This is a genomic window from Streptomyces sp. NPDC001135 (assembly GCF_053598395.1).
On record NZ_JBSFKD010000042.1, the window covers coordinates 1 to 80,796 of the forward strand.

Below are 80,796 nucleotides of genomic sequence, written 5' to 3' on the forward strand. Positions count from 1 at the left end.
CTCAGACGGAGTCCCCACCCCCGCCCCCGCCCCCGCCGACCTGACCAAGCCCGAGGACGCCCGATGAGCACCCACCAGCCCCCGATGCCGCAGGCCCCCGCCGCGCCCGACTGGCAGGCGGCGCCCGGCGGTTCGTACCCCGGTTACACCTCGCCGATCCCGGTCGTGCGCACCCACCTCGGGCACGCGCTGGCCTCGGAGTGGACGAAGATCAAGTCGGTGCGCTCGACGATGTGGACGCTCGGCGTGTTCGTGGTCCTGGTCGTCGGCATCGGCCTGATGACCGGCGCGCTGGTCAAGGCCCACGCCGACACGACGAACATGGAGGGCACGAACCCGCTCTCCCTCGGGTTCTTCGGACTGCTCCTCGGCCTCATGTGCATCATCACGCTCGGCGTGCTGACCACGGCCTCGGAGTACGGCACCGGCATGGTCCGCACGACGATGACCGCGTGCCCGAGCCGGGGCCGGGTGCTCGCCGCGAAGTCGATCGTGTTCTTCCTCGTCGCGTTCGTCGTCACGCTGGCCGCGTCCGCGTTCGTGGGCATGGTCCAGGCGTCCATGCTGAGCGGCACCAGCGCCGACACGCCCTCCGGCTCGGACTGGTTCAGGGACACCGTCGGCGTCAGCCTCTACATCGCGCTGCTCGGGCTGCTCTCGCTGCTCATCGGCTCGATCGTCCGGCACTCCGCGGGCGGTATCACGATCATGATCGGTGCGGTGCTCGCGCCGCTGGTCATCGCGCTGTTCATGGCCACGTCCTCGCTGTCCGACGTACGGGAGTGGCTGTTCAAGTACTCCATCCCGAGCCAGTTGGGCGTCTTCTACGACAACACCCTGAGCGGATCCGGCCCGACCGGCTGGGACCCGCTGTGGATCATGCTGGGCCTGACGGCCGCCGCGTACGTCGGCGCCTACGCGCTCCTGCGGAGCCGGGACGTGTGAGTCTGACCGACCGACGCACGAGGGCCTCCCGGCACCGCGGATCACTCATCCGCGGGCTGCCGACGGGAGGCCCTCGTGTTTTCAAGTCCGCCGATACGGGCTGATGTCGCGCCCGACTGGCCGGCCCCGGCTAGAACCTCGGCGCGTTACGGGACCGCTGCACCCGGGTGGTGCGGCGGTCCTTCGCGTTCCAGCAGGACTTGTGCCAGTGGCGGCGGTCGTCGACGCCCGCGTGCTCCGGCCAGGCCACCACGTGCGGGACGCCGGAGGGGATCAGCTGGTCGCAACCCGGGCAGCGGTAGGTCTTGCCCTCCGCGCTCGCCCCGGCGACATGGCGCACGCTCCACTCCTCGCCCTGCCAGTGCTCGGTGGACTGCCAGCCGCCGTACCGGCCGGCGCGGTCGTCCTCGGCGCTCCGGTCCGATGATCCGGCTGCCTTCGGTCGGTTGCGACGCGGGGACACGGGACACCTCTCGGGGCTATACAGGAAGCACGGGCTGCTTCCAGCCTACGCGCCGCCACGAGGGGTACGCGTACGGAACCAAACCACACAAGTCCCCCTCTGCGAGGACCCATTCTGCAGACAATCCGCAAATCTCTCCGCCAGGCCGTGTCCTGGGCACGTGTCAGACGGTTATGCCGGGTGGGGGAGCTCCGGGTCGGAGCCAAGGAAGCAGGAAACGCGATGTACGTAGGAAGTTTTGTACTGGGCGCCCAGTTCCCGGGCCAGGGCCCCGGGGAGGCCCTGCACCGGGCCGTCCGCTCGGCGGAGGTCACCGAGGAGGCCGGGCTGGACGCCGTATGGCTGGCCGAGCACCACTTCGTGCCGTACGGCACATGCCCGTCCGCCGTCACCCTGGCCGCCCTGCTGCTCGGCCGCACCCGCCGCATCCGCGTCGGCACGGCGGTCAGTGTGCTGCCCACGGCCCACCCGGTCGCCCTCGGCGAGCAGGCCGCGCTGCTGCACCTGACGAGCGGCGGCCGGTTCAGCCTGGGTGTCGGGCGCGGCGGGCCCTGGGTGGATCTGGAGGTGTTCGGCGCGGGCCTGGAGGCGTACGAACACGGGTTCCCCGAGTCACTCGATCTGCTGCTGCGCTGGCTGCGCGAGCCGCGCGTGGCGGCCTCCGGCGAGCGGTTCCGTTTCCGCGAGGTGCCCGTCGTACCCCGCCCGTCGGAGGCGTTGGCGGAGACCCCCGGGCCGGAGGTCGTCGTCGCCTGCACCTCCCCGGCGAGCGTACGGCTGGCCGCCGAGCGCGGGCTGCCGATGCTGCTCGGCATGCACGTCGGGGACGAGGAGAAGGCCGAGATGGTCGCCCTGTGGCGGCGCTGCGCCCGGGCGGCGGGCCGGACGGGCGAGGAGATCGCGGGCGCCGCGCACGTCTCGGCCGGGGTGTGCCAGCTCGCCGACCGGCGCACGGACGCGGCCGAGATCCTGCTGAAGGCGATGCCGGGCTGGCTGAAGCAGGGCCTGGACGCGCATGTGACGGTCGACGGCCGGGAGCGTGCGATGCGCGACCCGTACGCCTACACCGAACTGCTCTGCGGCCTGCACCCGGTCGGCGCCCCACGGCTCGCCGCCGACCGGCTCGCGGCCACCTCGGAGCGCACCGGCATCACTCGTTTCGCCCTCCTCACGGAGGGCTCGGGCGATCTCGCCGCGACCGAGGAGAACCTGCGGCGGCTGGGCGCGGAGGTACTGCCCCAGTTGCGCTGAGCCGTCCCCCCGCCTCACCGGCCGCCTTGGGGGCTTGCCGCCCCAGGACCGACCACACGTCCCGCGGATGGAGCGGCAAGCGAGCGGCTCACCGGCCGGCCGTGGCGGCCCGCGCGTCAGCAGTCCCGGAGCTCCGGCGACTGGTTCAGCAACTGGTTGCGCACCGAGGTGAAGCGGGCCAGCGTCTCGTCGACCGAGGCGTCCAGCGGGAACACCGCCACCCGGTGGCAGTTCTGGAAGGCCAGCCGCACACCGAAGTGCCGCTGCAGGGCGCCGCGTATGGCGTCACTCGCGAGCGCGCGCAGCAGCTGACCGCGTGCCTGCTCGTCCGGCGGGGGCGTCTGGTTGTCGGCGAACGGGCCGCCGTCGACCTTCAGCCGGGCCACCAGGGAGCTGATCATCTCCCATGCGTAGGGCAGGGAGGTCCGGACGCAGTCGACGAATGCTGCTTCGTCGACCTCGCCTCGCTCGGCCTGTTCGAGTAGGGCCGGTGAGACGTCGAGCGACATGGGTACTCCTCTCGCACCCCCGCGGAGCAGGGGTTGCCGGACAGGTAGGGGAGTTCGCTATTTCGAACACGCTCAGTACACATATCGCGACCTCCCGTTCTCCTACGTTAGGCAACGGTCGGTGACCACACCAGCAGAATGGGTATATGGAACGGTCCCGTTACGGGCACAATCGGCCAGGGATGAACAAGAGTTTCCAGGGACAATTGGGGCGATCCACAGGGAGCGCGACGGGCGAATCGCGTGCACCGGCGCGCGTCGAGTAGCGTTGCCGACCATGCGTCTCGTCATTGCCCGGTGCTCGGTCGACTACGCCGGCCGGCTCACCGCCCACCTGCCCTCGGCGCCCCGCCTGATCCTGGTCAAGGCGGACGGCAGCGTCTCCATCCACGCCGACGACCGGGCCTACAAGCCCCTCAACTGGATGTCGCCGCCCTGCACACTGAAGGAGGGCGCGGGTGAGGACGAGGGCGTGTGGACCGTCGTCAACAAGGCGGGCGAAAAACTGATCATCACGATGGAGGAGATCCTCCACGATTCCTCGCACGAACTGGGCGTGGACCCCGGCCTGATCAAGGACGGCGTGGAAGCGCACCTCCAGGAACTGCTGGCCGACCGCATCGAGACGCTCGGCGAGGGATACACGCTGATCCGCCGCGAGTACATGACGGCCATCGGCCCGGTGGACATCCTGTGCCGGGACGCGGACGGCCAGACGGTCGCGGTCGAGATCAAGCGGCGCGGCGAGATCGACGGCGTGGAGCAACTCACGCGCTACCTGGAGCTGTTGAACCGCGATCCGCACCTGGCGCCGGTACGCGGCGTCTTCGCGGCGCAGGAGATCAAACCCCAGGCCCGCGTCCTCGCCACCGACCGCGGCATCAACTGCCAGATCCTCGACTACGACGCCATGCGGGGCATCGAGGACGACAAGCTCCGCCTGTTCTGAGCCTGCCGCCGGGCCGGCGGCAGGCTACGAAGAGCTAGATCACCGCGTCCGGGGACTCCGACGCGCTCTCCGGACTCGACGCGCTCTGCGAACTCGCCGTGGTCCCCGAACTCCGCGGCGCCGTCGGGCCGCTCGCCGTGTCCGTCGTGGACGGGGTCGTACCGCCCGTCTGGGTCGGCGTGGGGGTCGGTGTCGGCGTCGGTGTGGGTGTGCTGGAGGGCGGCGGGGTCGACGGGCTGCCGGAGGGGGTCGTCTTCGTCGGCGAGGGAGAACCCGGCCTGGTCGGCTTCGACTTGGACGGGGTCGGGGACGTCGTGCCGCCGCCGGTGCCCCGGGTGTGGCTCGGGCCGGCCGAGGGGGACGTGGCCGGCCGGGACGGGGCCGGGTCGTCGCCCGTGCCGTACGAGCCGTCGGGGCCCGGGTCCGTCGGGCGGGCGACGGTCGGACCCGAGCCGGTGCGCGCCGTCGGGTCCCTCTTCGGGTCCGCGCCGAGGTCGCCGTCGTCCAGACCCGGGCTCGCCGACGGGTTGACGTCGACCTTCCCGGCCGGGTTCTTGCCGGCGTTGTCGTCGGAGGTCATGCCGAGCGTGACGACCGTACCGAGCACGGCGGCGAGCAGCGCCCCCGAGCCGATCGCCACGAGGTTGCGGCGGGCCAGCCGCGCAAGGCCCCTGCCCCGCGCCGTGGCGGCCGCCGGGAACCGGTGGGTGACCAGGGGGTCGCCGAGGGGCACGTACGGCGGTGGCGCCGACTCCTCGTGCCGTACCTCCGGCAGTTCCTCCCCCGCCGCCACGAGCCCCGCCGCCACGAGCCCGGGCACCTCGCCGGAGCGGTCGGCGACCAGGGCCAGGGCCCGGCGGCCGGCGACGGTGCCCCGCCTGTCGGCGAGCGCCCCGCGCAGCCCGATGGACGCCTCCAGTTCGGCGCGGGCCCGGTCGAGCTGTCCGCCGCACAGCGCCAGGACGCCCAACTCATGGTGGAAATAGGCCTGTTCATGCACCTCGCCGGCCAGTCGGGAGGCTTCCGCGCCGGAGCGCAGGGCCCGTTCCCAGGCACTCCAGTGCAGCCCGGCGGCGAAGGCGGGCGCGGCCGTACGGGCGAGCCGTACCGCGCAGTTCTCCTGCCCTTCGGCGGACGGAGCCGTCTGCGGGACGACCGCGGCGAGCGCGGCCAGGACCGCGTCGGCCTCCGCGCACACCCGCTCGGCGGTGACCGACGGATGACCGGCCCACCAGGTGTAGTGCTCGGCGGCGGCCAGGGCCTGGGCGTCGGTGTCGTCGGCGTATCCGGCGGCCTCCAGCTGGGCCTGGACGCCGGCCGCGAGACGGTAGCGGGCGCCGACCGGGGAGACCAGTGCGCACGCGACGAGTTCACCGAGGGCGGCGTCGGCGTGGGTGTCGCCGATCAGTGCCGGCAGATGCGCCTGGTGCGGCACCTCGCCGCCGAGGGCGACGGCGAAGCGCAGGGTGGCGCGGGCGGAGGCGCTGAGCCGGGAGGCGAGCAGCGGGCCGGGCGCGGCGGCCTCACCGAGCGAGGGCAGGGGGATCTCGTCCGTCGGCTCCAGGGACGGTTCGACCGGCTCGCGTACGTCCTCGAAGACGCCGTACTCGTCCACCGCCCCGGCGTCGGCCCGCAGCTCGTCCCGCTGCCGGAGCAGGGCCCCGGCCTGGACGAACCTCAGCGGCAGCCCCTCGGACTCGAACCACAGGTCGCCCGCCCAGTTGGCCTCCTCCTCGGTGAGGACCCGGCCGACGGCCCGCTCCAGGATCTCCACACCGCCGGCCCGGTCGAGCCCGCCGAGGAAGACCTCCTCGACCGCGGACCCGTCGGAGGGCGCCGGCACGTCGGGGGTGGCGCCGATCAGGAACGCGCACTCGGGGGTGGCGTCGAGCAGCTCGTCGAGGGCGGTGCCGCCGAACTCGATGTCGTCCAGGACGACGACGGCGCCGATCTCACCGACGAGCGCGCGCAGTTCGTCCGGTTCCGGGCGGTGCCCGGGGGCGTCGTAGACGGCGTGGAAGAGGTCGTGGAGGAGGTCGGTGGCGGTGCGGTGGAATCCGGTGAGCCGGACCACGCCGTCGGGCGCGAGGTCCAGGCAGTCCTCGGCGACGAGGTCGAGCAGCGCGGTGCGGCCGGAGCCGCCGGGACCGGTGAGCCGGACCGAGCGGCCACGGGCCAGCAGCCGGACCAGGCGCTCGCGTTCGTCCTGCCGCTCCAGCAGGGAGAGCGCCGGCTGGGCGGGACCGGGCGGCACGGGCGGCCGGGCGGCACGCTCGGTCTCGGTGCGCTCGGCGGCGGTGCGCTTGCGGGGCCCGGCCGGCTGCCGGACCGGCGGACAGGGCTCGATCTCGCTGCCGTCGACGGGGTTGACGGTCAGCAGCAGGTCGCCGGAGACGAGCTGCGCCGTACGGGCGGGCGCGGGCGCGCTCTGGCCGAAGTCGGAGGTGAGGGATTCCCGGGGCGGGCGGCGGCCGGCCGCCTGACCGTGCTCCTCGGGTCCCCGGTCGATCGGGTCCATGGGTTCCATGCGTTCCATGGGTTCTGCCCCCCAAAAGCGTTGTGTGCCCGTGATTCCGGCCCCTCCCGGCCTTGTCGCACACCGCGCTGTCGCTTCTGGTCCGGGCCCGCTCGGTCGAGGGTTGCGAGGCGGCGGGCGACCGAACCCTAAACCTTCGCTCAGTATCTCCGACAGGGCGGGGTGCCGGGTGGTCCGAGACGTCACAGTCCGGTGAGGATTGCCCCCGGCGTGCGCTTCGCTGCCTGCGCCCGGGTCTGCCCGGGCTCTCTGGTCGCCCGGTTCACACCCGTACCCGCCTCACACCCGGGGCAGCGACTCGACCCCGATGCCGCCCTCGATGGCGAGGATGCGGTGCAGCCGGGTGGCCACCAGCAGGCGCTGCATCTGCGGCGGGACACCGCGCAGCACCAGACGGCGACCGCAGCGGCCGGCCCGCCGATGGGCACCCATGATCACCCCGAGCCCGGTGGCGTCCCAGGAGTCCAGTTCGGACAGGTCGAGCACCAGGTCGCCGACTCCGTCGTCGACGGCCGAGTGCAGGGCCGTACGGGCGTCCGCCGCGCTGCGGACGTCGAGGCGGCCCCCGACGACCAGCTCGGCATGGTCGCCCCTGATGTGCATAAGCGCTCCCCGTTGAGTGCGGTTGGCGTACTCGGTGACGGTGCTTGCACCGTCTGACTGCGTGAGTGGTGGTGCGGTTGCTGGTTGTAAGCGAACCGATACCGAATTCACCCCTGGGGGTGATGTTCCCGGGGTGAATGTCGGGCGTTGTCCGGGTACGGGTGGGTCTCAGTGCGCGTGACGGGCGGGTCTCAGTACGTGTAGAAGCCCTGCCCGCTCTTGCGGCCGATGTCACCGGCATCCACCATCCGGCGCATCAGCTCCGGCGGGGCGAACTTCTCGTCCTGGGACTCGGTGTAGATGTTGCCGGTGGCGTGCAGCAGGATGTCCACGCCGGTGAGGTCGGCGGTGGCGAGCGGGCCCATGGCGTGACCGAAGCCCAGCTTGCAGGCGAGGTCGATGTCCTCGGCGGTGGCGACACCGGACTCGTAGAGCTTGGTCGCCTCGACGACGAGGGCGGAGATGAGGCGGGTCGTCACGAACCCGGCGACGTCCCGGTTGACGACGATGCAGGTCTTGCCGACGGACTCGGCGAACTCCCGCGCGGTGGTGAGGGCTTCGTCGCTGGTCTTGTAGCCCCGGACCAGCTCGACGAGCTGCATCATCGGCACCGGCGAGAAGAAGTGGACGCCGACGACCCGCTCGGGGCGCTCGGTGACCGCCGCGATCTTGGTGATCGGGATGGCGGAGGTGTTGGAGGCGAGCACGGCGTCCTCGCGCACGAGCTTGTCGAGCGCGCGGAAGATCTCGTGCTTGACCTCCAGCTTCTCGAACACGGCCTCGACCACGACGTCCGCGTCGGCGGCGGCGTCCAGGTCGGTGGTCGCGGTGATGCGGGCCAGGGAGGCCTCGGCGTCCTGCGCCTCCAACTTCCCCTTGCTCACGAACTTGTCGTACGACGCCTTGATACCGTCGGTGCCACGCCTGAGCGCCTCGTCGGTGACGTCACGCAGGACGACGTCCCAGCCCGCCTGCGCGGCGACCTGAGCGATACCGGACCCCATCAGCCCGGCCCCGATGACGGCAAGCTTCCGTGCCACTCCGACTCCCCTTTGAACGCACTCCAAGTCTGCTTCTCCGGCGGACCATAGCGCTCCGGAGCGGCTGTGTGAGCAGTAAGTAACGCGCGTCACGTCCCACTTGACGGACATCACACCGGTAGCGGTACGTGCCGCCCGGCCGGAGCGCCTGCGCGGTACTGCGCACCCGGAAGTGGCTTTTCACCCCAATGGATTGAATCGTCGCCGTTCGTCCACCGGCTCGCGGGCCGGGCCGGCGCGCTCCGAGGGGTGCGCCAGGCCGGCGCGAAGGGCGAGCACCGGACACAGCCGGGAGCCCCGCAACCGCTGCGCGGAGGAACCCCGCCGCCTGCGCACCTCCAGAGGCCCGGGTCACCGGCGTCATGCCCCCGCGGCTGACGGACGGTACCGCTGCGGCTCACACCGAGAACGCGCACCGTGGTGAACTGATCGCAGAACACGCTGCAGTTGGGCGGCTGCGACGCCCCTCTTCGCGGCCGGCTCCCGGTCCTCGTTCGTCGCGGGCGTCAGGACGGGGCGTCGCGCCGGTCCCGCCCGCGGACCGCATAGCCGAGGACACGCTCACTCAGCAGGTCCTCGATGTCGTCCAGCAGCACCAGCACCTCCCGGGACACGGCGCGAGGGTCGCGCCCCTTGACCATCTCGCGGCCGATGACCGCGACGACCGTGCTGTGGATCCAGCCGATCTGGCCGGCCATCAGGTGGGGCAGTTCGTCGTCGTCGGGTGCGCCGGTGTCCTCGCGGAGCACCTGTTCCAGGTGGGCCTGGACCTCCTGGGCGAGGGCCCACAGGCGGGAGCGCAGGGCGGGGGCCTCCTCGATGACCTTCATGAAGGCGGCGTAGCCGGGGAGCAGGCCGACCCGGGGGGAGACCGCCTCGACCTCCTCGCGCAGCTCGCGGAGGACCGCCGCGGCGGCCGACTCGCCTTCGGGCCTGCCCCGGACCCAGCGGGCGAGGCGGTCGATCACGCCCGCCGAGCGGTCGAAGAAGAGGTCCTCCTTGGCCGGGAAGTAGTTGTAGACGGTGTTGACGGAGACGTTCGCCGCCTCGGCGATCTCCGCGACCGTCACCGCGTCGAAACCGCGCTCGACGAACAGTCCCGTGGCGACATCCGAGATGTACTGCCTGGTCTGCCGCTTCTTCCGCTCCCTGAGCCCCTCTGCCATGCCCGCATCCTAACTTCGCTGGAGCCGATGAAAACTTGGGGTCATTGCAAATTTTCAGAGACTCTGTTTTTCTGGGGCCATGGCAGCAGTCATCAGCGCGGCGGGTCTCGCCCGCACCTTCCAGACCAGGTCCGGCCCAGTGGAGGCGGTGCGCGGCATCGACCTCGCCGTCCGGGAAGGCGAGATCCTCGGCTTCCTCGGGCCCAACGGCGCCGGCAAGACGACCACCCTGCGGATGCTCACCACCCTGCTGAAGCCGACCGGCGGCGCGGCCACCGTCGCCGGCCACGATCTATCGACGGATCCGGCCGGGGTGCGCACGGCGATCGGGTACGTCGCCCAGTCCGGCGGGGTCGATCCGCAGATCACCGTGCGGGAGGAGCTGGTCACCCAGGGACGGATGTACCGGCTGTCCAGGGCCGAGGCGAGCGCCCGGGCCGAGGAACTCGCCCGCGACCTGGACCTCACCGGGTTCCTGGACCGCAAGGCCGGTGCCCTCTCCGGTGGTCAGCGGCGGCGGCTGGACATCGCGATGGCGCTCACCCACCGGCCCGGGGTGCTGTTCCTGGACGAGCCGACCACCGGCCTCGACCCGGGCAGCCGGGCCGACCTGTGGGACCTGGTCCGGCGGCTGCGCGACGACCACGGCACGACCGTCTTCCTGACCACGCACTACCTGGACGAGGCGGACGCCCTCGCCGACCGTCTGGTGATCGTCGACAAGGGCACGGTCGCCGCCGAGGGCACACCGAGCGCGCTGAAGCTCCAGTACGGCGGCTCGATCGACGCCTCCCTGCAGGACACCTTCCTCGCCGTGACCGGCCGCGGCCCCGCCCCGGCCGACGCCGCCCCCGTCGCCGTATAGCCGCAGAGGGATCCCACACATGCTTCTTCACGACACGGCCCTCATCTACGGCCGTTACCTCCGCCAGTCCCTGCGCTCCCGCTTCGCCCTGCTCTTCGGGGTGCTCACGCCCCTGCTGTATCTGCTCTTCTTCGGGCCGCTGCTCACCGGTCTGCCGCTGGGCGGCACGGGCAGCTCCTGGCAGGTGCTGGTCCCCGGGCTGCTGCTCCAACTCGGCCTGTTCGGGGCCCTGTTCGCCGGATTCACGGTCATCGTCGAGAAGGGGCAGGGGGTGGTGGAGCGGATGCGGGTGACCCCGGTCAGCCGACTCGCCCTGCTGCTCGGCCGGGTGCTGCGCGACGCCACGGTCTTCGTCTTCCAGGCGGTGCTGCTGGTGCTGGCCGCGCTTGCCATGGGCCTGCGCGCGCCGCTCGCGGGTGTCCTGATCGGCTTCGGGTTCGTCGCCCTGCTCACCCTGTCGCTGGCCTCGCTGTCGTACGCGCTCGGGATGAAGGCGCGCACCCCGCAGGAGTTCGGCCCGCTCATCAACATGGTGTCGATGCCCTCGATGCTGCTGTCCGGCCTGATGCTCCCGATGACCCTGGCACCGGCCTGGCTGGACGTGCTGTCGCACTTCGTGCCGTTCCGCTATCTGGTGGACGCGGTGCGCGACGCCTACGTCGGCCACTACGCGACCGCGCACATGCTCTACGGCGTCCTCGTAGCCGTCGGCTTCGCGGCGCTGACCGTGACGGTGGGCACACGGGTGTTCCGGACGGCCGGGGCGTAACTACGCTGGTCACATGGTCAATCTGACGCGTATCTACACCAGGACCGGCGACAAGGGCACCACCCACCTCGGCGACATGAGCCGGGTGCCCAAGACGGACCTCAGGATCTCCGCGTACGCCGACGCCAACGAGGCCAACGCGGTGATCGGCACCGCGATCGCGCTGGGCGGTCTGGAGGAGGAGGTCACGGCGGTCCTCACACGCGTCCAGAACGACCTGTTCGACGTGGGTGCGGACCTGTCGACGCCGGTGGCGGAGAACCCGGAGTTCCCGCCGCTGCGGGTCGAGCAGTTCTACGTCGACAAGCTGGAGGCGGACTGCGACCGCTTCAACGAGCGGCTGGACAAGCTCCGCTCCTTCATCCTGCCCGGCGGCACCCCGGGCGCGGCCCTCCTGCACCAGGCCTGCACGGTCGTACGGCGGGCCGAGCGCTCGACCTGGGCGGCCCTGGAGGTGCACGGCGAGACGATGAACCCCCTCACCGCGACCTACCTCAACCGCCTGTCGGACCTGCTGTTCATCCTGGCGCGCACCGCGAACAAGGACGTCGGCGATGTGCTGTGGGTGCCGGGTGGTGAGCGTTAGCGCTCGCGCTTCGGGAACAGCGTGTAGCTGCCGGCGATGATCACGTTGATGCCGATCACCCACAGCATCCGCAGCTGCCACTGGCGCAGTGAACCGGTCTCGCCGGCGGAACCGACGTACCAGACAGCGGCCTGGAGCAGGGCCAGGGCGACCAGTGCGGCCAGGATCCAGCGGCCCGCGACCCTCCACTCGTGGACGGTGCGGGCCGTGCCGTACTTCGGCGGCTTCACCGGGGGCGGGCCGCCGGCGAAGCGGTGGGCGACCTGGGCGTCGGCCCACTTGATCGTCGAGTGGCCGAGCCCGACCGTGAAGCCGATGTAGACGGCGGCCAGGCCGTGCCGCCAGTCCGGCTGCGCGCCGTGCTTGAGGTCGATCGCCGTCACCACGAACAGCACGACCTCCAGCAGCGGCTCGCACAGCAGCAGCGCGAGGCCGGTGCGGGGCATCCGCAGCCCGTAACGGAAGGTCAGTCCGGCCGCCAGCAGCACCCAGAACGCCACCTCACAGGCGATGATCAGCCATACGATCACGGTTCGCTCCCCTCGTTCACCCGTCAAGGCTCCCGGCGGCCGGGGCGCGGATCGTCGTCGGCGCGGGCGAACTGGGCGTAAGCGAAAGTTGCAGTCCAGTACCCTGCCCGGGGAGCACGCGGGCCGTCCGTGGGCCGTGTTGGATGGGGGCATGCCCCTCGCACTCCCCCGCCCCCACCGTGACGACCTGCGGATCGCCGTGAGCGGGCTGCTCGGCGGACTGCTGCTGTGGTCGCTCGGTCTCCACTCGCGTGAGTCCACGGACCCGCTCGTGCTGTGGTCGGCGCCCTGGGCCCCGCTGGTCCCGCTGGCGGTGACGGCCGCCTGCGAGCCGCTGCGCCGCACCCGGCCCCGCATCGGTCTGCTGGTCGGCACGCTCGCACTGACCCTGGACACGGTGACCCTCGGCAACCTCGTCACCGTCGTGCTGTACACCGACCTGATGTACGCGGCCGTCGTGTACGGCACCCCGGCCGCCGCCCGCCGCATCCCCTTGATCACCGGGATGCTGACGGTGCTCGGCGGGGTCGTACCGGCCACCCTGTGGCGCGATCCGAAGGGGCTGCTGATCGGTGTCGGGGTCGGCGTGGTCGCGCTCGCGCCCGCCGCGACCGGCTGGGTGGTGCGCGACCACCGGGACGCGGCCGAGGCGGCCCGGCTGCGGGCGGAACAGACCGCGCTGCTCGCGGAGATGGACCGCACCCAGGCGGTCACCGCCGAGCGGGCGCGCATGGCACGGGAGTTGCACGACATGGTGGCCAACCATCTGTCCGCGATCGCCATCCACTCCACGGCCGCGCTGTCCCTCGACGATCCGGCGACCTCGCGGGACGCCCTGGGCGTGATCCGGGAGAACAGCGTGGAGGGGCTGGCCGAGATGCGGCGGCTGATCGGCATCCTGCGGGACAGCGGCGGTGACCTGGAGCCGGCCGCCACACCGACGCTCGACGGCCTCGCCACCCTGGTCAAGGGCGCCCGCGCCAACGGCCTGGACGTGCGCCTCGACGCCGGCCACGGCCGGGTGCCGGCGCCGGTGGAGCTGGCGGCCTACCGGATCGTGCAGGAGTCACTGACCAACGCGCTCAAGCACGCGGCGCCGGGGACGGTCCGGGTGGCCGTGCGGCAGACCGAGGACACCCTGACCGTCGAGGTCACGAGCCCCTACCGGCCCGGTGACACTCCGCGCGCCCCCGGCTCGGGCTCCGGGCTCACCGGGATGCGGGAGCGGGCGAACCTGCTCGGCGGCGGCTTCACGGCCGGAGCCGAGGCCGGCCTGTGGACCGTACGCGCCACGCTTCCGCTCACCGAAGGAGCCCCCGCATGAACCAGCCCATCCATGTGCTCGTCGCCGAGGACCAGGCCGCCGTACGCGCCGGGCTCGTACTGATCCTGCGCAGCGCACCCGACATCGAGGTGGTCGGCGAGGCCGCGGACGGGGAGCGGGCGGTGGAGCTGGCCCGGGAACTGCGGCCGGACCTGGTGCTGATGGATGTGCAGATGCCGCGCCTGGACGGGGTGTCGGCGACCCGGCAGATCGTGGCGGAGCAGGTCGCGGACGTGCTCGTGCTGACCACCTTCGACCTGGACGAGTACGTGTTCGGGGCGTTGCGGGCCGGGGCGGCCGGGTTCCTGCTGAAGAACACCGAGGCGCGGGACCTGCTGGAGGCGGTGCGGACGGTGGCGCGCGGGGAGGGTGTCGTCGCGCCCGCGGTGACCCGGCGGCTGATCGCCGAGTTCGCGGCGGGTCCGGTGCGGGGGGCGAAGGCCGATCCGGCCGTGCTGGACGGTCTGACCCGGCGCGAGCGGGAGGTGCTGTCCTGTGTCGGCCAGGGGTTGTCGAACGCCGAGATCGCCGCGCGGCTGCGGATGGCGGAGGGCACGGTGAAGACCCACGTCAGCCGACTGCTGGCCAAGCTGGAGCTGCGCAGCCGGGTCCAAGCGGCCGTACTGGCGCAGGAGTTGGGGATCTGACGCAGCGAACGGGAGAAGTGGTCCAGACCTATTGACGGGTGGTCCAGACCTTTCTACTCTCGCAGCACCGTGGGCGTGAAGGCTCAGTCACGCCCCTGACATCCCCACATTTCGAGGAGGCGCAGCATGCGCTTCAGACACAGAGCCGCGGCAGGCTTCGCGACCCTGCTGCTCCCCCTGGCCGGCCTCGTCGGTCTCGCGGGCCCCGCCCAAGCCGCGGCCGACACCACGGCGAGCTTCACCAAGACCAGCGACTGGGGCACCGGCTTCGGCGGCCAGTGGACCATCAAGAACACCGGCACCAGCAGCATCAGCTCCTGGACCGTCGAGTGGGACTTCCCCTCGGGTACGCCCGTCACCTCCGCCTGGGACGCGGACGTCACGAGCTCCGGGAACCACTGGACCGCGAAGAACAAGTCCTACAACGGCAGCATCGCCCCCGGCGCCTCCGTCTCCTTCGGCTTCAACGGCTCGGGCCCCGGCTTGCCGGCCAACTGCAAGCTGAACGGCGGTAGTTGCGACGGTACGACGGTCCCCGGTGACGCGGCACCCTCCGCGCCCGGCACCCCGACCGCCTCGAACACCACCGACACCTCGGTCAAGCTCTCCTGGGGCGCGGCCACCGACGACAAGGGCGTGAAGAACTACGACGTCCTGCGCGACGGCAAGGTCGTCGGTACCGTGACGGCCACCTCGTACACGGACAGCGGCCTGACCGCCGGAACCGACTACTCGTACACCGTGCGGGCCCGGGACACCGCCGACCAGACCGGCCCGGTCAGCGGGGCGGTCAAGGTGCACACCACCGGAGGCACCACCACTCCCCCGACCACCGGCGACAAGGTCAAGCTCGGCTACTTCACCGAGTGGGGGATCTACGGCCGCAACTACAACGTCAAGAACCTGGTGACGTCCGGCTCGGCCGCGAAGATCACGCACATCAACTACGCCTTCGGCAACGTGACCAACGGCCAGTGCGCGATCGGCGACTCCTACGCCGACTACGACAAGGCGTTCACCGCCGACCAGTCGGTCAGCGGCGTCGCCGACACGTGGGACCAGCCGCTGCGCGGCAACTTCAACCAGCTGCGCGAGCTGAAGGCCAGGTACCCGAACCTCAAGGTGCTGTGGTCCTTCGGCGGCTGGACCTGGTCCGGCGGCTTCGCCCAGGCCGCCGCCAACCCGGCCGCGTTCGCCCAGTCCTGCTACAACCTGGTGGAGGACCCGCGCTGGGCCGACGTGTTCGACGGCATCGACATCGACTGGGAGTACCCGAACGCCTGCGGCCTGTCCTGCGACACCAGCGGGGCGGCGGCCTTCAAGAACGTGCTGGCCGCACTGCGCGCCAAGTTCGGCTCCAAGGCCCTGGTCACGGCCGCGGTCACCGCCGACGGCTCCTCCGGCGGCAAGATCGAGGCCGCCGACTACGCCGGTGCCGCCCAGTACGCCGACTGGTACAACGTGATGTCGTACGACTTCTTCGGCGCGTGGGACGCCAAGGGCCCGACCGCCCCGCACTCCCCGCTCACCTCGTACTCCGGCATCCCGAAGGCCGGCTTCGACACGGCCGACGCGATCGCCAAGTACAGGTCCGCCGGCGTCCCCGCGTCCAAGCTGCTCATCGGCATCGGCCTCTACGGCCGCGGCTGGACCGGTGTCACCCAGGACGCCCCGGGTGGCACGGCCACGGGACCGGCGGCCGGCACCTATGAGCAGGGCATCGAGGACTACAAGGTGCTCAAGACGTCCTGCCCCGTCACCGGCACCGTGGCGGGCACGGCGTACGCGCACTGCGGCGGCAACTGGTGGTCGTACGACACCCCGTCGACCATCGCCGGGAAGATGGGCTGGGCCAGGTCCCAGGGGCTCGGCGGGGCCTTCTTCTGGGAGTTCAGCGGCGACACCAGCAACGGTGAGCTGGTGAACGCCATCAGCAGCAACCTGTAGGCGAGCAGTCTCCGCTCAGTGGCCACATTCGCTCCCCCTCGGCTTCGTCTGGGGAGAGTGAATGGGGCTACGCCACATTCACTCGCTGACCGGGCGGGGCTGCCTCCAGCCACGCGAGGAATCCGGTCAGCGCGTCTTCGCTCATCGCGAGTTCGAGGCGCGTGCCCCGATGGGTACAGGCGAGGACCACCGCGTCGGAGAGCAGTGCCAGCTCCTCCTCACCCTCGGGCAGCCGGCGGCCGGCCACCTCGATCTGCGCGCGCTCCAGGGTGCGGCGCGGGCGGAAGGCGTAGGAGAAGACGCGGTACCACTCGATGCGGTCGCCGTTGTAGCGGGCGACGCCGTAGCTCCAGCCCTTGCCGTTGGCGTCCGGTTTCTCGGCCACGTCCCAGCGCAGGGAACAGTCGAAGGTGCCGCCGGAGCGCTGGATGAGTCTGCGGCGCAGCCCGAACAGGAACAGTCCCACCACCACGAGCGCGACCACGATCCCGCACACAGTCAGAGCGAGGAACATCGGCACCGACCTCCTCGTCTCCTAGGAACTGCTTCTGTCACTTCGTAATGAAACGGAAAAAACACCCACATCTACCTCAGCCGCGACCGGCACCGGATTGCTCCGGGCCGGCCGCGGCTGAGTGACGTCAACGTACCGCGCGACTGGTTCAGCGCGCCGTCGCAGCGCGCAGGCGGACGTCCGCGCGACGCTCGGCGGCGGCGTCGCCCTCCGCCTTCGCGCGCTCCAGCTCCCGCTCCGTGCGCTGGACATCGATCTCGTCCGACAGCTCGGCGATCTCGGCCAGCAGCGACAGCTTGTTGTCCGCGAACGAGATGAAACCGCCGTGCACCGCGGCGACGACCGTTCCACCATCACTCGTCCGGATGGTCACCGGGCCCGACTCCAGCACACCGAGCAGCGGCTGGTGACCGGGCATGACGCCGATGTCGCCGGACGTGGTGCGCGCGACGACCAGGGTGGCCTCGCCGGACCAGACCTGGCGGTCGGCGGCGACCAGCTCGACGTGCAGATCAGCAGCCAAGGGTGGCTCCTCGGGTCACCACCCGGCGGTTGTGCCGGGTGTTGGGGTCAATTCTAGGGGGCGTGTGTGAGGGGGCGGGACGCACCCCGCCCCCTCACACGAACTCAGCGAGTTCAGGAGACGCCGAGCTCCTTGGCGTTGGCCTTGAGGTCCTCCAGGCCACCGCACATGAAGAACGCCTGCTCCGGGAAGTGGTCGTACTCACCGTCGATGATCGCGTTGAACGCGGCGATCGACTCGTCCAGCGGCACGTCCGACCCGTCGACGCCGGTGAACTGCTTGGCGACGTGGGTGTTCTGGGACAGGAAGCGCTCCACGCGACGGGCACGGTGGACGACGAGCTTGTCCTCCTCGCCGAGCTCGTCGATACCGAGGATCGCGATGATGTCCTGGAGGTCCTTGTACTTCTGCAGGACCGTCTTCACGCGCATGGCGGCGTTGTAGTGGTCCGCGGCGATGTAGCGCGGGTCCAGGATCCGGGACGTGGAGTCCAGCGGGTCCACGGCCGGGTAGATGCCCTTCTCGGAGATCGGACGGGACAGAACCGTCGTCGCGTCGAGGTGGGCGAAGGTGGTGGCCGGGGCCGGGTCGGTCAGGTCGTCCGCGGGGACGTAGATCGCCTGCATCGAGGTGATCGAGTGACCGCGGGTCGAGGTGATGCGCTCCTGGAGGAGACCCATCTCGTCGGCCAGGTTCGGCTGGTAACCCACCGCGGACGGCATACGGCCGAGCAGCGTGGAGACCTCGGAACCGGCCTGCGTGAAGCGGAAGATGTTGTCGATGAAGAACAGCACGTCCTGCTTCTGGACGTCACGGAAGTACTCGGCCATGGTCAGGCCGGCCAGCGCGACGCGCAGACGGGTGCCCGGGGGCTCGTCCATCTGACCGAAGACCAGCGCGGTCTTGTCGATGACGCCCGAGTCCGACATCTCCTCGATCAGGTCGTTGCCCTCACGGGTGCGCTCACCGACACCGGCGAACACGGAGACACCGTCGTGGTTGTTGGCGACGCGGTAGATCATCTCCTGGATGAGCACCGTCTTGCCGACGCCGGCGCCACCGAACAGACCGATCTTTCCACCCTTGACGTACGGGGTGAGGAGGTCGATGACCTTGACGCCGGTCTCGAACATCTCGGTCTTCGACTCGAGCTCGTCGAAGTTCGGAGCCTTGCGGTGGATGCCCCAGCGCTCGCCCTCGTAGCGCTCGTCGACGTTCAGCACCTCACCGAGGGTGTTGAACACCTTGCCCTTGGTGAAGTCGCCGACGGGCACCGTGATGGAGTCGCCGGTGTCGACGACCGGGGCCTGGCGGACCAGACCGTCGGTGGGCTGCATGGAGATGGTGCGGACCAGGCCGTCACCCAGGTGCTGGGCGACCTCCAGGGTCAGCGTCTTCTTCTCGCCCGCGTTCGCCGGGTCGGAGACCTCGACGTGCAGGGCGTTGTAGATCTCCGGCATCGCGTCGACGGGGAACTCCACGTCGACGACCGGGCCGATGACCCGGGCGACGCGGCCCGTAGCCGTCGCGGTCTCAACAGTGGTGGTCATTTATCGGTCACTCCCCGCGGTCGCGTCGGCCAGTGCGCTCGCGCCACCGACGATCTCGCTGATTTCCTGGGTGATGTCGGCCTGACGGGCCGCGTTGGCAAGCCGGGTGAGGTTCTCGATGAGCTCACCGGCGTTGTCGGTGGCCGACTTCATCGCGCGCCGCGTGGCGGCGTGCTTCGAAGCGGCCGACTGGAGCAGCGCGTTGTAGATACGGCTCTCCACGTAGCGCGGCAGCAGGGCGTCGAGGACGTCCTCCGCCGAGGGCTCGAAGTCGTACAGCGGGAGGATCTCCCCCTTGGGGTGAGCCTCCTCGGCGACCTCTTCGAGGCGCAGCGGCAGCAGCCGGGCGTCCAGCGCCGTCTGCGTCATCATCGAGACGAACTCGGTGAAGACGATGTGGAGTTCGTCCACACCACCCTCGGCCGTGTCCTTCTCGATCGCCTCGATCAGGGGCGCCGCGACCTTCTTGGCGTCCGCGTACGTCGGCTCGTCCGTGAAGCCCGTCCACGACTCCGCGACCTTGCGCTCACGGAAGTTGTAGTGGGCGACACCGCGCCGGCCGACGATGTACGTGTCGACCTGCTTGCCGTCGCGCTCCAGGCGCTCGGTCAGCTGCTCCGCCGTCTTGATGGCGTTGGAGTTGAAGGCGCCGGCCAGACCGCGGTCGCTCGTGAGGAGCAGGACCGCGGCACGGGTCGGGTTCTCCGCCTCCGTGGTGAGCGGGTGCTTGGTGTTCGAGCCGGTGCCGACCGCCGTGACCGCGCGTGTCAGCTCGGTCGCGTACGGCGTGGAGGCCGCCACCTTGCGCTGCGCCTTGACGACGCGCGAGGCGGCGATCATCTCCATCGCCTTCGTGATCTTCTTGGTCGCGCTGACGGATCGGATGCGACGCTTGTAGACCCGGAGCTGGGCTCCCATGAGTCAGGTCCCTTCCTTACGTCACTTGGCGGCAGCGGCAGGAACGTCCTCGCCGAGCAGCTTGCCGTCCGAGGTCTCGAACTGCTTCTTGAACTCGGCCACCGCGTCGTCGATCGCCTGGATCGTGTCGTCCGACATCTTCGCGCCCTCCTTGATGGAGGTCATCAGGCCCTGGTGCTTCCGGTGCAGGAAGTCGATCAGTTCCTTCTCGAAGCGGCGGATGTCGGCGACCGGGACGTCGTCCATACGGCCGTTGGTGCCGGCCCAGACGGAGACGACCTGGTCCTCGGTGGCCATCGGCTGGTACTGGTCCTGCTTCAGCAGCTCGACCATGCGCGAACCGCGCTCCAGCTGAGCCTTGGAGGCCGCGTCCAGGTCGGAACCGAAGGCGGCGAACGCCTCCAGCTCACGGAACTGGGCGAGGTCCACACGGAGGCGGCCGGAGACCTGGCGCATCGCCTTGTGCTGCGCGGAACCACCGACTCGGGAGACGGAGATACCGACGTTCAGCGCGGGACGCTGACCGGCGTTGAACAGGTCCGACTCCAGGAAGCACTGGCCGTCGGTGATGGAGATGACGTTGGTCGGGATGAACGCCGAGACGTCGTTGGCCTTGGTCTCGACGATCGGCAGACCGGTCATCGAACCGGCACCCATGTCGTCGGAGAGCTTGGCGCAGCGCTCCAGCAGCCGGGAGTGCAGGTAGAAGACGTCACCCGGGTAGGCCTCACGGCCCGGCGGGCGGCGCAGCAGCAGGGACACGGCGCGGTAGGCGTCGGCCTGCTTCGACAGGTCGTCGAAGATGATCAGGACGTGCTTGCCCTCGTACATCCACTGCTGACCGATGGCCGAACCGGTGTACGGCGCCAGGTACTTGAAGCCGGCCGGGTCGGACGCCGGGGCGGCGACGATGGTCGTGTACTCCAGCGCGCCGTTCTCCTCCAGCGCGCGGCGCACGCCGGCGATGGTGGAGCCCTTCTGGCCGATGGCGACGTAGATGCAGCGGACCTGCTTCTTCGGGTCGCCGGTGCGCCAGTTGTCACGCTGGTTGATGATCGTGTCGACGGCCAGGGCGGTCTTGCCGGTCTGGCGGTCACCGATGATCAGCTGACGCTGACCACGGCCGATCGGGGTCATCGCGTCGACGGCCTTGTAGCCGGTCTCCATCGGCTCGTGCACCGACTTGCGCTGCATGACCGTGGGGGCCTGCAGCTCCAGCGCACGGCGGCCGGACGTCTCGATCTCGCCGAGGCCGTCGATCGGGTTGCCGAGCGGGTCGACGACCCGGCCGAGGTAGCCCTCGCCGACCGCGACGGAGAGGACCTCACCGGTACGCGTGACCGGCTGACCCTCCTCGATGCCGCTGAACTCACCGAGGACGATGGCACCGATCTCGCGCTCCTCGAGGTTGAGGGCGAGGCCGAGGGTGCCGTCCTCGAACTTCAGCAGTTCGTTGGCCATGGCCGAGGGAAGACCCTCGATCTTCGCGATGCCGTCGCCGGCAAGGGTGACCGTACCGACCTCCTCGCGCGAGGCCGCGTCCGGCTTGTACGACTGGACGAAGTTCTCCAGCGCGTCCCGGATCTCCTCCGGCCGGATCGTGAGCTCCGCCATCTGGGTTCCCTGCTCTCCTTGTTGGGCCCGAAGTTTCACTTTGGGGGTCTGGGGGCGACCCCCAGGATTCTTCTGCACGGCCCAACCAGGGCCGTCGTGAGTACTACTGCTGTTCTCGAATACCGAGCGTCGCTCAGCTCGCCATGCGGCGGGCGGCGTCGTCCAGCCGGTCCGCGAGGGAGCCGTTGATGACCTCGTCACCGACCTGTACCCGGATCCCGCCGACGACGCCGGGGTCCACGTCCAGGTTGAGGTGCATCCGGCGGCCGTAGAGCTTCGCGAGGGCGTCGCCCAGGCGCTGCTTCTGCGGGTCGCTCAGCGGCACCGCCGACGTGACGGTCGCCACCAGGCGGTCCCGGCGGTCGGCGGCGAGCTTGGACAAGGACTCCAGTCCCGCTTCCAGGCTACGTCCCCGCGGCGCGGTCACGAGGCGCGCGACCAGACGCTCGGTGGCGGGCTTGGCCCGTCCGCCCAGCAGCCGGTGCAGCAGCTCCGTCTTGGCCTGTCCGCCGGCGGCGCGGTCGGTGAGCGCGGCGCGCAGCTCGGTGTTCGAGGAGACGATCCGGCCGAACCGGAACAGCTCGTCCTCGACGTCGTCGAGGGTGCCCGACTTCTCCGCGGCCGTGAGGTCGGCGGTGCTCGCCAGCTCCTCCAGCGCGTCCACCAGGTCGCGGGGCTGCGACCAGCGGGAGCGCGCCATCCCGGCCACCAGGTCCGCGGTGGCACCGCTGACCTGGCCACCGATCAGACGCTCCACCAGCTGCGCCTTGGCCTCCGCGGGCTGCGCCGGGTCGGTGAGGACCCTGCGCAGGCCGGCCTCGCGGTCGAGCAGCGCGGTGACGGCCGCCAGCTCGTCGGCGAGCGAAGCGGCGTCGGCGGACGTGGAGTCCGTCAGCGCGTCGAGACGCTCCCGTGCGGCTGCCAGGGCCTCGCGGCTCGCTCCGTTCATCGCGTGGCCTCGGCCTTCTCCTCGAGCTCGTCGAGGAAGCGGTCGATCACACGGCTCTGGCGGGCGTGGTCCTCGAGGGACTCGCCGACGAGCTTGCCGGCCAGGTCGGTGGCGAGCTTGCCGACGTCCTGACGCAGCGCGGAAGCGGCGGCCTTGCGGTCGGCCTCGATCTGGGCGTGACCGGCGGCGACGATCTCCTCGCGCTGCCGCTGGCCCTCGGCCCGCATCTCGGCGATGAGCGCGGCACCCTGCTCCTGCGCCTCCTGACGCAGGCGCGCGGCCTCGTGCCGGGCCTCGGCGAGCTGGGCCTTGTACTGCTCAAGGACGCTCTGGGCCTCGACCTTCATGGCGTCGGCCTCTTCGATACCGCCTTCGATCGCCGCGCGGCGCTCCTCCAGAACCTTGTTGATGTTCGGAAGCAGCTTCTTCCAGAAGAAGAAGAACACGATGGCGAAGGCGATGGTGCCGACGAGCAGCTCGGGACCAGCCGGGACGAGCGGGTTCTGCTCCGTCTCCTCGGCCGCCAGCTGTGCCAGGTGGGCGATCACATCAGTGCCTTTCGTCGAAACGTGTCGGTGGGTGGTTGATTACCGACCGAACACGAACGGCATAACGATGCCGATGAGGGCGAGCGCCTCACAGAACGCGAAGCCGAGAATCTGGTTGGCGCGGATCAGACCGGCCGCCTCGGGCTGGCGGGCCAGGGCCTCGGTGCCCTTGCCGAAGATGAAGCCGACGCCGATGCCGGGGCCGATCGCGGCGAGGCCGTAGCCGATCGAGCCGACGGAACCGTGGACACCAGCGGTGGCGGCGAGGGTCTCAAGAGCGGACATGCCGGTTCTTCCTTCTCTTTACTGGACCGGTGGGGGTTGGCCACCGGACGTCTGGGGGTTGGCGGGGTGGTACGGCTCAGTGGTGCTCGGCGAGAGCGCCCTGAATGTAGGAGCAGGCCAGCAGCACGAAGACGTACGCCTGGACGGCCTGGACGAAGAGCTCGAAGAGGATCATGGCCACCGTCATCACGAAGGAGACGCCGGCGCCGACGACCAGCCAGCTGTTCAGCAGGTACCAGGAGGCCACGGTGAACATGACCAGCATCAGGTGACCGGCGAACATGTTGGCGAAGAGTCGCACCGCGTGCGTGAACGGGCGGACCAGCAGGTTCGAGAAGAACTCGATGACCATGACGAGCGGAAGCACGCCGCCGAGCGACTTGTCGTAGCCCGTCACGTTCTTGAAGAAGCCGACGAAGCCGTGCTTCTTGAAGGTCAGCGCGACCCAGGTGATGTAGACGATCGCGGCGAGCACCGCCGGGAAGGCGATGACCGAGGAGACCGGGAACTGCGCCAGCGGGATCACGGACCAGACGTTCATGATCCAGACGAAGAAGAACAGCGAGACCATGAGCGGGACGTACTTCTCGCCCTCCCGCTTGCCCAGGGTCTCGTACACGATGCCGCGGCGCACGAAGTCGTAGCCGGCCTCGCCGACCATCTGCAGCTTGCCCGGGACGACCTTGGCCTTGCCGAAGGCGGCCCAGAAGAAGGCGATGATCAGCACGGTGGTGACGAGCGCGAGCAGCATCACCTTGTTGAACTCGAAGCCCCCGACCGTGACCAATGGCTTGAAGAGGAAGGACTGCAGGCCCGGGGCCGGGAAGCCGCACCCGTTGTCGGACATGATCCGACAACTCCAGTCAAAGGCGAGCTGGGTCTGGTCAGCACTCACCGCGGGCTCCTTCGGCGTGACGCATGGGTACGGCAACCTCGTTGTGTCGGCGCGGCACACGGCCGCGGATCGGCACCGGACTGGTGTTACGGATGTGGGGGCGGCCGGAGGGCATCGAGCCTCGCGATCGAGCAGGCGTCAGCTCGGATGCCCGCGCCCGCGATGCCGCAGTTGGCACCGGACGATAGCAGGAGATCTCACAGCCCTTTATCCCGCCCCTACCCCTCACGACGACGGCCCTGTCTTCTCGGGCTTCTCGCTCTTCCCGGAGTCCGGATCGATGTAGAAGATCTTGGCCTTCAGGTGCGCGCGCGCCTGCGCGGCCATCCACACGACGGTCGCGACGACGAGCGCCGCGGCGAACGTCTTCGCGTTGAAGAGAGAGGTGTCCTTGAAAACAGCGACGAAGATCAGGAGAAGCAACAGCTGAGCGACGTACAGCAGCAGCCCCATCATCTGGAACAGCTGCGGGAGCGTTTTTGCCGTCCACTGCAGCACGTACAGGCCGATCCCCATGAACAGGATGGCCAGCACCGTGCCGACGGCCGCACCGAGCGCACCCTTGCCCCCCGCGACCGCGGCGCTCACGGCGACGGCGATCGCGCCTGCAGCCGCTGTGGGCACAGCGATCCGCAGAAGGTTCCGGGCGTCATTGGACGGCATGGCGGCAACTCCGCTTTCACAAGGGGGCAGGGTGTCGTCATGGACGAGCGTAGTCCCGGGCTGAGCGATCGAGATCTCACACCAATGGACCGTCGCACTCAGGTCCTTCGGCTCTATCCGGGGTTCTCGTGAACCGTATCACAAACTATTTGATGAGGTCTTTACCTGCTAGGTGTGCTTGCTGTCACACATGAGAGTGACAGTGCGCGTCTGTGCAGAAACCGCGCCCACTTGTCTGGTATTGGGGGCTTTGCACCCCCACGAGTTGGCAATGCTCTAGTCAGATTCTTACCCTGAGCGTCTTAACGGCGGTCAAGGAAACGCGAACGGGGGCCGATCGCGGTCGCCCCGTTGACGCCCGAAACCCCGGCGGGCACACGGGTCCGCTCCGGGGTCTCCTGAGCCCCCTCCGGCTCCCCCGCCTCCGTGGCCACGGCAGCCGCCGCCACGGCGCCACGCCGGCGGCGGTAGCGCGGGGGCACGAACCGCTGTGCCCAGACCGGGACCCGCGGCGTGAAGCGCGGGAGCAGCAGCAGGACCAGGCCGACCGCGCTGAGGAAGACGATGCCGAGCACGATCCACATGGATGCCGAGTTCACCGAGTACGCCAGGGCGCCGAAGGCGATCAGGGCCGACCAGAAGTACATGATCAGCACCGCCCGGCTGTGCGAGTGCCCGATCTCCAGCAGCCGGTGGTGCAGGTGGCCGCGGTCCGCGGCGAACGGCGACTGGCCGCGCCAGGTACGGCGGACGATGGCGAGGACCAGGTCGGCGGTGGGCACCGCGATGATCGTCAGCGGCAGGAGCAACGGGATGTAGACCGGCACGGTCTGGTGCACCGCCGCCTTCTCCGAACCCGCGTACAGGTTCAGCGCGTCCGGGTCGAGCTGGCCGGTGATCGAGATCGCGCCGGCCGCCAGCACCAGGCCGATCAGCATCGAGCCGGAGTCGCCCATGAAGATCCGCGCGGGATGCATGTTGTGCGGCAGGAAGCCGAGGCACATGCCCATCAGGATCGCCGCGAAGAGGGTCGCCGGGGCGGCGGCCTCGATGCCGTACGACACCCAGACGCGGTAGGCGTACAGGAAGAACGCGGCCGCCGCGATGCAGACCATGCCGGCCGCGAGGCCGTCCAGGCCGTCCACGAAGTTCACCGCGTTGATCGTGATGACGACGAGGGCGACGGTCAGCAGCGTGCCCTGCCACTGCGTCAGCGCCACGTTCCCGACGCCGGGGATGGGCAGCCACAGGATCGTCAGACCCTGCACGACCATCACGCCCGCGGCGATCATCTGGCCGCCCAGCTTGATCAGCGCGTCGATCTCGAACTTGTCGTCCAGGACGCCGATCAGCCAGATCAGGGCCGCGCCGGAGAGCAGGGCCCGCGGCTCGTTCGACTTCGAGAAGACCTCGTTGAGGTTGGTCAGGTGGTCCGCGACCAGCAGGCCCGCGCACAGCCCGAAGAACATGGCGATACCGCCGAGGCGCGGAGTGGGCTCCCGGTGCACGTCACGTGCCCGGATCTCCGGCATCGCCCCGGCCACGATCGCGAACTTCCGTACCGGCCCTGTCAGCAGATACGTCACCGCGGCCGTGATACAGAGCGTCAGCAGGTATTCACGCACGGGCTTCCCCACAGGTCTCGCTGGCCATCACAGCCCCACACCCTAGCGACGGACGTATACGGATGAGGACTTCCGGGTAGCCACGATGGTTGCACGGGTGGCTGTGGACCACGGCGCACCTCCGGATGTACGGGGTCCGCCTACCCCCCTTCAGCCGGGATACGGCGGAAAACCGGCCGTGAGACCGCGCACCTCGTCCCGGGCCGTGGCCGGATCGGTCCCGGCGCGCAGCACGGCCGCCATGAGCGCCGCGATCCGCACCATCTCGGCCTCCCCCATGCCCTGGGTGGTCACCGCGGCCGTGCCCAGGCGCAGACCACGGCCGTCGCCGTGCGGCAGCGCGCAGCAGTCCAGGACGATCCCTGCGGCGGCGAGCCGGCCGCGCGCGGTGCGGCCCTCCACCCCGAGCGGGGCCGGATCGGCGGTGATCAGGTGGGTGTCCGTGCCCCCGGTGGTGACGGCGAGGCCCTCGGCGGCCAGGTGACCGGCCAGCACCCGGGCATTGGCGACCACCTGACGGGCGTACGCGGCGAACGCCGGGGTTGCCGCCTCGCCGAACGCGACGGCCTTCGCGGCGATCGTGTGCATCTGCGCACCGCCCTGGGTGAACGGGAACACCGCCCGGTCGACGCGCTCGGCCAGCTCGCTCCCGCACAGGATCATCCCGCCGCGCGGCCCGCGCAGCACCTTGTGGGTGGTCGCGCACACGATGTCGGCGTACGGCACCGGGTTCGGGGCCGCTCCCCCGGCGACCAGCCCGATGGGATGCGCGGCGTCCGCGATCAGGTAGGCCCCGACCTCGTCGGCGACCTCGCGGAAGAAGGCGTAGTCGAAGTGCCGGGGGTACGCGATGGACCCGCAGACGATCGCCTTGGGCCGGTGGTTGCGGGCCAGGTGCCGCACCTGGTCGTGGTCGACGAGCCCGGTCTCGGCGTCCACCCCGTACCCCACGAAGTCGAACCAGCGCCCGGAGAAGTTCGCGGGCGAGCCGTGGGTGAGGTGGCCGCCGTACGGCAGGCCGAGGGCCAGGACGGTGTCTCCGGGGCGCAGCAGGGCGGCGTAGGCGGCCAGGACGGCCGAGGAGCCCGAGTGGGGCTGGACGTTGGCGTGGTCGGCGCCGAAGAGTTCCCTGGCCCGGTCGATGGCGGCGCGTTCGGCGAGGTCGACGAGCTCGCAGCCACCGTGGTGCCGGGCGCCGGGGTAGCCCTCGGCGTACTTGTTGGCGAGGGGCGAGCCGAGGGCGGCGAGCACGGCCGGCGAACAGAAGTTCTCGGCGGCGATCAGCTGCAGCGTGGTCGACTGCCTCTCCAGCTCGGCCAGGAGGATCTCGGCCATCGCGGGGTCCTGCCGCCGCAGGGCGTCGGTCTCGAGGGTATGGGTGACCGACATGGCGGGCTCCCGGGCGGTCGACGGTGACGTGTTCCCAATGTAGGCCGGGGATGTCCGCTGTGCCCGGTCACAGGGCCGCACGAGAACCCGGGGCTTCGGCGTCGGCGCTACATGCGCGCCGGAACCCCCGTCAGCGCCGTCACCACAGGGTCCAGCGCCTGGTGTATCTCGTCGCCGACGGAGCGGAAGAACGGCAGCGGGGCGCCGTAGGGGTCGTACACCTCGTCCGCCTCCGCGTTGGGGGCGAGCAGCCACCCGCGCAGCGCCGCAGCCGCCCGCACCAGCGCGCGGGCGCGCATGACCACGCCGTCCTCCAGGGGCGGCAGCGTGGTCGGGTCGATCGCGCGGACCAGACGGGTGAACTCCTTGAGGGTGAAGGTGCGCAGACCCGCCGAATGGCCCATGGAGATGACCTGGGCGCGGTGGTCGCGGGTGGCCGTCAGGACGAGGTCCGCCACGATGACGTGCTCGTCCAGCAGCTCCCTGCCGACGAACCCGGAGGCGTCCGCGCCGAACTCCCCCAGCACCGCCTCCGCGTTGGCCTCCATCGGCGCGCCCTCGTGGCCCCAGGTGCCCGCGCTCTCCACGATCAGCCCGCCGCCGAGCACACCGAGCCGCTCCGCGACGAAATGCCGGGTCAGCCGCTCGGTGATGGGCGAGCGGCACACGTTGCCGGTGCTGACATGGAGGATGCGGAAGGTGTCGCGCGGGAGCCCGACGAACGTCGTCGTGATCTCCGCGGCGCGCTCCCCGACGCCTATGCCACGCCCCGCGTCAGGGGCCGTCAATTCGCCACCTCGAGGTCGGGTACGACCTTCCGCAGCTCCTCCGGCGACAGCGCGCCCTGGCGCAGCAGCACCGGCACCCGGCCGGTGACGTCGACGATGGAGGACGGGACGTTGCCCGGGGTCGGCCCGCCGTCCAGGTAGACGGAGACGGAGTCGCCGAGCATCTCCTGCGCGGCGTCGCAGTCCTCCGGCGCCGGGTGGCCGGTGAGGTTGGCGGAGGACACCGCCATCGGACCGACCTCGGTCAGCAGCTCGATCGCGACGGGGTGCAGGGGCATGCGGACGGCCACCGTGCCGCGGGTGTCGCCGAGGTCCCACTGCAGGGACGGCTGGTGCTTGGCGACCAGCGTCAGGGCGCCCGGCCAGAACGCGTCGACCAGTTCCCAGGCCAGCTCGGAGAAGTCCGTGACGAGGCCGTGCAGGGTGTTCGGGGAGCCGATGAGGACGGGGGTGGGCATGTTGCGGCCCCGGCCCTTGGCGTCGAGCAGGTCGGCGACCGCCTCCGAGGAGAACGCGTCGGCGCCGATGCCGTACACCGTGTCGGTCGGCAGCACCACCAGCTCACCCCGGCGGACAGCGGACGCGGCCTCGCGCAGACCCGTCGCGCGGTCGGTCGCGTCGTTGGTGTCGTATCGCCGTGCCATGTCTAGCGGGCCTCCTCGTACACGTAATGCGGGACTTCTGAGAACACTGCCATCGGGGTGCTCACGGCAGCGCCTTGCGGGCGGTCGCGAACCGGGGTCGGTTGTTGAGGTCGGGGTGGTCGGCCGCGTCGGCCCAGCCCCGCTCCTCGGTGAAGATCCACGGCACCTGACCGCCCTGGGTGTCGGCGTGCTCGATCACGACGACCCCGCCGGGGCGGAGCAGACGGTGTGCGGTGCGTTCGATGCCCCGGATCAGGTCGAGGCCGTCCTCGCCGGAGAACAACGCCAGCTCCGGGTCGTAGTCACGGGCCTCCGGGGCGACGTACTCCCACTCGGTGAGCGGGATGTAGGGCGGGTTGGAGATGACCAGGTCGACCTGCCCGTCCAGGTCGGGGAACGCCGTCAGGGCGTCGCCCTGGCGCAGGTCCACCCTGGATCCGGCCACGTTCTTCCGCGTCCACACCAGGGCGTCCTCGGACAGCTCCACGGCGTGCACGCGCGAGCGCGGGACCTCCTGGGCGAGGGCCAGCGCGATGGCGCCGGAGCCGGTGCACAGGTCGACGATGCACGGCTCGACGACGTCCATGGCGCGAACGGCGTCTATGGCCCAGCCGACCACGGACTCGGTCTCCGGCCGGGGCACGAAGACGCCCGGCCCGACCTGCAGCTCCAGGTAGCGGAAGTAGGCCCGGCCGGTGATGTGCTGCAGCGGCTCGCGCTGTTCACGCCGGGCGATGACCTCCCAGTACCGGGCGTCGAAGTCCACGTCCTTCACGGAGTGCAGTTCGCCCCGCTTCACGCCGTGCACGAACGCGGCGAGCTCCTCCGCGTCGGTGCGCGGCGAGGGCACGCCGGCGTCGGCCAGCCGCTGGGTGGCCTGGGCCACCTCCGCGAGCAGCAGGTTCACGCGAGTCCTCCGTGTCGTACTCGTACTTGCGCGCGTACGTGTGTACGTGTGTTACGCGGCGGCGAGCTTCGCCGCCGAGTCGGCGTCGACGCAGGCCTGGATGACCGCGTCGAGGTCGCCGTCCAGGACCTGGTCCAGGTTGTACGCCTTGAAGCCGACACGGTGGTCCGAGATGCGGTTCTCCGGGAAGTTGTAGGTGCGGATCTTCTCGGAGCGGTCGACCGTGCGGACCTGGCTGCGGCGGGCGTCGGCGGCCTCCCGCTCGGCCTCCTCCTGCGCCATGGCGAGCAGCCTGGAGCGCAGGATACGCAGAGCCTGCTCCTTGTTCTGCAGCTGGCTCTTCTCGTTCTGGCAGGAGGCGACGACCCCGGTCGGCAGGTGCGTGATGCGCACCGCGGAGTCGGTGGTGTTGACGGACTGGCCGCCCGGGCCGGAGGACCGGTAGACGTCGATCCGGAGGTCGTTGGGGTTGATCTCCACGTCCACCTCCTCGGCCTCGGGAGTCACGAGGACACCGGCGGCGGAGGTGTGGATACGACCCTGGGACTCGGTGGCCGGCACACGCTGCACGCGGTGCACACCGCCCTCGTACTTCAGTCGCGCCCACACGCCCTGGCCGGGCTCCAGCTGACCGCGGGCCTTCACCGCGACCTGCACGTCCTTGTAGCCGCCCAGCTCGGACTCGGTGGCGTCGATGACCTCGGTCTTCCAGCCGACGCGCTCGGCGTAGCGCAGGTACATGCGCAGCAGGTCGCCGGCGAACAGGGCCGACTCGTCACCGCCCGCGCCCGCCTTGATCTCCAGGATGACGTCCTTGTCGTCACTCGGGTCGCGCGGGATCAGCAGGAAGCGCAGCTTCTCGGTCAGTTCCTCGCGCTGCTTCTCCAGGTCCTTGACCTCGGCCGCGAAGTCGGGGTCGTCGGCCGCGAACTCGCGCGCGGTCTCGACGTCGTCGCCGGTCTGCCTCCAGGAGCGGTACGTGGCGACGATCGGGGTGAGCTCGGCGTAGCGCTTGTTCAGCTTGCGCGCGTTCGCCTGGTCGGCGTGGACCGACGGGTCGGCGAGCTTCTTCTCCAGATCGGCGTGCTCGGCGACGAGTTCGTCGACGGCCTCGAACATCTTGGGCTCCTGTACTGCGGGGGAAGGGCTGGCGGGCGACCAAAAACGCCGGTCCCGGCGCACACCCCGGTAGGGCGTACGGCCGTGGACCGGCGATTGGGGGCTCGCTACTTCTTGGAGCCGGCGGCCTTGCCGAAGCGGGCCTCGAAGCGGGCCACACGGCCACCGGTGTCGAGGATCTTCTGCTTGCCCGTGTAGAACGGGTGGCACTCGGAGCAGACCTCGGCCCGGATGGTGCCGGACTCGATGGTGCTGCGGGTGGTGAACGACGCGCCGCAGGTGCAGCTGACCTGCGTCTCGACGTACTCGGGGTGGATGTCGCGCTTCAAGGTGTCTCCTAGTTTCGGGAGGGCGCCGGGTCGCAGCCGCGGGATGCGGAAGCGTGAACCGGAGCCGACGTACCAGTCTGCCAGGACTGGGGCCATCCCCCAAAACCGGGGGCCACTGTTCTTTATTCCCCGGGGATTCCCCGAGAGGGTCGCGCGGTGCCCCGCACCCCTCAACCGCTCACCACACCCTTGGCCTCCCCCGTGGCCGTGCCCTTCGTGGCCGACTTCGGGACGGACCGGTCGTTCTTCAGGGCGTCCCAGACCAGCTGGGCCTTCCGCTTCTCCATGAGCACCCGGTTGGGGTTGGCCGGGTCGTACTGGACCGGCATGGTGATCATGGTCATGTGCTTCGGGCCGATGCCCTTGAGGCCGTCCGCGAAGTCGATCAGGGAGTTGACCGAGCCGAGGTCGGAGTCGGTGGTGACGGTCTTCGTGGCGGTGTCGGCGAGGTCGTACAGCTTCTTCGGGCTGGTGAGGACGCCGACGTGCTTGACCTGGCCGAGCAGTGCCTTGACGAAGGCCTGCTGGAGCTGGATGCGGCCCAGGTCGGAGCCGTCGCCGACGCCGTGCCGGGTGCGGACGAGGCCGAGGGCCTGCCGCCCGCCCAGGGTGTGGGTGCCGGCCGGCAGTTTCAGGTGGCTCTGCGGGTCGTTGATGCTCTTCGTCGTGGTGACCGGGACGCCGCCGAGGTCGTCGATCAGCTTCTGGAAGCCGGCGAAGTCGACCTCGAGGTAGTGGTCCATGCGGATGCCGGTGATCGACTCGACGGTCTTCACCGCGCAGGCCGCGCCGCCGGTGCCGTAGGCCTCGTTGAACATCACGCCGGTCGCGGCCGGGTGCAGGGTGCCCTTGGTGTCGGTGCACCGGGGCCGGTCGATCAGGGTGTCCCGCGGGATGGAGACCACGCTGGCCTTCTTGTGACCCTCGTAGACGTGGACGATCATCGCCGTGTCGGAGCGGGCGCTGCCGTCGTCGGTGCCGCCGCCGAGCTTCTTGTTGGCGCCGGAGCGGGTGTCCGAACCGAGGACCAGGATGTTCTCGGAGCCGTTGTCGAGCTTCGAGGGGCGGTCGTTGCCGAGGGCCTGGTCGATGTCGACGCTCTTGATGTTGCCGTTGAGCTTGAAGTACAGGTACCCGGCGCCCACACCGCCCAGCACCACCACACCGGCTGCCGTCCAGGCCGTGGCGAGCAGGGCCTTGCGCCGTGTGCTGCGGGCCTTGCGCCGGCGGCCTCTGCCGCGCGGACGGGAACCGGTCTCCCCCGGCTCGGGTATGACGGGCTCCGGCGTGCTCTGGGCGGACAACATCGCTCCTAGGTCTCGTCGGTCGGTTACCCCCTGCGGTCAGGGTCAGGCGCGGTCGGTACCGCTCCATCGTCGCTCCGTAGGGTCAGACGGAGAAACTCGGGAAAGAGTTGCACAACGCAAAGTGCCCATCGCGTACGGCGATGGGCACTCTGTGTAGTCACGCGGTGCGGGCGCACCGCGCTCACCTGCGGCTTCAGCCCCAGATGTCGTACGCCTGGAAACCGGTCCCGACCGAGATCCTTGTGGCAAAGATCTCGCTTGTGGCCTTTCCGGTGCCCTTGTACAGGTACAGGGTGCCGCCCGGGGTGCGGGCCAGGAAGTCGGCCTTGCCGTCACCGCTCACGTCACCGACCGCGTCGAAGGCGTTGTAGCCGGTCCAGGCGCTGCGCACCTTGATGCGGGCGGAGAAGGCGCCCGAGCCGGACTTGCCGGTGCCCTTGTACAGGTACAGGTCGCCGGTGCTGGACTGGCGGGCGAGCAGGTCGGCCTTGCCGTCGCCGGTGAGGTCGCCGTGGCCGCGCACCGAGTTGTACTGGTTCCAGCCGGTGCCGACCTCGGCCCGGGAGCCGAAGGTGCCGTTGCCGTTGCCCGGGTAGAGCCACATCGTGCCGCCGGAGTCGACGGAGAGCACGTCGGGCTTGTAGTCCCCGGTGAGGTCGCCCGGGACGACGATCCGCTGGCGCGTCCCCCAGCCGCTGAAGATCTTCGTCGTGGCCCACGAGCCGTCCGTGCGGGCGCTGTTGAGGACGAAGTGGTCCCAGTACACGTCACCGGTGGAGCCGACCCGGTACACGAAGTCCTGGTAGCCGTCGCGGTCGAGGTCGGCCTGCAGCACCAGGTTGGCGCCGCTCCAGTCGCCCAGGGAGAGGCGGGAGCCGAACGAGCTGCCGGTGGAGTCCTTCTCGTAGCCGGTCTTCGTGGCGGAGCTGCGCACGAAGAGGTCGGCCTTGCCGTCGGTGTAGCTCAGGTTGGTGTCGTCGATCTGCGGGTAGGCCGCGCCGGCGTACGTGGAGACCTTGGTGAAGACGCTGTAGTAGCCCTTCTCCACGCAGTCCTTCACACCCCAGGAGACGACACCCACGATGCGGCCGCCCACCACGAGGGGGCCTCCGGAGTCGCCGTTGCAGGTCGCCTGGGTACCGGTGTCACTGCCGGACTGCGTGCCCGCGCAGACCATGTGCCCCGCGACGAACTCGCTGCCGTACACGCCGGTGCAGGTGCTGTCCGCGTGGAGGGTCAGCGTGGTGGTCCTCAGCGTCTGGGAGATCTCGTCGCTGGTGGAGCTGGTGCGGCCCCAGCCGTAGACCGTGGCGCTGGTGCCGCCGGCGTAGGAGGCGGTGTCCCCGGAGGTGGTCATACGGATCGGCGTGGCACCGACCGGGACGTCCAGGGTGAGGACGGCGATGTCGTTGTCGATGGTCGTCGCGCTGTACGACGGGTGGTTCCACTGGCGCAGGACGCCGGTGGCCTGGCCGCCGTGCAGGTCCGTGCTGCCGCCGGCGTCGGTGGTGGGCTGCTGGTCGGTGCCGGTGACGACGGCGCCGAACTTGCTCCAGTCGTATCCCTTGACGCAGTGCGCGGCGGTGAGGATCTTCGTCGGCGCCACGACCGAGCCACCGCAGAAGAAGCCGACGTCGTCACTGGTGTCGGTGGTGCCCTTGTCGTCGAAGTACCAGAGCTGGGCCATCCAGGGCGCCGAGGAGATGGTGGTCTCGTTGCCGCCGATGATCTTCGGCGACACGGCCGACGGGCTGCTGCCGCTCGTGGCCGACGAGCCGGTGGCGCCGGCGCCCGCGATCCGCTTCTCCAGGGTGGCCTGGGACGGCTGAGCGACGACGGGACCGCTGCTCGGCTTCGGCAACGCGGAGGCGGCTCCGGCGGAGGTCGTCATCAGCGCGGCGGTGACGGCTGCGGCGACACCGGCCGCGGCGAGGGGCAGAGCGAGACGTATACGGCGTCTGTGCCGCCCGGGCAGGGGCATGAGCAAGGGAGTTCCCCCCAGGGGAGAGGTGCGGGTCCGGTGGGGCGCCTGATGCGTCCCGTACCTCTCAGCGCCAAGAGGCCGCCCCCCGTCACTTGTGGACGGGGGGCGGCCTTCGGACTCACCTCAACGGCGCTCAGTCACCGTTGCCCGGCGTCGGCGTCGTCTTCTGAATCTGCATCAGGAACTCGACGTTCGACTTGGTCTGCTTCATCTTGTCGAGCAGCAGCTCGATCGCCTGCTGCTGGTCGAGCGCGTGCAGCACCCGGCGCAGCTTCCAGACGACGGCCAGCTCCTCGTTGCCGAGCAGGATCTCTTCCTTACGGGTACCGGACGCGTCCACGTCCACCGCCGGGAAGATGCGCTTGTCGGCCAGCTTCCGGTCGAGCTTCAGCTCCATGTTGCCGGTGCCCTTGAACTCCTCGAAGATCACCTCGTCCATGCGGGACCCGGTGTCCACGAGAGCCGTGGCCAGGATGGTCAGCGAACTGCCGTCCTCGATGTTCCGCGCCGCACCGAAGAACCGCTTCGGCGGGTACAGCGCGGTCGAGTCGACACCACCGGACAGGATGCGGCCGGAGGCGGGCGCCGCCAGGTTGTAGGCACGGCCCAGACGCGTGATCGAGTCCAGCAGGACGACGACGTCGTGGCCCAGCTCGACGAGTCGCTTGGCGCGCTCGATGGCCAGCTCGGCGACCGTCGTGTGGTCCTCGGCCGGGCGGTCGAAGGTCGAGGAGATGACCTCGCCCTTGACCGACCGCTGCATGTCGGTGACCTCTTCCGGACGCTCGTCGACGAGGACGACCATCAGGTGGCACTCGGGGTTGTTGTGCGTGATCGCGTTGGCGATCGCCTGCATGATCATGGTCTTGCCGGTCTTCGGCGGGGCCACGATCAGACCGCGCTGGCCCTTACCGATCGGCGAGACCAGGTCGATGATGCGGGTGGTGAGCACGCCCGGGTCCGTCTCCAGGCGGAGGCGGTCCTGCGGGTAGAGCGGGGTCAGCTTGTTGAACTCCGGGCGGCCACGGCCGTGTTCGGGCGCCATGCCGTTGACGGAGTCGAGGCGGACCAGCGCGTTGAACTTCTCGCGGCGCTCGCCCTCCTTCGGCTGGCGGACCGCGCCGGTGACGTGGTCACCCTTGCGCAGGCCGTTCTTGCGGACCTGGGCGAGGGAGACGTACACGTCGTTCGGGCCCGGCAGGTAGCCGGAGGTCCGGATGAAGGCGTAGTTGTCGAGGATGTCCAGGATGCCCGCGACGGGGATCAGGACGTCGTCCTCGGCGAGCTGCGGCTCGGCGATGTCGTCGCGGCCACGGCGGCCACGGCGGTCGCGGTAGCGCCCGCGGCGGCCACGGCGGCCACCCTCGAAGTCGTCGTCGTCCTGCTGCCGGTCCTGACGGCCGCCCTGCTGGCCCTGCTGCTGACGCTGCTGGCCGCCCTGCTGGTCGTCACCCTTGCCGCGGCGGTCACGGTCGCGGTCGCGGTCACGGTCACGGCCGCGCTCACGGCGGTCGCGGCGGCCACGGCCCTCGCCGTCACCGGCGTCGCCCTTGGCCTCGCCCTGCTGCTGCACGGACGTCTCGACCTTGGGCTCGGCCTTCGCCTCGGCGGCGACGGTCTCGGCGCCGCTCGCGGCCGGGCTGCCCGCCTCGGCGGTGGCGCGGCGGCGACGGCGCTCGGTCGGCGCGTCGTCGGAGGCCGGCTGGCCGGGGATCTCGATCTGCTGCTGGGCCACGGCCTTCTCGGCGGGGGCCTCGGACTTCTTCTCGCCGTCGGCGGCCTCACCCGTACGGGCCTTGGAGGTGGCGCGGCGCTTGGGCTTGGCCTCGGTGGCGGCCTCGGCCTTGGGGGCGGTGCCCCCTGCGGCCTGCGCCTCCTTGATGACCTCGATCAGCTGGCTCTTGCGCATCCGCGCGGTGCCCCTGATGCCGAGGCCCGAGGCGACCTGCTGCAGCTCGGCCAGCACCATGCCCTCGAGGCCGGTACCACGGCGCCGCCGGGAGCCGGCACCGGTGGCAGGCGCGGAGGCGTCCGTGGCGGGCGCGGCAGCGGTCTCCTCGACACGTGCGCCCATCAGATCGGTGGTGTCGCTCACGAAGGGTCCTTCCCTGGAGCGGACGTCGGCCTGTCTGGCTCGGCGACCGGTTGTGCTGTCCGGCTACGGTTCTGTCTTCCGTGAACCGTGCCGGGGCGGTGGTCCGCCAAAGCGGCGGAAGAAATGTGCGGTGATTGGCGCTTCCGCGAGTCGTGGCACCCAGTGTCACGTGGCGTGGTAGCACCGATTCCGAAGCGTGCCCGGCGGCCCGCTCAGTGTCCGCATACGACGTACTGCCCAGGTACGGCGCACGGAACACGGAGTGGCGTGGGAGGCTCCCGGAAGAATGTCTGTCCCGGACTGGGACACGAGGCACCTCGCCATGGTGGGGTCGGGTGCAGACTTGAGATTAACACTACCGGATCCAACAAACATTCCCCCTCTCCAAATCCGGCAACCGTGTGTCAGGTCGCAAGCGGCAGCACGCTCGCTCCCCGCAGGTCCAGGCTCAGCCGGTTGGCGGCCCAGTCGGCGCCGGCCAGGGTCTCCACCTTGTCGGCGGTGCCGGCGTCGGCGAGGGCCATGACGGTGGGCCCGGCGCCCGAGATGACGGCCGGGACGCCCTCGGCGCGCAGCCGCTCCACCAGCGCGGCGCTCTCCGGCATGGCGGGGGCGCGGTACTCCTGGTGGAGGCGGTCCTCGGTGGCGGGCAGCAGCAGCTCGGGGCGCCGGGTGAGGGCCTCGACGAGCAGGGCGGCACGGCCCGCGTTGACGGCGGCGTCGACGTGCGGCACGGTGCGCGGCAGCAGGCCGCGCGCGGTCTCGGTCAGGACCGGCTTTCCGGGCACGAAAACCACCGGAACGATGGAATCACCGGGCTCCATCCTGATCGCCCGGGCGGCGCCGGACTCCATCCAGGACAGGGTGAATCCGCCGAGCAGACACGCGGCCACGTTGTCCGGGTGGCCCTCGATCTCGGTGGCCAGTTCCAGCAGTGCCGCGTCGTCCAGGCGGGCCTCGCCGCCTATGGTCACGGCGCGGGCGGCGACGATGCCGGCACAGATGGCGGCGGAGGAGGAGCCGAGGCCCCGGCCGTGCGGAATGCGGTTGGCGCAGACGATCTCCAGGCCTCTGGGCTGTCCGCCCAGCAGATCGAAGGCGGTGCGCAGGGAGCGGACCAGGAGGTGAGACTCGTCACGCGGGAGGGTCTCGCTGCCCTCCCCCGCGATGTCGATGTGCAGCCCGGAGTCGGCCACCCGGACGACCACGTCGTCGTAGAGCCCCAGCGCGAGGCCGAGGGCGTCGAAGCCCGGGCCGAGATTGGCGCTGGTGGCGGGAACGCGCACCCGGACGGCGGCGGCGCGGAACGCTGGACCGGCCATCGCTCGTTGACTCTCCTTGAGCTGCGTGACTGTCGAAGACATTCGATACGTACGGGGAGACCCGCCGGCCGCGCAGACGGCGCGACATCACCCATGTGCGCAGCCATATGCCAGGCATATGCAACGGGCGGGTTCAGTACAGCCTATCGAAGGAGGGTTCTGTGGCGACATAGGGCGCACAGGAGGCGCACGATGCGTGTCGTAAGCCCCCTGTGCACCCTCCACAGGGATCGCCGCCCGTCAGAGGCTGTCGGGGTCGGTCAGCCGAGGCCGAGGCGCTCGGCCGCGGCGGCCGCGTCGACCGGGACGGTGACCGGCTGCGGGGCTCCGGCGACGGCCCAGTCGGGGTCCTTCAGACCGTTGCCGGTGACCGTGCACACGATCCGCTGGCCCGGGTCGACCCTGCCCTGCTCGGCGGCCTTCAGCAGACCGGCCACGGACGCGGCCGAGGCGGGCTCCACGAAGACGCCCTCCTGTGCGGCCAACAGGCGGTAGGCGCGCAGGATTTCACGGTCCGTCACCTCGTCGATGGCACCACCGGACTCGTCACGGGCGCGCAGCGCGTACTGCCAGGACGCCGGGTTGCCGATGCGGATGGCGGTGGCGATGGTCGACGGGTCCTTGACGACCTCACCGCGCACGATCGGCGCGCTGCCCGAGGCCTGGAAGCCCCACATGCGGGGGGTCCTCGTGGCGATGCCGTCGGCGGCGTACTCCGTGTAGCCCTTCCAGTAGGCGGTGATGTTGCCCGCGTTGCCGACCGGGAGGACGTGGATGTCGGGCGCGTCGCCGAGCATGTCCACGATCTCGAAGGCGGCCGTCTTCTGGCCCTCGATACGCACCGGGTTGACCGAATTCACCAGCGCCACCGGGTAGTTCTCGCTCAGCGAGCGGGCGAGGGTGAGGCAGTCGTCGAAGTTGCCGTCGACCTGGAGGATCTTCGCGCCGTGCACGAGGGCCTGGCCCATCTTGCCGAGCGCGATCTTGCCCTGCGGGACGAGAACGGCCGAAACCATGCCCGCGCGCACGGCGTAGGCGGCGGCGGAGGCGGAGGTGTTGCCGGTGGAGGCGCAGATGACCGCCTTGGCCCCCTCTTCCTTCGCCTTCGAGATGGCCATGGTCATGCCCCGGTCCTTGAAGGATCCGGTGGGGTTGGCCCCCTCCACCTTCAGGTGGACCTCGCAGCCCGTGCGCTCGGAGAGCACCTGCGCGGGCACGAGGGGCGTGCCGCCCTCGCGGAGCGTCACGACCGGCGTGGTGTCGGATACCGGCAGCCGGTCCCGGTACTCCTCGATGATTCCGCGCCACTGGTGGGTCATTGCTGGTTACTCTCCTTCAACCCGCATGATGCTGGCGACACCCCGCACGGTGTCGAGCTTGCGCAGCGCCTCGACGGTCCCGGTGAGGGAGGCGTCGGACGCGCGGTGGGTGACGACGACGAGGGAGGCCTCGCCGTCCTTGCCCTGCTGGCGGACCGTGTCGATCGACACCCCGTGCTCGGCGAACACGGTCGCGACCTGGGCGAGAACACCCGGTTTGTCCGCGACGTCGAGACTGATGTGGTAGCGCGTGACGACCTCGCCCATGGGCGAGACCGGCAGGGCCGCGTACGCCGACTCACCGGGCCCCGTTGCGCCGTTGAGCCGGTTGCGGCAGACGGCGACGAGGTCGCCGAGCACGGCGGAGGCGGTCGGGGAACCGCCGGCGCCGGGGCCGTAGAACATCAGCTGACCGGCGGCGTCCGACTCCACGAAGACGGCGTTGTACGCGCCGCGCACGGAGGCGAGCGGGTGGGTCAGCGGAATCATCGCGGGGTGCACCCGCGCGGTGACGGACGCCCCGTCCTTCGACCGCTCACAGATGGCGAGCAGCTTGATGGTGCAGCCCATCTCCTTGGCCGAGCGGAAGTCGGCGGCGGTGACCTCGGCCATGCCCTCGCGGTAGACGTCGTCGAGGCGCACGCGGGTGTGGAAGGCGATCCCGGCGAGGATGGCGGCCTTGGCGGCGGCGTCGAAGCCCTCGACGTCGGCGGTCGGATCGGCTTCCGCGTACCCCAGGGCGGTGGCCTCGTCGAGGGCCTCCTGGTAGCCCGCCCCCGTGGAGTCCATCTTGTCGAGGATGAAGTTGGTGGTGCCGTTGACGATGCCGAGCACCCGGTTGACCTTGTCCCCGGCGAGGGACTCGCGCAGCGGGCGGATCAGCGGGATCGCACCGGCGACGGCGGCCTCGTAGTAGAGGTCCCGGCCGTGCTCCTCCGCCGCGGCGTGCAGGGCGGCGCCGTCCTGGGCGAGCAGGGCCTTGTTGGCGGAGACGACGGAGGCGCCGTGCTCGAAGGCGGTGGTGATGAGGGAACGGGCGGGCTCGATCCCCCCGATCACCTCCACCACGACGTCGATGTCCCCGCGTTTGACGAGGGCGGTGGCATCGGTGGTGACCAGGCTCGGGTCGATGCCCTCACGCACCTTGCTCGGGCGCCGTACGGCGACCCCCGCGAGCTCGACCGGGGCCCCGATCCTGGCGGCGAGGTCGTCGGCGTGCGTCGTCATGATGCGCGCCACCTCTGAGCCGACCACTCCACAGCCCAGCAGCGCCACCTTCAGCGGACGCGTACGCATCATCCGACCTCGTTTCCTCATACCGTCTACGGTTGGACCAGTCTCACTCACCGGACGGGAGTTTCTACCCTTCGTCCGGATCGTGAGACATCTATTTCATTTGTGCGGGACCGGAAGACCGTAGATCTTCCGGCCCTGCGCAGGGTTACCCGACGTCGAGACGCAGGAGGTCCTCCTCCGTCTCACGCCGGACGATCACCCGGGCCTCGCCGTCCTTCACGGCGACGACGGGCGGCCGGAGCACATGGTTGTAGTTGCTGGCCATGGACCTGCAGTACGCGCCCGTGGCCGGTACGGCGATCAGGTCGCCCGGCGCCAGGTCGGCGGGCAGGAACGCGTCCTTGACCACGATGTCCCCGCTCTCGCAGTGCTTGCCGACGACACGCGCGAGCATCGGCTCGGCGTCGCTGGTGCGCGAGACGAGGGCCACGCTGTACTCGGCGTCGTAGAGCGCGGTCCGGATGTTGTCGGACATACCGCCGTCGACCGACACATACGTCCGCAGCCCGTCCAGCGGCTTGACGGTGCCGACCTCGTACAGCGTGAAGGCGGTCGGACCGACGATGGCGCGCCCGGGCTCGACGGAGATCCGCGGCGTCCGCAGCCTGGCGGCGTCACACTCGCGGCTGACGATCTCGGTGAGCGCCTTGGCGATCTCATGCGGTTCCCGCGGATCGTCGGCACTGGTGTAGGCGATCCCGAGCCCACCCCCGAGATCGATCTCGGGCAGCTCGACCCCGTGCTCGTCCCGGATGTCCTTGAGGAGCCCGACGACACGGTGGGCGGCGACTTCGAAGCCCGACATGTCGAAGATCTGCGACCCGATGTGGGAGTGGATCCCGATCAGCTCCAGCCCGTCGAGCTGCAGCGCCCGCCGCACCGCCTCGGCGGCCTGCCCGCCGGCCAGCGGAATCCCGAACTTCTGGTCCTCATGGGCCGTGGCGATGAACTCGTGCGTGTGCGCCTCGACGCCGACGGTGATCCGAATCTGGACCTTCTGCCGCTTGTCCAGGGACTGCGCGATGTGGGCGACCCGCACGATCTCCTGGAAGGAGTCCAGCACGATCCGCCCGACACCGGCCTCTATGGCGCGGCGGATCTCCGCGGGGGACTTGTTGTTGCCGTGGAAGGCGATGCGCTCGGCGGGCATCCCGGCGGACAGGGCGGTGGCCAGCTCCCCGCCCGAGCACACGTCCAGGTTGAGCCCCTCCTCGTGCAGCCACCGCACGACGGCACGGGACAGGAACGCCTTCCCGGCGTAGAACACATCGGCGTCGGCCCCGAAGGCGGTACGCCAGGCCCGCGCCCGGGCGCGGAAGTCGGCCTCGTCGAGGATGTAGGCGGGCGTCCCGTAGAGCTCGGCGAGCCGGGTGACGTCGACGCCGCCGACGGTGACGATCCCGTCGGCGTCGCGCGCGACGGTCTGGGCCCAGACCTTCTGGTCCAGGGCGTTGAGGTCGGCGGGCGGCGCGGCGTAGTGCCCCTCGGGCAGGACGTCGGCGTGACGGGGTCCGGCGGGGTGGGCGGAACGGCTCATGACGTGGCTCTCAGACTCTCTGTCTCTCTCCGGGGCGCATGTGCTCTGGGGCCCTCAGAGGTGTTCGGGTGCGTCGATGCCGAGCAGGGACAGGCCACCGGCCAGCACCGTCCCGGCGGCTTCGGCGAGAGCGAGCCGGGCGCGGTGGGCGGCCGAGGGTTTCTCCTCGCCGCGGGGAAGCACGGAGGGCAGGAAGGGCAGCACGGCATCGGCGAGGGTGACGAGATGCCGCGCAAGCCGGTCCGGGGCACGGTGGGTGGCGGCCGCGGTGAGGATGCGGGGGTGGTCGGCGAGGGAGATGACGAGACTCCGGGCGGCGTCGGGGGTGAGGGCGTCGCGGGCGGCGCGGGTGAGGGGGGATCCGGCATCGCGGGTGAGGGCGTCGCGGGCCGCGGAGGCGGGGGCGGATCCGGCATCGCGGGTGAGGGCGTCGCGGGCCGCGGAGGCGGGGGCGGATCCCGCGTCGGGTACGTCGATGCCCTCGGCGGCGCGGGGGACGACGCCTCCCTCTTCGCCGGTGACGACGCTCCCCTCCGCGTGGGCGAGGGCGCTCCCCTCCGCGTGGGTGACAACGCTCCCCTCCGCGTGGGGGACGACGCTCCCGGTGTCGGGGATGTCAACGTGCCGGGTGTCGCACACGGGACCGGGTTCGGCGGCGAAGCCCAGGCGGCCGGCGTTGCGGCTGAGGGACCGGATACGGGCGTGGGCGTACCGCACCCGGAACAGCGGATTGCCCTCCCGCTGGACGAGATGGTCGGCGGTGATCCGCGGCCGGTCGTGCGGCGCGGGATGGAGCAGGGCCCACTGGGCGGCGTCGGCCCCGAGCGGAGCGGGGTCCTCCGGAGCCGGCACAGGCCGCAGATTCACGGGCTCCCCATGCTCGACGGTGGCCCGCCCGCCCTGCGTACCGACGATCCGTACGACGGCGTCGGCCACGACCTCGGCCCGTACCTCGTACGGCACCCGCAGCGCGACGACCTGCCCGGCGAGGGCGTCACCGTGCCCGTAGGCGGCACCACGGGCCCGGATCTCCCGGACGAGCCCGGTGACGGGGTCGGCCTGAGCGTCGAGGCTGATGTTGAGAAAGCCGGGCCCGGTGACGACGACGTCCCGAATGCCGTCCGCGCCGACGAGCCGGGGCCGCAGGATCTCGGCGACCCGCAGCGGCGGCTGCCCGGCCGGCCGGGCGAGCTGCAGCGCGACGTTGGTGGCGAAGTCCCCGCACCCGCCGGGCCCCGGCTCGGTCACCACGACCCGCTCGGGCACGGTCACACTCAGCTCCCCGTCATCGACAGCACGACGCACCGCGCGCAGCACGGTGCGGGACAGCTCGACGGGAGTCACGGGACAAGCGTAGGGGAGGGAGAGGGTGGGTAGGTGAAACGGTTCTCACTGTGGGACGGCGAAGGGACCGCGGCCCTCGCTTCACCCAGCACCGCACCGACGGCAGGCTGCCAACAGCCTGGAGCAGCTCCAGCGACCTGGCCACAGGCCACACAGAGCGCTCAGACCGCTCAGGCCACGTCAGGCCGCTCAGACCGCATCAGGCCCTCAGGCCACATAACCGCCGTAGCCACCGCAGCCGCCCTGGCCGCCGTACGAAATCCCACCCGGCACACCATCGCCCACCGCACCGCAAACGCCGCCGGAAACCGCACCGGAAACGCCATCGGGACGGCCGTCGGCTACGCCGTCGTCCCCGCCCCCTTCGCCGCCCCCATCCCCATCCCCGTCACTGTCCCCGTCACCGCCGCCACCCTGGTGCCCCCCTCCTCCGCGCCCGTCTCCCCCGCTCCCGCGCTCGATGAGCTGCTTGACGAGCCGGACGAGTTCGGCGGGCTCGAAGGGTTTGGCGAGGAAGGCGTCCACGCCGACGTCGAGACCGGTGTCGACCTCGTACTGCGTGCACGCGCTGATGATGGCGAGGGGCAGGTCGTGGGTACGGGGATCGGCGCGCAGCCGGGCGGCGGTGCGCAGTCCGTCCAGCCGGGGCATGACGACGTCGAGCGTCACGACATCGGGCCGCACCTGATGCACCACGTCCAGACACTCGGCACCATCGGCCGCGGTCACGACCTCGAGCCCTTCCAGTTCGAGGTTGACCCTGATCAGCTGCCGGATGACCTTGTTGTCGTCCACAACAAGCACCCGACCCGAGGCGCCTGGCACAAGTCGAGAGTAGGTCCGGACCGGCCACCGCGTCCGGGTTTTCCCCACTTCCACCCCCTACAGGTGACCCGCCCCACCCCACCCCGGGAAACGGATTCCTGATCACCCCTCCGGACCTGCTAGTGTTCTATCCGTCGCCGCGAGCGAACAGCTCCGCAGCCGACACGCCCCCGTAGCTCAGGGGATAGAGCAACGGCCTCCGGAGCCGTGTGCGCAGGTTCGAATCCTGCCGGGGGCACTCGCCGAGGATCAGCAGAAATCAGGTGTTGACCAGGGCGGATGCCGACATGAAAGAGCGGGAGACAGTCTCACTGTCTCCCGCTCTTTCTCGTTGTTGCGCACCGATCGTGTGTGAGGAGCGTGTGGGCCACACACCCGCCGGCCACCACCCTTCCTCCTGGCTCCCCACTTGAACTGGCACGCGTTTGGTACGGCCGCGGTCTACTGGCCACCGTGTCCGCCGTCCAGCGGGCCTGACGAAGGCGTGGGCTCCTGATCGTTGCCGGTCGGCGTCGGGCCCCTCGCACGGCCCGGAGCGGCCCAGGCCGTGGCTAGTCGCGTGGGGATACTCGCCCGCGGGCTAACGGCCAGGAAGGCACCCCATAGGGACGAGAAGGCTTACGCGCCGAGCGCGGGGCGCCCTGCACGATCAGCGCCTACGAACCTAACGAAACGCGTCACCAGTTGACGCAGACGTCGCTACCTTTTGTGCATGAGTGACGACGCGCCCCTCAATGAATATGTGACCGACTGCCCTCGCTGTCAGCAAAAGGTCACGGCCACGGTCGAGGCGTACAACGAGTTCTCGCCCGATAATTCTTTCGAGTTCAGGCGTTATCTGATAGCCGAATGCCGCCTATGCTATCAGCCTCTTCTACTTGAGCAGATCCAAGATTCCAAAAAGTTCAGTCGTGAGCTGGAGTGCGTCTGGCCCACCTCACCACGAGCGTTGGCCGAGACGATTCCAGAAGTGTTGCGGCGTGAGCACTTCGAAGCGCGTACATGCTTCAAATCTGAGGCTTACACGGCCACAGTTGTGATGGTCCGTCGCACCCTAGAGGGCGTGTGCGCGCAGCATGGGATCAGCAAGAAGCCTCTGTACAAGGCATTCGAAGAGATGGAGTCTGTTGGTCTCATTGAAGGGCGACTGCTGGAATGGGCTCAAGAGTTGAGAGTGCTCGGCAATGAAGGTGCACATTTCACCGGTAAGCCCGTGACCCGGCAGGATGCATCGGACGCGATAGCACTTGCAGAAGCTTTGCTGGATTATCTGTACGTCTTTAATGATCAATTCTTGAAGTTCAAAGAGCGTCGCAAAAAAGCGGCGGAGATGGCACAGAAGGCCGCACAAGATGCCACATCCGGCAAAGATAAACCTGAAAATGGTGCGAAGTAAAGAGGTCGGCGGACTTTCAAGGGGCGAGTCAAGCATTGCCTTTTGCCATGAATGTTGCCGGGAATCTCGGCGATCTGTGCTTTCCCCGCCCAGCAGGCGTCGGCCCATGCCCCTGGTAGTCGTCGTTGGTCGCCATTGACCACCGCCGAAAGAGACAGCGCGGCATTGCCGGGTGCAGGGCAGCACCCGACTGAGAGCTGGCACCATTCGGTGGTGACCTTCTACACCCCAGCCGACGGCAGTTAGCTACGACGGTGAGACAGCCAACTCATCAGGCGTGCGTGGGTGCCCTCGCTGCACCCCACCGGCTCCGCGCACTCGACTTGGTGACCAGAGGACCGTGACCGTGGCCTCCGAGCCCCAGCCGGCCACCTATGCCTCCTCATGGACCAACAAAAGTCGACGCCCCCAAAGGGTGATGCTCTCATAAGACCATCACCTCACTGTCCTGCGAACAGGGTCTCCGGTGAATTGTCCGCAAGGAGCACACCCGGAAGGGCGAATGAAGAACGAAGAGAGACGAGTGCTCGTCCGCGCAATCCAGAAGGCAACTGCAGCAATTGAAACAGACGGTAAGCCCGACCAAAGTTCCATGGCCGGAAAATTGGCTGCACTTACAGGGGATTTCGCTAGTGCGCGCAACGTGATCAGATTCTATCAACAGCATGACAATCATCCCGTTGTCGGGGAGATTGCCGCCATCATCGGCGACGAACGGACTGCCCGAGCAAGTATGCCACATTGCATCCACACAGGAACAATTGCAGCACTAATCGGCGATAGAGAGACCGCCATAACCGGAATGTCTTATGCTGAACAGCGAGGGGAGCACGGTGATGCCGGAATAATCGCCGCACTTATCGGTGATGAAGCAAGAGCCCAAAAAGAAATGCTGCACTGCGAGGTTACGGACGATCATTACGGTCGTGGATGCATTGCAGCCATCATCGGTGACGCGGCGGTTACCCTAGATGAGATCGAACACTTCGATGGCATGAAGCGATATAAGCGGGCTGGACTGATCGCGGCATGGTTCTTGTGGTCCGGAAAAGGTTCAGGAAATATGTCGTCAGGTGGATGATTGCTATGCGCGCGGCACGGGCGCCGACCGGGCTGGAGCGGCCCGGCGATTAGAGCGCAGGCCCGGCCGGGGCCGGGCCTGCGCGGTGAGCGGAGCGAACCGCCTCGATGAGGCAGAGAGATTGGGCCGTCGGACACCCGCCTAGGAAATCCCCGTCAAGGGGGCCTCCCATCCCATCGTCTTTTCGATCTTCTTGTTGTTCTCCGTCTCGCTGTCGTCGATGACGCCCGCGTATCGGCGGTGGATGACCTCCGGCGAGTTGCCGGCGCGTCGGGCCACCTCGGCTACCGGAAGGCCTGCGCGGAGCCAGTTCGTGATGCACGTGGCCCGCAAGTGGTACGGCTTCCGGGCCAAGGGCGAGGCCGCCTTGTCGGGTGGGAGCGCCAGCGCTCTGGCTTCCTGCCACACCCGCCAGTAGCTGGACGTGCCGAGTAGATCCCCCCGTTCATTGGGGAAGACACGCCCGTCCTTAGCGGTGCCGAACTCATTCAGGTGCGCTCGGAGCATCGCCACCAGAACGGGCGGAATGGGTACCGGCCGATCCGTACCCGGCTCCCGCGACTTCAGCCCGCGTTTGTCGTGCCGTTCGCCCGAATCGGTCCACTTCTTGCCCGAGATCGGACGGGTCTCCCAGAGAGTGAGCGTCCCCCATCCCTTGTCAGGGAGATTGCAGTCAGACAGCCGGAGTCCGACTGCTTCGGCCGGGCGCATCGCCGCGTACAGGATGCAGCCGAAGAAGGCCACAAGTCGTCGCCCCCGATTACGGTGCACTGAGCCGACGTACGAAACGGCCGTGAGAAGCTGCCTTCCCTGCACCTCGTTGACCAGGACGCGTGGGTCTACAGCATCGCTCCCACTGGAAGTGGGCCGCTTCACTCCTGCCAGCGGATTCCCTTCTAGGTATCCCTCCTGAATCGCGTAGTCCATGGCCGTGTTGAATCCGCGACGGCGTCGCTTGTACGTATCCGCTGCCGCTGGCGTGCCGTCCATCTTGAACGACAAGCGGTAGTGGACGTCCTGCACGACCTTGGAGTCCCTGAGAGCCGACAGGGGAAGCGAATGGCTCGCCAGCCACGCACAGACTTTCTCCAGGTCCGGCGGGGGCTCTTCATCCTTGTGAGCCGGTACGACAGCCCATCGTACGGCGCGCCGCACGTCTTCCAGGTCCGGCGCCCCTGGGCTCTCGCCCATCATGCCGAGGGCTGCGGTAGCGAGGCTGTCTGCCAGGCCCTCGCGCGTCTTCGCTGCGGCGGTGCGCCAGCGCATTGCCATGTACTCGCGAGAGAAGTCCCACCATGCCGGGTCCGGCTTGGCACTCGCCTTCTCTGCCGCTGCTCGAAGCTCCGATTCGGGCAGCCCCGTTTCTACGTCGAAGGCTTCGCCCTTACGCATGGCGCGCCAGAGCTCCGAGCGGCGGCTCTCGGCGAGCGCCGACGTCGTGAAGGTCGCGTGGCGTACTTTCCCAGCGACTACCCAACGGAGTTGGTATGGCGCCGTCTTGCTGGAAATCTTGCTGACTTTCCAGACACGGACGTCTGTGGAAAGTGTGGGTTCCTCAGACCCGGCCGGGCACTCGTTTGCACGAGCACCCGACGTTGCGCCGGTCTTGCGATTGGTCACGCGGCTTCCTCCAGAGCTGCAATCCAACGCTCCAGTTCCGAACGGCGGATGCGTACGGCACCGTTCGGGAGCTTGATTGCCTTCGGGCCTTTCCTCTGCTGTCGCCAGCGGTAGAAGGTCGACAGCGGTACGCCGATCTCCTCAATGACCTGAGAGATCGTGAGCATCTCGTCACGCGCCACGGTCAGTTCCCTCCGAGTTCTCGCCAGCGGAACGGGAGCCGGACAGCTGGGACAGTCCCGATTTCGACTGTCCCAGCTGTTCGTGCAGGTCAGGTTGGGTACTGGGGCAGTCGGACAGCTGGGACACCCCCGGCGTGCCCTGTGTCCGGGTCTCGGTGTCCGGGTAGTACCGACCCCCGGCGTCCTTGGTCAGTTGTCCGTCCGCGGCCATGCGCGAGCAGGTGCGGCGGACGTTCTCGGCATCGAGCTGCGGCAGCGCGGCGACGATGTCCCGCGGGCGCGCGCCGGGGTGCTCCCGGACATGTCGGAGGATGGCCGCGCGGGTGTCGCCGATGGTGTGGTCCGTGACCGGCCCGTCGAGCATCTGCCAGGCGCCGGAGGCGGCTTGGAAACTGAGCGCGTACTCAGCCTCATCGACGTCGCGTCCGGTGACGTGCAGGATCCCGTCCGCCTGCCCGCGGGCCCGCTTCAGCACCAGCGTGGCGTCGGCGGCTCCGGCGATACCGTTCGTGCCGGACACCTCGGTGAGGAAGTCGTCGGAGCCCGCCTTGCGGACGTGGTGGACGAGCACCACGGCGATGCCGTAGTGGTCGGCGATCCGCTTGGCGTAGCCGACGGCGACATAGTCCGCGTCGTAGGCGGATACGCCCTGCGGGGCGGGGCCGCGCATCTTGGCGAACACGTCGATGACGACCATGCGGGCGTCCGGGTTGCGGTCCAGCCATCCGGCGATGGCGTCGCTGCCGCCCTGGGGGAAGGGCGGGCATTCGGTGACCAGGGTCAGCCCTGCCGGGGCCGCCTGCCCGCCCAGGACCTTGCCCATGCGGGTCTGGAGACGGCGGGGGGTGTCCTCCAGAGCGAGGTAGAGCACGGGGCCGCCCTGGACGGGGACGGAGTCGAAGGCGTGGCCGCCGGCCGCGACCGCGAGGGCCAGGCCGAGGGACAGCCACGACTTGCCCACCTTGGGCGGTCCGGCGAGCAGGTTGACACCCTCGGCGAGGATGCCGGGCACGGCCCACTTCGGCTCCGGGAAGTCCGCGGCCATGAGCTGATCCGCGGTCCACGCCGTGCGGGGCCGCTCCCGCTTCGGCGGGGTCTCGGGGGCCGCGCCGGGGTCGGTGGGCACGGAGTACAGGTGCAACGGGGGGATGGCGTTGCCGCTCATGCCGCGACCTGCCGGGGGCGGTTGGCTCCGGCGCGCAGGCCGGAGGCGATGGTGCGGCGTGCCTCGCGCTCGCCCTGGCCGACGCTGAGCGCAGCCTCGGTGAGCTTCTCAGTCACCTCGTGCGCGTCCAGCTCTCCCCCGGCGACCAGCTGTCCGAGGGCCACGGAGGCGTAGTAGAGCGCGTTGTTGTGCTCGTGCGGGCCGGAGCCGGTGACGCGGGCCAACTCGCCGTTGAGTGCGGCGGTCAGGAACTTGCCGCGTCGGTCGCGGGTGGTCAGCGGGACCGTGACCGGTCGCTGCGGCGGCAGGGGCGCCGGCCGCAGCAGGGTGGCGAGCCAGTCGGGCAGCGGGACCACGGGGGCATCGTGAGCGGTGGTGTAGGGGCGTCCGGCCGCGGTGCTGCCCGCGGCGACGACGTATCCGCCTGCCGCGCGGGTGTCGACCTTCCAGCCGAGCCCGTTGCCCTTGTCGCCTGCGGTGTTTCGCAGCGGCTCGCCGTCGGTGGGGGCGGTGAAGTACAGGTGCAGACCGCCGCGGCCGGTGCGCACGGTGTGGGTGTCGCAGGGGAAGGGCTGGCCGTGGCGCTCGCACAGCACCGCGAGCACGGACGCGCCGTCGGTCACGCCGGGCAGAGCCCACGCGGCCGGCGGGGTGTCGTCCGGGGTCTTGGGGGTGTCCAGGTCGATGACGACCAGCCGTGAGGGGCCGGTGGCGATCCCGACGTTGTACGTGCCGTGCGTCCAGCACCGGGTGATGCGGTCCGGGTCTGTGGTGGCACGGTTCTCCCAGTCACGGACGGCGGGGCGCTTGTCACCGGGGATGAGGGGGAAGACGTGCCAGCCGCGCGACGCAGCGTCCAGCGCTGCGGTGAGCTGGGCAGAGCCATCCAGGTGAGGCATGCTGGAGGTTCTCCTGTTCTGTCGAAGGGGCAAGAGAGCCAGGGCGGCCGTGGTCTTGTGGTGAGAGGCGGCCGCCCTGGGCGTGTCTACTGGCCGTTGGCGAGGGGCAGTTCCTCGCCGGTGATTGCCTCGCTGACCATGGCGACCAGGTCGCGGGCCGCAGGTGGGGTGACGGCGTTGCCGAGCATCAGCACTTCGATGCGCTTGCTGGACGCCAGCAGGCGGTAGCCGTCGGGGAAGGCCATCGCAGCGGCGTACTCGTGCGGCTCCAGCATCCGGAACCGGCACTCTTCGACTGAGCCGACGGTGCCTCCGTACAGGGCGCCGTGCCGATCCACTGTGGTCACCGTGGGCAGAGGCCGGCTCGCCGGGCGGGCGGTGCCGTTGCCGTAGTAGGGCACCACCATGTCCGGGGCCGTGACGATGCCGTGGTGGTTGCCGCCCGCGGTCACCGTGGCCAGTGGCTGGCTGATGGCGCGGTGGGAGGATCCACCCCCGCGCAGTTCCACCATGTACGGCGGGAGAGCGAGCCCGGTTTCGTTGCGCGTGGTCACCGTGCGCAGAGGCCCGGACAACGGCGCCGCGCGCTTGCCGTCGCGGCCTTCGACGGGCACCGCGAGGGGCTCGGCGTAGGCGGCGAACCCGGCACGGACCCGGCGGAGCGTGTCCACGGCCAGCGGCTTGGCGCGCTCGCCGATCTGCTGTGCGGGCAGTGTCCAGTCGATGACCGCGGCAGCCGGGCGCACGGCCGGCTCGACGACGGTGTTGCGGCATTCCACCCGTGGGCAACGCCAGACGTATTGAGCGTGCTTGCCGTAGCGGCCCCAGGGTCGGGTAGGGGTGCACATTTTCGTGGTCTTCCATCCCTGGATGGCCCGGATCCGCCCGTGCATCGGGCAGACGGCCGCGGGGCGGGTCCACTTGTCGAAGTCGGGCATGCGCTCGCCCTTGCGCCACAGCACCACGTACATGCGGTCCCTGGACTGCGGGGCCGCGGGGCCGTACGCGGCGGCGTGCATGGAGTTCATCCATACGATGCGGTGCTCGTACCCCCAGGCGTGCAGGGTGCGCAGCCACGCATCGAACGCGGCGCCGGGGGCCTGCTCGGGGCCCCACCAGTAGGCGTCCACGACGTTTTCCACGATGATCGCCCGGTAGTTGTGGGCTTCGGCAAACCGGGGCACATCGTGCATCGTGGCGCGCGAGCGGATTGCCGCTTCGTCCACGCCGCTCTCGGCGAACAGGCCGTCGCTGTGGGCGCCGTGGCCGCGCCTGCGGCCCTTGGCGATGGAGTGGTTGGTGCACTCCGGAGACGCCCACAGGATGTCGGTACGGGGGTAGCGGCGCGGGTCCACCTGGGAGAGATCGGCGCAGTCATGATCTGCGTCGGGATGGTTGGCCTGATGGGTGTCGACGGCATGGCGGGCGTGGTTGGCGGCCATGCGCACCTTCACGCCGGGCACCAATACGGCACCGGTGGACGATCCCCCGGCACCGCAGAACAGATCGGTCAGGGTCAGCACGCTTCATCTCCTGTGCTGTCGAAGGGACAAGAGAGCCGGGGCGGGCGCGGTCTTGTGGTGAGAGGCGCCCGCCCCGGGCGCCGTTAGAACGGTGGTTCGTCGCCGGTGGACGGCGTGCCCCACCCGCCAGCAGCCGGCGTGGTCCCGGCGGGGGCAGGGCTGTTCCATGCGTCGACGGCCGGGCTGGGCGTGGTGCCGTTGCGCTGGATGCGGTTGACCTTGGCTGTGGCGAAGCGCAGCGAGGGGCCGATGTCGTCCACTTCCAGGGCGAGCATCGAACGGTTCTCCCCCTGGTCCGTCTGCCAGTTGTGCTGACGCAGGCGGCCGGTGACGACCACCCGCATGCCCTTGGTCAGGCTCTCGGCGACGTGCTGGGCAAGGTCGCGCCAGGCGGTGCAGCGCAGGAACATCGCGGTGCCGTCCTGCCACTGGCCGGCGGTCTTGTCGTAGCTGCGCGGGGTGGAGGCGACGGAGAACTTCGCCATGGCCGCGCCGCTGGGAGTGAAGCGGAGTTCGGGGTCGTCGGTGAGGTTACCGACGACGGTCAGCGGGGTCTCTCCCACGGACATGTGGATCACTCGCTTTCGGTTTGGGTGGGGTTGGTGCTGGAGTCGCGGTGGTCGGCGGTGACGTACAGGCGCAGCCTCTTGCCGTCGCGGGTGGGGTATCGGCGCACGGCGCCGGTCTCGAACGCGCCGGCCAGCGCCTGGCAGATGCGGTAGGAGTCGTCCAGCTGGCAGATGACGCGGATCTCGAACGTCACCGCTCGTCCCGTGCGGTAGGGAGTTCGGGCAGTCCGGCAGATTCCAGCGCGGTGCGGTCGAAGCCGGGCAGCGTGGCGCGGGTGACGAGGGCCTGGGCGAGCTGTTCGGCGTAGGCGCCACTGGCGCGGGCCACCTCGATCTGAGTGGTGGCACGGAGGGTCTCGACGCGCTCGATGTGAGTGTGTTCCTCGCGCCGCTCGCTCACGTGCCGCTCGTGGGCGAGGGCGTCCCGGCGGTCCTGGCGCCAGTGGTGGGCGGCGAAGCAGTAGGCGAGCACAGTGGCCAGCGCCCACAGCAGCAGCGGCAGGGACAGACCGTCGGAGTATCCGGCGACGCCCGCGAGGGCGAGGCTGCTGGAGACGGCGTAGCCGGTGGCGGCGAGCACGGGCTCTCCGGCGCGGGCCAGGGAGGCTCCGCCGGCCGCGGCTCCGGCGGCGAGCACCGCCATGAGGGCGGCGTTGCCGACGGAGTGTTCGGCGCCGTTGGCGTTCCAGATCCGGGCGAGGGCGAGCACGGTCGTGGTGGCGACGGCGGGCGCGGCCTTGGGTGCGGCGGTGGTGAGCCAGCGCCGCGCGACGATGGGTTCGTTCACAGGAGTGCCTCCGGTCAGTGGCCGAGCTGGGACAGGAACCGGGCGAAGGACGCCACCAGGTCGTGAATCGGGCCGTAGGCGCCGGTCCCGGCGGTGAAGAACCCGAACAGGAACAGCAGCACCGCGGCTCCCCCGCCGGTGGCTCTGGTCTTGATGGCGAAGAACGAGGCGATGCCGAACAGCAGCACGGCCGAGATGGTGAGGGTCATAGAGGAATCTCGCTTTCAGGCGAGGGAGACGGATCGGTAGGCTCTGCGGGCCCCGGGTGCTGGCAAGTTCGGGGCGCTGACCGGCGACCGCGCTGGCCTGGCTCCGGCTAGGAGCGGGGTCCGTCTCATGGCGGGCGGTCGCCGGTCGTCTGTTCAGTCGGTGCCTGCGCGGTAGATGCGGGCCCAGCGGTTGTAGAGCCAGCGGCCGGCGCGGATGCGCTTGCCGGTGGCGTGGCAGCGGCGGCAGTCCTTGCCGCGCTTGAGCCGTCCCTTGCGGTCGGTCTTGAGCTGGTGGCCCATGCCGCGGCACTTGTGGCAGTTGCCGAACGGCGAGGCCGCACACAGCCCGCCATAACCGAGAGTGACTGCGAGCAGGCAGGTGATAGCAAGGAGGGCGGGGGTCACGAGGGGCCCTTCCAGGCGGTTTTCAGGGGTTTCCGCAGGTGGGCCGCTATGTACTAGCGGCCTGATCAGACTGGGTTTGGGCCGCTAAGGGGGCCGCTAACGATAGCGGGGCGCACTGCTATCGATAGCGGCCCCCGGGCGTCAGCTCGCGTCCCGCTTTCCGTCACGCTCCGCAATCGCGGTGACGATGTGGGACCGGTCGACGCCGCGCCGGTTGACGACCTTGCCGTCGATGCGGCGCCCCACCTGGATCGTGGAGATGCCGAGCGGCTTGAGGGCGGAGGCGAGGGTCTCGGGCTCCCAGCCCGTGTAGACCCCCGGGCGCAGTTCGGCGAGCCGGGCGACGACCGTCTCGGACCATTCCTTGGCCTGCGCTGCGGGCACGACGGCGAGGATGTCGGCGAGCAGGTCGTATGCCGGGCCCGTGACCTCCTCGGGGGCCTCCCCGAGCGCGTAGCCGGACAGCAGTCCCGCCTTCTCACGGGCCTTGCGGGCGCGGGCGCCGATGGTGTCGGCACCGGGGGCGTCCACGTAGACGGAAGAGACGATCCGGGCATCCGCCCCTTCGCCGACGAAGTAGTGAATGCCCTTGTCTCCCCAGGCGAACATGGTGGCGCGCACGCCGCGCTTGTACGCGGACGTGCCCAGCACCATGTCGTTCTCGGTCTGACCCATGACCTTCAGGCACCAGCGGGCGGACGCGTTCGCGGAGATGCCGGTGGGCAGCGACTTGGCGTCCGGGCGCTGGGTGGCCAGCAGCACGACGATGCCGGTGGCCGGACCCCGCTTGACCAGGTCCGTGATGATCTCCTCGAACTCCTTGCCATGGTCGGAGTGCTCGAACAGCACCTGGCACTCATCGACCCCGACCACGACCGGATGCAGCCCCAGCGACCGTTTGTCGGCAAGGTGGCTGGTCACCTTGTTCTCGGGGCAGATGTCCCGGGGCAGGGAGCGGATCACCTTCACGCGGCGGCGAAGTTCCTCGCGCAGTGCGCGAAAGTCGGCGAGCGCGTACAGGATCGACTCGTCGTCGTCGCCGGCGGCGTGCCGGTGGGAGACGTTGTTGCCGACCGGGTCCAGGTCGCCGGTGCCCTTCATGTCGTAGCTGTGCACCTCCGCGCGCGGGTCCAGCGCGGCGATGAGCAGCAGCAGACGCAGCAGGAACGTCTTGCCCATGCGCGGGATGGCGCCGATGACGCCCGCGATGTACATGAGCGTGATCTCGACCCAGCGCCCACGCTGGTCGGTGCCGAACGCGACCGGCTTGAACAGGTCGACCGTGCCGGACTTGGCCAGCGGCCACGCGGGCTTCTTGGCCTTGTTCATGTCCTGGTCGCCCACCCACAGCACCAGGTGCCCGGTGTGCTCGTCGGGCACGGCTTCGGGCCACACGCAGCCCAGCGGGCGGCGCAGGCCGGAGGCGAGCCGGTCGCGGCGCTCGATGACGTCGGTCACTGTGACGCCGTAGGGGAGGTTGCCCTCCGCCCGCCAGCCGGGGCCGTCCCGGGTGATGGGGGCGGTGAACTCGAACCCGTCCCGGCCCTTGGCCTGCGCCTGGTTGATCGCCGGAATGCCCAGCGCCCCGAGCGCGCGCAGCACGATGTCACTAGTGAGCTTGGTCGCCTTGGGCACCTCCACAGCCCTGTGGATGACCGGGGCGTCCGGGCGTCGGCCGGCGAACCCGAGCGCCATCACGACCGCGCTCACCGACACCGCCTGAAGCCAGCCCGGAGCGAGCACGTACAGGGCGAGCGCGGCACCGATGCCGACGAACATCGCCAGCACCGTCACCAGGGTGCGGAGCCGGACCCGGCCGTCACGCTGCCGCGACAGCTTCAGGTATTCGGCGGCATCCTCGCGGCGCACGGCGGCGAGCCGGACCGGCTCGCCCTCGCGGTCGGCCACCCACCGCATGGTGCCGCCGATGAACCGGGCCGCGCCGATCGGGGCCTGGAAGGTGAGGCGGGCGGCGTAGACCGGGGCCCGCAGCGCGTGGTACCCGGCGGCGTGCGCGTAGTGCCGGGCCACCCACATCGCAGCGGTCCGCAGCTCCGCCACCGACCGCAGCCACTCCGGGACGACCGCCCGGCGCCGGGCTCCAGCGAGCCGACCGAGGTAGCCCGGACCGGTCGCGGTCGGCGTCGGCTGGTCGACCATCACGGTCGTGGTCGGGTCGGCCGACTCGGCACCCGACTGACCGGGCCCCGAGTCGGGCGACCGGTCGGCGTGGGGTCGGTCGATCGGGTCGGCCGACTCGGCGCGGGCCGACCGCGCCTTGCCCAGGTCGACCACCTCTCCGCCGGAGTCGGCGGCCATCTCGACTTCGAGTCGGTTGAAGAGTTCATTGTCGTCGGGGTGGTTCACTGAGGTTCCTTCCACTTTCGGGTGTGAGGGAGAGCGGGCCCGGCCGACGCTGTAGGAGGTGAGCGGCCGGGCCCGTCCAGTTACATGCCTGGCAGGAGCGCACTGCCGGCGGGGAACTCAAAGACCGTGACCAGGGCCTCAAGGCCGGGGTCGTCGGCGTGGGCAACGCGGGTGTAGACGACCGTGAATGGGGTGCCGTCGCGGCCGGTGGTCGGATAAGCGCGGACGTCGTGTCCCCACGCCCGGCGTCGGCTGACCGTGAAGCGGGCCCGGGACGCCGGGATCACGCCGTGGATGCCGAAGTTGCTGCCGGACAGGCAGACGAACCGCGCCGAGTCGGCGAGGAGCGGCTGACGGAGTGAGCGCCCCGAGCCGCGGAACAGACCGGTGATCCGTTTCAGGCTCATGGCTGAACTCCTCCTCGGGGGCCGGTCACCACCAGCTCGGCTTCGGCTTGGGCACGACGTAGGGGCAGCCGTTGCGCATGTGGTCCACGCACTGCGGGCAGTCCTCGCGGGGCCGCAGCTTGCGGTGAATGCGCCGGTCGTAGGCGTGCTGCCAGCACTGCGGGCACTGCCCTGGAGGCGTCTGGTCACCGGCCACGGTCACCACCACCCCGAAGACTTCTTCGCGGCCTTGGCGGTGGCGGCCTCGTTCACGATCCGCTGCCGCTCGGTCTGAAGCGCGGTGATCTCCGCGGACAGCCGCGTCTCGGCTGATCCCCACGCGGTCTCCAGCTTCCGTTCGGCGCGCGCGGGGCTGTTGCCGCGCACGACCTTGTAGGAGCCGCCGGCCAGTGCGGCCAGGACGGCGCGCCGCTCGCGGCCGGTCAGCGGCCACATCTCGCGCTTCTGGACGGCCGTGAGCTTGCGGGTGGTCTGCTGGATCTCGCGGTCCAGGCGACGGGTGTCAGGCTTGGCCATGGACAACCCCTCCTCGGGGTGATGTGTCGTCCGGCGGGCGCACAGCCCGCCGGGAACAGATGGGGTCACAGGTCGAACAGGCCCGGCGCGTCGTCCACCGGCGCCGCGGCACGCGCACGGCGGGCGGCGGTGTGGCACTCCGGGCACCAGGCCCGCAGCTCACCCACCGGCAGCGCGGCAGCCTTCACCGGCGGGGTGAGCGGGTTGGTGGGAGCGGCCATCAGGCGGATGCGGTGGCCGTGCTTGCTGGTGTAGGCGTCGTGCTCGCGCGGGCAGCGGCCTTCGGTCTTGGCGTGCGGGTTGCCGCACTGGCCGGTGCACTGGCAGCGGTAGCCCGCCACCTCCATTACCGGCCGCCAGATGTCCACCGCGGCGAGCGGCTGAGACTTCATGCCGCCACCCCCACGACGGGGGCATCGGTGCGGGCGCCACTCCGGCCGGCGCGGCGGCCGGTGACGGTGGCGAACAGCCAGCCGAGCCCCGCGCGGCGGGTCCCGGTACGAGCCTGTTTGGCCGCGTACATCGCCTCGTCGGCCCGCCGCAGCAGGCGGGACAGGTCGTCGCCGGGAAAGTCCGCAGCGCGCACCCACCCGAGACTGACCGTGGTGCGGACGGCGGGGTCCTGGCCGTCGACCGGCCGCGCCAACACGCTGTGCAGCACGGCGAGCAGGTCCACCGCGGTGCCGTGATCGTCGAGCAGGACGGCGGCGAACTCATCGCCCCCGAGCCGTCCGGCGACCCCGGAGCGACCGACGTGGTGGGCGAGCCGGTCGGCCGTCGCCTTCAACAGGGCGTCCCCGGCGGCGTGCCCGTAGGTGTCGTTGATGTGCTTGAACTTGTCGACGTCGGCGAGGACGACGACCGCGCGGGGGTCCTTCAGCAGGGCCGTGGCGCGCCGGGTGAAGCCGTCGCGGGTGCGTAACCCGGTGAGCGGGTCACACCGGGCGGTGTTCAGGCAGCCTCGCAGCCACCACACGTGGACCGCCCACCCGGCGGCCAAGGGCAGCGCGGACAGCAGGACCGTGGCCAGGGTGTTCACGCGGCCACCTCCTCAAGGACGCTCTCGGCCTCGTCGGCCGGGGCGGGGGCGGCGTGCAAGGGATGGTTCTGGGCGCGCTCGGCGAGCAGGGCGTCACGCACCTGCCGGGCAGGGCCCGAGCCGCAGTGCAGGGCCTTGCGCAGCGACTCGCCGTTGATCTCGGCAGCCTTCCAATCGGCCGTAACGGTGCGCGCCTCGGCGAGCAGTTCGGCCGTCGTGCGCTGCGGCGCGGTGGCCTTTTTCTTGGCCGGTCGCTTGCGCGGCGGCTTGGGTGCCTTGCGCGTCGACTCTCCCGGGGGCTGCTCCGGCTCCGGCGTCCGGTCGGGCTTGACGTCCGCGGCGGCCGGGGCCAGCTCCCCCAGGCGCAGAAGGACGCGTTCGCGGCGCGGCGTCTGGCGGCGCCAGGAACGGCCGTAACGCTCCCGCAGATCCGCGCGGGCCAGCAGACGTTCCTTCTCCAGGGCGAGGGCGTCGCTGTATGAGGTGACCTCCCACAGCGTCATTCGGCGCCACAGAGCGAACGTGGAGCCCGGGGCCAGCAGCCAGCGAGAGAACCGGATCTTCTCCATGCGCCGGCCGGTGACGGCACCGATCCGGACGGCGTAGACGTGCGCGCCGATCTCGGAAAAGACCACCCACAGCAGCGGCATCGTTCCGTGCGCCACCTTCGCCGACAGCGAGTGCCCGGCGGCGACGTTCAGGCCGCAGGTGACCAGGGTGAGCACCCACGGCACGAACCGCACCCACGCCAACGCCATGTCCAGCCGGATCAACAGCAGGTTGGCCAGCGTGAACACCGGAATGGCCACGTCGATGGCGACCGGCAGGATGTGCGGCTGGGTGAAACCCCAACGGGCCGCAGCAAGGGACACCGCGTCGAAGGATGAGACCAGGCCCAGGGCGCCGACCGCGGCGGCGGCGAGCGCCCCCACCCCGGCAAGGCCCATCTCCGGCTTCGTCAGCGGTGGGACCGCCGGACGTTCGGCCGGGGGGTTCGTCTCGGCGGTGTTCATGCCGCCGCTCCCCTCCGCGCGGGCCGACGCCCGCCCGGGCGGGACAGTGGGACGACGTTGAACAGCTCCGGGGCGTGCGCCTCGATCACTTCGGCCACGACCCGGCTCACGTCGTCCGGGAGGTCCGGGTTCTCGGCGAGGATGTCGCGCGCGGCGTCCAGCCGGGCAGCGCGCTCCTCGTCGGTCTCGCCCTCCACCCCGAGCCACAGCTCAGCCGGCGTGCCCAGGGCCAGTTCGATGAACTCGTTCACGGAGACGGCCTGATGACCGCCGATGTACGTACGCATGCAGCGCTCCTGATGTCGAAGGGACAGGGAAAGTGCCCGGGTGGTCGTGGCCTGGTGGTGAGAGGCGACCGCCCGGGATGGGACCCCAAGCCGCATCGGCGGCGGGGTGGTGCCCCGACCGGGAGTCGAACCCGGTCTCACGACCATCAGGGCTGTCGTACGGCTCAGCGGTGGACGACGGGCTTGTCCATGTCGCGGTGGTGGACTGTCACGTCGTGTCCGGCATCGCTCAGCACTTCGGCGAGGGCGCGGGCGAAGACCGGGGCGCAGTGCCGGCCGCCCGCACATCCGTCGGCGACCGTGATGACTCCGGCGGACGGTCCGGACGCAAGTGCTTCGACGGCCGATGCGGTCTCCAGCACCAGGGCTGCGACCCCCGGTGTGCCCAGCACCGCGGCACGAACCGGCTGGTCGTCGGCGGTCATGTCCCACAGCTCCGGCGAGACGTGCGGGTCGTGGAAGTGGTGGCGCAGATCGATGGTCAGGTGCGCGGCTGGCGGTACGTCGTGCAGGTAGCCGAACGAGACGATCTCGACAACAGCCATGAGGATTCCCCCAGGAATCGAAGGGATGGAAAGGGCGGCCGCGGTCGTGGCGTGGTGAGAGGCGGCCGCCCCGAGCGCCCCGGAGCGGATTCGATCCGCTGCCTCACGGCCGGCCGGGGCCGCAGCGCCGGAGCGCTGCGAGAGGTTGGGTTGCGCTGTACCTCACGCGGACGGAGCCCGCGTGGCCGCCTACTTGGCCGAGGAGAGGCGGCGTGATCCCCATTCAGTTGTCAAGGAACGAACGCTTCCGGCGAGCGCGGTAACCCCTGGTGAAGGAGGCTCCCGTCCTTTGCGGAGCGGGGTCCGCCGGGCACAGCATCAGATTGACTTAAGTCAATCTGACTGTCAAGGGGGCCAGCGGAGAAGCGGAGATTGACTTAGGTCCCAGCTACTCTCGGACCCATGGAGCAGAGCTCAGGAGCGCCCAAGCAGGCGCCTACGGCCAAGGACATCGCTGCCGACTTCCGCGCGAAGATCACAGGCCCGAACCGCGAATACGAACCGGGCGAGCAGCTCCCGGCGGCCCGCAAGCTCGCCAAGGAACTTGGCGTGCAGCTCCTGACCGTCCAAAGCGCGTACAGCCAGCTCCGTGATGAGGGGCTGGTTCTCACCCAGCAGGGCCGCGGGACGTTCGTCCGTGACCCTTCCGTGCCGCTCGGCACTGAGCCGGGCAGCAGCCCCGCGTTCACCGCCCTAGCCGCAGAACTCAGCTCGATTCACGAAGCTCTTCGCCTGTTCGGTGAGCGGCTTGACCGTCTTGAGCACCTCGTTGGCAAGGAGACTCCACCCGCGCAATGAGTTCATCCGCGCGCCTCAGCAGTCGCTCCACCGTGGCGCGCGCCTCGCTCAGACCCGCTTCGATCACTGCGAGTTCTGAGGGGGTGAGACCCTCCGACTCTCCGCTTCGCTCCTGGATCCCTGACATGCCAATGAGCATGCGACCGGAAACGAAAGGGGACCCGGACAGACTGTCCGGGTCCCCTTTCTTTGCAGCTCAAGCAGGTTGACGACTCGTCACCGAGTAGCTTCATCCACGGCATCCAGCACTGCCGACCACGGGAGTTCACGCCCGGCCGGCGCCTCCCTCGGCTCGTGCAGCGGCCACACATCCGGGCCGTAGACGACGAGCACTCCCGCGGCTCGCAGGGTCTCGATGTGGCCTTGCCACGCGGGGTGGCGAGCATGCGCGGCGTTCACCCGCGGGAAGACGACGACGGGAAGACCGAGCGTGCCGATAGCCTCGCCCACCTGTGTCAGCGCCTGGTTGTCCATCACGCCAGTGGCAAGTTTGGCGACCATGTTCGCCGAAGCGGGAGCGACCACGTAGCAGTCAACCGGCGGATGCGGGCGAGCGTCGCCGGGCAAACGCGGTTCATCACGCACAGGCAGGCCAGTGAGTTTCTCCAGCCGCTCAGTTTCGCTGCTCATCCGCAGCCACTTACCCGCGGTCGGCGTGAGCGTGACGGCCACCCGCCATCCGCGGTCCATCGCGGGCTCAACGAGACCGGTACGCAGCACCTCTACGCCCCCGGCCGCCGACCCGACGACCCCGAGCACCCCACGCTTGCCTGAACTCACTGCACCGCCCTGCACCGCTGAGCCATCGCGAACACCTCGGACGAACGCGAGCCGCTCGTAACCGGGGACTGCTTGATCAGGTCCCGTAGCGTCTCGCGCACCCTCGGATTGTTGCGCACGAGCTGCGGCGACGTACGCTCAGCTGTACGCAGTTCCGTGAACGCATCGTCCCCTTGCCCGGCAAGGGACAAGGCACGCGCGAAGTCGATGCGGTGCGAGACGCTGCGCTCCTGCGGCATGTGGTCGACATTGATCCGGCCGTGCTCCACGACGTAGGAGACGTTGTCCAGGTCCAGCTCAACGGACAGACGGTGAAGCAGTACGTTCGTCGGCCCGAAACCGGTCTGCCAGTAGTTCTCATCCGAGCCGAGATCATCCGCGAGTTCTTCGGCACGGTTCAGTAGCGTCGTCGCGGTGGACCGGTCCTGATGTCGGGCCGCAGCGACGGCGGCCCGCAGGTGGATCATTCCGAGCAAGCTGAGGGCTGCCGGATCGTGTTCGGTCACCTGAGACGACAGCCACGCTGCGGCCGTGTTGCCCAGTTCCAGGGCGTCGTCATAGCGCCCGTTGGCGAGCAGGGCGTGAGTGCCGGACCGTGCGGCAGACGCCAGTACGAGCGGGTCATCCGACTCGTCAGCGGCCCGCATCGCGCGCTCAGCGGCGAGCCATGAGATGTCCGACTCACCGATCTTGGCCAGCGTCGTGGCCGCGAGGTGATGCGTGCGCGCCGACACCGCCCAGCAGTCGCCACCTTCCTCGCTGCGGCGCGCCGCTCGCTCCTCCAACTCCTGCGCCGTCTGCAGCAGGGCTGGGAGCGCAGAGATGACGCTGCCGAGCCGGCCGCCCTGATAGTCGTTCCATGCCTGCTCCACGCGTACGGCGACAGGCGCAGGCGTCGGGAGCTGAGCCTCAGCATCCGGGCCGAACAGCAGACGGGACAACCGTCGCGGGCTCATGAGGGCGTCGCGCACAGAAGGGACGTCGTCCTGGTGCCGCTCGTCCTCCATGAGGATGGACTGTCCGAGCAAATCCCCAAGGGGTACGCGAAGGATGCGCGACAGCTCGGCGAGCATGTCGATACGGGGTGGCTTCCGGCGTCCCGTCTCGATCTTCGCGAGCCAGTCAGTGCTGCGTCCGACGAGGCCGGCCAACACCTCTTGCGTGTAGCCGCGACGCTTCCGATAGAACGCGATGCGCTCACCGATGCTGAGGTGATCTCCGAGACCACGCATGGCCTGTTGCCTCCTGCTCGTAGGGGCTGGCTTCACGGTACCTAGCTGACTGGCGCTGAGGCAGACAGCCGTCCACCGATCCGAGCATGCAGGCGCCAACAGGCGAGAGCCCGGACGAAGTGTCCGGGTGCAGGGTTTCCCTACGTCATCGGGGCGGCTCGCTCCGCTCACCGCGTGCGGCCCGGCCCCCGGCCGGGCCTGCGCTCCTGTCTCCGCCTCGCTCCAGCCCGACCGGCGCCCGCGCCGCGCGCATTGCAGCGAGCCAAAGACCACGAGCCGAGTGCCATACAGGAGCGGCCACGGTCAGAACGATCCCCCCGGCGGGGAAGCGGTGGGTTCTCGCCCACAGCGATCTCAATGTTCGGAGGGGGACTCCTGCACCTCATCTGCGAACAGGGAAATCTGCCCGCGCATAACCGGAGGCCGAGAAGGGCGCGCGTAGTCAGAGATGGGACCAAGCGTGCGCAGAACGGTCGCGTCATACAGCCAGCTGAGATTCCCTTCCTTTTCCAGTCGACCGCTTACCTGCAACGCCAAGTCTTCCTCATGCGCCCTGACCGCCTCATGATATTCCTCTTCATCCGAAAGTCGGACACGGACCTTTTTCGCTGGCCCCGATGTGAGCGCCTCGATACCAAAGACACCAGGACTTCCAGCCTGCTTCTTGGCGAGTAGGTGCACTCGCCCGATCATCGACGTAACTCGGGAGGAGTCATCTGACGCTAGTTTCATAGCTGCTTTATTGAGTGGAAGTACATCCGAGCCTTGCAGCTCAAACCGAGAATCTAGGTCAACGGGAGACGGGATGGCGGGATCCCACTCCACACTAATATCTGCACCGTCCGAATTTTCAGCGATTCCGAGAAGGGCGTTTGTCATCTCGTACGAAATACCATGAACGACGCCTGCTTCGAAGCCAGAGAGTGAGCCGCTCGAATGATAGTGGTCGAGTGCTTCAACGGTGGCCTGCACTGCACGAACGACGGCTTGGCTGACATCCCGGACACTCGCAAGTCCCAGTTCGGGTAGTGCGATCGACGGTGCTACCGCAGACGTCGACAGCGGGACGCCAGCATTGGGGGGCGCGTAAGCAGTGATGATGTAACTGCCTGGCGCACTTTGCCCCATCAGAATCTGATCAAGGTATCGATAAGCGAAGCGGCCATGCCTGTTCACGAAATGACGGTCAGGGCCCATGTAAGACTTGGCCCCAGCCAACAACGTCCTGCGAGCCGACTCAACAAGGCGTTCTCCGCTCCTCCACTCGATGAAACCGCTAGGCGCAGACGACTCCTTCCGAAATTTGAATTCGTCAGACGCTTCAGCGATAAGTCTCGGATAAAGTGATCGCAACCAAAAGTCGCGATCCTGTGACAGTTGAAGCAGAGCGAGCCGCATCGTCTCCGAGAATTCTGGCGCCTCTTCATCGAGGGGGAGCATGAGGCTGAATTCTGACCAGTCGTCGCTCACCTTTGGAGGAAGGTATCGCGAGTAGATTCCCCTCCTACCGCCGACGCGCTTCCAGCCGGCGTCTTCCAGTAGGGCTCCCAATTTTTCCGGGTCCACTCGCGCAGGGAGCGTTACGCTCGACATGTCAGTCATTTAGCGATTCACCCCTGTCGATCTTGTCCAGAATGTTTGCGAGGGCGTTAGCGTCTACTCGATTTCTGGTGGGGATGCGGACCGTAGGCTTCTTGATCGAAGAGTCGGCATGGACGCCCTCCAGTGATACCCAAAAACAAGATCGCCTAGTCCAGAGGCCATCATGTGTAACCTCGGTCCAGTCCGCCTGCCGTGTCGGCGCAGTCATAACGATCAGGATCGCTTTGGGGTACTTCCGGGCCTTCACCAAGTGATCGAAATACTGACGCTTGGTGAACTGGTAGCTGAAGAACTCACGGGAGGGGTCGGGGACGATCTGCGTGGTGCACTTGAGCTGAGCGAGTACTGCGGACTCTTCGTCCATGTGGTCCCGAGGCGGCCTGATCAACCGAACGTCGTAGCCGTACACATCGACGGGAACGATCTCAACGGCGAGACCGGCCGTGGCTGCTACCGACTTGATGTAGCCCTGCTGAAGCTGCTCCATCATCTGCGTGACGTGACGGCTGTCGACGGCTTCGATGTGGCTGGCCCGCGGCTTCCGCCCGTCCGCAGGTTCGATTGCCCTCACCACCAGGCAGCGCCCCTCCCCCTACGTGGAGGGACCAGGCTAGATCATGGGAGGGCTCCGTAGGTCGGGTTGCCTGATAGTCATGTCTCGAACGGTAGCGCTAGGCACTGACATCGGTCACCTGGCTTGCGACCACCGCAATGCGGGTGGGCGGTCACCAGCCAGTGACCTCGACCGTAAGGGCGCCTCTCGCTGCCACGGAGACGGGGCGGTAGGGCTCCGCCGAAAGCGCGGTTGAGCAACCCACTCAGCGCTCTCGGCTGGGCGGCTGCGGAGGATCCGTTATGCCAAACCCACGGTTGGTGGGATGCGGCTCCGCTAGTTTCGGTGCGTGACTCTTGAGCTGCCGCATCCGACGGCACCGGTCGTTGTCCATTGCCCTGAGTGCGATAAGGCAGTGATAGCCAGTGCCGCTGGGCGCGTGCTGGAGCCGGATACAGACATGTGGGGGCTCGGCGCTCTCGTGACCCTCACCCAGTGCAGTGAGTGTGGAAGGGCCCTGGTCGTTACCCAGGGTGACGATCTGGAAGGGCGCTGGTCCGATCCCGTACGCGTCTTCCCACCTACAGGCAATCAGCTCAGTTTCGGCGTTCCGAGCAAGCTGCGGGACGAGTGTGAAGAGGCCCGCCGCTGCTTCACCGCCAAGGCCTTCACTGCTACGGCTGTCATGGTCCGACGGGTCCTCGAAGGTCTCTGCCTCGAGCAAGGAGCGACTGCGAAGCCTCTGATAAACGCGCTCAAGCAACTCGCGGCCGAGGGCAAGCTTGACGGTCGCTTGCTTGAGTGGGCACAGAAGTTGCGAGGTCTCGGTAACCACGGAGCGCACCACACCGGCATGCCGGTACAGAGGCAGGATGCGCATGATGCTCTGCTGCTCACAGAAGCGATCTTGAACTACGTATACGCCCTCCCAATGCAGTTTGAGGCATTCCGGCGGCGCAGGGCGGGTGAGCCCCCGTTGCTCCCGCCGCCCCTCGGGGGCATCACGGTGCAACAAGCTCCGCCGGCCACAGCGACGGTCCCCGGCGATGGGCCAGCGCCCGCACCACAAACGCACCAGATAGAGCGGGAAGCAGCGGGGAACCACGGTGAAAGGGGTCAGACCCGATGAGGCGGCTCCACGACCATCCGCCGAGGTCAGCGTCCGAACCGACCTCGAATGATCTCAGCTTCCCAAGCTGAGGGCTCCGAAGCTGTCGGCACCGAACTACCCTGCGGCTTGCTCTGGTCCGCGAGCACAACGGTCACAAATCTCATGCCCATCGGGGCGTTGCGCACTAGTCTCCGGCTATGGCGAGCACGACATGCGGATGGTGCGGACGGCTGGCTCACATGAGACCGGTCGGCAGTGCCGAAGTGGTCCCCGATCAGGACAGCCATCTCAACGTGGGATTCGAAGCCTATCGATGTGCCAACTGCCGTCGGCTGGTCCTCGCCTACGGGTGGACCGACTTCAAGCCTACGAATGATTGGGACGACGCACCTTCTGATCTCTGGGACCATTCTCAGGCCCAACAGCCACGATGGCTTCCCCCGGCGAAGTCCAACAGGTCTTTCCCAGATGTCCCCGCAGCGATCGAGTCGCTCGCGGTTGAGGCGCACGACTGTCTGAGCATCAAGGCTGACCGAGCTGCCGTGGCACTAGCCCGTGCAGTGGTCGAGGCGTCCGCGAAGGAAAAGGGTGTCACCAGAGGGAGCCTGATCGCGAAAATTGATGAGCTCCACCAACTCGGGCTGCTACGCGGGCACATCAAGGAAGCAGCACACGAGGTGCGCTTCGGCGGCAATGAGGTAGCTCATGGCGATCTCACCCCCGTTGATCACGAGGCGGCCGAAGAAATCTTGACACTCATGGATGAGGTGCTGAACGACCTGTTTCAGTCCCCGGCTCGCGTGGCCCGTGCCCGTCAGCGGCGCCTGGAACGGTCCCAAGCAGGCCCTGCGTCGGTGAACACCGCCGCGTCAGAAGGACAGCCCAGCACCTGAGCTCCTGACGCGGCACTCACGGCAAGGCTCCATGGACCATCACAGCCGCTCAGTGGTGCATCTCGCCGCGAAGAGGTTGCGTGCCGCATCCGTGCCAGATGCCAGCGTCCCATGTGTCCGACTGTCCGGTTAAAGCGCTGACCTGCATAAATGGGTGGGACAACGAGATTTGCCGGTGTCCCACCTGTCCGACCTGAGTATCGGCTGCAACACCCCGGGGTGTTGCAGCCCCTCACGTCGTCGCTTCCCGCTGGGCCTCAACAACCGGAGGTGACCTCCCGCCCCCTCCCCTGCGCACGTGTGAGGGGCGTGTGAGCGAGTCGAGATCGCGCACCCCGCGCGGCCCCCTTGCAGGTCAGAGCCATAATCGAGCTGGTCACGAGCGTGCTCTCCGGAGCCGTGTGCGCAGGTTCGAATCCTGCCGGGGGCACCCAGCATGAGGTGCCCAAAGACCCCGTCACCAGCGGAAACGCTGAGGCCGGGGTCTTCGCGTATGTGCAGGCGTATGTCGTCCGAAGCGGCCGTATGCCGGGGTCTGTGGACGAGGCGTGGACGGGATCTTGGAGCATCGCCGCAGGCCGAGCGCAGAAACAGCCAGGGGCAGGAGCAGGCTGCCATGGGACCCGTACCTTGGCGCTCCCTGCTCTAGGAGCCCCTAACTCTCCCCACCAATGCTTCACGTACGTGTGTGGCTGTGGACTGACAAGTCAGGTCGGCCGCGGTTCTCGTTCGATACGTCGGTTTGCAACGTCCTACCGGCCGTCGAGGCACTTCGCGTATCGGGTCAGCAAGACCTCAACGCTGTTGCCGGCGCGCTCGGCAACCTCGAAGGGGTTCGACGCCGTCGCTGACGCCTACAACACCTCGCACCGCACGGCAGTCGCCGACACCGGCGCCGCCGCGCCTGGACCGGTTGGATCGTCCCCCCCATGTGACTACTTGGGGCGCGGGCCGTACGCCGAATGGTTTGGCGTGCCTTGAGCTCCGTCGTTACAACCGGCCATCCACACGACCGAGTCAACGTCATCGGGCAGCATCGCGCCGCACTCAGCATCGGAGTCCTTTGGCCATGACGCACACGCGTTTATGTATGCCGCGACATCCTTCGGATCGATTCCCTTGCCACAATCCGGGTCCGGTTCCGGGGCGGTATCGATGGTTTCGCCCTGTGCGTACCCATCCCAATAGGTGTCTTGCGGCGACGAAGCGCTGCACGCGACAGCACCGAGCAGCACCGCCAACACCCCCGCAGATAGAAGGCCAGCTCGCTTCATGCGCCCCCCAAGGCTCATATAGAGGGCAGATCGTACCGATGGGGGGAGACAATGCCCATACACCCCGGCATGGTCGAACCCTCGCCGAGCGCACCAGCGACGTTGTACAGCTACGCCCAACTACGCCTGTTCAACCTCACCGCCCGCCACCGGAGCCGTGTTGCTAGTCCACTTAACGCATGCACCTATCGGCGGGTACGGGTGCTTAGCGCTAGCCGCAAGGATTCCAGGGAGAGGCAACCGGTGTCCCAGCAGAACAACCGTTGGGATAGGCCGTGAGCCAGTCGTCCTCATCTGTATCGAGCGGAGCGGCCGCTGGTGACTCGGCGGGAATGACGGGGTTTGCCGAGGGCAGCAAGGGCGCGGTCGTCCAGTGATCAAGGTAGCCATGTGATTCGCCACAGACATTCCATGGCGGTTCAAGGACCGTGCCGTCCTTGCAAACGGCCGTAGAGCCGTGGGTCGACTCGGCATCCTCAGGACCGACGGCGATGGTGTAGGCAATGCTGGTGACCAACACGACGGCGAAAAGCACCAGGCCGGCGACCTTCAACCCCACGATGACCCTGACGACTGTCTCCATGGCTCATCTTCCCGTCCAGCAGGTGCCGGCGTCATGAGTTCGGCGGTGATGGGTTCCAGGTACGTCAGTCGATGCGCGCTCAGAGTTGAAGGGTGGACGTGGGAGCATCGTGGGTGCATAGCTCAAGAGACCTCGGCCGCGCTCCCCGGGCGCATGCGCCATACCTGCGACACAGCCTGCGTCGCTACCACCACCTTAATCTGCCCCGCCGCAGGTCAAACGGTTGTCAGGTGTGATCGGCACGATCACTCCGGAGCCCGTGTGCGCAGGTTCGAATGCTGCCGGGGGCACCCAGCTGAGGTGCCCAAAGGCACCCCTTCACCAGCGGAAACGCTGAGGCCGGAGTCTTCGCGTGTGCAGGCGTGTGCCGCCCCGAGTGGGTGTATGTCGGGGTCTGTGGACGAGGCGGGGACGGGATTTTGGAGCATCGCCGCAGGTGGGCATGGAAACGTCAGGCCGGAGGGGCTACCGACGGCCGCCCCGGAGGACCGCCAGCACCACACTGCGGCCACCAACTCAAGCTTGAGCCCACGCCTGACGGTGGCGAGCAACGCTGTAGACCTGCTCCACCTGGTCGGCCGTGAGAACGCCTGAGAGCGGACCGAGGGCCGACACCTGGCGCTCCTGATACACCCTGACATCGAGCTGCGTAGCGACCACCTTCAGCTCGGTGACACCGACGAAGACGAGCACTGGCTCCACCGGTACCGGGAAGTCGCAATAGCGCTCAAGCACTCGGGCGACCCGCTTGGCCTCCGCCCGGCTCTTGCGTGCGTAAGGCGCCGGTTTTCCGTGATCGACTTTCACGGAATCGTTCCCGACCCAAACGGCCCGCTTGTGGTGGTGCTTCGTATTGATGCTGAACACTCCGCCAGGCCCGATCAGTAAGTGATCGATATCCACTTTGTTGGCCAAGGGGATGGAGTGCAGGGCGCGCCAACCGTGGTGCCCTAAGCGGTTCAGCTCTGCTCCCACTCGCCGCTCCCCCGCCAGTCCCTTTCGCCAGGGGTCCCATTCCGAAGGCCGCCGCAGAAGCCGTGAGACGACTCGCTCCATTAGCCCCGGGCCGGATTCGTCGAGCAGATCCCGTATGGACTTCCCGGGAGGGTTGACGGCCAGGTCGTCGGCCGGCGTCAGAGGCGGCAGCATCGGACGCGCCTGAACCTCCGGCGCCCTGTCTGGCGGGACAGGCTCGGTGAGGTTCTGTAAGTGCTTCGCGAGCACGTCGATCACGTCGTCACGACACTCGGCCCGCAAAACCGTGATGTCCCCCGTCGTGACGTCCGCCCAACCGACCGCGGTGCCATCAGGCTGGTTGGCGTACAGACGATCATGCCCGTACCGCTTCCAGCGCGTGACGTGCAGTTCCATAAGGCCCCCTGTGCTCCCGCGTTGCCGTTGCAGATATGCCAGCAGCAAGCGAGACGAGGCCACAAGACCGCAGGGTGCGCCGCTCGACTCAGCTCGCCGCTTCCGAACGAGGCATCGGCGCAGGTAGGGCCATCACGAGGGAGGCTCCAGGCGGCATGCCTGAGGCCTCAGTGTGGGTGCAGGTTGTCTCACTCGTACTCGCGGAGCAGGTCCTCGATGCGCCGGTTGGCGACGTCCTGCCGTCCGTCGAGGCACTTCGCGTAGCGGGTCAGCAGGACCTCAACGCTGTTGCCGGCGCGTTCGGCAACTTCGGTGGGATCCACTCCCGCATTGAGCCACGTCGACAGCGCCGAGTGCCGAAGGTCGTACGGCCTGCTCGCAAGCGGCGAGGCCGCGACGGCCGGCGGAAGCGCCAGGAGACGAGCCTCCTGCCACACGCGGTAGTACGTCGAGGACGGGACGACCGAACCCCTCTCACTGAAGAAGAGCCGCCCGTCCGCCGCCGTGCCGAACGTGGCCAGGTGCTCGCGCAGCACGGCGACGAGCTGGGGCGGGATGGGCACACGCCGGACGTCCTCAGCCGGTCGATTCTTGAGCCCGCGGTCGTCGTGGGTCTCCCCTGAGTCCGTCCATTGCTTGCCGACCGAAGGACGGGTGCGGTGGAGCAGCGCCGATCCCCAGCCCTGCTCAGGGAGGACAAGGTCAGTCTCGACCAGGCCGACCGCCTCAGCGGGCCGGAGGCCACCGAAGTACATCGCCGCGAACAGCCCGACGAGACGCCGGCCGCGAGCACGCCGGTATCCGCCCACGTAGGACACTGCCGCCAGGAGATTGCGTGCCTGCTCCGGGTTGGCCACAACGCGCGGATCGACCTGGTTCGAGACCTTGGGCTTCTGCCAGCGAACCGCCGTGATCGGATTCTCCCGCAGCTCCCCCAGGTCGACCGCGTAGTTCGCAGCGTTGACGAGGGTCCGCCGCTTCCGCCGCACAGTCCCGGCAGCTGCTGCGGTGCCGTCGAGCTTGAGCTTCAGCCCGTCGAGCACGGCGCGGGCCGTTGCCGGTTCAGCGAGGTCCGTGAGCGGCCGGGAAGCCTTTGCCACCCAGTGCAGAACGTTCCGGACGTCGTCCGGGACTTCCCGGTCGTCGGGACCTGGCAGCACGAAGGCCCAGTTACGTAAGGCCTTGCGGATCTCCTCGTCGGACGGTCGCCCTGCGCGCTCCGCTAGCAGTTCCACGGTCACGCTGGTCAGGGATTCGTTGATGCCATCTCGCGTATTGGGGGCAGCGTGCGGCCACTTCATTGCGAGATACCTGAGGGCGAAGTCGTACCAAGACAATGGAGACTTCTTCTCTCTAAAACTGACGATCATCGTTGACACCTGGGTCTCCGATCACTACGGAGATCCACATGCCGAAGTCCACTCCCACCACCCCGCCGCTTGACCGTGAGGCCAGGCGGCGCCTGGCGGTGATACGCCACGTCGAAGAGGTTAGCGGGAACGTCGCGATGTCCTGCCGGTACTTCGGGATCAGCCGGCAGGCCTACTACACCTGGTACCGCCGTTACCAAGCCGAGGGCGTCGAAGGTCTGCGGACCCGGTCCAAGGCTCCGAAGACGTCTCCGAACGCGACCCACGTCGAGGTGGTCGGAAAGATCATCTACCTTCGGCAGAACTACCACTTCGGGCCCGAGAAGATCGCCATGTACCTCAAGCGGTACCACGACGTCACCATCAGCAAGTCGGGCGTCTGGCGCATCCTCAACCGTCTCGGCATGGGCCGTCTGCCGGCCTCCCAGCGTTACAAGCGCCACGACCGCAGGTGGAAGCGGTACGAGAAGCAGCTGCCCGGCCACCGGGTGCAGATCGACGTGAAGTTCATCGAGCCGCTCGCCTCGATGCCGCAAGGCCGCCGCGGAGGGCGCAACAAGTACTTCCAGTTCACCGCGATCGACGACTGCACCCGCCTGCGCGTGCTGCGGATCTACCCGCAGCTGAACCAGAACACCGCCATCCAGTTCCTCGACTACGTGCTGCAGCGTCTGCCGTTCCAGGTCGAGGTCATCCAGACCGACAACGGCGCCGAGTTCCAGTCCGCCTTCCACTGGCACGCGCTCGACAAGGGCATCGCCCACACCTACATCAAGCCCCGCACACCGCGGCTGAACGGCAAGGTCGAACGCTCCCACCGCATCGACGCCGAGGAGTTCTACCGGCTCCTCGATGGTGTCGTCATCGACGATGCCGAGGTCTTCAACGACAAGCTGCGCGAGTGGGAGGACTACTACAACTACCATCGCCCCCACGGCGGCCTCGGCGGCCAGACCCCCTACGAACGCCTCAAGCAGAAGACCACGACTCAGGCATAATCGATCTTTGTCAGTGGCACACAGCCCCGGAAGCCCGTGTCGGATCCCAGCTGATGCCTGACGTTCTGGTCCCGGGTGATGCTTGACGGTGGGCCTAGAGAACATAGGGAGCCCCGTGGGGCTTGTTCGCTTTCACGTTACGGACCGGGACGTCGGTCGTGCGCCGGATCACCCGGATCTGGCCGTCGAGCTCGACGGTGATCGTCGTATCGGACACGTGGACGGTCACGGTCTGCCCTGCGTAGGGGCGGCCGAGGGAGACGACCTGGCGGCAGACCATGACGGTGCCGACCGCGCTGACCCGCCGCTGGACCCGCACCGGCTCGACGCCGGGCCGTGGCGGCGGTCCGGCCGGCCGCAGGCCCCGCAGCCTGCGGACTTCCTCGCTGGTCAGCGGGTTGGGCCGCACCCGCAGCAGCTCCCGCGAGGACAGGTCGAAGAACGACAGCGTCTCGCCGTCGATACGGACACCCACCTGGCGGCCGCCCAGGATCTCCGCCGCCAGAACCTGGTGCCCGCCCAGGCCCACCAGGCCGCTGTTGTTCACGACCCGGTCCACCTCGAACACCGCCCCGTCACCGGCCGGAAGCGGGGCCGGGCCAGCAGCGCGTCCGCCCCGGGCGGCCAGCCGTCCCAGATCCGCCACCGACAGGTGCGACCGCACGGTCTTGGTCCGCGCCCCGGCGATCAGCAGATGGATCACCTTCGTGTCGGCCCAGAACGTCACCGTCAGGCCTGAGCGGGCCGGACCCAGCCAGAACTGCTTGCCCGCGACCTGCAGATTCCCACTCGCAGGCACCACCCGCTCGAACTCCACCGGCCCACCGGACCCCACCGGCACCTCAGGCAGGGCGGCAGGAACCTCGCAGGCTCCGCTCGGAGCCGGCCCCGGATCCTCTGGGGGTGTCCGCTGCTGCGGCACCAGCGCCAGCACCCCGGGGATCTTCAGGCCCAGGACGTTCCGCTCCTGCTCGGCAACCGGGGAGAACCGGTCGCCCGGAGACTGCATGTCCAGCGCCTGATGCGGACGGGAGGAGTTGTACTCATCCACCCACGCATCCAGTGCCGCCTGAGCCTGCTCGATGCTCTCGAACGCTCCGCAGTCGTCGAGGAGTTCGCGCCGCAGTGTCTGATGGAACCGCTCGACCTTGCCCGTCGTGGTCGGCGAGGCCGGCTGGGTGAGCCGGTGCGCGATCCCGTTCTCCCGGCAGATCCGGTCGAACAACACCTCACCACCCTGCCCGAACCGGTCGGTGAACTGCTTGCCGTTGTCCGTCAGCACCTCCTCCGGCACCCCGAACACCTGCAAGGCCCGGACGAACGCCGCGCACACCGCCCTCCCGGTCGCCCGCTCGACCACCGACGCGATCACGCAGTACCGGGAATGGTCATCCACCCCGGTCACGACCTTCGCCTCGGTCAACTCGCCCGTCACCGGCTCGACCAGCATCACGCCACCGACGATGTCCATCTGCCACAACTGCATCGGCCGATCCCGCTGCCAGCGCTTGTAATCCGACCGCTTCCGACGCCGCACCCCCGGCTCCACCAACCCGTGACGGACCAGAATCCGATACACCGTCATCCGCGACGGCACCGGACTCACCGCCCCGGACCGCTCCAGCACATGAGCGATCCGCCGCGGACCCCACCGCGGATGCTTGCGCCGCAGCTCACACACCGCCGCCTCCACCTCGGCAGAGGCCTGATGGGGACACGACGCCGGCCTGCGCGAACGATCCGCCAACCCGGCCAGACCGGAGGCCTCATACCTCGACTTCCAGCCGCTCACCGTCTGCCGCGACACCCCCAGCGACGCGGCGACCTCGGTCACCGTCGCACCCGCCAGCACCGCAAGCACAGCCCGGTATCTCTGCTCGACAACCGACAACTCCACCAGCGCCAATCCCGGCCTCCTGCCACACGCCGCAACGACGTGCACAGAAAGACCGATCACGGCCACCGTCAAGCATCAGCTGGGATCGAAGTGTCAAGCATCTACCGGGACCGGACAGCCCCGGAAGCCCGACTGAGTTACAACTTTCTCTACGGGTTCAAGGCCCGCGCACAGCGCGGGCGCGCGCCGCCTCTGCGGCGCGGCCTGCCTCCTGTCTTCGCCTCGGCTGGCCGCGCCAGGCGGCGCGCTGCGTGCATGCGGGCAGAGGAACGAAACCCCGCTGCGGCTGGGGCGGCCGGCTCCGCGACTTTAGCCAGCCACTTTGGCGCGAGCCTCGAAGATCATGGCCCCAACGTCGTGCTTTACCGGGCAGGTCCACAGACTGCCCGACGCGCCGGAAGCTTACGGGGCCATGATCACTCGCGCCAAAGCAGCTCCTGGCCAAAGTCGCTCCACCGACCGCGCGCCTGACCTGCACCGATACGCGAAGAACCGAGTTCAATCGACACGATTCAGCCACACCCACTGGCCTAGAAGTTGCCTTTCCCTGGCTCGCGTCGCATAGTGGAGTCCTTGCTCCCCGCCGTCCTCCGGGACTGGCGGGGTTTTTACATTGTGTTGGGGGCGGCACATGACGGCATCTGCGCCGACGCTTGGCGTTCTGATCGACTACCAGAACATCCATCTCACGGCGCGAGACCTGTTCGCCCCGCCAGGCACCCACGCCCGAGACACGCTCGTCCATCCACTCGCGTTCGCTGAGCGCATCCTCGCAGTACGCGCCAGCAAGTCCACGGATCCATGGTTGGCCGGCGCAGTCCTCACAAGCGTGTGCGTGTATCGCGGCACCCCCAGCAACAGTCGAGAGCCGAGACTTTACGCCGCAAGCCAGGCCCAGCGCTCCGAATGGACACGCGATCACCGAGTGAGCGTGCACTACCGCTCACTCCGCTACTCTCCGCGATGGCCCCAGGAGCCGGCGCGGGAGAAGGGCATCGACGTCCTGTTGGCAGTGGAGCTAGTCAGTAAGGCCATGAACGGCGACGTCGATGTTCTCGTCTGCGCGACTCACGACACAGACCTTGAACCAGCGCTTGAGATGGCTCTGGCCAAGGGGAAGAGCAAGATCGAGACTGCTGGCTGGTGGGGCGGGCGACGCCTCAAGGTCCCGGGACGGAAGACCTGGCACACCGCACTCGACGGCGCCGATTTCGTGCATTGCCGAGACCGGAAGCAGTACTAGCCAGGCAAAGCGATGGCAAAATTTGCACGCCATCACGGGAAGCCGACTACGCTCCGGGAACGAAGTTCAGCGTTAGCGACGGAGCGTAGTCGGCTTCCCGTGATGGCCCCCAACTTGTCACTGTGCGTTACAGGATCGGCTAAGCAGCTGGCACCAGCGGCGCCCTTACTTGACCACTGACAAGTGCCCGTGCCGGGCTGGCCCAACTTGCCCGCCGCCCGAAATGGCAGCGATCGACAAGCCGAAAACCAGCGCGTCTAGATCTTGATCGCTATCAACCAACTCGTCAGCAATGCGACGCGAGGTCCACCCATCCTCCCTCGCGAGGCGAAATACCTCAGTGAACAGTTGGGAAGTCTCCGGGTGAATCCCGTCAGGTTCAGAGGTCCGGTATCCGCGTTGAGAGAGGTCGATCAACCACTGTCGGCGATTCCATTCCGAAACCAATTCCAGCTGGTAAAGTCTCTCCACCATGGCGACGGCGGACACTTTCCAGTACCGCTTAAGCTTAAAGACATCGTCCAGGCGAAGCTTGCCAACCACCTGTGCAAAAAGACCATCGGCCGGGATCAGAAAGCTGGAAGCAAAATCGTGAGCCTCCTGCTCAGCGGCCCTGGATCTATTCCTCCTCGAACCCTGATGCAACACAAGGTGCCCTAGCTCGTGCGCGAGGTCGAAGCGCATTCGCTCGGCAGTCTTTCCTGTGTTGATAAAGGCGAATGGCCTGCCTTCATACAGGAAGGAAAATGCGTCAATCTCCCTATCCTTTACAGGTAGGGAAAACACGCGGACGCCCTTCCTTTCAGTCAAGGCCAGCATGTTCTTCACAGGCTTCTGATGGAGCCCCCAGGCCGAACGCAATTGCTCCGCCGCAGCCACTGGAGTTAGACCAGCGGTTTCCGACAGATCCGGAAGCTCTGGAGGCGGCGTTCCGTAATGCTTGTCAACCCAATTACTTAGAAGGACCGCCAATGAGCTTATCGAGAGGATTCGACGGACCTGCCTCGCTGTCATCGACGACAGGGCGCGGAAACTTACCCATTCTTCTTCAATTTGCGGGGCGTCATCTGCATAAAAGTAAGCTTCAGGAAGATCAAGAACTTGGGAAAGCAGGTTCACGGGTGGATTGTCCACTTCTCCCGCTTCCCAAGCTGACACTGCCCTGCGTGAGACGCCACAAAGCTCGGCAAGGCCCTGCTTGGTTAGCCCCCTGCGCTCTCGCGCCATCGTAAGGCGCGTGTGATTGAACGAAGGTTGCTCAAGCTGCCCGAGTGACCATCGGTTCTCCGTCATCGTCGTCGTCCTCGCCAGGTTCGATAGGTGCGACCGCCCCGGAGGTAGGAACGGGGTCGATCAAGATTCTCTCGACCCATTCCCCAACGAATCCGTCTTTCCGTACCTCGACCGGAAGGGAGATTTCCATACGGATGTGGTCATCGTCTGCATGGATGACCAAAAACCATGTAGAGCACGCCTCGTCAGGCGGAAGCGGATTAGCTAGCTCTGATAGGTCGATCTCGAAAGCAAGCTGCTCGTAAGTAGCGTTCCGGTCGACTCGCTCCTTTGTCTTGGGTCCACGCTTCCGCGTAAGGCGGGGATCCCGTTCACCTTGCACGCCGGTGAACCTGTCGCCGGCGACTACCGCGAAAGCCAGCCGACGAGCCTCCGAGTAGACGGTCTCATAGTTTCCGGTCTGCCCGATTCGCCAGCCCTGGCGTATTTTCAGTAGCTCTCTGCGGAGCGCTGCCAGCGTCTCCGCCCACATCGTGATCCCGGGGTAGTTCCGCGGGTAGTAGCGGATCGACACGCGGCTTCGAGCGTCGTCCCCCGTCATCACGCTGTTGCGGATCTTAGCAACGGAGAGGCCCATTTCGGCCAGACGCTCATCTGCATGCTCAGGTCGAACGATCTTGCTTCGGCGAGCAGGGATCTGCTCATGGGACTGGCTCACGGCACCTCCGAGATCCAACTTCCTCAAATGCTACCTCATCTGAGGCGACGTTTGAGGAAGATCGCGAGAACTCCGCACCGTCAGGCGCTCCTCACTCATGGAACACCAGGGGACTGACAACTAGGCGCTCGAGCAAGCAGGGACGACTGAGGGGCACGGTCGCATGCGAGAGACCCAGCTCCGGCAGACTGCCGGACAGGCCAGCCGGCACTCCGTGGACTATCTGTGGACAAGTTCCGCTTCAGTGACCGGTCAAGCACCCTTTGACCTGCACAGTCGCCTGGGACCGAAGGGCTCTCCGGAGCCGTGTGCGCAGGTTCGAATCCTGCCGGGGGCACTCGCCCAGTCAGCAAGAATCAAGCGCTGACCAGGGCGGATGCCGACAGAAGAGGGCGGGAGTCAGGCTCACTGACTCCCGCCCTCTTTCGTTGTCTCTCACGGTTCGTGTGTGAGGAGCGTGTGAGCCACATGCTGCTCGATGCGGTTACCCGCGTACTTCGTCCCTACGTCGCCAGCTGTCGTCAGTGCCGCCATCTACGATCCCGCCATGCCTGACAACCGCCCCGCAGTGCCACGCCAGTTAGCCCGCGACCTGCTGGTCGAGGCCGGACACAGGTGCGCTGTCCCCACCTGTCGTGCCACCACGCTTGAGCTCGCCCACATCACCCCCTGGGCCAAGACTCGGGCGCACGACTTCGACAACATGATCGCCCTCTGCCCTAATTGCCACACTCGCTTCGACAGGGGGGAGATCGATCGGCTGTCGATGCTTCAGTACAAGGCGCGTCTAGGTTCCGGAGGCGCACGAGCAAGAACTCTCGGCGCGTACCGCGCGTTGCAAGCAGCTCTGGATCGCTGGGGTAAGTCTATCGTGATTCTGGCACGCGCCCATGTGGCTTCCGCTCCTGATATCGACTTTATTCAGCAGGCTCGGAGTGAATGCGAGCGGGAAGCAGGACTGACGCACGCAGCCGTTGCAGACCTCCAGTGCGTCGGCGATGACACAATCGAACTACTCACCGACTTCATTTACGATTGGTTCGTTCACCGAGCAAGCAGCACAGTTGATATGAAATGGCCAGACTACCTCCAGCCGAGAGAGGAACGGGATGACGAGAAGAGAATTATCCGTGAGGCCTTTCTTGAGCTCCACTTGGCTGTCGCCGATGTGCTCGGATTAGGCTTCGATGAGTTGCCCTTCCGGGAGGAGCCTTCCCCTTCGCCGCAACCGCGCCCGCTAGGGGGCGATTTCCAGCATTACCATGCTGTCGACCGAAAGGACGGAAGCCGGATTCGCCGACTTCCGCCCCTTCTCTAGCTATATCGTGGACGACTTCCGGCGAGTTGCCGGCGCGCCGGGCCACCTCCGCCACTGGGAACCCTGCACGAAGCCAGTTGGTGATGCACGTGGCCCGGAGGTGGTACGGCTCCCGGGTCAGGGCGAGGGTGCCGAACTTCTTCAGGTGTGCGGGGAGCATCGCGACCGGCGTTTCGCGCTCAGATCGCATTCTGTGACGCCTCGGCATGGCACATTTTGGCAATAGGAGGTTGTCTCACGTGGTGAGTTTCGCGAGTTTCTTGTAGCAGGTGGGGGCCGTGGCCAGGCTGAGGAAAGCGAGGAAGTGGCTGCCCTTTCACTCGTAACCGGACGCGCGATGCGCGGGACCAGGTCGCGGCCACGCGGCCAGGCAAGGGGATCAGCGGAGACGTGCGCTTTGTCCGCGCGGGCTTTGACGGGGTGCCGTCTGCGCGGGCCGCGCCGCGAGCGGATCGCGGGCATTGCCAGGATCAGAGGCTTGAACAACGCCTGGCTTTCGCGGAGGCAGGGTGGCGTGGATACGGCGTGAGCCAGCGGGACGCTCTGGGCGTCGGACAGGACAAGGATCTTGCTGCCCTTCTTGCCGCGGTCGACCGGGTTCGGCCCGGTCGGTGATCCCCCTTTTTTCGCACGGACGCAGGTGCCGCGTCGACGATCGCCGAGGTCCAGTCCAGCTCGCCTCTCACGCCGAGTTCCGCCAGTACGGCCCGGTGCAGTCGCCACCCACGACCCGCGTCATGCCGCACGGGTATCACGCCACGTGACACAGTCTCTTAAGCGCGCTGCCCCGCCCGTGACGGGCGGAGCAGCGTCGGTGCACCTCGGGATCGGCCTTCTCTGTAAAGGCCGCAGCGCTAAATTTTATAGACGGCTATCCCTGTAACGGCGCCGGGATTGTCCGCGTAGTGGCCCGGATTCAGAGTGGCCAGCTTGGTGCCTTGGCCGCAGCCGGTGGTGATGTGCCAGAGCTCCACGCGGTAGGACGTCTGGTTTGAGACGGACCGATTGACCCTCTGGAGGGGGTAGCAGCCGGGCGTCAGAGAGTTGACGTGCCTGGTTCCGGTCCTGTTTGCCCCCGTCCATCCACACGCATACCCCTTCGGGCAGGTATTGGGATCGGCTGCAGCCGGCGTGACGAACGCGCCGCCCAACAACGCACCGGTCACAGCCGCCAGCGTCAGACTTTTCCTGAGCGTGCTCATACGAAGTTCCCCCATTCTTGGTCGACAGACTTTGGATCCTAACTCAAGGAGCCTAACCTCCCCAGTTCTTGACGTGCCATCAGTTATGGAGCGCTTAGACGTCGTTTCTTATGGCGTGATCGTTCGTTGAACCGTGCATGACGGATCTGGTTGAGCGGTTGGTGCCGGACGAGTTATGGGTGCTGTTCCGG

Annotated in this window: 79 protein-coding genes, 1 tRNA gene and 1 pseudogene; 18 read left to right on the top strand and 63 right to left on the bottom strand. The window is 68.6% G+C overall.

Annotated features, from left to right (window positions below; genetic code table 11):
• Positions 1–63 precede the first annotated feature (63 nt).
• Entirely contained in the window at positions 64–945 is an 882-nt protein-coding gene (locus tag ACWC94_RS36270; RefSeq protein ID WP_450801536.1) for an ABC transporter permease, read from the top strand.
• A 130-nt stretch (positions 946–1,075) separates the two neighbouring features.
• Here ACWC94_RS36270 and ACWC94_RS36275 read toward each other — a convergent pair whose 3' ends face one another.
• The gene (locus ACWC94_RS36275; RefSeq protein WP_450801537.1) at positions 1,076–1,408 is read right to left on the bottom strand and encodes an ATP/GTP-binding protein; all 333 of its coding nucleotides are present in this window, start codon (positions 1,406–1,408) and stop codon (positions 1,076–1,078) included.
• Between the two features lie 222 nt (positions 1,409–1,630).
• Here ACWC94_RS36275 and ACWC94_RS36280 point away from each other — a divergent pair, with 222 nt between their 5' ends.
• Positions 1,631–2,659 carry an LLM class flavin-dependent oxidoreductase gene (locus ACWC94_RS36280; protein ID WP_450801538.1) on the top strand — a complete coding sequence of 343 codons (1,029 nt, stop codon included), beginning with the start codon at positions 1,631–1,633 and terminating at the stop codon, positions 2,657–2,659.
• A 116-nt stretch (positions 2,660–2,775) separates the two neighbouring features.
• On the opposite strand, the gene ACWC94_RS36285 is transcribed toward ACWC94_RS36280, so the two are convergent.
• Positions 2,776–3,168 (bottom strand): SCO5389 family protein, encoded by a 393-nt coding sequence (locus tag ACWC94_RS36285; RefSeq protein WP_450801539.1) that lies wholly within the window; start codon positions 3,166–3,168, stop codon positions 2,776–2,778.
• A 277-nt stretch (positions 3,169–3,445) separates the two neighbouring features.
• Here ACWC94_RS36285 and nucS point away from each other — a divergent pair, with 277 nt between their 5' ends.
• Entirely contained in the window at positions 3,446–4,117 is a 672-nt protein-coding gene (gene nucS, locus ACWC94_RS36290; protein ID WP_450801540.1) for an endonuclease NucS, read from the top strand.
• A gap of 34 nt (positions 4,118–4,151) precedes the next feature.
• On the opposite strand, the gene ACWC94_RS36295 is transcribed toward nucS, so the two are convergent.
• The 4 genes from ACWC94_RS36295 to ACWC94_RS36310 form a co-directional block, all read right to left on the bottom strand.
• Entirely contained in the window at positions 4,152–6,635 is a 2,484-nt protein-coding gene (locus ACWC94_RS36295; RefSeq protein WP_450801603.1) for an ATP-binding protein, read from the bottom strand.
• A 297-nt stretch (positions 6,636–6,932) separates the two neighbouring features.
• On the bottom strand, positions 6,933–7,256 hold the full coding sequence (locus tag ACWC94_RS36300) for an STAS domain-containing protein (protein WP_360096613.1): 324 nt from the start codon (positions 7,254–7,256) through the stop codon (positions 6,933–6,935).
• Positions 7,257–7,447: 191 nt separating this feature from the next.
• On the bottom strand, positions 7,448–8,296 hold the full coding sequence (locus ACWC94_RS36305) for a 3-hydroxyacyl-CoA dehydrogenase family protein (RefSeq protein WP_450801541.1): 849 nt from the start codon (positions 8,294–8,296) through the stop codon (positions 7,448–7,450).
• Between the two features lie 506 nt (positions 8,297–8,802).
• Positions 8,803–9,462 carry a TetR/AcrR family transcriptional regulator gene (locus ACWC94_RS36310; protein ID WP_450801542.1) on the bottom strand — a complete coding sequence of 220 codons (660 nt, stop codon included), beginning with the start codon at positions 9,460–9,462 and terminating at the stop codon, positions 8,803–8,805.
• A 79-nt stretch (positions 9,463–9,541) separates the two neighbouring features.
• Between ACWC94_RS36310 and ACWC94_RS36315 the strand changes: the two genes are divergently transcribed.
• Genes ACWC94_RS36315 through ACWC94_RS36325 form a run of 3 tightly spaced genes read left to right on the top strand, consistent with a single transcriptional unit; the run spans position 9,542 to position 11,682 of the window.
• The gene (locus tag ACWC94_RS36315; protein ID WP_450801543.1) at positions 9,542–10,327 is read left to right on the top strand and encodes an ABC transporter ATP-binding protein; all 786 of its coding nucleotides are present in this window, start codon (positions 9,542–9,544) and stop codon (positions 10,325–10,327) included.
• 19 nt (positions 10,328–10,346) lie between these two features.
• Positions 10,347–11,096 (top strand): ABC transporter permease, encoded by a 750-nt coding sequence (locus tag ACWC94_RS36320; protein WP_450801544.1) that lies wholly within the window; start codon positions 10,347–10,349, stop codon positions 11,094–11,096.
• A 13-nt stretch (positions 11,097–11,109) separates the two neighbouring features.
• Positions 11,110–11,682 (top strand): cob(I)yrinic acid a,c-diamide adenosyltransferase, encoded by a 573-nt coding sequence (locus ACWC94_RS36325; RefSeq protein ID WP_450801545.1) that lies wholly within the window; start codon positions 11,110–11,112, stop codon positions 11,680–11,682.
• Here ACWC94_RS36325 and ACWC94_RS36330 read toward each other — a convergent pair.
• Positions 11,679–12,212 carry a hypothetical protein gene (locus ACWC94_RS36330; RefSeq protein WP_450801546.1) on the bottom strand — a complete coding sequence of 178 codons (534 nt, stop codon included), beginning with the start codon at positions 12,210–12,212 and terminating at the stop codon, positions 11,679–11,681. The genes ACWC94_RS36325 and ACWC94_RS36330 overlap by 4 nt on opposite strands.
• 151 nt (positions 12,213–12,363) lie before the next feature.
• Between ACWC94_RS36330 and ACWC94_RS36335 the strand changes: the two genes are divergently transcribed.
• The 3 genes from ACWC94_RS36335 (at position 12,364) to ACWC94_RS36345 (ending at position 16,130) form a co-directional block, all read left to right on the top strand.
• Complete coding sequence (locus tag ACWC94_RS36335; RefSeq protein ID WP_450801547.1) at positions 12,364–13,536, top strand: sensor histidine kinase; 1,173 nt, start codon at positions 12,364–12,366, stop codon at positions 13,534–13,536.
• Positions 13,533–14,183 carry a response regulator gene (locus ACWC94_RS36340; RefSeq protein ID WP_450801548.1) on the top strand — a complete coding sequence of 217 codons (651 nt, stop codon included), beginning with the start codon at positions 13,533–13,535 and terminating at the stop codon, positions 14,181–14,183. Before ACWC94_RS36335 ends, ACWC94_RS36340 begins: the two co-directional genes overlap by 4 nt.
• Before the next feature lie 126 nt (positions 14,184–14,309).
• A complete protein-coding gene (locus ACWC94_RS36345) occupies positions 14,310–16,130 on the top strand; it encodes a glycosyl hydrolase family 18 protein (RefSeq protein WP_450801549.1) in 1,821 nt (606 codons plus the stop codon).
• A 67-nt stretch (positions 16,131–16,197) separates the two neighbouring features.
• Here the strand turns inward: ACWC94_RS36345 and ACWC94_RS36350 are convergent, their stop codons facing one another.
• From ACWC94_RS36350 to ACWC94_RS36475, 26 genes and pseudogenes are all read right to left on the bottom strand, one after another.
• Positions 16,198–16,644 (bottom strand): DUF2550 domain-containing protein, encoded by a 447-nt coding sequence (locus tag ACWC94_RS36350; protein ID WP_450801550.1) that lies wholly within the window; start codon positions 16,642–16,644, stop codon positions 16,198–16,200.
• Positions 16,645–16,792: 148 nt separating this feature from the next.
• Positions 16,793–17,167 carry a F0F1 ATP synthase subunit epsilon gene (locus tag ACWC94_RS36355; RefSeq protein ID WP_450801551.1) on the bottom strand — a complete coding sequence of 125 codons (375 nt, stop codon included), beginning with the start codon at positions 17,165–17,167 and terminating at the stop codon, positions 16,793–16,795.
• A gap of 113 nt (positions 17,168–17,280) precedes the next feature.
• Positions 17,281–18,717, bottom strand: a complete 1,437-nt coding sequence (gene atpD / locus ACWC94_RS36360; protein ID WP_450801552.1) for a F0F1 ATP synthase subunit beta — start codon at positions 18,715–18,717, stop codon at positions 17,281–17,283.
• Positions 18,718–19,635 (bottom strand): F0F1 ATP synthase subunit gamma, encoded by a 918-nt coding sequence (locus tag ACWC94_RS36365; protein ID WP_450801553.1) that lies wholly within the window; start codon positions 19,633–19,635, stop codon positions 18,718–18,720. It abuts the gene before it with no gap.
• 21 nt (positions 19,636–19,656) lie between these two features.
• Positions 19,657–21,249: a F0F1 ATP synthase subunit alpha gene (atpA, locus tag ACWC94_RS36370; protein ID WP_069778689.1), complete on the bottom strand. Its 1,593-nt coding sequence runs from the start codon at positions 21,247–21,249 to the stop codon at positions 19,657–19,659.
• Positions 21,250–21,382: 133 nt separating this feature from the next.
• Positions 21,383–22,198 (bottom strand): F0F1 ATP synthase subunit delta, encoded by an 816-nt coding sequence (locus ACWC94_RS36375; protein WP_450801554.1) that lies wholly within the window; start codon positions 22,196–22,198, stop codon positions 21,383–21,385.
• Positions 22,195–22,746 carry a F0F1 ATP synthase subunit B gene (locus tag ACWC94_RS36380; RefSeq protein WP_450801555.1) on the bottom strand — a complete coding sequence of 184 codons (552 nt, stop codon included), beginning with the start codon at positions 22,744–22,746 and terminating at the stop codon, positions 22,195–22,197. Before ACWC94_RS36380 ends, ACWC94_RS36375 begins: the two co-directional genes overlap by 4 nt.
• A gap of 39 nt (positions 22,747–22,785) precedes the next feature.
• Positions 22,786–23,031, bottom strand: coding sequence for an ATP synthase F0 subunit C (gene atpE, locus ACWC94_RS36385; RefSeq protein ID WP_450801556.1), 246 nt, complete (start codon positions 23,029–23,031; stop codon positions 22,786–22,788).
• Positions 23,032–23,107: 76 nt separating this feature from the next.
• Positions 23,108–23,878 (bottom strand): F0F1 ATP synthase subunit A, encoded by a 771-nt coding sequence (gene atpB, locus ACWC94_RS36390; protein ID WP_450801604.1) that lies wholly within the window; start codon positions 23,876–23,878, stop codon positions 23,108–23,110.
• A 273-nt stretch (positions 23,879–24,151) separates the two neighbouring features.
• Entirely contained in the window at positions 24,152–24,589 is a 438-nt protein-coding gene (locus ACWC94_RS36395) for a hypothetical protein (protein ID WP_450801557.1), read from the bottom strand.
• 302 nt (positions 24,590–24,891) lie between these two features.
• Positions 24,892–26,214: an MraY family glycosyltransferase gene (locus tag ACWC94_RS36400; protein ID WP_450801558.1), complete on the bottom strand. Its 1,323-nt coding sequence runs from the start codon at positions 26,212–26,214 to the stop codon at positions 24,892–24,894.
• Positions 26,215–26,364: 150 nt separating this feature from the next.
• Positions 26,365–27,603, bottom strand: a complete 1,239-nt coding sequence (locus ACWC94_RS36405; RefSeq protein ID WP_450801559.1) for a serine hydroxymethyltransferase — start codon at positions 27,601–27,603, stop codon at positions 26,365–26,367.
• A gap of 107 nt (positions 27,604–27,710) precedes the next feature.
• Positions 27,711–28,391 (bottom strand): arsenate reductase/protein-tyrosine-phosphatase family protein, encoded by a 681-nt coding sequence (locus tag ACWC94_RS36410; RefSeq protein WP_450801560.1) that lies wholly within the window; start codon positions 28,389–28,391, stop codon positions 27,711–27,713.
• Positions 28,388–29,035 (bottom strand): L-threonylcarbamoyladenylate synthase, encoded by a 648-nt coding sequence (locus ACWC94_RS36415; protein WP_450801561.1) that lies wholly within the window; start codon positions 29,033–29,035, stop codon positions 28,388–28,390. Before ACWC94_RS36415 ends, ACWC94_RS36410 begins: the two co-directional genes overlap by 4 nt.
• Positions 29,036–29,096: 61 nt before the next feature.
• On the bottom strand, positions 29,097–29,942 hold the full coding sequence (gene prmC, locus ACWC94_RS36420; protein WP_450801562.1) for a peptide chain release factor N(5)-glutamine methyltransferase: 846 nt from the start codon (positions 29,940–29,942) through the stop codon (positions 29,097–29,099).
• A 51-nt stretch (positions 29,943–29,993) separates the two neighbouring features.
• On the bottom strand, positions 29,994–31,061 hold the full coding sequence (gene prfA / locus ACWC94_RS36425; RefSeq protein ID WP_450801563.1) for a peptide chain release factor 1: 1,068 nt from the start codon (positions 31,059–31,061) through the stop codon (positions 29,994–29,996).
• Between the two features lie 107 nt (positions 31,062–31,168).
• Positions 31,169–31,390, bottom strand: coding sequence for a 50S ribosomal protein L31 (rpmE, locus tag ACWC94_RS36430; protein WP_015657814.1), 222 nt, complete (start codon positions 31,388–31,390; stop codon positions 31,169–31,171).
• A 170-nt stretch (positions 31,391–31,560) separates the two neighbouring features.
• Positions 31,561–32,694, bottom strand: a complete 1,134-nt coding sequence (locus ACWC94_RS36435) for an LCP family protein (RefSeq protein WP_450801605.1) — start codon at positions 32,692–32,694, stop codon at positions 31,561–31,563.
• Positions 32,695–32,890: 196 nt separating this feature from the next.
• Positions 32,891–34,678: a trypsin-like serine protease gene (locus tag ACWC94_RS36440; protein ID WP_450801564.1), complete on the bottom strand. Its 1,788-nt coding sequence runs from the start codon at positions 34,676–34,678 to the stop codon at positions 32,891–32,893.
• Between the two features lie 136 nt (positions 34,679–34,814).
• The gene (rho, locus tag ACWC94_RS36445; RefSeq protein ID WP_450801565.1) at positions 34,815–36,776 is read right to left on the bottom strand and encodes a transcription termination factor Rho; all 1,962 of its coding nucleotides are present in this window, start codon (positions 36,774–36,776) and stop codon (positions 34,815–34,817) included.
• A 404-nt stretch (positions 36,777–37,180) separates the two neighbouring features.
• Positions 37,181–38,098: a homoserine kinase gene (thrB, locus tag ACWC94_RS36450; RefSeq protein ID WP_450801566.1), complete on the bottom strand. Its 918-nt coding sequence runs from the start codon at positions 38,096–38,098 to the stop codon at positions 37,181–37,183.
• A gap of 260 nt (positions 38,099–38,358) precedes the next feature.
• Positions 38,359–39,417, bottom strand: a complete 1,059-nt coding sequence (thrC, locus tag ACWC94_RS36455) for a threonine synthase (protein ID WP_450801567.1) — start codon at positions 39,415–39,417, stop codon at positions 38,359–38,361.
• A 6-nt stretch (positions 39,418–39,423) separates the two neighbouring features.
• Positions 39,424–40,716 carry a homoserine dehydrogenase gene (locus ACWC94_RS36460; RefSeq protein ID WP_450801568.1) on the bottom strand — a complete coding sequence of 431 codons (1,293 nt, stop codon included), beginning with the start codon at positions 40,714–40,716 and terminating at the stop codon, positions 39,424–39,426.
• A gap of 142 nt (positions 40,717–40,858) precedes the next feature.
• Positions 40,859–42,250: a diaminopimelate decarboxylase gene (gene lysA / locus ACWC94_RS36465; RefSeq protein ID WP_450801569.1), complete on the bottom strand. Its 1,392-nt coding sequence runs from the start codon at positions 42,248–42,250 to the stop codon at positions 40,859–40,861.
• 54 nt (positions 42,251–42,304) lie between these two features.
• Entirely contained in the window at positions 42,305–43,594 is a 1,290-nt protein-coding gene (gene nrtL / locus ACWC94_RS36470; RefSeq protein WP_450801570.1) for an ArgS-related anticodon-binding protein NrtL, read from the bottom strand.
• A 366-nt stretch (positions 43,595–43,960) separates the two neighbouring features.
• Positions 43,961–44,467: pseudogene (locus ACWC94_RS36475) on the bottom strand (response regulator); the annotation flags it as partial.
• Between the two features lie 118 nt (positions 44,468–44,585).
• Between ACWC94_RS36475 and ACWC94_RS36480 the strand changes: the two are divergent.
• The 3 genes from ACWC94_RS36480 (at position 44,586) to ACWC94_RS36490 (ending at position 46,896) form a co-directional block, all read left to right on the top strand.
• Positions 44,586–44,657, top strand: a tRNA-Arg gene (locus tag ACWC94_RS36480).
• Between the two features lie 474 nt (positions 44,658–45,131).
• Positions 45,132–45,815, top strand: a complete 684-nt coding sequence (locus ACWC94_RS36485; RefSeq protein ID WP_450801571.1) for a DUF4145 domain-containing protein — start codon at positions 45,132–45,134, stop codon at positions 45,813–45,815.
• 502 nt (positions 45,816–46,317) lie between these two features.
• Positions 46,318–46,896, top strand: a complete 579-nt coding sequence (locus ACWC94_RS36490; protein ID WP_450801572.1) for a hypothetical protein — start codon at positions 46,318–46,320, stop codon at positions 46,894–46,896.
• Between the two features lie 141 nt (positions 46,897–47,037).
• On the opposite strand, the gene ACWC94_RS36495 is transcribed toward ACWC94_RS36490, so the two are convergent.
• From ACWC94_RS36495 to ACWC94_RS36585, 19 genes are all read right to left on the bottom strand, one after another.
• Entirely contained in the window at positions 47,038–48,516 is a 1,479-nt protein-coding gene (locus ACWC94_RS36495) for a tyrosine-type recombinase/integrase (RefSeq protein WP_450801573.1), read from the bottom strand.
• A complete protein-coding gene (locus ACWC94_RS36500) occupies positions 48,513–48,704 on the bottom strand; it encodes a helix-turn-helix transcriptional regulator (protein ID WP_107406877.1) in 192 nt (63 codons plus the stop codon). The genes ACWC94_RS36495 and ACWC94_RS36500 overlap by 4 nt, the downstream gene beginning before the upstream one ends.
• Positions 48,688–49,863: an AAA family ATPase gene (locus ACWC94_RS36505; protein ID WP_450801574.1), complete on the bottom strand. Its 1,176-nt coding sequence runs from the start codon at positions 49,861–49,863 to the stop codon at positions 48,688–48,690. The genes ACWC94_RS36500 and ACWC94_RS36505 overlap by 17 nt, the downstream gene beginning before the upstream one ends.
• Entirely contained in the window at positions 49,860–50,762 is a 903-nt protein-coding gene (locus ACWC94_RS36510) for a bifunctional DNA primase/polymerase (protein ID WP_450801575.1), read from the bottom strand. Before ACWC94_RS36510 ends, ACWC94_RS36505 begins: the two co-directional genes overlap by 4 nt.
• An 86-nt stretch (positions 50,763–50,848) precedes the next feature.
• Entirely contained in the window at positions 50,849–52,285 is a 1,437-nt protein-coding gene (locus ACWC94_RS36515; protein WP_450801576.1) for a DNA cytosine methyltransferase, read from the bottom strand.
• Between the two features lie 83 nt (positions 52,286–52,368).
• Complete coding sequence (locus tag ACWC94_RS36520) at positions 52,369–52,854, bottom strand: single-stranded DNA-binding protein (RefSeq protein ID WP_450801577.1); 486 nt, start codon at positions 52,852–52,854, stop codon at positions 52,369–52,371.
• Positions 52,855–52,859: 5 nt separating this feature from the next.
• Positions 52,860–53,048, bottom strand: a complete 189-nt coding sequence (locus ACWC94_RS36525) for a hypothetical protein (protein ID WP_450801578.1) — start codon at positions 53,046–53,048, stop codon at positions 52,860–52,862.
• Positions 53,045–53,641: a hypothetical protein gene (locus ACWC94_RS36530; RefSeq protein WP_450801579.1), complete on the bottom strand. Its 597-nt coding sequence runs from the start codon at positions 53,639–53,641 to the stop codon at positions 53,045–53,047. Before ACWC94_RS36530 ends, ACWC94_RS36525 begins: the two co-directional genes overlap by 4 nt.
• 14 nt (positions 53,642–53,655) lie before the next feature.
• Positions 53,656–53,850 carry a hypothetical protein gene (locus ACWC94_RS36535; RefSeq protein ID WP_362618793.1) on the bottom strand — a complete coding sequence of 65 codons (195 nt, stop codon included), beginning with the start codon at positions 53,848–53,850 and terminating at the stop codon, positions 53,656–53,658.
• A gap of 153 nt (positions 53,851–54,003) precedes the next feature.
• Positions 54,004–54,255 (bottom strand): hypothetical protein, encoded by a 252-nt coding sequence (locus ACWC94_RS36540; RefSeq protein ID WP_450801580.1) that lies wholly within the window; start codon positions 54,253–54,255, stop codon positions 54,004–54,006.
• Positions 54,256–54,396: 141 nt separating this feature from the next.
• On the bottom strand, positions 54,397–56,622 hold the full coding sequence (locus ACWC94_RS36545) for a cell division protein FtsK (RefSeq protein WP_450801581.1): 2,226 nt from the start codon (positions 56,620–56,622) through the stop codon (positions 54,397–54,399).
• Between the two features lie 80 nt (positions 56,623–56,702).
• Positions 56,703–57,029: a hypothetical protein gene (locus ACWC94_RS36550; protein ID WP_450801582.1), complete on the bottom strand. Its 327-nt coding sequence runs from the start codon at positions 57,027–57,029 to the stop codon at positions 56,703–56,705.
• 25 nt (positions 57,030–57,054) lie between these two features.
• On the bottom strand, positions 57,055–57,231 hold the full coding sequence (locus ACWC94_RS36555; RefSeq protein WP_450801606.1) for a pRL2-8: 177 nt from the start codon (positions 57,229–57,231) through the stop codon (positions 57,055–57,057).
• Positions 57,228–57,545, bottom strand: coding sequence for a hypothetical protein (locus ACWC94_RS36560; RefSeq protein WP_450801583.1), 318 nt, complete (start codon positions 57,543–57,545; stop codon positions 57,228–57,230). Before ACWC94_RS36560 ends, ACWC94_RS36555 begins: the two co-directional genes overlap by 4 nt.
• Before the next feature lie 65 nt (positions 57,546–57,610).
• Complete coding sequence (locus tag ACWC94_RS36565; protein WP_450801584.1) at positions 57,611–57,937, bottom strand: hypothetical protein; 327 nt, start codon at positions 57,935–57,937, stop codon at positions 57,611–57,613.
• Positions 57,934–58,584: a GGDEF domain-containing protein gene (locus tag ACWC94_RS36570; protein ID WP_450801585.1), complete on the bottom strand. Its 651-nt coding sequence runs from the start codon at positions 58,582–58,584 to the stop codon at positions 57,934–57,936. The genes ACWC94_RS36565 and ACWC94_RS36570 overlap by 4 nt, the downstream gene beginning before the upstream one ends.
• Positions 58,581–59,597 carry a DUF2637 domain-containing protein gene (locus ACWC94_RS36575; protein WP_450801586.1) on the bottom strand — a complete coding sequence of 339 codons (1,017 nt, stop codon included), beginning with the start codon at positions 59,595–59,597 and terminating at the stop codon, positions 58,581–58,583. The genes ACWC94_RS36570 and ACWC94_RS36575 overlap by 4 nt, the downstream gene beginning before the upstream one ends.
• Entirely contained in the window at positions 59,594–59,884 is a 291-nt protein-coding gene (locus ACWC94_RS36580) for a hypothetical protein (protein WP_450801587.1), read from the bottom strand. Before ACWC94_RS36580 ends, ACWC94_RS36575 begins: the two co-directional genes overlap by 4 nt.
• Before the next feature lie 164 nt (positions 59,885–60,048).
• Complete coding sequence (locus tag ACWC94_RS36585; RefSeq protein ID WP_450801588.1) at positions 60,049–60,429, bottom strand: RapZ C-terminal domain-containing protein; 381 nt, start codon at positions 60,427–60,429, stop codon at positions 60,049–60,051.
• Between the two features lie 402 nt (positions 60,430–60,831).
• Between ACWC94_RS36585 and ACWC94_RS36590 the strand changes: the two genes are divergently transcribed.
• Positions 60,832–61,227 carry a GntR family transcriptional regulator gene (locus ACWC94_RS36590; RefSeq protein ID WP_450801589.1) on the top strand — a complete coding sequence of 132 codons (396 nt, stop codon included), beginning with the start codon at positions 60,832–60,834 and terminating at the stop codon, positions 61,225–61,227.
• A 216-nt stretch (positions 61,228–61,443) separates the two neighbouring features.
• On the opposite strand, the gene ACWC94_RS36595 is transcribed toward ACWC94_RS36590, so the two are convergent.
• The 4 genes from ACWC94_RS36595 to ACWC94_RS36610 form a co-directional block, all read right to left on the bottom strand.
• A complete protein-coding gene (locus ACWC94_RS36595; RefSeq protein ID WP_450801590.1) occupies positions 61,444–62,007 on the bottom strand; it encodes a flavoprotein in 564 nt (187 codons plus the stop codon).
• Positions 62,004–63,239, bottom strand: a complete 1,236-nt coding sequence (locus ACWC94_RS36600; RefSeq protein WP_450801591.1) for a helix-turn-helix domain-containing protein — start codon at positions 63,237–63,239, stop codon at positions 62,004–62,006. The genes ACWC94_RS36595 and ACWC94_RS36600 overlap by 4 nt, the downstream gene beginning before the upstream one ends.
• A gap of 354 nt (positions 63,240–63,593) precedes the next feature.
• The gene (locus ACWC94_RS36605; RefSeq protein WP_450801592.1) at positions 63,594–64,709 is read right to left on the bottom strand and encodes a hypothetical protein; all 1,116 of its coding nucleotides are present in this window, start codon (positions 64,707–64,709) and stop codon (positions 63,594–63,596) included.
• Between the two features lie 124 nt (positions 64,710–64,833).
• Positions 64,834–65,415: a DUF4365 domain-containing protein gene (locus tag ACWC94_RS36610; RefSeq protein WP_355068859.1), complete on the bottom strand. Its 582-nt coding sequence runs from the start codon at positions 65,413–65,415 to the stop codon at positions 64,834–64,836.
• Positions 65,416–65,854: 439 nt separating this feature from the next.
• Between ACWC94_RS36610 and ACWC94_RS36615 the strand changes: the two genes are divergently transcribed.
• The gene (locus ACWC94_RS36615) at positions 65,855–66,523 is read left to right on the top strand and encodes a DUF4145 domain-containing protein (protein ID WP_450801607.1); all 669 of its coding nucleotides are present in this window, start codon (positions 65,855–65,857) and stop codon (positions 66,521–66,523) included.
• A gap of 179 nt (positions 66,524–66,702) precedes the next feature.
• Positions 66,703–67,398 (top strand): DUF4145 domain-containing protein, encoded by a 696-nt coding sequence (locus ACWC94_RS36620; RefSeq protein WP_450801593.1) that lies wholly within the window; start codon positions 66,703–66,705, stop codon positions 67,396–67,398.
• A 1,485-nt stretch (positions 67,399–68,883) separates the two neighbouring features.
• On the opposite strand, the gene ACWC94_RS36625 is transcribed toward ACWC94_RS36620, so the two are convergent.
• The 3 genes from ACWC94_RS36625 to ACWC94_RS36635 form a co-directional block, all read right to left on the bottom strand.
• Positions 68,884–69,255, bottom strand: a complete 372-nt coding sequence (locus tag ACWC94_RS36625) for a hypothetical protein (protein WP_450801594.1) — start codon at positions 69,253–69,255, stop codon at positions 68,884–68,886.
• Between the two features lie 516 nt (positions 69,256–69,771).
• Positions 69,772–70,626 (bottom strand): nuclease-related domain-containing protein, encoded by an 855-nt coding sequence (locus ACWC94_RS36630; protein ID WP_450801595.1) that lies wholly within the window; start codon positions 70,624–70,626, stop codon positions 69,772–69,774.
• Positions 70,627–70,814: 188 nt separating this feature from the next.
• Positions 70,815–71,996, bottom strand: a complete 1,182-nt coding sequence (locus tag ACWC94_RS36635) for a tyrosine-type recombinase/integrase (protein WP_450801596.1) — start codon at positions 71,994–71,996, stop codon at positions 70,815–70,817.
• 38 nt (positions 71,997–72,034) lie between these two features.
• On the opposite strand from ACWC94_RS36635, the gene ACWC94_RS36640 reads away from it, so the two are divergent.
• Positions 72,035–72,994: an IS481 family transposase gene (locus ACWC94_RS36640; protein WP_450801597.1), complete on the top strand. Its 960-nt coding sequence runs from the start codon at positions 72,035–72,037 to the stop codon at positions 72,992–72,994.
• 94 nt (positions 72,995–73,088) lie between these two features.
• Here ACWC94_RS36640 and ACWC94_RS36645 read toward each other — a convergent pair whose 3' ends face one another.
• Positions 73,089–74,900: an IS481 family transposase gene (locus ACWC94_RS36645; protein ID WP_450801608.1), complete on the bottom strand. Its 1,812-nt coding sequence runs from the start codon at positions 74,898–74,900 to the stop codon at positions 73,089–73,091.
• A 622-nt stretch (positions 74,901–75,522) separates the two neighbouring features.
• Here ACWC94_RS36645 and ACWC94_RS36650 point away from each other — a divergent pair.
• Positions 75,523–76,134, top strand: coding sequence for an NYN domain-containing protein (locus ACWC94_RS36650; RefSeq protein WP_450801598.1), 612 nt, complete (start codon positions 75,523–75,525; stop codon positions 76,132–76,134).
• Between the two features lie 165 nt (positions 76,135–76,299).
• On the opposite strand, the gene ACWC94_RS36655 is transcribed toward ACWC94_RS36650, so the two are convergent.
• Positions 76,300–77,427, bottom strand: coding sequence for a helix-turn-helix domain-containing protein (locus ACWC94_RS36655; protein ID WP_450801599.1), 1,128 nt, complete (start codon positions 77,425–77,427; stop codon positions 76,300–76,302).
• Entirely contained in the window at positions 77,393–78,085 is a 693-nt protein-coding gene (locus tag ACWC94_RS36660; RefSeq protein ID WP_450801600.1) for a hypothetical protein, read from the bottom strand. Before ACWC94_RS36660 ends, ACWC94_RS36655 begins: the two co-directional genes overlap by 35 nt.
• 547 nt (positions 78,086–78,632) lie before the next feature.
• Here ACWC94_RS36660 and ACWC94_RS36665 point away from each other — a divergent pair.
• Entirely contained in the window at positions 78,633–79,403 is a 771-nt protein-coding gene (locus ACWC94_RS36665; RefSeq protein WP_450801601.1) for an HNH endonuclease, read from the top strand.
• Positions 79,404–80,257: 854 nt separating this feature from the next.
• Here the strand turns inward: ACWC94_RS36665 and ACWC94_RS36670 are convergent.
• Entirely contained in the window at positions 80,258–80,605 is a 348-nt protein-coding gene (locus ACWC94_RS36670; protein ID WP_450801602.1) for a peptidase inhibitor family I36 protein, read from the bottom strand.
• Between the last annotated feature and the right edge of the window lie 191 nt (positions 80,606–80,796).

What these genes read in the sequence shown, in the direction of transcription:
- ACWC94_RS36565 (WP_450801584.1), bottom strand. Translation starts at nt 57,937, where the DNA reads ATGAAGTCTCAGCCGCTCGCCGCGGTGGACATCTGGCGGCCGGTAATG.
- atpD (WP_450801552.1), bottom strand. Translation starts at nt 18,717, where the DNA reads ATGACCACCACTGTTGAGACCGCGACGGCTACGGGCCGCGTCGCCCGG.
- ACWC94_RS36650 (WP_450801598.1), top strand. Translation starts at nt 75,523, where the DNA reads ATGACGGCATCTGCGCCGACGCTTGGCGTTCTGATCGACTACCAGAAC.
- ACWC94_RS36590 (WP_450801589.1), top strand. Translation starts at nt 60,832, where the DNA reads ATGGAGCAGAGCTCAGGAGCGCCCAAGCAGGCGCCTACGGCCAAGGAC.
- ACWC94_RS36490 (WP_450801572.1), top strand. Translation starts at nt 46,318, where the DNA reads ATGAAGAACGAAGAGAGACGAGTGCTCGTCCGCGCAATCCAGAAGGCA.
- ACWC94_RS36325 (WP_450801545.1), top strand. Translation starts at nt 11,110, where the DNA reads ATGGTCAATCTGACGCGTATCTACACCAGGACCGGCGACAAGGGCACC.
- ACWC94_RS36365 (WP_450801553.1), bottom strand. Translation starts at nt 19,635, where the DNA reads ATGGGAGCCCAGCTCCGGGTCTACAAGCGTCGCATCCGATCCGTCAGC.
- ACWC94_RS36585 (WP_450801588.1), bottom strand. Translation starts at nt 60,429, where the DNA reads ATGGCTGTTGTCGAGATCGTCTCGTTCGGCTACCTGCACGACGTACCG.
- ACWC94_RS36345 (WP_450801549.1), top strand. Translation starts at nt 14,310, where the DNA reads ATGCGCTTCAGACACAGAGCCGCGGCAGGCTTCGCGACCCTGCTGCTC.
- atpB (WP_450801604.1), bottom strand. Translation starts at nt 23,878, where the DNA reads ATGTCCGACAACGGGTGCGGCTTCCCGGCCCCGGGCCTGCAGTCCTTC.
- ACWC94_RS36310 (WP_450801542.1), bottom strand. Translation starts at nt 9,462, where the DNA reads ATGGCAGAGGGGCTCAGGGAGCGGAAGAAGCGGCAGACCAGGCAGTAC.
- ACWC94_RS36625 (WP_450801594.1), bottom strand. Translation starts at nt 69,255, where the DNA reads ATGGAGACAGTCGTCAGGGTCATCGTGGGGTTGAAGGTCGCCGGCCTG.
- ACWC94_RS36620 (WP_450801593.1), top strand. Translation starts at nt 66,703, where the DNA reads ATGGCGAGCACGACATGCGGATGGTGCGGACGGCTGGCTCACATGAGA.
- ACWC94_RS36440 (WP_450801564.1), bottom strand. Translation starts at nt 34,678, where the DNA reads ATGCCCCTGCCCGGGCGGCACAGACGCCGTATACGTCTCGCTCTGCCC.
- ACWC94_RS36315 (WP_450801543.1), top strand. Translation starts at nt 9,542, where the DNA reads ATGGCAGCAGTCATCAGCGCGGCGGGTCTCGCCCGCACCTTCCAGACC.
- ACWC94_RS36630 (WP_450801595.1), bottom strand. Translation starts at nt 70,626, where the DNA reads ATGGAACTGCACGTCACGCGCTGGAAGCGGTACGGGCATGATCGTCTG.
- thrB (WP_450801566.1), bottom strand. Translation starts at nt 38,098, where the DNA reads ATGGCCGGTCCAGCGTTCCGCGCCGCCGCCGTCCGGGTGCGCGTTCCC.
- atpE (WP_450801556.1), bottom strand. Translation starts at nt 23,031, where the DNA reads ATGTCCGCTCTTGAGACCCTCGCCGCCACCGCTGGTGTCCACGGTTCC.
- ACWC94_RS36460 (WP_450801568.1), bottom strand. Translation starts at nt 40,716, where the DNA reads ATGATGCGTACGCGTCCGCTGAAGGTGGCGCTGCTGGGCTGTGGAGTG.
- ACWC94_RS36415 (WP_450801561.1), bottom strand. Translation starts at nt 29,035, where the DNA reads ATGGCACGGCGATACGACACCAACGACGCGACCGACCGCGCGACGGGT.
- ACWC94_RS36575 (WP_450801586.1), bottom strand. Translation starts at nt 59,597, where the DNA reads ATGAACACCGCCGAGACGAACCCCCCGGCCGAACGTCCGGCGGTCCCA.
- ACWC94_RS36510 (WP_450801575.1), bottom strand. Translation starts at nt 50,762, where the DNA reads ATGCCTCACCTGGATGGCTCTGCCCAGCTCACCGCAGCGCTGGACGCT.
- ACWC94_RS36520 (WP_450801577.1), bottom strand. Translation starts at nt 52,854, where the DNA reads ATGTCCGTGGGAGAGACCCCGCTGACCGTCGTCGGTAACCTCACCGAC.
- ACWC94_RS36335 (WP_450801547.1), top strand. Translation starts at nt 12,364, where the DNA reads ATGCCCCTCGCACTCCCCCGCCCCCACCGTGACGACCTGCGGATCGCC.
- lysA (WP_450801569.1), bottom strand. Translation starts at nt 42,250, where the DNA reads ATGAGCCGTTCCGCCCACCCCGCCGGACCCCGTCACGCCGACGTCCTG.
- ACWC94_RS36535 (WP_362618793.1), bottom strand. Translation starts at nt 53,850, where the DNA reads ATGACCCTCACCATCTCGGCCGTGCTGCTGTTCGGCATCGCCTCGTTC.
- ACWC94_RS36350 (WP_450801550.1), bottom strand. Translation starts at nt 16,644, where the DNA reads ATGTTCCTCGCTCTGACTGTGTGCGGGATCGTGGTCGCGCTCGTGGTG.
- ACWC94_RS36280 (WP_450801538.1), top strand. Translation starts at nt 1,631, where the DNA reads ATGTACGTAGGAAGTTTTGTACTGGGCGCCCAGTTCCCGGGCCAGGGC.
- ACWC94_RS36285 (WP_450801539.1), bottom strand. Translation starts at nt 3,168, where the DNA reads ATGTCGCTCGACGTCTCACCGGCCCTACTCGAACAGGCCGAGCGAGGC.
- ACWC94_RS36550 (WP_450801582.1), bottom strand. Translation starts at nt 57,029, where the DNA reads ATGAGCCTGAAACGGATCACCGGTCTGTTCCGCGGCTCGGGGCGCTCA.
- ACWC94_RS36640 (WP_450801597.1), top strand. Translation starts at nt 72,035, where the DNA reads ATGCCGAAGTCCACTCCCACCACCCCGCCGCTTGACCGTGAGGCCAGG.
- ACWC94_RS36300 (WP_360096613.1), bottom strand. Translation starts at nt 7,256, where the DNA reads ATGCACATCAGGGGCGACCATGCCGAGCTGGTCGTCGGGGGCCGCCTC.
- ACWC94_RS36405 (WP_450801559.1), bottom strand. Translation starts at nt 27,603, where the DNA reads ATGTCGGTCACCCATACCCTCGAGACCGACGCCCTGCGGCGGCAGGAC.
- ACWC94_RS36320 (WP_450801544.1), top strand. Translation starts at nt 10,347, where the DNA reads ATGCTTCTTCACGACACGGCCCTCATCTACGGCCGTTACCTCCGCCAG.
- ACWC94_RS36560 (WP_450801583.1), bottom strand. Translation starts at nt 57,545, where the DNA reads ATGGCCAAGCCTGACACCCGTCGCCTGGACCGCGAGATCCAGCAGACC.
- ACWC94_RS36295 (WP_450801603.1), bottom strand. Translation starts at nt 6,635, where the DNA reads ATGGACCCGATCGACCGGGGACCCGAGGAGCACGGTCAGGCGGCCGGC.
- nucS (WP_450801540.1), top strand. Translation starts at nt 3,446, where the DNA reads ATGCGTCTCGTCATTGCCCGGTGCTCGGTCGACTACGCCGGCCGGCTC.
- ACWC94_RS36340 (WP_450801548.1), top strand. Translation starts at nt 13,533, where the DNA reads ATGAACCAGCCCATCCATGTGCTCGTCGCCGAGGACCAGGCCGCCGTA.
- ACWC94_RS36665 (WP_450801601.1), top strand. Translation starts at nt 78,633, where the DNA reads ATGCCTGACAACCGCCCCGCAGTGCCACGCCAGTTAGCCCGCGACCTG.
- ACWC94_RS36600 (WP_450801591.1), bottom strand. Translation starts at nt 63,239, where the DNA reads ATGCGTGGTCTCGGAGATCACCTCAGCATCGGTGAGCGCATCGCGTTC.
- atpA (WP_069778689.1), bottom strand. Translation starts at nt 21,249, where the DNA reads ATGGCGGAGCTCACGATCCGGCCGGAGGAGATCCGGGACGCGCTGGAG.
- ACWC94_RS36395 (WP_450801557.1), bottom strand. Translation starts at nt 24,589, where the DNA reads ATGCCGTCCAATGACGCCCGGAACCTTCTGCGGATCGCTGTGCCCACA.
- ACWC94_RS36670 (WP_450801602.1), bottom strand. Translation starts at nt 80,605, where the DNA reads ATGAGCACGCTCAGGAAAAGTCTGACGCTGGCGGCTGTGACCGGTGCG.
- ACWC94_RS36375 (WP_450801554.1), bottom strand. Translation starts at nt 22,198, where the DNA reads ATGAACGGAGCGAGCCGCGAGGCCCTGGCAGCCGCACGGGAGCGTCTC.
- ACWC94_RS36615 (WP_450801607.1), top strand. Translation starts at nt 65,855, where the DNA reads ATGTGGGGGCTCGGCGCTCTCGTGACCCTCACCCAGTGCAGTGAGTGT.
- ACWC94_RS36485 (WP_450801571.1), top strand. Translation starts at nt 45,132, where the DNA reads ATGAGTGACGACGCGCCCCTCAATGAATATGTGACCGACTGCCCTCGC.
- ACWC94_RS36505 (WP_450801574.1), bottom strand. Translation starts at nt 49,863, where the DNA reads ATGAGCGGCAACGCCATCCCCCCGTTGCACCTGTACTCCGTGCCCACC.
- prfA (WP_450801563.1), bottom strand. Translation starts at nt 31,061, where the DNA reads ATGTTCGAGGCCGTCGACGAACTCGTCGCCGAGCACGCCGATCTGGAG.
- ACWC94_RS36635 (WP_450801596.1), bottom strand. Translation starts at nt 71,996, where the DNA reads ATGATCGTCAGTTTTAGAGAGAAGAAGTCTCCATTGTCTTGGTACGAC.
- ACWC94_RS36270 (WP_450801536.1), top strand. Translation starts at nt 64, where the DNA reads ATGAGCACCCACCAGCCCCCGATGCCGCAGGCCCCCGCCGCGCCCGAC.
- ACWC94_RS36655 (WP_450801599.1), bottom strand. Translation starts at nt 77,427, where the DNA reads ATGACGGAGAACCGATGGTCACTCGGGCAGCTTGAGCAACCTTCGTTC.
- ACWC94_RS36580 (WP_450801587.1), bottom strand. Translation starts at nt 59,884, where the DNA reads ATGCGTACGTACATCGGCGGTCATCAGGCCGTCTCCGTGAACGAGTTC.
- thrC (WP_450801567.1), bottom strand. Translation starts at nt 39,417, where the DNA reads ATGACCCACCAGTGGCGCGGAATCATCGAGGAGTACCGGGACCGGCTG.